The sequence below is a fragment of the Paraeggerthella sp. LCP19S3_G8 genome (assembly GCF_052119225.1).
Classification (GTDB): domain Bacteria; phylum Actinomycetota; class Coriobacteriia; order Coriobacteriales; family Eggerthellaceae; genus Paraeggerthella; species Paraeggerthella hominis.
On the sequence record NZ_JBQKFQ010000003.1, the window covers coordinates 173,015 to 288,357 of the forward strand.

The following is a 115,343-nucleotide window of genomic DNA, read 5'->3' on the forward strand; positions in this document are numbered from 1 at the left end:
AGGGAACCGTGCTTGCCCAAACCCCGGCCGCTGGCTCTAAGCTGCAGGAAAACGGCATGGTCGCGCTCACCCTGAGCAAGGGTCCCGACAAGAAGTCGTACTCGGTGGCAATCAATTCCAACGGCGGCGGCTCCGTTACGTCGGACGTCACGTCGGTCGAAGAGGGCGGACAGGTAACCATCAAAATCACGCCTGACGCAGGATACGAAGTCGCATCGGTGCGCGGCATCGACGACGTGCCGGCATCGGGCGGAACCTTCACGCTCACCAACGTGAAGGGCAACGTCAACGTCACGGTCACGTTCCAGAAGGCAACCAGCCCAGCGCCTTCCGGAAATGCGACAAGCTAACAGGGCGCGCAGAGAAACAGACGGGCAACGCACGTCGGACTTACGCGAGCTCCGTCAGTAAAGCAGCTAGAATAGGCAACGAGAGGTCCAGGCCCTCGTTGCCTTTCTTTTTCTGCAATTCTCGTTTGAAAGCGAGGTCGACCGCTTGATCGAATCGACGCTTTCCCTGCTCGTGGAAAAAAGATCTTGGTTCTTCGAGCTTTTGATCCAGCATATCGGAATATCCTGCGTGGCCGTGTTCCTTGCAGTTATCATCGGCCTTTCAATCGGCATGGCCATCGCACAATGGAGACGCGGCGCGAAACCCGTTCTTGCGCTGGTGAACTTCATCTACACCATTCCATCCATTGCCTTGTTTGGCTTTTTGATCCCCGTTACCGGAATCGGAAACACAACCGCCATCGCAGCCCTGAGCATCTACGCGCTCCTCCCCATGGTGCGCAACACCTACACCGGCCTCACCAGCATCGACCCTGCCATAACGGAAGCCGCACGCGGCATGGGGTCAACCAACGGACAACTGCTCTACCGCATCGAACTGCCTTTGGCCGCGCCCGTCATCGTAAGCGGCATTCGAACCACAACAACCATGACCATCGCTTTGGCCGGTATTGCCAGCTTCATAGGAGCCGGAGGGCTTGGAGTTGCCATTTACCGCGGCATCACCACGAACAACCTGGAAATGACCGTAGCGGGCAGCGCGCTCATCGCCTTGCTGGCCATCACGGTAGACCTGCTGCTGGGACTGATCGAGAAGCGCGCGCGACGGCATTTGGAACCACGCAACGCACAACGCAGTGGCTGGCGACTGGGGATAGGCCTGACCGTTGCCGCGTTGATAGCCGCGTGCGGCATCGTTGCCATGGAACAGGGCCCGAGTCCCTTCGGACCAATGACGAACGAGGGCAAAAGCGGCGTTATCCGCATAGCCACAAAGCCCATGACCGAACAGTACATTCTCGGGGAGATGCTGAACACGCTGATAGAGCACGACACCGACCTTTCCGTTGAGCTTACGCAGGGCATAGGCGGAGGCACTTCCAACATTCAACCCGGCATGGAAAAGGGCGATTTCGATCTGTACCCCGAATACACCGGCACCGGATGGAACGCCGTGCTCAAGCATGACAGCACGTACGACGAATCCATGTTCGACACGATGCAGCAGGAATACCAAGACCGCCTGAACCTCACCTGGGTAGGCCTGTACGGTTTCAACAACACCTTCGGGCTTGCGGTAAGCAAGCAAGTCGCCCAACAATACAACCTGCACACGTATTCCGACCTTGCACGCGCAGCGGAAAGCCTTGCACTGGGCGCTGAACCTGACTTCTTCGACCGGCAAGATGGCTACCCCGGCCTGCAAAAAGCTTACGGGATGAACTTCGGAAGCACGCGCGATATGGACATCAGCTTAAAGTACCGCGCGCTGTTCGAAGGGCGCGTAGATGCCATCGCCATCTCCACAACCGACGGTCAAGCAGCCGACGACCGGCTTGTCGTGCTGCAAGACGACAAGAGGTTCTATCCCACGTATCTATGCGGGAGCGTCGTGCGCGTAGATACGCTGAACGCCCATCCCGAACTGAAAGCCGTGCTCGACAAGATGCGGGGCCTTATTTCGGACGTCGACATGGCGCGCATGAACAACCAAGTGGAAACCCAAGGTCGTGAGCCGAAAGACGTTGCTGATGCGTTCCTTGCTCAGAAAGGGCTCCTATGATCGCAATTGAATTCAACGACGTTTCAAAGCAGTTCGGCAGCACACGAGCCGTCGACCAGGTAAGCCTCTCCATCGAACAGGGAAGCTTCGTCACCATCATAGGCAGCTCTGGATGCGGCAAGACCACGCTGCTCAAAATGGTCAATGCCCTGGCCATGCCGGACGAGGGGAGCATTTTGATCCACGGCAAGTCCACCGCCGACCTCAATCCCATCGAACTCCGACGAAACATAGGCTACGCGATCCAAGGAAGCGTTCTGTTTCCCCATCTGACCGTCGAGCAGAATATCGCATACGTTCCGCGCTTGCTGAATCGGGGGGATCGTCGAAGAACCGAAGCCGCGGTGGACAAATGGATGAGCATCATTGGACTTTCACCTCAAATCAAAGACCGCTATCCTTCTGAATTGTCCGGTGGCCAGGCCCAGCGCGTGGGCATGGCGCGCGCATTGGCCGCAAGCCCCGACATTTTTCTTGCAGACGAACCTTTCAGCGCCGTCGACGCCATCACGCGAACCGCCCTGCAAGACGAGGTTAAACAGATTCACGACCAAACGGGCATCACGATACTGTTCGTCACGCACGATATAGACGAAGCCCTTGCGCTAGGAGATCGCGTGCTCGTCATGGAGCGCGGGCAGGCCGTTCAATGCGCCTCCCCGTGCGAAATTCTACGCAGCCCCGCCACGGACTTCGTAAAGCGCCTTGTCACCCGCAAGCAGCGCGTATTCTCCTGCTCGGAAACCCTTCCGTAAGATTTTCCCTCAAGGGGCTTCAAAAAAATAGTCAATGCCGTAGCATGGACCGTATGAGGTTGACCTCCCGGTCAAGCAAGAGGAGACGCCATGGTCAACAAGCACGGCAATTTTGAGAAGTTCGAACGACTGCCCGCAGAACGGCAGGAAGCCATCGTGAACGCCGCCGTTGAAGCATTCGGGCGAAACGACTACAAAAACGCCTCCACCGAAAGCATCGCACGCAAAGCGGGCATCTCCAAAGGCCTGCTGTTCTTCTACTTCAAAAACAAAAAAGAGCTTTACCTTTACCTGATGGAATACTTGATGGAAAAAGTATCGCACCTGGTAGTCGATGATGAATTCTACGCCATTGACGACTTCTTCGACCTGTTCATCTACGCAGGGCAACGAAAATGCGCAGTCCTCTCCAAGTTCCCCTACGCGCTCGAATTCTCCATCCACGCTTTCTACCCCGAGCACAAAGACGTCAAGGACACCATGGAGAACTGGACGCAAAACCAAATCGACCTCATGTTCGCTGCGTATTTCAAAAACGTGAATTTCGACAAGTTTCGCGATGATGTAGACCCGCGCTACGTTGTCAACCTGCTGATATGGCTTGCCGACGGCTACCTACACCAGCAACAAGCCCTGAAAAAGCGGCTTGACATGGACGACATGATGACCGAGATGCATCGTTGGTGCGACATGCTGCGCACCTGGTCTTACAAAAAGGAGTACGTATGACAGGCAGTCAGGCGATTATCGAGCTGCAGGCGCTCACGAAAGACTACGGGGAGGGACGCGGCACCTTCGATGTAACGTTCTCGGTCGAACGAGGCGAGGTGTTCGGGTTCCTGGGTCCCAACGGCGCAGGGAAAACCGTTACCATGCGCAATCTCATGGGCTTTATCAAGCCCGACAGTGGCACGGCGACCATTGCGGGGCTGCGCTGCTTTCAAGATCGAGCCAAAATCCAAAACCGGCTTGGCTATCTGCCAGGAGAAATCGCATGCATGGACGATATGACCGGCAGCGCGTTTCTCAACTTCATGGCGCGTATGAAGCACGTGGATTCAATGATGCGCATGCACGAACTGATCGACTATTTCGAGCTTGATCCTACGCGCAAGATTCGCAAAATGTCGAAAGGAACCAAACAAAAAGTGGGGCTGGTATGCGCGTTCATGGCGAAACCCGACATCGTGCTGCTTGACGAGCCCACCAGCGGCCTTGACCCTCTCATGCAAAACCGGTTTATCGACCTGGTGCTTGACGAGAAAAGCCGCGGCACCACCGTCTTTTTGTCGTCGCACCTGTTTGAAGAAGTTGAGCGCACGTGTGATCGGGTCGCCTTCATCCGCGGCGGAAGAATTGTTGCAGTCGAGCGCATGGGCGACGTGCAAAAGAACCGCAAGCGCATGTTCGCAATCACCTTCGCCCAACCGGAGGCCCGCGCGCGCTACCTAACAGCCCACCCCGAGGCACGCGCGATCGGCGGTTCTACAGCAGAGATCGCCGTCACCGGAAACATGGACCTGTTCGTGAAAGATTTGGCCGCCTACCCCGTGCAGGATCTGTCTGCGCGGGAGCAAACGCTCGAAGAGCTGTTCCTACACCTGTACGGCGCTCAGTTGAAGGGAGGCGTCCATGAATAGCACGCTGCTGGCGAAGGAGCTGAAGTCGAACGCGTTCGTGGCGATTATCATCTTCGCGGTTTTAGGGATGTACATAGCCTGTATCGTCATGATGTTCGATCCCAGCTTAGGCGAAAGCCTGAACATGATGATGGACAGCATGCCGGAGCTGTTCGCCGCCTTCGGCATGGGAACGCAAGCGACCACGCTGCTCGACTTCATGCTGAACTACCTGTACGGGTTCCTGCTGACCGTGTTCCCGTTCGTCCTGATCCTCATTATGGCAAACAAGCTTATGGTGCGTTACCTGGACCGCGGCACCATGAGCTACCTGCTGGCCACCCCCAACAGTCGTGTGCGCGTCGCGCTTACGCTTGCAGGGGCCATGATGATTGTTCTGGCCCTGCTCATGGTGCTCACGACAGCTGCAGAAATTGCCTGCGCGGAGCTTATGTTCCCGGGAGACCTGGACATTCCAGGGCTGTTCCGCGCGAACGTCGGGCTGTTCTGCCTGTGGACGTTCTTGGCGGGCATGTGCTTCTTCTCAGCCTGCGCCTTCTCGAACGCAGGAGCGGCGCTGTGGGTTGGCGGCGGAGCGGGCATTGCGTTCTTCTTGATGCAAATGGTGGCGAAGGTAGGCGACAAGCTGGCCTTTCTGGACAAGGTCAACCCGCTTGCGATGTTCGACAGCTACGGCTTGGCGACAAGCGATGCTTCCGCTTACGCAGGGTCGGCAATCCTGCTTGCCCTCGGCATCGCCCTGTTCGCCCTTGCGATTGGCGTATTCAACCGCCGAGACTTGAGCATCTAGCGTAACAAGGCCGAGGGAGCGAGCGCCGCGCGCACCTCCCCCAGCCTTACGACCAACTGAATTACTGCTGCACGCTCACAGCAGAAAACGCGCCACTCTCTACCGTCGCCTTTACAACGATGGTTGTATTCACATCGGCGGAATCGGTCGCGTTCGCCAGCTTGAACGTTATGGTCGACTCGCCGTTGTTCTGCTGGTCAGCCATAAACCCGAACACGTGCATGCCCGCAGAGCCTATCACGTCGTTCGCGTTTTGGTCGTAGTACGTAGAAGACGGCAGATCCGCATCCGTGTCCTTCAGCACCGAATCGCCGCTCACGTCGGACGTCCACTGATACTGAGCGTCGGCGCTCGAATCCAAAAGCACCAGCATGTCGCCGTTGGAATACGCAACCCATCCGTTCGACACCTTCAAAACCGTTCCTTCGGCCAAGCTGCTGCCGTCGCCCATTTGATTTGCAGCGTTGTCGCTTGCCGCCGAGTTGTTCGCGGGAGCAGCGTTGTCCGAATTCGTTGCGGCATTGGTATCGTTTGAGCAGCCGGCCATTGCAATCAACGACGCCAAAAGCAGCGCCACCGCACTTCCTACCATCGAAAATTTTGCAATTTTAGTCATGAAATCCTCTCTTTCTTTGCATGTACTTCGAAAACCGCACGTTCTTTCGTCTGCGCAAACAGGGATGCGCTCTAACCCATCCTAGGAGCATGTTTCCTGCTCTGAACTGGCCTTGCTCGTACGTTTGGCATCCGTAACCGCACCGATTTCATTCCGAAACCCATCCCCTCGCAACAAGTCGTTATCCAAAACTTTCAACTTTTCTTAAAAAAGTCGTTGACAGAAGATGGGAGTACGGGCATAATATCTTTCGCTGCTTCGACGTGCGCCGTTACCTCAGCTGGATAGAGGGACTGACTACGAATCAGTACGTCGGGGGTTCGAATCCCTCACGGCGCACCATTTAGCATTCAAAACCGTCCAACTGGGCGGTTTTTTTGCGTCTCTTGCAAAACAGAGGAGCTGCCCTTCCCCGAAACAGTGACGAACCTTGCCGGTGCATCGCATTCCGGTGCGCCAGCAACAGGGTTCGCAGCGTCGCTTTCAAGAACCCGCATGCAAGCAGCCCGGCGGCTCGTTTCAAATGCGGCTACGACCACCCGGAGCAACCTTGTAACCTACACAAACAAAAAACACGCCCGGATGCTCGGCCAATGAGGTATGATACGTACCAGTTGCGTTGACAATGCGCTTCGATGGCAGCATGCTCATACGCAAACGCGATCAGACGGTTTGACTGAACGGCACGCCGTTCAGAAGCCCGAAATCCGCAACGACTGGTATCAGCACGTGCGGTTTTTTTATTGGTCAATAGGAAAGGGACTTTGTTGAAGGTTCGAAAATCGAAACCTCACAGTAAGTAGCCCTCCTTCGATTTCCTTACGTCGGCAGTCGAAGGTGGCTGCGGCGCTCGTGTTTGACATAGATTTTACTCCCCCGCATCGTGATGCGCGCAAACGCACGCGTTACCATGGGACACGGTACGATCGCTTGCGAACACGGGCATGAACAGTAAGGGATAAACCATGCTCTACCTCTCTCAAATGATGGGGAAACCCGTCGTAGACGCCACGGGCGAAAAGATCGGCACGATCTCTGACCTGGCCATTTCAACTGGCGAGGTGTTTCCGCGCATCACGAGCCTGGCTTTTCAAGGGCCCGGCAAAGTGCCGTTCATGATCTCATGGCGCAAATACGTCGAGGAGTTCGACGAAACCGGCATCACGCTCACCGTGGAAGCGCACGACATCCGCTTCAGCTATCTGCAACCTGACGAAGTTCTTCTCGCGCGCGACTTGTTGAACCGTCAGATCGTCGATACGCAAGGCATGAAAGTCGTTCGCGTCAACGATCTCAAGCTTTCCGTGTCGGGTTCGCAGCTACGCCTGCTTGGCGCCGAAGTGGGCGCGCGCGGCATCCTGCGCGGTCTGGCCCCCTGGCTCGAACGCGCCGTTGTAGCAGTGGCCAAGGTGTTCGATAAAAAGATCGACGAGCAGATCATCGCATGGAACTACATGGACCTGCTTGACCGCGACCTGTCCGAAGTGCAGCTGTCCGTTACGCACAAGCGCTTGGACGAGCTCCACCCTGCAGACGTGGCCGACATCTTGGAGCAACTTGACCCGCAGCAGCGAGCCAACGTGTTCCAGCACCTCGACGACGCTCAAGCAACCGAGGCTATCTCGGAAATGGAAGACGAGTACCAGGCCGACTTCATCGAAGACCTCGACGACGCCCGCGCCGCCGGCCTGCTGGGGAACATGGACCCGGACGACGCTGCAGACATCGTGCGCGACCTGTCGTACGAGAAAGCAGAAACCCTGCTGCGCCTCATGGGCGTGGAGGACGCCACCGAGATCCGTCGCCTGCTTGGATACAAGGACGGCACGGCCGGCGGTATGATGACCACGCAGTTCGTTTCCGTCAAGGCCGACACCACCGTTGGCGAAACCATAGAAGTACTGCGCGAACTGCCCGAAGACCATCCCACCGTGCATTACGTGTATGTGCTGGACGACTACGATGAATTCATCGGCGTGCTCAGCCTGCGAACCCTTGTGCTGACCGACGATGCGAAACCCGTGCGCGAAGTCATGTTCGACGACGTGATTTCCGCAACGCCAGAAGAAACCGAAGAGGACGTGGCTGCCGACATCTTCAAGTACGAGCTGCCCGCCATGCCGGTGGTGGACGAGCATGGCGTGCTGCTGGGCATCGTCACCGTTGACGACGCCTGGGACGCTATCGAGGAGGACGTCAGCAGCGACAAGACGCAGGTAACCGCGGCGAAGATCGTTGGCGGCATCATTGGCGCCGTACTGTTCTTGGTCCTGTACACGATGGTGTTGTTCCAGATCATCGGCTACGATTGGAGGTAGCCTCATGGTCGAAAAGAACCTCGAGCGCGCGGACGCTGCGCAAGCGATCGACGAAACCGCACCTGAGAAAAAGAAACCCAATAAGCTCTGGCTGCTCTTGGCCGCCATGGGGCCCGGCATCGTAACGGCTATGGCCGGCAACGACGCCGGCGGCATTTCAACGTACTCCACCGTGGGAGCCAAGTTCGGGTTCGCCACGTTGTGGGTCATCCCCGTCATGTGCGTCCTGCTTATCGTGGTGGAGCTGACCGCCGCAAGAATGGGAGCCGTCACCGGCAAGGGCTTTGCGGCCCTCATCCGCGAGCGCTTCGGCATTCGCCTAACGGCGCTGGCCATGTTAGCGCTGCTCGTCGGTAACGTGTGCACCACGTTTTCGGAGTTCGCAGGCATCGCAAGCGGCATGGAAATGTTCGGCGTGTCGAAATATTTGGCAGTTCCGGTAGCCGCAGCTGCGGTGTGGCTGCTTATCGTGGGCGGCAGCTACAAGCGCGTAGAGAAAGTGTTTCTGATACTGTCGTTGGTGTTCGTCACGTACATCGTAGCCGCGTTCATGGCGCAACCGGACTGGGGCCAGGCACTGCAGAGCACCGCCATCCCCCGCATTGTGGAAGACAAGAGCTTCGTTTCCCTGGTCATAGCCATGATAGGCACGACCATCGCGCCGTGGATGATGTTCTTCAACCAGAGCAACGTGGTTGAAAAGGGCATCTCGGTAAAGGATCTGTTCTCCCAAAAAGTGGACGTGATTGCCGGCACGATAGCGGCTTGCCTGGTGGCGTGGTTCATCATCGTGACCACGGGCGCCGTGCTGCATCCGCAGGGAATCGAAATCGAATCCGCTGCCGATGCAGCACGCGCTCTCGCACCGTTCGCCGGGCACTACGCTGAAGCGCTGTTCGCCATCGGCCTGGTAGCTGCGTCGTTTCTTGCAGCATGCGTATTGCCGCTTACCACGGCGTTCGTTATTTGCGAAGCCTTCGGGTGGGAAGCGGGCGTTTCTTTCAAATGGAAGGAAGCGCCGCTGTTCAAGAGCATCTTCACGTGCATTATCGTGTTCTCGGCCGTCATTGTGCTGGTTCCGAACATCGATTTGATGAACGTCATGCTCACGGCCCAGTTCGTAAACGGCCTTGTACTGCCGGTGCTGCTGGTGTTCATGGCAATTATCGCAGCCGACAAGCGCGTCATGGGCGCCTTCCGTTCGCGCATGACGTCTCGCGTGCTCATCTGGCTGACGGTGGGCATCGTAACGGTGCTCACCGTCGCCTTGCTGATCATGCAGCTTCTGGGTATCGGCTAGTTGTCCGCCACCAGGCGCTGGCTTTCCTGCTTGAGACGATCGGAGAGGTATTGCCGGCTGCTTGATTCGTCCTGAACGCACCCGAGCAGCATGTCGATGGTCAAGCTGGAAAGATACGCGTCCATGCTTTCTTCGATCAAGTTGTACGTTTGCTTGATGTTGTCGACCATCTCGCCGCCCTTGCGCGCGTTGCGCTTTTCACGCGTGGCGCGCTTGGAGTCTTCGTCAAGCGCCTTGATGATTTCAAGCACACTGATTTCGGAAGCATCCTTGGCCAGTCGATAGCCCCCGTGCTTGCCCGGTCGGGCCTCGATGATGCCCGCATTGCGCAAAAGCTGCGCAAGCTGGATCAGGTAGTCGCGAGGAATGGACATATCCTCGGCAATGTCTTTGGAGGAGCAGGTAGCCCCTTGCGCAGCCAAGTACAGAATGGCTCGCATGCCGTAATCGGTCGATGCTTTGAGTTGCACTGGTATCTCCTAACTCGATCCATCACCGGACTCATATTGAGATTCGCGGTAAACGGTTCGCCTTATGGTCAAAGGTTGGCTTGAGTGTACCTAATTCCGATCGATTATAGCAAGGTCATTGATAGGCATGTAGGTCAAACCGAATTGAAACGGTTACGTTTACGATACGTTGCATGCACAAATAAGGTGCTACAGGCCGTCAACCGGCAGGGTCACGCGTGCAAGACCGAATCGCGCGAACGGGCACGGCGCGCAATGCAAGCCGGACAGCTTAGGCTATACTGGCTCGCATGGATGAGAAGAAACGTGTTCGAGAAGAAGTCCTTCGTCGTCGAGATGCTTTGAGCGCTCAAATTCGCGCGCGCAAAAGCCTTGAGATTTGCCTTCGGCTGGAACGTTTGATTGCGGAATACCTATCAGCAGACGCCGCAAGCGAAGAGGCGATTTCCCACACCGACGCGAAGCATGCGAGCGGAAGTCCGGGCGCCTGTTTCGACAAGCCTTGCATTGCCGTGTTCTCCGCCATGCGCAGCGAGGTGGATTTGAGCGCTTTCGTGCAAGCGGCGCACACGCATGCATGGAGAGTGTGCTTTCCCTGTATGCTGCGCGAAGCCGCCGACCAGCCTGCGCGCATGGCGCTCTACCGTGTGACGCGCGCACAGCTCGATCGTGCACAAACGACGTTTCTCGACCATCCGCTTCGCTGCCTAACGCCTGCAACGCTTGAACGCAACGGGTTCGAAGCCGTTCATCCCAACAAGCTCGACGTAGTAGCCGTGCCGCTGGTTGCGTTCGACGGACAGGGCAACCGTCTGGGATACGGCGGCGGCAACTACGACCGCCTGCTCCCCAACCTGCGCGCCGACGCTCTTGTTGTGGGCGTGGCGTTCAGCGAGCAACGCGTAGAGGTCGTGCCCTGCGAGCCTCACGACCAACCGCTTCCGCTTATCATCAGCGCCTAAAAAAGGAGGGCGCGGAACGAATCCCGCGCCCTCCCCTTGTTTCCTTCGAGCTCAAAACTACTTGGCTGCCCCGTACTTCGAACGGTTGAGCACCAGCACGGCCAGCACCATAACCACAGCGCCGCCCGCAAGGGAAATCCACGGATTGCCCGTGAAGCCGGCAACCACGTAGCCCGCGAAGCAGATAACCGCAACCACGGAGGCGTACGGCAGCTGCGTGGCAACGTGGCGCAGGTGGTTGCACTGCGCGCCCGCCGACGACAAGATAGTGGTGTCCGAAATGGGGGACACGTGGTCGCCGTACACCGCACCACCCAGCGTGGCGCCGACGGCAACCAGGAACAAGGGGCCTTCAACCGGGAACACGCCGATAACGATAGGCAGAATAAGCGCGATAGTACCCCACGACGTGCCCATAGCGAAGCCGATGAAAGCAGCAACCAGGAAGATCACGGCGGGCAGAAGCTCCAAGCCAACGCCGATGCTGTTCAGGAAGCCGCTGACAAACTCTCCCGTGCCCAGCAGGTAACGGCAGGTACCGCCCAAGCTCCATGCCAGCACCAGGATCATGATGGCGCCCACCATCGAGCGAACGCCTTCCGAAATGCCCTCCATGTAGCCCGAAAGCGTCATGAGCTTGCGGGGCAAGAACATTCCGGCCGACACGACCAGCGCCACGCACACGCCAATGCACAGGCCGAACACCGGGTTCTCGCCCACGGCAGTGGAGAAGTCGACGCCCTGGAAGAAGCCGCCTGCGTACAGCATGCCCAGAATAGAGAACACGATCAACACGATGATCGGCACGATCAGGTCGAACACGCGCCCCTTGTCGGAGATGGTCATGCCCTTGAACTCTTCGACGGCCGCTTTCGCAGCATCTTCAAGCTCGTCTCGCTCGGCAACGATCGTCTCGATCTTGGCCGGCAGCGGGTCGCCTTCGGCGGTGCCGTCAAGGCGAGCCGTGGACACGGCCTCAAGCGCGCTGTCGGGCGAAGGGATGCGCTGCTGCTGGTCGGCCGACTTATGAGCATCGGCCTCTGCTTGGCGCATGGGACCGAAGTCGCGATTGGAGAAGCACATGAAGAATACGAACACGATGGTCAGAAGCGCATAGAAGTTGTACGGGATGGACTGGACGAACGTGGTGAACCCGCCTTCGCCCAAGTAGCCGCCCACGGCAACGGCCCACGACGACACCGGCGCGATGATGCAGATGGGAGCGGCGGTGGAGTCGATGATCCACGCCAGCTTCTCACGGCTGATGTTGAAGCGGTCGGTAACGGGGCGCATGACCGCGCCCACCGTCAGGCAGTTGAAATAGTCGTCCACGAAAATGATGATGCCCAGAAGCGCGGTCAAAACCTGCGCCATTTTCGCGTTCTTGATGTGCGTGGAAACCCACTCGGCGTACGCACGGGAGCCGCCAGCCGCGGCAATGACCACCACAAGCGCGCCTAAGAGCGCCAAGAACAACAGCAACGCCCCGTTGCCCGCTATCTGTTCCGCCATCATCTGCGGAACCATGGTGAACGAGTCCACCAACTGCTCGAACCCGGCACCGTTCAGCGTGAACTGGTAAATAACCATACCCGTGAACACGCCGATAGCAAGCGACGAGTACACCTCCTTCGTGATAAGGGCCAATCCGAGCGCCAAAATCGGCGGAACGATGGACCACACCCCCGCACTGATCAGGTCAAAACCTTCCATACAATCCCCTTCGTCGATATGACAACCGTGCGGTCGGGCGTGCCGGTTCCCTTCGAACGCACACGCGCGGCTGCACAATAATGGTCACTAGTATACCGAACCTCGCTCGAACGCGAAGGAAAACGCGGATGTTTAAGCCGCAAAATAGCGGTATCACCAGGCGAGCGTTACATTCTTGGGGATGTTCGGCGCAAGGTTTTACCGCGTCGCAAAGCTCAGCACGATCGGAATGGTCCACAGCACGAAGATGACCGCGAACGGCCAGCGATGCTCGTTGCTAACCGCCACGAACTCCCGTATGAACGCCGTCGGCCAGAAGTACCGGGCGGTCGTGCTCCCCACGCCTTCGGCGGCAAGACCAATCTTATGCGCGTACTCGGCAGCTCGGAACACGTGGTAGTCGCTTGTCACCACAACTGCACGGTAGCTGTCCTCGCCCGACCGAGCGTCCATGATCGCCTTGCTGTTGCGCAGGTTTTCCATCGTGGCTGAAGACCGGTCCTCCATAAGAACCGCATCGGCGGGCACGCCGCAACGATCGACCAAATACGTCCGCATGGCTTGAGCTTCCGAAACCTGCTCGTCAGGGCCTTTTCCGCCGGATGCCAGCATCAGCGCGCGACAGCCGCCAGCCTTCCACAGCTCCACGCCCTTGTCCAAGCGCCCTGCAAGCAGCGGAGTAGGCTCGGTGCCCGACAAACCGGCGCCGTGCACCACAATGTAGTCGTAGTCGCGACGCTTCGGCAAGCGACGATACAGCCACGAATACAAAAGCAGCGCGAAGAAGGTGAACGCGACGTACGAGCCTTCCATCAAAACAAGGAGGTACAGGGTCAGCACCGGGCCTGGAGCCTGCCAAAGAACCAGCAACGGACCGGCCAGGCACACCGCCACAATGGCTAAAGCCATCAACCCAGGCAGTGCATGCGAAAGCGAAAATCCCTCGCGCCTGATCACGACAACGGCATTCGCCAGCAAGAACACAACCAGAGCAATCGTGCCGAAGGGAATGGCCAGAATTCCCAAGCCGAACAACCATGGCATGTTGAACTGTATGGACATCCCCCAGAAAGCGAACAGGCACAACAGCAAGAAGTACATGGCGTTGCGGAACTGACGAGGCTCTTTACGGTAATTCCGCACGAACAGAAACCCGAAAACAAGAGCCGGCAAGTACGTGAACAGCAGCGAAAGGAACATGAGAAACCTTTGATAATCGCGGAGGTCTTTTCCCTAGTATATCGCCTGACATTTCTTTGTCGCTAATCTGTTGCAAAGAACGCGCCTTTTGAGCAAACCGCCGAAGAGGGGCGAGCGTTCGGACGCAGGGCCGGCGGCTGGGGCAAAGGGCCCGCAGCCGGTTCGGGTGGCCGGGCGCAGGGCCGGCGGCTGGGGCGGGCGCCGGGATGCGGGGCCGGCCGCCAGGACGCGGGGCGGGCGGCCGGGCGCAGGGCCGTTCTGTCAAAACGAACGAGTTTTGCTGGTCCTCGATCAAGGATAAAGGGATGCCACACGCGTATGACCTGGTACGATAAAAATCGCATGTGCGAGAACTTGCTTCGAGGGAAGCAAAACCGCCGCAAAACTCGTTCGTTTTGACAAAACTTGCCGCCGCGCCTCAAATCCCGGCAGCAACAACCCGGCCGCCGGCCCCACGCCTCGGCCCCAGCCCCACCCCCGCCCCAGCCTGAAGAACGCAAACCCGCGTGCCAAGAGCCCCTCAAGCCCGGACCCTCGGCACGCAAGCGCAAGCCGCTGCTACTTTGCTTCGGCTTCCAACTCTTGAACGTACTCGCGATCGATGGCTCCCTGAACGCTCGGCGGGTCGATGTCGAAAGGAACGGACTTGGTGAACAGGCTGACCAGGGGAACCAGCACCAAAGAAAGCACCATGGCGATAGCGCCGCAGTTGATGGGAGAAGCGATCAACGGAGCGCCGAAGAAACCCGCGATCATGTTTCCGGTAGTCAGACCCACGCCCACGATAAAGCTAACCCATACGGCAGAGCGCGAAATACGCTTGGAGTACAGCCCCCAGAAGAACGGTCCCAGGAAGGCGCCGGCGAGCGCGCCCCACGAAATGGACATGAGCTGCGCAATGAACGTAATGGACGAGTTGTACTGCACAAGCGCAATCACCGCAGAGATCACGATGAACACCACCAGCAGCACGCGCATGTAGAACAGCTGCATCTGCTCGGGCATCTTCTTCACGATGTTTCCCTTGATCAAGTCAAGCGTCAACGTGGAAGACGACGTCAGGACCAGCGAGGAAAGCGTAGACATAGACGCGCTCAGCACCAGCACGATCACGATGCCAATCAGCAGGTCAGGCAGCGTGGACAACATGGTGGGCATAATGGAGTCGTACACCGGCGTTCCCGCAGCGGTCATTTCCACCTGGTCGCCGTACAGGCGCCCGAAACCTCCCAAAAAGTAGCTTCCTCCGGCAACGACCATGGCGAACACGGTCGAGATGATAGCGCCCTGCTTGACGGCGGGACCGCTTTTTATAGCGTAGAACTTCTGGACCATCTGGGGTAAACCCCAGGTACCCAGGCTGGTCAGCACGATAACGCCGATCAGGTCGGGAAGGTTCGGACCGAAGAAGCTCACAAACGGGCCGGCCATCTGAGAGCCCTCTGCCGGAATAAGCGAAAGCTGGTTAATGGCCTCGGTAAACCCGCCGTTGTTAGACAGCACGGCGGCAATGACGGCAACAATTCCCAGCAGCATGACGATACCCTGGATAAAATCGTTCACGACGGTGGCCATATATCCGCCCAGCACCACGTATATGCAGGTGATGACCGCCATTCCGATAACGCATACCTCGTACGGCAAACCGAACGCCATGCCGAACAAACGCGACAGCCCGTTGTACACGCTCGCGGTGTACGGAATCAGGAACACGAAGATGATGGCAGCGGCAGCGATGCGCAAGCCTTTCGAATGGTAGCGCGCTCCGAAAAACTCGGGCATCGTGGCCGCCTTCAAGCGATGCGTGACCTCGCGCGTACGCGGGCCAAGCACCCACCAGGCAAGCAAGCTTCCCAAAATAGCATTGCCGATGCCAATCCACGTGGCAGCAAGACCGTATTTCCAACCGAACTGTCCCGCATACCCCACGAAGATCACCGCGGAAAAGTAGCTTGTGCCGAACGCGAATGCTGAAAGCCACGGTCCTACGGAGCGACCTCCCAGCACGAACCCGTCAACGCTGGTGGTGTGTCGTCTGCAGTAAATGCCCACGCCTATCGCCACTCCGACAAATATGAGCACCATGCAAATTTTCTCGATCATGCGGATTATTCCTTACGTTGAATGCCTGCAACAAAAAAGCCCGTTCAAGAGCTTGAAGGCGCACACGAATTTCCAACGGATGCGTCGAGGTACGACGACGCGCCAGCAGAACCCCGTGTGCTAGAGGTATCGATAGGAATAATAGGAAACGTAATGAGGCTCGGCGGCGTCGAGCGCGCAGGGCTTCGAGCCCAAGTCGAGCGGTGCGAGAATTTCTGAGGACCGAGGGGCGAAAGCCCGGCACGCCGCCGCGAGAGCCAGCTCCAAACGCCAGCGTTCGTCAACAACGATATGTCCCTTTGCAGAATGCATGGGGACACTTTACCATAGCGCAGCGCCAACAGGCGGCAAAATACCGCGAACGAGCCATGCGCTTCTTCGCGCAGACGCAAGCCGTGGACCGCAAGCCCTAGGCCACAGGTGACGAACCGCGAACCGCAAGCCGCAGTCGACAGGCAACGAACCCGCCTTCTTCACGCGCAGCGCGCAAGACAAAGGCGTCGACAATCCGTCGCGCCAAAGCAAAAACCTCCCCGCACGCCTGCTCAGCGCACGGGGAGGAGCACCATCAACGTATCATCCGCGCAAGCCTCACGCTAAAGCGCATTTAGTATCGGCTGTCGAAGATGCGCTTGGTCTTCTTTTCGCTGCGCGGAAGCTCACCCATGGGAACGCCCTTGGCGTCAGGAGTGCAACCGCATTTCGCCTTGAAGATCATGGCGAGTTCCTGCTCGGCGCGCTCCTTTGCCTCGTTCTGCAACGCGGTCTCGAACAGAACGGTCAGCACGTCTTTGCCGCTGATGTTCTCGATCATCACCTGGTACTCGCTGGAAGCCCCGTCGGTTATCGAGATGACCTCTTCAACCTGAGCCGGGAAAATGTTGCAGCCCTTCACCTTGAACATGTCGTCGGTGCGGCCCGTCAGCGTGTCGATGCGCGGATGCGCCAGCCCGCAGGCGCAGTCGCCGGGGATGATGCGCGTCAGGTCGTGCGTGCGGTAGCGAATGAGCGGCGCGCCCTGCTTGCGCAACGTGGTCAGCACCAGCTCGCCCACCTCGCCGTCGGGCACGGGCGCTCCCGTAACGGGGTCGACCACTTCGATATACACGTAGTCGGCCCACACGTGCATACCGTTGTGCTCGCTGCACGAAATACCGATGCCGGGGCCGTACACCTCCGTCAGTCCGTAGATGTCGAAGATCTCCACGCCCAACTCGCCCGAAATGCGCTGGCGCATCTTGTCGCCCCAGCGTTCGCTGCCGATAACGCCCTTGCGCAGGCAGATCTTGTCGCGCAGGCCGCGCTCGGCAATCTCTTCGGCCAGCAGCAGCGCGTACGAGCTGGTTGCGCACAGCACGGTCGATTTAAGATCCTGCATCATCTTCAGCTGCTTTTCCGTGTTGCCCGGCCCCATGGGAATAGCCATCGCGCCCAGTCGTTCGGCACCCAGCTGGAACCCGATGCCCGCCGTCCACAAGCCGTAACCAGGCGTGATGTGGATGCGATCCTTATTGGTGATCCCTGCGGTTTCGTAGCAGCGCGCAAACTGCACGGCCCAGTCGACAACGTCCTGCTGCGTATAGGGAACGATCACGGGCGTGCCCGTGGTTCCGCTGGAGCTGTGTATGCGCACGATCTCTTCGTCGGGAACGGCTTGCAGTCCCAAAGGATACGCGTTGCGCAGGTCGTCTTTTTCGGAGAAGGGCAGCTTCTCGAAATCTTGCTGAGTCTGCACATCGGACAAGTCGATGCCCTCGAACTTGGATCGATAGAAGGCGGAACGGTTTTTCAGCGTTTCGAATTGCTTTTTGATAAGGGAAAGCTGATCGGCAGTCATCTGCATGAGGGGTCCTTTTCTCTCAACCGGAATGTTCGATTCATAGATGCTTCAAGCCTGCACAGAGCGAGACTTGAAGCTAAAGCCATCGACCAGCCGGACCCACGGCTATACAAGGCATATTGTTGAATACGAATTCCATGCGTTCCATTCTAGGCGAACAATCGAACAATGCAAAGCACTTTGAAAAGGACGAGCCTACCTTGCCGCCACATCGATGGCAGCAAGGTTGAGGTCCACGAAGCGCGGCTTCACGCACGCGCGGACCGCGCGGCGCAAGTCGTCCAGGCTGATCGGGATGCAGTTCGTGTTCAACGCACTAGCCAGCAGCAGCGTGTTGAGCACCTTGCGGCCGCCGGCCGCCTCCGTCAACGCGGCGTCGTCTATGGCAATCAGTCGAGCTTGCGTCCCAGCCAAAGATCGAGCGATGCCGTCCACAACGTCGTCGGCGCGGTAAGGATGCTTGCCCAGCGCCGCAGTCACCGGCTGGATGGCCGTAACCGCAGTAACCATCACCCCGTCGGAAGAAAGATACGGAAGAACGCGCGCCGCCTCGGCGGGCTCGAATGCAATCACCAGATCGGCCGTGCCCTGTGCAACCAATGGCGCGAACACCTCTTCGCCCTGATCGCCCATGCGCACGTGAGACACCACGTTCCCGCCGCGCTGCGCCATGCCGATAGTCTCGGCAGTGCGAACATGCCAACCCTTGTCCTGGGCCGCTTGAGCCAGAACCTTCGCAGCCAGCACGGTTCCCTGGCCGCCGACGCCCGCAAGCAGCACATTACGCATGGGAGCCTCCTTCCATCGCAGAGCCGTTAAGGGGTTTGTCCGCCAACGACGCATTCGCGTCCGACATCGTGATCGCATCGAACGGGCACACCTGGGTGCACAGGGTGCATCCGTTGCATAGGCTTTCGTCAACGAACGCCTGACCGCGCTCTTTGCTCTTTGGCCCGCGCGCATCAACGTTGAACCCTATACCCGGGCAGCCAATTTCCGTGATGCACTTTTTACAGCCCGTGCACAGATCCTGGTCGATCACCGCCGGAGGATTCGGCTTCACCAGCTGAATGCAAGGAGATTCGAACAGGATGGCGGAGGGGCCCTCGAACGAGACGGCCTTCTGAGCGGCCTTCGTGGATTCGTCGAAGTTCAGCGGATCAGCATGGACGATGCATTCGAAGCCCACGGCCTCCAGAACGCGCTCGATAGAAATAGGGGTGCGCGTATCTCCCATCAGCGTCACGCCGGTGCCCGGATGCGGCTGAGAACCGGTCATGGCAGTGGTCGCGTTATCCAGCACGCACACCGTGATGTCGTGGCCGTTGTACACCGCGTTCACAATGCCCGGAAGACCGCTTGCGAAAAACGTCGAGTCGCCCACGAACGCGAGCGTTTTCTTCTGCGGCTCGGCCACGGCAAATCCTTGCGCCATCGTGATACCCGCGCCCATGCACAAGCACGTGTCGACCGCATCGAGCGGTTGGGCGTTGCCCAGCGTGTAGCAGCCGATGTCTCCGCACAGGACGGCAGGCGTACGGCCCAAAGCGCGTTTAATGGCGTAGAAGCTGCCGCGATGAGGGCAGCCTGCGCACAAAACGGGCGGGCGGACCGGCAGCGGAGCGTCAGCGGACTCGTACACGGGCGGCTGGGCGGCGGAGCGCCCGTCGGAAAGGCCCAGGAAGCGGGCGATTCTGACGACGGCATCGTCCACGTCGTTCTCGCCGCGGTCGCGCGCGTCACCGGTAAGCTTGCCCTTCACGTCGAACGACGCATGCGTGCGTCCCGCAAAGACCAGCAAAGCGTCTTCCAGCACGTGGTCGAGTTCTTCAAGCACGAGCACCTGGTCAAGCCCCTGCGCGAAGCGTTCGGCGGTTTCCTCGGGGAAGGGATACGGGGTTCCCACCTGCCAAAAACGATAGGCCGGGATCTCGAAGCCCTCAAGCGCCGCACGCTCCTCGATCATGCGCAAGGCTTCCCGCGCGTAAGCAGCTGAAACGCCGCCCGCCACAATGCCCAAGCGGGGAACGGAAGCTTCCTGCGACGCGTCTTCCGCGGCAGCAGGGTGCGCGGCGCCGCCTTCTTCAATCGGGTTGAACGCCGACAGAACCGGATCGTTCGCATAATCGCCGGCGATGGACCGCAAGCGCTCGTTTATCTCGCCGTGCGCTTCGTATGCGCGGCGCGGGAAGATGACCCACTTCGGATCGCGCTCGAAGCCCTCTTCCGGCACCGGACGGGCAACCGTCGTCTCGGCAACCTCGAAGAACGTGGATGCGTGGCAAATGCGCGTGGTAGGCCGCACGATAACGGGCGTAGCGTAGCGCTCGGACAGGTCGAAGGCGGCCTGCATCATGGCAAACCCCTGGTCGGGAGTAGCCGGATCAAGAACGGGAATCTTCGCGAACGAGGCGAAGCGGCGCGTGTCCTGCTCGGTTTGAGACGATATGGGGCCGGGATCGTCGGCCACAAACAGCACGGTACCGCCCTTCACGCCCACGTAGTTCAGGCTCATCAGCGGATCGCTCGCAACGTTAAGACCCACCTGCTTACAGGTGAACAGCGTACGTGCGCCGCAGTAGGCAGCACCGGCCACCACTTCAAGCGCGCTCTTCTCGTTCGTCGACCACTCCACATGGACGTCGCGCGCGCTGCCTGCGCCGTGCAGTTTCGCTATCGTCTCGATAACCTCGGAAGACGGAGTGCCGGGATATCCCGCCACCACACGCACGCCCGACTCAAGCGCCGCGTGCGCGAACGCTTCGTTCCCCATCAACAATTGCTTCGTCATACGTCTCGCCTGTCTCGCTTTTCGCGGTTCGTGAAGGACCTGCACACGAACGAGTGTTTCACGTGAAACATTTCCGTTCCCATGATAGCAAACCCTTCGCTAGGATTTTCGACGGAGCCGCTGCACATCGGTCGCAGGAGAGCCTTCTCCACAGGAAGTGCCGCGCGACCTCGAACAAGAGGTGCGCTTTGCCCGTTGTCGAACGGCAGTCGATATGCAACGAGAGACGCGCAGCGAAGAAAGCGCAACCGGGCCGTGAGCATTCCGAGCAAAACCGCCCCGCCGAGCAAACATCGGCATCGGGTTGATCGGCGGCCCCTGAAAATGCGGACGCGAGCGGGGACCTGCGACACCGATCGTCGCCTACAAAACCATAAAACCGCGCATTGGCCTTATCCTGGAACGCGGCGGGCATTTTTACGAATACGCCGATCGGAATTGCTCTTCGAAGCTTGATTTCTTTGACATGGGCCCCGTTCGCATCCGCGCAGTTCATCCTCGAACCCCCTCTATGCAGGCAAGAAATTCTTATGTCGTTTCTGATATAAAAGCAAAGAACTTTACCTAAGGCGCGTTTGCGCTCAAAATGGAGGCGCATCGTTTTGCATCCCCGAGAGCAGGAGGTTCCTATGAAATGCCCCCTCTGCAATGTCGACCTGATCATGAGCGAGCGCCAAGGCATCGAGATCGATTACTGCCCGCAATGTCGCGGCGTATGGCTCGACCGCGGCGAGCTTGACAAGATCATCGATCGCTCAACGTCCCTGGCGGCCCCCGCTGCCGCGCCGAGCGCATCGTATGCAAGCGCGCCCGAGCGCTACGACGAGCGCCGTTACGACGATCGCCGCTATGAGGACAAATACCGTGACGACTATTACAAAAAGGGAAAGAAGAAAAAGCGCGGGGATTTCCTGGGCGACCTCTTCGATTTCGGCGACTAGCCAGCTTCGTGCGTCGCGTGGCCGTCCGAAGACTACCGCAATACGTCGTTAGGCGGCCACACGCGCTCGAACCCTCACGATCACCAGTTTCGTTACGGGATACAGAACAACTTCGTACAGCACCTTGAACAGCACTTGCGAAGCGACCATGGCAATGACGACCTCCGGCGAAAACGTTCCGGCGAACGCGATGGTAATAAACACAAGGGAGTCCACCGTTTCCCCTAAAAGGGTCGACGAAACGCAACGAAAGAACAGGTGCTTGTCGAAGCGCCGCTTCAAGGACGCCATCACGTACGAGTTGAGCAAACTCCCCAGCAAATAAGCGGCAAGCGAGCCTAAAAGAATGCGCCACGAGCTGCCCAGCGTAATAGCGAAGGCGCTGTCGACGCTCGGATCAAGGCCCGGAAGCGCGATGGCAACATGAAACGCCAGCGCCGCCAGCGCCGCCAATGCGAATCCCAGCAAAATAGCCGAGCGCATGCGCTTGAATCCGAACACGTCGGACAGCACGTCATTGATTATATACACCACGGGGAACGTCAAAATAGATGCTGGAAGCGTAAAAAGCCCCAGATCAAGAGCTTTTGCGGCCAGTACGTTCGATATAACCAACGTACCGCAAAACAGCGCCGTGAACACTCCGTACACGCGCAAGCCTTCCGCCGAAACGGCCGGGGCGCCGTCTCTTGCCGGGCAGACAAGAGCGGCGCCATCCCCCTGATGCTCGGTCACGTTCGCCTGCTCCTATGCTTCGGCCATGCCCTGCTTGAAGTCGATGATCTTCTGACGCGCGTCGTCGCAGCCCGTGCCCAGCATTTGAACAGCCAAGATAGCGGCGTTCTTCGCGCCGTTGATAGCAACGCACGCTACGGGAACGCCGGAAGGCATCTGCACCATGGAAAGAAGGGAGTCCAATCCGCCTAGGTCGCTGGTCTTCATGGGAACGGTGATGACCGGGTTCGGCGTGTAAGCCGCCACCACGCCGCCCAAATGCGCCGCCTTGCCGGCCGCAGCCACAATCACGCGGATGCCGCGCTCGTGCGCAGTAGACGCCCAGTCGTGCACGTCCGCCGGCTTGCGATGCGCGCTGGCAACTTTGACCTCGTACGGAATGCCGAACTCGTCAAGCTGCTTCATGCACGGCTCCATGGCCGGCATGTCGCTTTCGGATCCCATGATAATGCCCACAAGCGGGGTGTTCGGTTCGCAGGACATGACTGCTCCTTCTCCTCGTTCGCTCCGCGGCGCGGATCCCGCGCGCGATGCGTCTGTTTTCGTTCGCTGCAAGTGTATCATCCGACGATGCGGCGAACGACCTCCTCCACGTCCTCTGCCGACATAAGCCCTTCGGACGGGTTTCGCGCCGCGCGAGACAACGCGAACTTCGCCGCCTCCAACGCCTCGGAAACCACGATGCCCGCCTCTTCAGAAGACGACAGAAGCTCGGGGCACGTGCGCAATTGCGGGCGTTCGTCCAGATACGAAGCTACAAGCGTCCTGAAATCGGCTACGAATTCAAACGCGTTGTCCAAGAACATCTTCATAAGCGACGGGGTGTCTTTCACCAACGCAACGCGAAGCGACGATACGTCGCTTTCCCAGTCGAACGACTCAACCACCTGCAAGAACAACGTCAGCGTGGCGGTGAACATGGTAGCGGGCATCAGGCGGTCGAACGCCGCATGAACCGCATCGGGATCAAGGTTGTACGTGCCGATGCCCACGATTGCAGCATCTTTCGTAGGAAAATAATTGAAGAACGTGCCTTGAGACACCTGGGCGCGTTCGGAAATCTGCGCAACCGTTATATTGTCGTACCCTCGCTCTTGCACCAACGTGATAGCTGCGCGCTCGATAGCCGCGCGCGTTGCACGGCGCTTTCGCTCGCGCAAGCCGCGCGGAGCCGCATCGTTAGACATAGTCAACCCTTCGTTTGCAATATCGATTCGAATTATACGAAGCTGTGCTGAACCTTGCAGCAATATTATTGTTTACCTATAAAATTGTAGTGACTATAAATTTAATGTTGCTATAATGCAAGTCAAATACACGCAACCGCGCAAACGCGCACGCAGAGAACCGCTAGGCACGGAAACTTGCTCAAGAAGGAGTGCAGTATGAGGATATTCGGCATGGGAATGCCTGAACTTGTTTTGATTCTGGTAGCCGTCCTGCTTATCTTCGGTCCGAAAAATCTGCCGAAGCTGGGGGCCATGCTCGGCCGAGGCGTGAAGAAGTTGCGCGGTCGCGTCGAAGACGACGACATGGAGCCGAGCGCCAAGCAAGGAGCGTAGCGCCGCTCTTAACCGCATGCGTTTCATGCCCCCGAAAACGTCTCGATCACCGGGGCGTTTTCGTATATAAGGGCCGATAAAGACGGTGTGCGAGCGAAAACTCGCAACCCTCCAGCACCGCACGCCCGATCAGAGGCAGACGAAAGTTCAGACACGAAAAAGCGCCCCAATCGGGGCGCTTCGCAATGCAATGGTGGTCGGAGGGGGACTTGAACCCTCGGCACGCGGATTTTCAGTCCGCTGCTCTACCAACTGAGCTACCCGACCATTTCGCTATCCGTAAAGGACGCGGATTGATATTTTACCGATGTAGCCACCTGCGGTCAAGCCCTACTTCGCGCTTTTCTCAACAAGGCCTCCAAGATTCGTGGAGCCGTTCGTCGTTTCAAGGTATGTAACGTTAAACGTCGAAGCCACGCTTTCGACCGACCCGTCCGCCAACAGCTTTCCCGTCATGGAGAAGTTCATGATCTCGCACCGATAAGCGCCGTTCTCCAACGCCCGAACCACATCAAGAGCGGCGCTGTAATTGGAAGTCGTAAACGAAACCGTTACCGGGCGGCGCACCAGATGCCCGTCAAGCACGGACTGCTCGAACTTCAGATCGTACGTAATCACAGAAGCCATCAACGCGTTGAGCTGGTCAAGCTCGTTTTTCAGGTTGTCGTACACCGCCACCTCGGGAACCGGCTGCTGCTTGCCCAGCTCATCCAACTCGGCCTGCATACGCTGACGAACGCTTGCCAGCATAGTCTGCTGGTCAACTTGCAATCGAATGTCCTCAAGCTGCTGTTCGTTGGCAGCCACGGTGTCGGCTACGCTCTTCACCACAAAAAAGTAATGGCAGGCACCCACCAGCAGAACGACTAGCACCAGCAGCAGGCCCTTTTCGCGACCGGAGAACGAGCGATTCAAGAAACTACGCCGCGCCATTGCTGCCTCCCTTCTTCGCCACGTCGCCCTGCGCTTCCGCCATCGCCTTGCCAGCCGCCTGGTCGAGCGCGCCCTTGAAGGTTATCTCGATGGTGGCCGACGCAACCGCGTCGGTTTCTCCTTGCGCGGTGGAAACCGTTACGTGCGCTACGCGATCGTCGCCTTCCAGGTCTTGGACCAGGTGCGACACCTTGGTAAGATCCACTCCCAAGCAGGTAACAGTCGCTTTGTTTCCCGACACCTTCAGCGAGGACAGGTACCCTACGCTCAATACCTTCTGCTCCAGCAAATCGAGCACCGTATCGCGGTCGACCAGGTTCATCTCCTCTTCGGAAAGCCCCGTGACCACGTAGCGAGCGTACTGCTTGTTCAGTTCTGCGTAGTCGGCGTTCTGATCCCTCAGCGCATCAAGCTGGGCTTGCGCGGCCGCAACGTCTCGACCGCTTGCCGCGCTTGCAGCCAACGGGTCCACAACCGCGAACTTGGCGAACAGGGCAATCAGCACCAAACCTATCGCGAACAAGGCAACGTAGGTTGCACGCGACCCACGTTGCTGCTCGACCGCCACAAGGTTGATGAACGTTTTTGTGGGATAGGAATCCTTCTTCGCCGAGGGCGAGAACCCTTTGATGGAAACCGGTTTTTTCAGATCCACGCCCCTCACCTCGCATTCCTGGTAGCGCCCACGGCGGCCGGGCACAAGGTGCGCAAGTCGCGATCGCTTGTGGTGAAGGGCATAAGGTCGATAATGGGGCGAAGTTCGATGTTCGTGTGGGCATCGATGGTTTCCATAAGAGGCTCCAGCAGCGTTCCGCCGCCGCAGCAATACGCCACCTCGATAGCTGCCGTAGGATTATTGAAGCTGTAGAAGTTCAAAGCCCTTCCAAGTTCTACGGCGATAGATGCGTATATCGACTGAACTTCCTTAGAATGCTGCGCGTCCTCAAAATCCGCCAGCTTGTACTTCACGGCAACATGCTCGTCAACGCCGCGTTCGCGAGCGAGTGCGCGATCGATATCCATCCCGCCGATCTCAATAGAGCGAGCAACGTCGTACATTCCGTCCAAGAAGAAGTGCAGCTTCGTGGCGCGATACGAAAAGTCGATGACGCAGCAATTCTGAAACGCAATCGGATTTTTCCTGATCAGATTCTGAAACGCCGCTTGCTCGGGCAATGCTACACGCAACCGCAAGCCGGCGCGACGAAACAACTCCGCAAAGTCGGCGATCGTCTGCCGAGGCGACGCCACGGCCAAAAGATCCATGGTTTTAGGCGTTCCGTCCGGGGCTTCGTTCATGGAAAGCACGGCGTAATCGTACAGGTACCGGTCTTTGCCTTGTGCTATGTAATCGCGAAACTCGTAGGGAAGGTTGAGCTTCAGCTCTTTCTCGGTCATGGCGGGCAACGTAAGCCGACGCACTAGATTGTCGGCCGCAGGAAGCACCAACGCAACGTCCTTGGAGATACCGCCTGCGCTTTTGGCCAGGCTTTTTATGAAATCGGCCATAGCGTCGCGACTCACGATGCGGCCGTCGACAACAAGACCCTCGGGAAGGGAATCCACTACCACCTTTTTAACAGCATCCCCCTCGCACACCGCAAGTTTGATGCTGCTTTCGCCGATGTCGACGCCTGTGCACGTTTTGCCCATGCGGCGTGATCCTTTCAACCTTCTTTTGAACCCTACAAGAACAATCCCGTATACCACGTAAGAGCCGCCGGTCCCACCAGCAACGTCAGCACCGTTGCAAAGGAGATAGCGGGACCGAACGGGATCGCCTTTGTCCGGAAGCTTTCAGAACCCGAATCCGCCGCACCGTCTGCAACGGCATCGGGCGAAGCGGAAAGCCCCCGGACAAGGGCGAACACCAACCCGGCAATGCAAGCGATCAGCAGGTTCAGCAACGAACCGGCCAATCCCAGAAACAACCCCACCGCAAACAAGAGCTTTACGTCGCCGCCACCCAGGGAAGCGCGCTTCGTTGCGGCATCGAACATGATGGAGAACAGCAGGATGCCGCCGCCTACGCCAAGGCCGCCTGCCAAACCGTCGAGCGCCACCGACGCCCACCCGAAACCCGTCAACGAAACGAACAGGCTGCCCACGCCAAAGCTTCCGTTTGCCGGAGGAGACATGAACCCTACGGAAGCCGCCCAAACGAGCAGCGCCGCGACAACGAACCCATTCGGGATGGTAAACGTGTCCAGGTCAACCAAAGCCGCGCCCATGAGAATGGTCGCGAGCGCCATGTACGCCAAGACGGAAATGCCGAAGCCATGCACCACCGCAAGCGCGACGAACACGATTGCCATAACAACCTCGACAAGCGCGTAGCGAGGGCTGACCGGGGCTTTGCAGTGACGGCATCGGCCTCTCAAGGCCAGCCACGATACGACGGGCACCAAGTCGAGGGGGCCGAGCGCATGGTCGCACGCCGGACAATGGCTGCGCCCATGCAGGACGCTTTCGCCGTGCACCATGCGCCATGCCAAACAGTTGATGAAGCTGCCCATGCACGCGCCAAGGAGGGCGACCATCCCCAGAAGGATGGCCGCCTCACCTGGCGTGAAGATGTTGATGGGGAGGGGCAATTAAGCAGCAGGGGTTACGTCGCTTGAGGAAACAACAGCCGTTACGGTGTATCCCTTATCTCCATTTACCGGCACGGCGTCATCCTTATCGCCCTCTTTCCACTCGGCAATAGTCACTTGACCAACATTGCCGTTCTCGTCAACCGTTGCCGTCGCAGTCCATTTTCCGGACTTAAGATTCTCGGGGCCTTTTTCCAGAATGATTTCAGTTGCCGCCACAGCCTTTACAGCACGAATATCGGCCGCCTTAACCGCCTCATTCGCCTTATCCAGCGCGCCCGTGAACACCGGCACGGCGATCGCGACCAGCACGAGCACGATCGCAACCACGATCAGGAGCTCGGCTAGCGTAAAGCCGCCCTTCTCCTCGCGAATCTTCTTGATCATTTCCTTCATAGTTGTTCCTTTCTCCTGGTCTAGCACTTCCGTCGTGCCAAATTCACGTTATATTCTGCACAATGCAACGAAAATAAGTCATAGCTTATCTATTTCGTTACATTGCAGCATACATGGTAAACAGCGGCAAGTACAACGCCACCACGATGAAGCCCGCAAATATCGCCATCAGAACCAGCAGGGTCGGCTCCATAAGCGAAAGCGCGCGATCGGTCACGCGTTGCGTTTCGCTATCGTAAAACGACCCCATGGTTTCCAAGGTCTCTTCAAGTTCTCCGGTGTGTTCGCCCACGATGGTCATCTCGATAAGCGTGCGCGGGAACCAGCGGCAGTCGATCATGCATTCGCCCAGCGTTCGGCCTTCTTCCAGCCCTGCTTCCATGCGCCCCACTTCGCGCGACAGCACATAGTTGTCCATCACGCGAGACGTCACCGACACTGCACGAGGCATGGAAAGCCCCGACGATATGAGCATGGCCATGGTGTTCGCAAACTGCGAAGCACCCGAGTACTTTCCAATCACGCCAAGAACCGGCAGGTTCAGCCGAATCTTCGCGAACTGCGTTTTTCCGGATTCGGTGGTGCTGTACAGCTTGATGCCCAGCACCAACAACGCCACGATCACCAGCACCATCACGATATTCGCCGAAACCCAGTTGGAGGAATCGATCAAAAACTGCGTGATGCCCGGCATGTCGCTTCCCAGCGACGAAACCATGCCGGCTATGGCCGGCACCACCATCACCATCATCACCGCCACTACAACCACAGCGATGATCAGCACGAAGATGGGATACGTGAGCGCGCTGGCCACCTTGGCGGCCACCTTGGATCGCTTATCGTAATACGCGTGCAGGCGCGCGAAGCACTCGGGCAGGTGCCCGCTTTCCTCACCGGCGCGCACGGTTTCGACGAACACGCGCGGCAAGTTCTCGCCCTTGTTCTCAAAGCTTTCGGCAAGCCCGTACCCCGCCGATACGTCGGCGGCAACCTCGACCAGCACGCGCTTGAGGTACTTATCGGCGGTCTGGTCGGCCACCAACGACACGGCGCGCCCAATAGGCAAGCCCGCTTTCAAGATGGTCGAGAACTGCGTGCACATGGTGGCGAGGTTCTTCGTTTTCGCCTTCGGCTTGGTAATGTCCATGGTTAAAATATTGGCGCCTTTTTTGACCTCTTTGACGCTTTGGACCACGCGGCACAGTTCGCGGGCCTTTTCCATGGCCTCGATCTCGTCGAACGCCTCGACCACGCCGTTGATGCGCTGTCCGTCGTTGGCAACTCCCATGTAGGTGTATGCAGGCATTAGCGCGCGTTCCTTCTCACGTAGTCTTCGTCGTACGCTGCGGCGGCTGCCGTTTCCAAGCTGATGGCGCGCGTGCGTACCAACTGGATCAGCGCATTGTCCATGGACACGCTGCCTGCCGCCGCCGAAGTGGCAAGCGAGCTGGCGATTTGCGGCGTTTTCGCCTCGCGAATAAGGTTGCGGATAGCGGGCGTCACCATCATGAGCTCGCAGGCCAACGCGCGGCCCGCCCCGTCGCGGCGCGGCAACAGCTGCTGCGAAAGAACAGCCACCAGGCAGGTGGAAAGCTGCATGCGAATCTGTCGCTGCAAGCCCTCGGGAAACGCGTCCACCATACGGTCGATGGAATCCGCCGCTGACTTCGTGTGCAACGTGGCCAGCACGAAGTGGCCGGTTTCGGCAGCGGTCAGCGCCGTTTGGATGGTTTCCAAATCGCGCATCTCCCCAATAAGGATGACATCGGGGTCTTCGCGCAGGACGGCACGCAGGGCGTCATGGTAGCTAGCCGTATCCTGACCGATTTCGCGCTGAGAGACAATCGAGCGATCCGGCGTGTAGATGTATTCGATGGGGTCTTCCATGGTGATGATGTTTTGGTCGCTCGTATGATTGATGCTGTTGATGAGCGCAGCCAGCGTGGTCGACTTGCCGCTGCCCGTTTCACCCGTAACCACCACGATGCCGCGCTGGATACGGGGGAAATCGAGCACCGCAGGCGGAAGCCCCAGCGATTCGAGCGCGGGTATGGCGTCGGACAAAAGGCGCAGGGCGGCACTGACGTGGCCTTGCTGCCGGAACAGGTTGATACGAACGCGCACACCGGCAATGGTGGCGGCTCGGTCAAGCTCTCCCGAGCGCTTGATGCGCTCGAAATCGTCGCCGGCCAGCTGCCGTGCAAGCTGCTCGCAATCGTCGTGCGTCAACGGCGCGTCGTCGGCGAATCCCGCGTTCGTCAATCGACCCACAACGCGAAACTTGGCCGGAAGGCCGCACACCAGATGCACGTCCGACGCCTGCGCACGATGCGCGGAAGCTATGAGTTCCTCTACGTTCATGATCGGCTCCTTGCTATTCCAACGCCGTAATGGTCTTGCGGGCTTCCTCGGCGGTTGTCACGCCAGAGAGCACCAGCTCACGGCAGGAAGCTTCCATGGTTTTGAACGAACCCGAACGCTCGATGGCGCCCTGCAGCTCTTCGCGCGTCGCGCCTCCTGTGATCGAGGTGCGCAAAGCGCGATCGAGCGTCAATATCTCGAACACGCCGGTCCTTCCACGATACCCCGTTCCGAAGCACAGGGGACAGCCCGTCCCGCGGTAGAACTTGACGTGCGCGTCGTACGGCAGCCCGATCGTCTCGAATTCTTCAGGCTGAGGATCGCACTCCTGCCGACAATGCGGACACACCAAGCGAACCAGGCGCTGGGAGATAATGCCGCGAATGCCGCTTGCGATAAGGTACGGCTCGACGCCGATGTCGACCAGGCGATCGATCGTAGACGCAGCGTCGAACGTGTGCACGGTGGACAGAACCAGGTGCCCGGTGATGGCGGCGCGCATGGCGATCTCGGCCGTCTCGCCGTCGCGGATCTCGCCCACCGCCACAATATCGGGGTCCTGCCGCAAAATAGCGCGCAGGCCGTTCGCGAACGTCATGCCCGTTTTCTCGTTGATCTGGACTTGGTTCACTCCGTCGATGTTGTATTCCACGGGGTCCTCGAGCGTAACCAGGTTCACCGAATCGGTGTTGAGATGGCGGATCATGGTGTACATGGTGGAGCTTTTGCCGCTGCCCGTGGGCCCGACGATCAGAACCATACCGTTGTTCGAGCTGATCAGGCGATTGTATTTTTCCAGGTTTTCCCCAGTAAGGCCGATGCCCTGAGGGTCGAACAGGCTGTCGTTCTTGTCGAGCAGACGAACAACCACCGTTTCGCCGTGGATAGTGGGCAGCGTGTTGATACGCAGATCGATATCCTGTTTCTTCAGGCGAATGCTCGCGCGGCCATCCTGGGGAACGCGACGCTCCGAGGTGTTCATGCCGCCCATGATCTTAAGACGCGAGATAACGGATGCCTGAAGCTCCTTCGGCACCGTCAGTATCGTTCGCAGCAAACCGTCGATGCGCATGCGCACGTGCAGGTCGGCTTCGCGCGGCTCAAGGTGAATATCGCTTGCCCGCTCGGTTGCCGCGCGCTCGATGATGCTGTTCACCAGGCGCACCGTGGGCGCGGACTGGGCGTCGGCATCGTCGCCGAGCGACGTAGCGGCAAACCCGCTGGACGAATCGTCCGCCGGGCGCGCATCGCGCTTCATTTCCTCGATCGCGCGAGCGGCGCCTTCGTTGCCGTACAGCGTCATGATGGCGCGCATGATGGCGTCGTGCATGGCAACCATGGGAACGACGCGCTTGCGGGTGGCGTGCTTCACCGCTTCGATGGCCATGAAGTTCAGCGGGTCGCTCATAGCCAGGTACACTTCGTCAGGCGTAGTGCGAACCGGCACGACGTTGTACTGGCGCGCGACGTTCTTGGACACCACGCGGCTCATCTCGGGATCAAGATCAACCTGGGACAAATCGATGAATTCGACGCCCAACTGCATCTGCAACGCCTCGATCAGACCCGCTTCCGTAATGATGCCCTCGGCAATAAGTTCGTCGCCCAGACGGCGCTTCGTTGTTTTCTGCTCCGAAAGCGCATGCTCTATCTGGTCCTCGGTCACGAGGCCCGCATCGAACAGCACGTCTCCCAAACGTTTGTAAGGCATTTACGATCCTATCCTCAGTACGTTCATGGTGGTTTTGGCAAGCGCATCCTGCGCGACGTCTCCTTCGGCGTACACGCCCAACTCGAAAGACCAGGTCTTGGAGGCGGCATTGTACGAGAGCATTTCAAGCCGCGGGGTAAGGCCGTCTTCGGCAGGAGCAAGAAGAGCCTGCGCGCCGTCGGCGTTCAACCAGATGCCTTGCTGACCGTCGGACTGCAACAAGGCGATTTCATGCCGCGTGGAGCTTGTGAAATACAGAGGGCTCTCGTCAGACTGCACCCCGTCGCCCTCCACTTCAAGCGCGTACGTTAGCTCGTCGCTTACCTCCTCGACCGCCTGCATGAGCATCGCGTTGGCTTTCGTCTGCACGGTAATGCGACTGTACGAGTTCATGGCCGCCTGCAATCCGGCGGTTACCGCAACGCACAGCAACCCGATAAACAAGATGCTGATCAGGTGTTCGCCCAGCATGAATCCCCGCGTATCGCGCAAGCGGCTGCGGAGCATGGCTCTGTACTTCACGTTTTTCATGCGCGCTTGCCTTCGCAATAGCGCTCATAATCGCCCGAACCGTAAAGCGTCACCGCCGGCTCCGGGTCATTCGCCCCTTCCGAATTGGGAATGTAGACTTTTACCTTGGTCAGGTCTACATGCGAATTCATGAGATTCGATTCCGCATCGTACGAAGCGTCCAGCGCGCGCTCGCTCTGAATCGCCGTGCTCGCAGACGCCATCACCATAGTGGCCAGCATCGTTGCGCCCAGCACAGCAATCAAGATAGCCACCAGCGCTTCAACCATGGAGTCGCCCCGACGGTCGACAACCTTGCGGCGGAACCTGTCGAACAAGGATTCGGTCATGACTGACCTCCCGAAGCCTTCTTGACAACAGTATTATCCCCGTATGTGAACGCAGCCAAACGACCGGCGGCATCATACGTCGGAGTACACTGAACGGACACCGTCATATTGTAGGGGGAGCTTGCTGAAAGCTCTTCGTCAAGCGACAGCTCAACGGTTACGTTCAGGTCGGCATCCACCGTCACCTTGCCGTACACGGGGTCCATAGCTTTCGATTCGAACGGCGGGTGCACAACAAGGCGATCGGACGACGAATCGCCTATTGTATAAGGAATACCTTGCTCCCGGCAGGCAAGGATTGTCGCTGTCCGGTCTTTCGTCCAGAAGCCTTTCCCGACTTCCGAATAAACTTTGCTCACGTCGACGGAAGGCTTCTCGTCCGGTCCGTAGCTGATCGAAACCGTCACGCAAGGCGCTGGGCGCGCCTCATAATCCTCGTCCAATATCGTGTCCTCGCCGCCTAATTGCTGGGCTATAAGATCCGCGGCGGATGCCATCGAGTACTCATCTTGCTGCAAATCCTTGTGGGTCTGCACCGCTTTCGCATTCACCGAAGCAGCCGTTACCACCACGGACCCAACGATCGCGCAAATCAAAAAGAACACGAGCGCGATACCAATGGAGGCGCCGCGTTCGTCACGCAGGGTATGTTGAAGCGCGCGGTTCATGCCGCGGCCTTTTCCGCAGGATCCTCAGCATCCGCAGCACCCGGAGGCGCATCCTCAGGTGCAGGTTCGGTTGACTGCGGTTGATTGGGATTGGGAACAGGCTGCTGGTCGGACGGGCTTGGGTCTACAGCAGCCACCGAACGCTGATCGTTAGACCGCGAGGAAGCTTCAGCGGAGCCGCCAACGCTCGCGGCAAGCAGCGCCTGCGCGTGCTTGGTCTGACCCCCTATCACATCCTTCTCTCCAAGCTTTTCCCTGTTTCCATCAGCATCGACGAAGTACACCTCTGTCCCAACCAGATGCTTTACTTGACCGTAGCCGATATGATTGCCCTTCGCAAAGCCGATGAGCGAACCCACGAACGAATCAACCGGACTTTCTGGTCCGATCGAGCGCAGAGAAAGATCGGCATAGGAAACGGCGATCTTCTGACTATTTTCAAGATAAGGGAACTGGCCGCTGAATCTAAGCATGCCCAGCAATCCGCCCATCCTGACGCTCGCTTGTTCCTTCGAGGAATCGAATCGAACGCTAGCCTGCAATGCGACTGCAAAGACCTCGCAGTCTTCCACTCCAACTTTTTCGCCGTCTTCGTCGGGTTCGTTCGACTCCTTGGCATAACCTACCAAGCCGCCGACATTGAGAACGGGGCCGCTGTAAGAGGGGTACGGATTCTTCATGACCACAGCAAGGTTCGTAGCAGAGCTGTTAAAAATATAGCAATTCTCGGCTTCGCCAACCAGCAGGCCAACGTTCGTTGTTCCATTCGTCGCCGGGATGTCAATGACCAGCGAAGGATCGGTTAAGCTGGCCCTGCCTTCACCTGACACGGAGCAGTTTTCAATCGTACATTCCTTAGCCAAACCCACCAAAATGCCTATAGATCCCGCTCTAGTTGTAACCAGCTCTTTTGAAGCGCTATTCTGCTCAAACCCCACAATCTTGATATTCTTCAAAGTTGCATCGCTTGCCTTGGGGAACAGCCCTGCGTAGGCCCCTACGTCACCAATGCCCGACGCTAGCTGATACCCCGTTATCCGGTAAGTACCCCCGTCGTAAATTCCTTTGAACGCATGAGCGAAATTGTATTTCCGAGACGCGTCGCCACCGTTTGCAGCAGCCGACAAATCCATATCGTGCGATTGGAGAAAGGCGTGCTTTACGTAATGTTCCTGCACATCGTACGCAGGCAGGCACCCTACGAACTGGTCCGCATGACGAACGTTCCAGGGGCTATCGTCCTCCCCCCAGTCGTCAGCCTCGCCATCATCAACGGCAATTGCAGCTGCAAAATTCACGTTGTACCAATAGTCGTGCTGATTCGCCCCAAGTCGGAACGGGTAATGCAGCGTGTTTTTTTGAGACTGCCCCCAAACCGTACCGGGCGCTTTGTACGCATCGTACCGAACACCGTCAACGGAAAAGTCTACATCGACCTTGCTCTCTTTTAACGAGACCCAATTATCAGGGCTCTGCCCATTGCCGCCTTGCTGATACTCCGGCGCTGCCGCTCCGGCGGGCACCACAACGTAGTAACCCCATGAGGCAATCTCGTTGTTTCCAGGAAGATCACCGTCGCAAGACGAACCGTCCAGCGTTCCGTAATAACCCGTCACTTTATTATCATGGTCGAACTCAAGGTACATCAGCCCAACGGAATCCTTCGGAACCTCCTTGTACTGCGTCTTCAGTTTGACCGCGCCGAACGCAAGCCGCGAATCCCAATCGCCCACCAGAGAATTCGAGGTAGGCATAATAGTGAACGAGGGAGATTGGTAAGTGCTGTCGCCCTCAACCTTCCAGCCTGCAAACGCCAGGCCCTCTTTGTTCGGAGGCGACGAGATAGACGCATGCGTTTTGTCATCCTGGACGGTATAGGGCACGTACTGAACATCGTACCCGTCAATGCGCTTGCCGTTGCCGTCGCAATACTCAACAGCTCGGTAGAAAAGGTAATCCCTCTCGGTAGACAGCTCGTAATCGGCGGACGAGGTTTTGCTGAGCGCGTAATCGCTGCTGGCGCCCGAACGCGACGACCTCACGTATGCCGACGGGTTGCTCGACAAATAACCGTCGGACTTCTCGTACAGCCACAATTGCGCGCTCGGAAGCTTCGTGTACGTAGTCACGTTGTCCAGCCCTTTGCCCCAAGCAACGGCAGGCGCCGCCGTGTAATACACGCGCACGTCCCCCTGACGAGGGAACGCTCCGCTCGAAAGATTCAAGCTGCCGCCCTTGGTGGTCACATTGTACAAAGCAACGGTAGAAGAGGCGCCGAACTCGTTTTCAAACGGCTGGCGAATCGGTGCGCCCAAGTTCACGCCGCGCGACCCCGTCGTAGTCTTTCCGTTCGACAAGTACTCGGCAAAGCGCGGGGCTAGACTGGAAAAGTACGCTTGAACCTCATCCGCGCGCGGCGTGGTGCGAACGTATATCTCATACCCATCGAAGTCCTGCTCGACCAAATCGTAGAGTTTGACGGTATCTATAGTAAGCGATGTGGCATAGTTGGCCGACTCCGCAGCAGGCAAGGACGCGTCCTTGCCCGACCACTGCACGCATTCACGCAGATCGCGTCCGAGATTCGTATTCTCCCACGTCCAAGCACCTTGGTCCAAATAGCCGGCTCGTTCGCCGTTGACCCATATTTCGTATATCTGATACTGACGCTGTTTCCCGCTTGCCTCGAACGGTTTTCCGCCGGACCACAGCAACTCGTTGTTTCCAGGATTGACCATTCCGCTTACGTCGATAGAACTTCCCACCTGAGACGTGTACGAGCCTGCGGAAACGAATACGTTAGCTTGCTGTTCTCGAGCGTCCGCAAGTTTCACCCAGGCTCCCGAATACGACTGCCGCGTTGATTCGATATTCTCGGCGGCAAGCACCGAAGATGTTTTTATTCCCGCCGCACTAAGCTCGAACGTCGCCTCGGTCGATATCATGGAAATACCCGTAACCGGCGGCTCGCCTGCAGTTGTGACCAGCTTCACCGAAGGATCGGCATAGACGCCCGATATATGAGCGGCGCGCGATTTGCCGCCATTGTTTTTAGCCTCAAGAGCAGGATTGGTTACCAAAACCGAAAGCTTCGCCACCTTTTCAGGCCACTTGAAATAAGCAGATGCCGTAGCAGGAACGGATGTTTTCTCCAAGCAGGAAACTCGCGCGTCCGCGCGAATATCACCCGCTGAGCTCGACAAAGCACCAATCGTAACAGCAAGGTCTCCTTGACCGCCGGCCTCTTGCAAGACGCGCTTCAAGTCGTTCAGATCGATTGCGTACACGTCAGCCTGAGCAGCATCGCCCTTCAATCCCAGGGAATACACTTTGGTTTCTTTCACCGTGTTGGAATTGGTCTTGGTCTCCGATCCCGCTTGCACGGTGTACGAGGTTTCCGTCCCATCAAGCCCTGAAATTGAAAGAACGCTCGCGCCTAGAGACACGGTCACTTCGATAGAGGTTTTCCATTCGGGGTTCCTTGACAGATTTTTATCCTGCACGCACAACTCGCCGTTTTCGTTCAACCACACCACGGGGTTTTGCAGAGCAATTTCAGGAGTTGCCCCGTGCGGAGTGGAGTCGGCATATCCAATCATGTAATCGGCAGCCATGCGCGCGGCCCGGTCACGCGATCCCCCCGCTTCGTAATACTCTTGCGCGGCATTCGTGCTATCGGGAGCGAAGCTGAAGAACCCGCTTTTTCCATCCGCGTAAAACACGCTGACCACTGTCGCCGTGGTCACATTGAACTCTATGATGAAATCGCCCCGGCGAACGCTATCATCCACAGCAAGAGGAGGGACGATACTGCTCTTTCGGGCTTGGTCAGCCGTGATGTAGAACGTATTTTGGGCATCGGTCGGCCTTCCGTTGATCGTGCTGGGAAGATTCACGGCCTTGGTCTGGGCTAATCCCTCGGACTCGACGATCGACCACCACGCGCCTGATACCTTTTTAGCCGTCATCTGGGATTGCGCAGCATTTGCTATCGACTCGGCGGCGTTGTTCAGCTCGACCATGCGCATGTTGTTCTGAGCGCTTACGATAGAAGGGAACGCCAGTGCTGCAAGCACCAAAAGAATCGCTACCGACAGCAACAGCTCGGCAAGCGTAAACCCTTTCGTATGTGCCTGATGCGCTTTTACCAAAGAAGCATCCCTATCTCATTCGTTCAAGTTCTTAACTAATTGTGCTGGTATGATACCACCACCAGGCATAAATGAGACTACATTACTACGACAATTATAAAGACGGTCAACGCTCGATCGAAATCGGCGGAAACGAGCCACCCAGCTCCTCGAAGCGCCGACAAAGTTTTGGGAAACAGACTGGTCCGACCTGCGCTAATAGCGGTTTTACAGCAAGAAGCCCCTCCGGGAAACCACGTGACCGCGGCCTCGCTTCTTCTCACGCGAAAACAAATCGCCCGAGCAGCGGGGCTTCGCTTTGCGAAACCTCGACGCTCGGGCGACACTGCATTGCAAGATGTTCGGGAGGTGCTGCGTTGCAGCATCGCTTTCAAGAACCTCGCGAAGGGTGCGGCAGTTAGCCGAAAATCAACTGGCGCTCCTCGCCAACCAAGGACGCGCGCGCCTGATCGCGCAGATTGTTCACGCCGATGAAGAACTGGCGCATCATCACAACCATGAGATAGCGGCCCTTCGGCGTAAGCGTGAACTCATCAGGCGTATCGCGGTCGAATGCTCCTGCCGCCTTCATGAACCCAACCTCTACGGGAAGGCCGCGCTCCACCGTGCATCCGAAATCGCGCTCGAACTGGCGCTTGTCCAGCCTCAATCCGAACAGCTGCATCATGAAGCGGTACCGCATGCGATCATGCTTCGAGAACTCCGTCTTTCCCATAAGCGACATACGATCGGAAGAGATTGCGGCATTGTAGTCGTTCACGCTGAACGTGTTCACGTACAGGTTCTTTCCCAAATACGTGATACCGCCGCTGCCGATAGCCGGGTACTCCTCGTAGTCCACAACGTATTCGTCGATCATCGCACCATCGCCCGCAGCACCCGTGCCGCGCTTGTTGAACGTCCAAGCACTTCCGTGCTCGAACAGCGGATCGGAACCACCGGCAAGCAGTTCGCTGATAATCTCGTAGAAGCGCCGCTCGCGCTGGTAATCAACCTTGCCAACCGTCCTGGCCAGAGAGCGCGCGACGCTCGGAGAAGCCATCAGCGGATAGAACGTAGTTTGGCTGGTCCCGCTTTCCACCACGCGTTCGATATCCTTGATCAACACGTCTTCGGTCTGCGCCGGGAAATTGAAAATCATGTCCACGTTCAACGACGTGAAGTACGGGCTTGCATCCTGCACGCGCGCCAAGATCTCGGCGGCGCTTCCGTACTTGTCGTAGCGATCCATCTGCTTGAGCAGGTCGTCATCGAAGCTCTGAACGCCAACGCTCAAACGCTGAACGCGACCTTGCAGCTTATCCAAGTAAGAAGGGATCAGATGATTCGGGTTCGTCTCGCTGGAGACCTCGTTGATAGAGAACGTCTCGCGAGCAAGGTCGATGGTGTCGCACAGCTCGTCGATCATGATGGTCGGCGTACCGCCGCCCACGTACAGGCTGTCGAAATCGTAGCCCAAATCTTTGAGCATCATCATCTCTTTGCGCATGCTTTGGAAGTACGGTACCGCACGATCCTCGGAAAAGGGGAAACGATTGAACGAACAGTACGGGCACAAGCGCTCGCAGAAAGGCACGTGCATGTAAAGCATGTATTTCTGACCAGGCACCGGAGCCGGAACACGGCGCTCGTCAGTGGGCTTGAGTTTCAAGTACTGGTTCGTGCATTGGCGGACTGCCGCCGTAAGCATGCGTTCAGATAGCATAGACTCCTCTGTCCAAAAAACCGCCGCCCTTTCGGACGGCGGAAACCTTTATTCCCAAGCAGTCCGTCCAGCAGCAGCTTTTTTGCCGATGTCGGTTCGGAATTGTTTGCCTTCAAAATTGATATAGTCGCACGCTTCGTACGCCTTTTCGCGGGCTTCGTCGAACGAATCGCCCAAAGCCACTACGTTAAGAACGCGTCCACCTGCGGTAACAAGTTCCTCGTCGTAGTTCTTGGCAGTACCGGCGTGGAATACGGTAACGCCCTCTATGGCTTCGGCTTCGTCGACGCCAAGGATGACCTTTCCTTTTTCGTACGATCCGGGATAGCCCTCGCTCGCCAAAACCACGCACACCGCCCACTGCTCGGACCAGCGCAAGGTGATGTCGTCCGGACGCCCCTCGGCAACAGCCATCATGATATCTACCAGGTCGGTTTCCAGACGCGGCAGAACCACCTGCGTCTCAGGGTCGCCGAAACGAGCGTTGAACTCGATGATCTTAGGGCCTTCCGGCGTCAGCATGAAACCGCCGTACAGAACGCCGCGATAGTCATGGGCAAACGGCGCGCGAGCCGTAGCAGCGGCAGCCGTCTCCATGATCTCATGCATGGCGGCCAGTTCTTCAGGGGTAACGATAGGCACCGGCGAGTACACGCCCATGCCGCCCGTGTTGGGACCGCGGTCGCCATCGAATGCGCGCTTGTGATCCTGTGCGGTGGTCATGCAGTGAGCCTTGCCGTTGCTGACGAACGCAAGCAACGAACACTCGGGGCCCGTCAGGCATTCTTCGATGAGCACGGTGGAGCCGGCATCGCCGAACGCGCCGTCGAAGCAGGAACGAACAGCATCCTCTGCGGTTTCCAGGTCGTCGGCAACGACAACGCCCTTGCCCGCTGCCAAGCCGTCCGCCTTGACAACGATGGGGGCGCCCAATTCGCGAACGTAAGCGAGCGCTTCGTCCAAGTTCGTGAAGCTGCCGTAACGAGCCGTCGGAATACCGTTGGCTCGCATGAATTCCTTGCTGTAGGTTTTGCTGCCCTCCAGCAAGGCTCCTTGAGCATCGGGTCCGAACGTAGCCACGCCCGCTTCGCGCAGAACGTCCGCCACGCCGGCGACCAAAGGAGCTTCGGGGCCGATGACAACCAGGTCAATCGCATGCTCCCGCACGAACGCCAGCACGGCATCCGCATCCTCGGGATTCAGCCCGGCAACGTTCTGAGCAACGGCATCGGTTCCGCCGTTGCCAGGAGCTACGTACAGCCGATCGGCGCGAGGAGACTTCGCCAAGGCCCACGTGATGGCATCTTCGCGACCGCCGCCGCCCAACACCAGGATGTTCACATTCGTTCCTTTCATCAACCAACGCGTTTCACGTGAAACGCTCGAAAATCGAAAGCCTGAGAAGCTACGCGCGATCCCAGCCGCGCATGATGGTTTGGTCGCGATCGGGACCCACCGCGATAATGCTGATGGGAACACCGACGATGCGCTCAAGGTACTCGACGTAGCGCTGCGCCGTTTCCGGCAGGTCCTCGAAGGTACGGCATCCGGTGATGTCGACGTCCTTCCAACCGGGAAGCTCTTCGTACACCGGCTTCGCATGGAACAGAACGCTCTGCTGCATGGGGAAGTAATCGTAAACCTTGCCGTCGCACTCATACGCCGTGCACACCTTGATAGTATCGAATGCGCTCAAAACGTCAAGTTTGGTCAGCGCCACATCGGTCAGGCCGTTGACCTCAGCTGCATAGCGCGCGATAACCGCATCGAACCAGCCGCAGCGACGCTTGCGGCCCGTGGTCACGCCGAATTCGTGGCCGACAGCGCACATGAGCTCGCCGGTCTCGGCTTCCTCGCCTACGCCGCCATCTTCGGGAAAGCGCTGCTCGGTGGGGAAGGGGCCGCCGCCGACGCGCGTGATGTACGCCTTCTGAATGCCCAAAACGCGATCGATGGCCGTAGGACCGACGCCCGTTCCGGTTGCCGCGCCACCGGCGCAGCACGAAGAAGAAGTCACGTAAGGATACGTTCCGTGATCGATGTCGAGCAGCGTGCCTTGCGCGCCCTCGAACAGGATGGACTTACCCGCGCGCACGGCCTCGTTCAGCAGCTGCGCCGTTTCGGCCATGTACGGTTTGAGAATACGAGCGTACGGCAGGTACTCTTCGCAGATTTCTTCCACCGTGTACGTATGCAAACCGTAGATCTTCTCCAGAACGGGATTCTTCTGAGCGAGAACCGCTTCAAGCTTCAGGCGGAAGATCTTCTCGTCCAACAGGTCCTGGATGCGGATGCCCTTGCGAGCGACCTTATCCTGATAGCAGGGACCGATGCCGCGCTTCGTGGTGCCGATCTTGTTTTCACCGAGGCGCTTTTCGTCGGCGCCGTCGAAGTCTTTGTGGTAGGGCATGATAACGTGCGCATCGCACGAGATCTTGAGGTTCTTGCAGGAAATGCCCTCGGCTTCCAACATGGCCATCTCTTTGATGAGCACGCCCGGGTCGACGACAACGCCGTTGCCGATAACCGGCACTGCGTTCTCGTACATGACGCCGGAAGGCATAAGATGAAGAGCCAGTTTCCTGCTACCGTGGATAACAGTGTGGCCGGCATTGTTTCCGCCCTGGTAGCGAACCACGTAGTCGTATTCGCTCGCGATGAGGTCAGTGATTTTGCCTTTGCCTTCGTCGCCCCATTGGGCACCGATCAGAACCGTGCTGGGCATGTGCGTGAGTCCTTTCAACGCCCCGGTTTCATCATGCGGGGCAGTCCCGTAACAACCCTTGCATTATAGTATAGTTGCGCGTTCGGCCCCGCGCTTCCTCTGTCTTTATCGAGAAACCCCATCTAATGGGCCCTTATCAGCCGCATAACCGAGAAACAGGCCGGAGTTCAGGGCAAATTACAGCTCCAGCTTGTTCAAGGTTGGATCGACGGCGCGCAGGGCCTTGACCACTTCCTCATGACAGGTGAACAGAAGCACCTGCCGCATGCGCGCCAGTTCCGCAAGGGCACGCGCCGCTCCGGCGCGACGCTCCGAATCGAAGTTGACTAGGATGTCGTCGGCCAGGATAGGTATTGCACGGCCGACGTTGTCAGCCGTCATCAGCAAAGCAATACGCAAAGCAAGGTAGAGCTGTTGGCACGTCCCCAACGACAGATGAAGGGGGTCTCGGGCGGTTTTGACTGCGTCGACCACCTGCAACCGACCCTCGGCGGTCATGGCCACCTTAACCCACGCGCCATCGGTCATAACGGAAAGCAAGCGACTTGCCTGGCGATACACTTCAGGCTGGCTCTTGCTCTCCCAAGCGCCGATAGCCGTTTCGAGCATGCGCTTCGCCAGAAGCAGGCGCGCATATTCGCGGGAGCTCTCATCGATGCGCGTCTTCACCTCTTCCGCTTGCAGCTTGAGCGCGTCGAATTCCCTTTCCTTGACGGCATGGGACAGTTCTTGCTTCAGCTCGCCGTACCGGCGGTTCAAATGCTCGCTTGTTTCCAACAGGCCGCTGCGCTGCTGCACCTTTTGAGCCAAAGCCGCGTCAAGCGCTTCCACGGTTCGCTCAGCACGCGAATCAATGCGCTCGAACAAGCGCTTGCGCTGGCGCTTCGCAAGCGCCAAGCTTTCTTCAAGCGAACTGCGCCGCGACACAAGGGCCTGCTGCCGCTGTCGATACAGGTTGGATTCGGCGCGGGCATCCTTCGCTTCATCCAGCAACGTACGAGCACGCCGAAGCGAGCCTTGTGCCTCTTCCAACCCAACCGAATCAAGCTGAGCGCGCGCCTCCCGGCGAAACGACTCCCTGCTTTCCACGCATGCTTCAAGCTTCTTCTTGTCCTGCAACATAACCCACTGCGCATCTTGAAGACGCTCTTCCTTTGCGTCGGCCTTCTTATCAGGCCGAAACAGCATCACCATCGCAGCCAGAGCCAACATGATGGCGAAAACGATCAGGCCGATGCCGCCAACGGTGAACGAAAGGCTGGTTATCTCTCGGCCGTGGATGAAAAGCGGCACGCCGGAAAGCATGAACAGGAGAGGCAAGGCGATGGACAGCACGATCTGCGTTGCGCGTTGGCGGCGCATCACCCCTTGCACAGACGTTGCGTCCTCGGACTCGAGCAGTACCTCGTACGCAGCCTTCGAAGTGGAAAAGTTATCCTGGGCAAGATCAACGGCATGCTCGAACTTCGCCTCGTCGACCGCCAAAGACTCGATCTTATCCCGCAACGCACGGTCTTCCGTTGTAGTCAAGCGAACAAGCGCGGCCGAATCCCCTCGATCGCGCAGACGATGCTCCAGTCGCAGCGTTTCTTCTTCAGCCCTTAAAGAGGCGATCTTGTCCTCCAGGTCGTCCATCTCTTGGTCGATCTTTTCCACGCTGGCGCGGCAAACCGTCAACGCCTCTATATCGGAGTTAAGCGAGTCCAAACGCGCAAGCAGCTGGTCCCGTTGCGGCGCAAGGTCGTGGAACTCCTTGTCCTGACGCTTGAACCGTTCGACCGTTTCAGCGGCGTAAGACAGCTTTTCACGCAGTTCGTCCTGCTGGACGCCTAGGTTGACCAGAGAATGTTCGATACCGGCAGCGCGCGAAGTGTATTCAGCCAGGCGATTCTGGATCAATGAGCGCGCGTGAGCGGGGGAGGCTCCGGTTCCCGACCCTGCCGTTAACAGTTTCGCCGTGACGTCCGATGTGTTCCTAAGCGTGCGAAGCTCGTCGCTCGTAAGCGAGAACATGGTTTGGAACGTTTCTTTGTCGATGTCGGACACCAATGCAGCATCGCCTTGAAGCCCGTCGGCATTACGACCACGCGAGAGTTCGATTTCGTTTCCGCCAGCCTGGAAGAACAAGGACCCGGCGCGTTCGGCGTTCGCAGGCTTGTACGTGTTGCGCATACCACGCGCGTCCTCCCACCCGAACAGAACGCCGCCGACGAACGAAGCCAAGGTTGTTTTGCCTGATTCGTTTCGGCCAAATATCACGTTAAGACCCGGCGTTAACGGCCCTACCGCCATATTGGAAAACGCGCCGAAGGACGCTATTTTCACGCGCTCAAGATAAGGCCTGGTCATCGGTCCTCCCCTTGCGAGAGAAGATCGAGCACAAGGTTTTCGGCTTCTGCGGACAACTCGTCCACAAGCCGCGTGCAAGCACTGGGCAGCTGCATGCCCTTCGCAAGGAATTCCTCTTGAAGATACGCTATCTCATCGTCGGGATTCGAGCGTTGGGCATCGGCGACCTGAAGAAACACCGCGGGGAACAGCCCTTCCCGACGCAACGCATCTTTGTCGCGCGGCTCCACCGTTGCATCAAGCAGGGCGTCGCAGAAAAACGCCGGATACGAATCGTTCAGGTGCTTTCGCAGGTCAGCGCGTATATCATCGCGCTCGAGCATAGCATGAAGATGCGTCGACCCCACCAATGTGATGCGCGAAACCATTTCCTCGCAGTGGGCTTTTCCGTTTTCGCGGAACAGCTCGCGCATGATCTTGTCGGTGACCGCCGGAAGGTTCGCGCAATCGGAAACGTCCACCCGCATGCGCTGCCATACGACGCTTGCCGTGGGAATAGGCTCTATCGTGTTCCGCGCGCCCTCCGTAAGCGTAACGTGGTAGATTCCGCGTTCGCCCGTCTCGTTGATGTCACGGCCCTGAATGCAACCGGAAAACACCAAGCGAGGATCTTCGAAAGACGGGTAAGCGTACCGAAGGTGGATATGTCCTAACGCCCAGTAATCCATCCCGGCGTTCATGAGAATGGATGGCACGACGGGCGCTTTCAAATGATCGAGATTGAGGCCCGTGTGCAAAACCCCTACCGCGAACGGAGCACTGGCAACTTCAGGGTATCTTTGAACAAGTGCCTCTTCAGCAGCGCGGCGCGTCACTCCCTCGGCAATGCACTCGTCAGCCGGCCATGTTTGGTTGTAGTACCCGCGACCCCCCACGATGCAAAGCGGGCGGCCATCGCGCTCGTACAGGGCGAATCCCGGACGATCGCCCGGTAGCATGACCGCATTCGAGGGAAGCGAGAAGCTGTCGTGCTGCCACGAGGTATACGGATCATGGTTTCCCGTGATCAGGTAAACGGGTATGCCCGCTTCCTCAAGCCTGCGCAAGCCAGCAAAAAAGTGCAGGTAGTCGCCGTACGAAGGACGGGCGTTATCGAAAATATCGCCCGCCATCACCACGAAGTCGACCTCGCGGGCAAGAGCGGCCTCTATCACGCGGTCGTATGCTTCGGACAAAGCCGTGAGCAGGCGCGCTGCCCACGCATCGGAAAGCGCGCGTAAACCGCGAAAAGGAGCGCCAAGATGAAGATCGGCGGCGTGGATGAATGTCAGACGTTCGGCCATGCAAGCAGTGTACCTCGAATGCCTGCGACAAGGGAATTACATATAGCCGCCCGCGCGCGAATCGTCGATGAAATCCATGAAGCGCGTAAACTCGGCGTTGAAAGCCAGGGGGATGTCGCGCGTAGGACCGTTACGGTGCTTCGCCACAATCAACTGGGCGGTGCCCAGGTCGGGACGATCTTCGCTTTCAGCCTCGATTTCGTCCATGCTTCGGTCGATGAAGGCAACGATGTCGGCGTCCTGCTCGATCGAGCCCGATTCTCGCAGGTCGGAAAGCATCGGACGCTTCTTGCCGCGCATTTCGACCGCACGGGACAACTGCGACAGCGCAATAACGGGCATGTCCATTTCTTTTGCGAGCACCTTCAAGCCTCGAGAGATCTCGCCAACCTCGACGGCGCGGTTGCCGTCGGCGCGCGCTTTGGGCGGCTGCATGAGCTGTAGGTAGTCGACGATGATCAACCCTTTTTCAGCGTTGCGCAACTCTCGGCGCGCTTTCGCACGCAGCTCGAGGATGGAAAGCGCCGGCGTGTCGTCGATGTACATCTTCAGATTGGAAAGCTTGCTCGAAGCTTCAACGATGGCGCTCCAGTCAGAATCTTGCAACTTGCCCGAGCGCACGTTCGCAAGACCCACGCGGGCCTCGGCGCACAGGATACGCTGGACCAACTGGGAACCGCTCATTTCCAGGGACAGGAACGCAACCGTAGCGCCCAACTTGGCAGCATTCGTTGCAAGGTTCAACGCGAACGACGTCTTGCCCACACCGGGTCGGGCGGCAAGAATGACCAAGTCTCCGCCGCGGAAACCGTGGAACAGGTCGTCAATATCCTTGAACCCCGATGCAACGCCAGCGATACCGCCGTCTTGAGCGGCGATCTCCTGGATCTCCTCGAACGCATCGACCAGCAAGGTATCGATGCCGGTGAACGCCGACGAAACGCGCTGTTCGGTAACGTTGAACAGCGTTTTCTCGGCTTCTTCTACTACAACGCCCAAGTCGTCGGGGGCATCGTAGGCAAGGGCCGTGATAGACGCCGATGCACGGATCAAGTCGCGCAAAATAGACGTACGCTTAACGATTTCGACATGGTTCTGCCAGTTGGTAAGTGCGAACGTATTGTCCGCAAGCTCGATCAGATACGGTTTTCCGCCAACGGCTTCAAGCTGCCCCAAGCCCTTCAAGTTGTCAGCCAACGAGATATGGTCAATGGGAATATGCCGGGCGTACAAATCGAGCATCGATTCGAAGATACGTTGGTGGGAAGCGCGGTAAAAATTCGCGGGAACAAGTTTCGCAGCAACTTCCTCGATAGCTTCCTGAGTCAGGATACATGCAGCCAACACGGACTTTTCCGCTTCGATATTCTGAGGTTCAAGGCGACGGCGATCTTCGACGCGTTCGTCCTCAGGAGCAAAATCCGGGCTGTAGGGCGCAATGGGACCTGACATGAAATCTATCCTTTCAAAGGTATCGGCTCCCTATGATACCCCAAGCATTCTACCTGGTCATCAGTAATTTCTATGAGCCAAACACACCTAATTTCGTTATCCACCGCAGCAAAAGAAACCCCTTTGCCCGCTATCAGGGGCAAAAGGGTTTTCCTCAAGTTTCCACAGCGTCTTGCGGTGGAAAACTATTTTTCAAGCAGGCTGCGATCGCTATTCAGCGGACTCGGCAGCTTCCTCGACAACCTCCTCGGCGGGAGCGACTTCTTCAGCCACTTCCTCAACCACGGTCTCTTCGACGGCAGCCGCGTCGCCGACGAACAGCTTCACGGTGGTCTTGATTTCGCGATACAGGGAGATCTGAACCTCGTGGTCGCCAGCCGTCTTGATGGCATGACCCAGCGCGATGCGGCGCTTGTCAACATCAACGTCGGTCGCAGCCTTGATGGCGTCGGCGATCATCTGAGCGGTAACGGAACCGAACAGCTGACCCTCTTCGCCAACCTTGGCCTCAACCTTGACGACGGAGCCTTCGAGCTTGGCTTTCACAGCGTTAGCATCGGCAATGCGATTTTCCTCGCGTTTGGCAATGTTGTGCTTGCGCTGCTCGAGCTGCTTGAGGTTGCCCTTCGTGGCCAGGATGGCCAGCTTGTTCGGCAACAGGTAGTTGTTGGCAAAACCGGGAGCCACGTCGACGACGTCGCCCTCACCGCCCTTGCCCTTCAATTCTTGGAGCAGGATGACTTTCATGGTTCCTCCTAGCGCCTAGCGGCTGCGACGGTCGCCGCGACCGCTGATGGCGGGAACCGCGTAGGGCATCAAAGCCATCTCGCGAGCGCGCTTCACGGCGTTCGCGATGTCACGCTGGTGCTGGGTGCAGGCACCCGTCACGCGGCGCGGCTTGATCTTCCCGCGGTCGGTAACGAACTTACGCAGCATCTGAGTATCTTTGTAGTCGATGAACTGCGAGTCCTCCTTGCAGAACTGGCAGAACTTGCGACGCGGCTGCTTCGCGTAATCGGACATTTCAATAACCTCTTTCGTATCGCTTAAAACGGGATGTCTTCGTCATAAACCGAAGAAGAGGCATCAACCACCGGAGCGGCCATTGCGGGAGCAGCTGCCGGCGCGGAGTACCCGCCGCCCATGCCGCCGCCGTATGACGAATCGCTGTTTCGGCTGGACATGAATTCCAACTCGTCAACGATCACTTCGATCTTGCTGCGCTTCTGTCCGTCGCGCTCCCACTGGCTCCAACGGAGCTTGCCTTCGATGGACACCTTCGTGCCCTTGCTCAGGAATCGCGACAGGCTGTCGGCGCGAGCGCCGAACATCGTGCAGTCGATGAAGTTCGGGTAATCCTCCCATTCGCCGGTCTGTTGGTTCTTGCGACGGTCGTTGACCGCCACGCCGAAGCCCAGAACCGGAAGCCCGCTCGCAGTGGAGCGAAGCTCGGGATCGCGCGTCAGGTTTCCGCTGATGATCACTCGGTTAATGCTCATGGTGTCTTCCTCTTCTCATGACGGGTACCGGGTTTCGAACCGGGACCCTGCGTCGTATCCTTAATCGCGATCGGTGCGCTTGACGATCATGTGACGGACTACAGCATCGGTGATGCGCAGAACACGATCGAGTTCGGCAACGTCAGCGGGATCGGCGTGGAAGTCGATGAGAGTGTAGTCACCATCGGTCAGACCGTTGATCTCGTAAGCGAGTTTACGCTTGCCCCAGTTGTCGACGTTGTCAACCGCACCATTAGCATCGGCGATCGTGGTCTCGATACGCTTCATAACAGCGGCGCGGATTTCTTCGTCGATAGACGGAGCGACAAAAAACAGCAATTCATAAGCCTTCATCAGCTCACCTCCTTTGGACTGTACGGCCCCGGGCTGTGAAGGCGTTAACCGGGGCAGGAATTAGCCTTGCTAGTTTAGCAAAGGAGAAACGAGTTTTCCGTCACAACTCGCAGTATTCCGCCATTACACCGTTTCGCCACACTTCACAACCGTCGCGTTTGCCCAAATATCATTGTCGAACACGTTAAGGACATGATACCAAGGCGATCTAGCCAATACATGACATGCGTCCAGCGCGCAGCCATCTTCGATCCATCCGAATCTTGCACGGGTCTAGCTTCCACATGATCCCGTTCTGCTCTGAATCTAACGCAGCGCTCGCTCGAACCTTGCACGGATCTAGCAAGAATCTACGTCGATCCTAGCACAGGAGGTCAGAGGCGTAAAAAAGCCGCGACTCTCTGCAGGCCGCGGCAATCAATGCGAACAATATGTTCAGGGGAAAACGCCTTACTCGGCAACGTCTTCCTCGAGGTATTTCTCTTCGATGTCTTCATCGGCGTAGGAATCGGCATCCTGAAGCGCGATCATGAAGTTGGGAGCTTCGCCAATATAAGCCGGCTCCTCCTCGAATTTCACCTCTCCGTCTTCGGAAGTCTCGTACAGGTACCCCACGGCGTATCCGGCGTCTTCGCCGGGAATGCCGCCTTCGGCGATCAAAGCGTCCTTCACGCCGTCGTCCACTTCGATGTATCCGTCGTAGCACAAAGCGTACGCCGCCGCGCCACGGGCATGCTCGACGGTGTGACGCGCAAAGTTGAAGCACTCCTCAGCAGACTCGCCGGGATGATTCTCCAGGAACAGGTTTTCCTTCACCACCAAGGCCGTGAAAGGAATTACCTCGGATCCTTGAGCCAGTTTCTCTTTAGCTTCCTCAAGCGAGAACAGCAGAACCTTCTCCAGGGTTTCAGGAATCTCGGGAACCTCTACGTCAGCGCTCTCGACCATGCGATCAGCCATAACCTCGTCCTTTCAATGAAACGCTCGTATCTTTTCGCAAGCGTGTCTCATAACGGCAATACCGTTTTTCGCTGCGTTCAGTGTAGAGCTTGCCAACCTTAACGCGTATGACTGCTGATGGTATGCGTTGTATCTTCAGAATTCTTAGGCTTACGCGCAGGCTCTTTTGTTTCACGTGAAACGAAGGCTATGTCCGCGTCGAAGCGCATGCATAATGGAAGCTGGGAATGAAACGCATAAAAAACCCTGCACCGCCGAAGCAATGCAGGGCTCCTTTATTTTGCACAGCGCGGCTTAGTGACAGCTGCAACGATGGGCTTTGCGGCCCTTCTTTTTCCCATTGATGCCCTTGTCCTTCATGGACAGAATAAGCTTCTCGGTGATCGCGTTCAGCTGAGCGACCTCTTCCTCGCTCAGACAAGACAGGATTTCATCAGCTGTTTTATCCTGCGCGACAACGCGCTTCTGAGCAACAGCACGACCTTCGTCGGTCAGCTTTACTGCGTAGGTGCGCTCGCCGTCCGCGTCCTCGATGGTCGCGTATCCGTTGCGAACCGCCTTCTTTACGATATCCTTGAGCTCGCTGCGGCTCATGCCCATCACGCCTACCAGATCGCGCTGGGTTGCCCCGTCGTTTTCGATCAAGGCGTTCAACAATGCGCCCTGGCCGCGCTTATAGCTTTTCGGGCCGTTCTTGTGAAATCCCAGGCGCGTAAGCTTGCTGGCTTTCTTCAGTTGGTTCAACGTCATAGTAGCTTGATTCATAGGTATTCCTTCTTGCATCTTATTGATCTCTGTATGACAGAAGCTACTATACCGCTTGTTTTTTCACCTATTATATTATTCATAAATTTATCGTGATTAATAGTTTTGGCTGATTGTAAGCAGTATTTATATTATTCACGAATAAGGAGTTATCAGCTCTTAAGCACCTTCTCCAAGGGTTTCCCCTTTGCCAGCTCGTCAACCAGCTTATCCAAGCGACGGATGTTCCTCATGAGCGGATCCTCTATGGCTTCAACGCGCACGCCGCACACGACGCCGGTCACCTTGTCGGCGCAAGGATTGATTTGCGGCGCCTGCTCGAAAAACGCGGCAAGGTCGGTGTCGTCGCTCGTCTTTTCCTGCAACTCTTCCTGACCGTATCCCGTCAGCCAACGAATTGCCTCGTCAAGCTCGGTTTTTGAGCGTCCCTTTCGCTCCACTTTTTGAAGGTAGAGCGGGTAGACGCGGGAAAACGGCATGGAAAACACCTTTAAGGAATCTTTGCTCATGTCATTCACGCTCCTGCACGGTTACATGGACCGCGTCGCCGATACCTTTGCCAAGTTCGCTTCGTATGCCTTTTAATATACCCACTATATAGCAAACAGAGCCGTCTTCGTTTTTCACTCCCATGTTGACGATGCTCCCGTCGTAGGGAATCCCGTCGAACGTGACATGGGCTTTGACGCGGCCTTTTCCGAACTCTTGGCGAACGTCGTAAGGAAACGGAACGTACGCGCCGCCTTTTCCAATTTCCGATGAACGAATAACCGCATCGTATTCGTATACCGCAGGATTCATAATGGTCCCTCGCTTCGAGTATCCAAATGAATAAGGAGCATGATAAAACAAAAAGCGCCCAAAGGCGCTTGTTTGAAAACTGGCGGAGGAGGAGGGATTCGAACCCTCGTCACCGGGGTTGCCGGTGAAACGGTTTTCGAGACCGCCGCATTCAACCACTCTGCCACCCCTCCGCTTGGGGTGTCGAGGCTATGCCCCGTACTGCAAACGCGCCCTTAAAGGGCGCGGAATTAATCTGGCGGAGAGATAGGGATTCGAACCCTAGGTACTCTTTTGGAGCACACACGATTTCCAATCGTGCACCTTCGGCCAGCTCGGTCATCTCTCCGCTTCATGGAATTGCACACCTGGATCGAAACCAGGTCGTGCAGCGAGTATGTAGTATACAACAGCCCTTACGTCCCCACAAGCAATAAATTTCACCTTCACGAGCTTCCCAACCACAGCCCTCATCAATCCAAACCCATGCGCCCGGCGCGAAACAACCTTCGCTCGGCAAGCACGCCGCCTTACCCGAAAATCACGGCGCATCACCGCGGCGTGCCGCCGCACACGCCCATCGGAAGCAAGCCCTGAAAAGCAGCAAGCCGGCCGCTGCGCGCGGTCGGCTTGCTCTCAATTTATGGGAAGCACCTATTACGAAGCTTCTGCAGGCTGGCCGGAGCCTTCGCTCTTCTGCTCGCCTTCGGAAGAAGCATTGTCAGCGTTTCCGGAGTTGTTGGAAGAGTTATCGGCGCTACCTGCTTGCGCGCCCTGATCGGTGGAATTACCCGACTGAGCAGCAGATTCATCCGTCTTGTACTTCGTCACGTCCACGTTGTAGGGAACGTCAGCAGGCATGTCGTTGATCTTCACGTCAGACGCCTCGCGCTGCTCATCGACCCACTTCTGGTACGCCTCGGACTGAGCCTGAGACTTCAAAGACTGCTTGATCGTATCCAGCCAGTCGGAAGGAATCTGATCGACGCTGGTGATCTCCACCTTTTCGGTGCCGTCTTCAGCCTTGGTCTTGGGAGCCTGGTACACATCGGTACACTTGATGATATGGATGCCGTACGTGCTGGTCACCAGCCCGCTTACCTGGTCTTTCTGCAGGTTGTTGAGCGCATCTTGATACTCGGTCACCAGCTTGGAGGTCTTATCCCAGCCGATGTCGCCGCCCTTTTCGGCGGAAGCGGTGTCGTGCGAGTACTCCTTAGCAGCTTCAGCGAAATCAAGCGCGCCGGAGTTGATCTTGTCCAACACTTCCTGGGCGGTTGCCTCGGCACCGCTATCGAACAGGATATGGGAAGAGCGACGGGCGCCGTCGTAGGCAGTTGCATACATCTGCGCATACTGAAGCTGGTCCGCTTCGCTGGGATCCTCATCGACGGTGAACGATTCCTTCAGGTACTTGTCTGTGAGCTGCAGCTTGACCTCTGCGCGATAATCGTCTTCGGTCATGCCGGACTGTTCGAGCGCGGCCTGCCACTTCTCATCGTTTTCGTAGTTGCTCTTCATCTGGTCGACGTAGCCGTTCACTTCCGCGTCATCAACCGTGACGCCGCGATCAGCCGCGTGAGCCCTGATAACCTCGCGCGTTACGAATGCATCGATGACCTGCTCTCGGAATTCTGCAGGATTCTTATCGAGCTGGACAAGATACTTGCCCCAAGAATCCTCATCGGTCATGCCGTACTGGGTTCTCAAGTTTTCGATGTACTTAGTCACATCGCCTTCGGAAATCTCGACGCCGTTCACCGTGGCTGCCACGCTGTCGGTGCCGGAACCACCCGAGGATCCGTTGCCTCCCGCGCAGCCTGCCAGCCCCCAAACGCACGCAGCGGAGATGCCAACAGCACACACGGTCTTTACAAGATGCAGCTTTTTCATAAGACCCTTCCCTCGAACACGCGTGGTCTTCGCAGTTCATCTGCAAATAACCTGCATGTAAAGATACTGGGCCGTATTTTCGCATACGCACGAAATAGGGTCTCACCTTGCACAAGAAGCCCATGTTCGATTCACAGTCCCCACGCCAGGTTCAGGGAAAACCCTGATATGAAAAGCGCCGCCTCGCATGAGACGGCGCTCGGAACTGCCTTGACTGAAAAAGCCTACTTCTTGTTGGCCTTCTTACGCTCGGTAGCGGAAAGAATGCGCTTGCGCAGGCGAATGCTCTTCGGAGTGATTTCCACCAGCTCGTCGCCTTCGATGTACTCGAGCGCTTCCTCAAGCGTGAAGGTTTGCGGGGGAGTCAGCTGGATGGCCTTGTCGGCGCCCGACGAACGCTGGTTGCCCAGCTGCTTCGACTTCGCAATGTTGACCACCATGTCGCCCTCTTTCGCGGACTGGCCAACGATCATGCCCTCGTAGCAATCCTCGCCCGGACCGACGAACAGCTTGCCGCGCTCCTGCAGGGCGTCGAGCGCATACGCAACGCTCTTCTCGGTGGACATGCTGATCAGCGAACCGTTCTTGCGGCCGCCGAACTCGCCGCGATACGGCCCGTACTCGCTGAAGTGGTGGAACATGGTGGCTTCACCGCGCGTGACGTTCAAAAGGCGCGTGCGCAGGCCCATGGTGCCGCGCGAGGGAATCTTGAACACGAGGTGCGTCTGATCGCCGCGCTGGAACATGTCGGCCATTTCGCCGCCGGCGCTGCCGAACACCTCGATCGCCTTGCCGGCGTACTCGCTCGGCACGTCGACGGTTGCTTCCTCGATCGGCTCAAGCTTGCGTCCCTGCTCGTCCTTCTTGATGAGGACGCGCGGACGGCCCACTTGGAACTCGAACCCTTCGCGGCGCATGGTCTCCATGAGAACCGAAAGGTGCAGCACGCCTCGACCGGCAACCTCGACGCCGGACTTATCCTCAAGCTCTTGGATGCGCATGGAGATATTGCTCTCCGCCTCGCGCATCAGGCGCTCTTTCAACTGGCGAGCGCCCACGATGTCGCCTTCGCGGCCCACAAGGGGGCTGGAAGACGCTTCGAACACGATAGCGATGGTGGGCTCTTCAACCTGGATGGGGTCAAGGCGAATGGGGTTGTCGCGGCTGGTGACCATATCGCCGATGTCGGCGTCGTCCACGCCCACCACGGCCACGATATCGCCCGCGTGCACCTCGGGCTTTTCCTTCTTGCCCAGCTCCTCGAACGTGAACACCTGCTTGATGTTGGTGTTGTAGCGCGTGCCGTCGTTTTTGATGACCAGCACGGGTTCGCCTTTGTGGATGGTGCCGGAGAATAAGCGACCGACGCCGATGCGCCCGACGAAGCTGGAGTGGTCCACCGTGCAGATCTGCAGCGCCACAGGGCCGTTCGGCTCGCAGTCGGGGGAGGGGACCTCTTTGATGATGGTCTCCAGCAAAGGAAGCATGTTCATGTTGTCGTCGGTCGGGGCGAAGCGCGCGTAACCGTTCATGGCGCTGGCGTAGATGACGGGGAAGTCCAGCTGCTCGTCGGAAGCCTCGAGCTCAACCATCAGGTCGAATACCTCGTCAACCACTTCCTCGGGGCGCGAACCGGGGCGGTCGATCTTGTTAACCACCAAAACAATGCGCAACCCCAGCTCAAGAGCGCGCTTCAAAACGAACCGCGTCTGAGGCATGGGGCCTTCGAACGCGTCGACGATCAACAGGGCGCCGTCGGCCATGTTCAGAACGCGCTCCACCTCGCCGCCGAAGTCGGCGTGGCCCGGCGTGTCGATGACGTTGATCTTCACGCCGTCGTAGGTGACGGAGATGTTCTTGGACAGGATGGTGATGCCGCGCTCGCGCTCCTGGTCGTTGCTGTCGAGCACGCGCTCTTCAACCTGCTGGTTCTCGCGAAACACGCCGGACGTATACAGAAGACGGTCGACAATGGTCGTCTTGCCGTGGTCGACGTGCGCGATAATGGCTACGTTGCGGATATTCTCTTGTTTCATGCCTTTCTTCTTCTTTCTATTCAAGCCACACCTAGATCGGCGCGGCGATGATCCTTGCGATAGGGCCCGCGGCGGATACCGCTCCCGTAGAGGACGATTGTCGCCCGAAACGTACGTTTTCCGCCTGAATTCCGTACGTTTCGGGCGACAATGCAGGCGCTGCCGGACAATCGATGCAACAGGGAGGAACGATCGCCGGCGAAACGGCGGCTACACGTCGTCCAACTCCTCGGCGAGGCGGCGTTCTTCCTTGTTCAATTCGTCGATATGCTCGTTCAGCGTATTGAGCGTTCTCTGCGAGGAAACCACCTGCACGATGCCCCACACCGCCGCAGCGCCTGAAATAGCGGCAACGATGCCGAACAGGCCGAACGGACGCCTGCCCGTTATGAACGCCACGATGCCGCCCACGGCTGCCATAGCCATGCCGTTACGGCGTTCGTCAAGAACCACGTCGCGCTGCTTGACCAGCTGAATGCGCGCGGCAGCGATTCCCGCCATGCGCGCTTCCTCCTGGCTTCCCGTCGCGTAAACGCGATCCGACCCGTCTTGCGCGCCTCGGCGCGCTGACGTGCGCGACCCTTTGCCCTTGGTCAGGTACTCGTATGATTCTTGGAGGTTCTTGAATTGCTCGGTGGCCCGCTCTTGAAGCTTTTTGTTGCTGGCGAACCGATCAGGGTGCAGAATCTGCGCCGTTTCCTTGTAGGCGGTCTTGATGTCCTCAGGCGTCGCGTCCTCGTCAAGACCCAAGATGCGCAGTGCTTCCGTTCGGTTCATAGCTCCCCATGTGCGGTTTTCGAATGCAGCCTTCCACGAAGGCTTGGCGATGGTCGTACGAAAGAAGATTTTACCACGCTCGAGGCTTTTTCAGGGAGCGCGGCGGTGCTCTCACAGAATGGACGAATGAAAAAACGGCCTTGCGGCCGTTGAATACATGGTGGAGCATAAGGGGATCGAACCCTTGACCTCAGGCTTGCAAAGCCCGCGCTCTCCCAGCTGAGCTAATGCCCCATGTTTTGAACCTATAAGGTTCCGAACATTAATAAACGCTCCACCGGCTAACTCGGCTCACGGTGGAGCGTTTATCGCAAAAAATGGTGGGCCCGAATGGATTTGAACCAGCGACCTCACGCTTATCAGGCGTGCGCTCTAACCAACTGAGCTACGGGCCCCAAAAAAGTGCCTGGCTAGTATAACCCACTTTTGAACGATTGGTCAAGCATCGATTTTCTTAAAATTGAAAATTTTTCATCATGCCTGTTCAAAGGTGTAATATAGGCTTTTCGGACGCTGTTCGAGCGCGAAACGAGGCAGGTCCTGCAATCCGATGAAAGCGGTACCGTTATAATCGAAGAAAGAATCGCATCGAAAGCCATCCCGTGCTTCGATGCCGAGGCGAACCTTGCGAAAAGGAGCATCGATGGTACCCGTCAACGTCCAAACCCTGATAGTTTCCGCCGCTCCCACACCCTCGATCATCGTTTTGCAACCGATCGAGGAAGCCCCCCAGCAAGGCAAGTACCGCATCGTCCCCATCTGGGTCGGCGTGAATGAAGCAACCCAGATGGGCGTCGCGCTTGAGAGGGCGCGTTTCTCGCGCCCTATGACGCACGATCTGTTCTTGGACGCGCTGACGAACCTTGACGCCTGCGTCGATCACGTGGTCATCAACGACGTGAAGGGCTCGACGTTCTTCGCGCGGCTCGCCCTGCGCCAGCATGACCGGCTAATAGACCTTGATGCCCGCCCGAGCGACGCGCTGGCCCTGGCGGTGCGCCAGAAGGCTCCTATCTACATCGAGGAAGACGTGCTGGAACGAGCATCGTTTCCCTACGTGCTCAAGAACCCGTCGGGCGGCGTGCCCGAACACGAGCTTGAGGAGTTCCGCCAGTTCCTTGAAGGGATTGCTCCCGAGGACTTCGAGGTTTAGCGCAAGGGCACGCTCGAACAACCGACGGCGCCCGGGACGATAAGCCAACAAGTGTGAAAGAAGGGGTCGAACCTGTTGCCGGTTCGACCCCTTCTTCAATGTTCAAGCCGTTGAACGGCTCGTTTTCTCAGCGGGAAGCGCGTCCGTGCTAGTCCTCAGCAGGTGCTTCCTCGGGGGCAGTCGCCGCGTCAGGCGCCTGCGCGTCAGTCGACTCGTCTTCCATGTCGTCGATCTGCGACTCGTCCAGCTCGTCGGCGGAACCCGGCTTCGTGGACTTCTTCTTGCCGCGGCTCGAAATCGCCACTGCGGTCACGCGATCCTTGTCGGCCACCTTCATGACGCACACGCCCTGCGTGGAGCGGCCCAGCTCGGAAATACCCGAAACCGGGGTGCGCACGACCACGCCCTCTTCGGACATGATCATGATCTCATCGTCCGATCCGACTATCTTCATAGCCGCGAGCAGGCCCTTCTTCTCGGTCATCGTAATGGTGAACACGCCCTGGCCGCCGCGGTGATGCTCAGGGTATTCGGCGATAGGCGTGCGCTTGCCGTAGCCCTTCTCGGTGATGACGAACAGGTCGGTGTCGGGCTGCGCGATCTCCATGCCCAGCACCTTCGCGATAGGCGGCACGTTCATGCCGCGCACGCCCATGGTGTCGCGACCCATGGCGCGCACCTCGCCCTCGTCCCACATGATGGCCTTGCCGGCCGAGGAGACCATGAGCACGCGCTCACCTTGCGCAACGCGGCGCACGCTGATCAACTCGTCGTTGTCCTTCAGGTTGATGGCGATAAGCCCGTCGCGGCGCGTACGGTCGTACAGTTCCATCGACGTCTTCTTCACCATGCCGTGGGCCGTGGCGAACATCAGGTACTCGTTTTCCGGGAAATCCTTCGTGGCGATGACGGCGCTGATCGTCTCGCCGCGCTCAAGCGGCAGCAGGTTCACGATAGCCGTGCCACGCGCGTGACGCGACGCTTCGGGCAGCTCGTAAACCTTCAGTCGGTACACCTTGCCCTTCGTGGAGAAGAACAGCATGTACGAGTGCGTGGAGGCGATGAACAGGTGCTCCACGTAATCGTTGTCCTTGAGGTTCACGCCCTGCATGCCCTTGCCGCCGCGCTTCTGCTGGCGGTACGTGGCAACCGGAAGGCGCTTCACGTAACCGGACTTCGTAACCGTGACCACCATGTTCTCCTCGGCGATCAGGTCCTCGACGTCCAGATCCTTCGCCGCGTCGGACAGGAGGGTCTTGCGGGGGGTGCCGTACTTCTTCTTGACCTCCAGCAGCTCTTCCTTGATGATCTCACGCACGAGAGCCGGATCGCTCAGAACGCGCTTGTAGTACGCGATGCGCTCAAGCAGTTCGTTCAACTCGCTTTCGATCTTCTCGCGCTCCAAGCCGGTCAGACGACGCAGGCGCATCTCCAAGATGGCATCGGTCTGCTTCTTCGACAACCCGAAGCGCTCGGTCAAGCGCTCGCCGGCCTCTTTGTCGGTTTGGGACGAACGGATGATGCTGATAACCTCGTCGATGTTATCGAGCGCGACAATCAAGCCTTCCAGGATATGAGCGCGTTCCTCGGCTTTCGACAGCTCGTAGCGCGTACGGCGCACGATGACGTCTTCCTGGTGAGCGATGTAGTAGTGCAGCATCTCCTTGAGGGAAAGGACGCGCGGCACGCCGTCCACCAACGACAGCATGATCACGCCGAAGCCCACCTGCAGCTGGGTGTGCTTGTACAGCTTGTTGAGCACCACCTGCGGGATGGCGTCCTTCTTCAGGTCGATGATGATGTCGATGCCGTGACGATCGGCGCCGTCGTGGATGTTGCTGATCTCGGGAAGCTTCTTCTCGCGAACCAGCTCGCCCAGCTTCTCCAGCAAACGCTGGCGGTTCACCTGGTAGGGAATCTCGGACACCACGATGGAGCTGCGGCCGTTCTTGCCCTCCTGCACCGAGCACTTGGCGCGCACGGTCAGCGAGCCGCGGCCCGTTTCATAGGCATCCAGGATGCCCTTCTTGCCCATGATGATGCCGCCGGTGGGGAAGTCCGGGCCGGGAAGCGCCTTCATCAGCTCGGCGGTTTCGATCTCCGGGTTGTCCAGCATAAGGCACGTCGCGTCGATCGTCTCGCCCAGGTTGTGCGGCGGGATGTTGGTGGCCATGCCGACGGCGATGCCCGACGAGCCGTTGACCAGTAGGTTCGGGAAACGAGCCGGAAGCACCGTGGGCTCTTCCAAGCTTTCGTCGTAGTTCGGCTGGAAGTCGACCGTCTCTTTGTCCAGGTCGCGCAAGAGCTCCATGGCGGCCTTGTCCAAGCGGGCCTCGGTGTAACGCATGGCGGCGGCGGAGTCGCCGTCGATGGAGCCGAAGTTGCCGTGACCGTCGATCAGCGGGACGCGCAGCGAGAACGGCTGAGCCAGGCGCACCATGGTGTCGTACACCGCAGAGTCGCCGTGCGGGTGGTACTTGCCGATAACGTCGCCGACCGTACGGGCCGACTTCATGTGCGGGCGGCTGGGCGTGTAGCCGCTTTCGTTCATGGCGTACAGGATGCGGCGGTGAACCGGCTTCAAGCCGTCGCGCACGTCGGGCAGGGCGCGCGACACGATAACGCTCATGGAATACTCCAAGAACGAGGTCTGCATCTCTTTGCCCAGGTAGGCGCTGCGAACGATGGTACCCTCGCCGCCGTTGGCGCCCTCGACGATGGATCCGTGGGGGTTGCCCATGGACGACGTGTCGATCAGCGCGCGAGCTTTGTCTTCCTCGGACACGCCGGCACCTGCGACGGGCGTTGCATGCGCCTCCGCGGCTTCCGTTTCCTCGTCGGCGCTCTCCTCGGCATCGGCGTCGGCCTCAGCGCGGGCGATCAACTCGTTCAGCTTGTCGTCACGTTCGCCGGAGCCGTCGATGGGGTCGAATTCTTCAGTATTGTCTGCCACTTGCCTTCTCCTTAGATGTCCAGGAATCGGACGTCACGGGCGTGCTTCTGGATGAACTCCTTGCGAGGCTCAACCAAATCGCCCATCAGCTCGGACACAACGCGCTCGGCTTCGGCGGCGTCGTCGATGTTCACCTGCAGCAACGTGCGCGTGGCCGGCTCCATGGTGGTCTCCCACAGCTGCTCGGGATCCATTTCGCCCAGACCTTTGTAGCGCTGCACGTCGAACTTGTTCGGGTCGTCGTACTCGGCCAGCGTTGCGGACAGGGCGGACTCGTCGTAGATGTAGCGCTCGATTTTCGGGTTGCGCGAGTTCTTCTTCTTGAGGCCGAAGATAGGAGGCTGCGCGATGTAGATGTAGCCGCGGTTGATCAGCTCCGGCATGTAGCGGTAGAAGAACGTCAGCAGCAGGCAGCGGATGTGCGCGCCGTCGACGTCGGCGTCGGTCATGATGATGATGCGGTGGTAGCGCGCCTGATCAGCGTCGAAGTCGTCGCCGATGTTCGTGCCGATCGCCGTGATCAGCGAGCTGATGGTGTCGCTCGAAAGCGAACGGTGCAGGCCCGCGCGCTCCACGTTGAGGATCTTGCCGCGCAAGGGCAGGATGGCCTGCGTCTTGCGGTCGCGGGCCTGCTTGGCAGAGCCGCCTGCGGAATCGCCCTCTACAATGAAGATTTCGGACTCGGCCGGGGTCTTCGACGAGCAGTCGGCCAGCTTGCCGGGAAGCGCGAACGAATCTAGCACGCCCTTGCGACGTGTCATCTCGCGCGCTTTGCGCGCGGCTTCGCGGGCCTTGAGGGCCTGGGTGGCCTTGCCGATGATGCGCTTGGCGGGGGTGGGATTCTCTTCCAGGTACTCGGCCAAGCCCTGCGTGACCGCGTTCTGCACGAGCGGGCGGATCTCGGTGTTGCCGAGCTTCGTCTTCGTCTGCCCCTCGAACTGCGGATCGTGCAACTTCACCGAGATGACGGCGGCGCAGCCTTCGCGCGTATCGTCGCCGGACAGGTTGGAATCCTTCTCCTTGAGAATGCCCTTGTTGCGCGCATACTCGTTGATCGTGCGCGTGACGGCCTGCTTGAAGCCGTCGAGGTGCGTGCCGCCCTCGTGCGTGTTGATATTGTTCGCGAACGCCATGACCGAGTTCGTGGAATACGAAGTGGACCACTGCATTGCCACTTCCACCGTGCCGTCGGCGTTTTCAGCCTCGAAGTAGATGGGCTTGTTCAGCGTTTCCTTGCCCTCGTTCAAGAACTTCACGAAGTCGACGATGCCGCCGGCGAACTGGAACACGTCCGTGCGGGGGTTGCCGTCGGCGTCGGTTACGCGCTCGTCGTGCAGCACGATCTTCAAGCCCTTGTTGAGGAAGGCCATTTCGCGGAAGCGGCTTGCCAGGGTGTCGTAATCGTACACCGTGGTCTCGGTGAAGATCTCGGGATCGGGCCAGAACGTCACCGTAGTGCCGGTGTGCTTAGCCGGACCCGTTTCGTGAAGCTTTGTAGCCGTCTTGCCGTGATCGAAATCGATCTCGTACGCTTTTCCGTCGCGGCGCACGCACACGGCCACGCGGCTGGAAAGCGCGTTCACAACGGACACGCCTACGCCGTGCAGGCCGCCGGACACCTTATAGCCCTCGCCGCCGAACTTGCCGCCGGCATGCAAGATGGTGAGAACCACCTCGACCGTAGGGATTTTCTCCTTCGGGTGCTTATCCACCGGAATACCGCGACCGTTATCGTCGACCGTGATCGAGTTGTCTTCGTGAATCGTCACTTCGATCTGATCGCAGTAACCGGCCAAAGCTTCGTCCACGGCATTGTCGACAACCTCGTACACCAAATGGTGAAGGCCACGAGGACCTGTCGAGCCGATATACATGCCCGGACGCTTGCGGACCGCCTCCAGGCCCTCGAGGACCTGAATGTCAGAACCGTCGTAATGGTCAGGTTTCTTTGCCACTGACATGCTCCTTTTGTAGTGCGATGCGTGAGTGAGGCGCGTCGGCGCCAACCTATAAAGTTTACCACAGGTATTCGTGGTACGAATAAAATACATCACGTTTGAAGGCTTTGAGAAGCCTTGTAAGACACGATCTTAGAACTGAACGTCGTTTTTAACGTCTTTCGATGTTTTGCGTTGCAAATCAGCAATCATGGCTTTTTCGAGCGCACGACGAACAGCGGCGTTGTCCACCATGGCAACAAGCTCCTCCACCGCCGCGGTCTCCTCGGGCGCCAAAGAGCGGCGCGCAGCAGGACGTACGGGCGCGCCGGAAGCTCCGACACCGGGCTCGTCGGCGGGATCGGGCCGAAAAGGATGCCTCGATTTCATATCGAAGCGCGATGGCTTGATGCAGAACGCCTCCACGTGCTCGCCTTGCTCGTTGAGCTTCATTTTGAGAAATTCCTGCCGCGCGTCAAGGTCGGATCGAATCATGCTGTCATCCGAATACACTACCAACACGGTGCCGCCATCCGTCACCCTCGCCGCTGCGCGCGCGTCGTCCACATCATCCGCCCGCATGACGTACACCGCGTTGATATGGTCGAGAACCATAGGCGCCGCATCTTTGTAAACGGCTTCGACGGCTTTTCGCCACATGACCTTCACCGCTGCCGCGCGACGAGCGCGGGCTCCGGAATCGTCCCCTGCGCCGAACGAAGCCATCAATTCTTTCAAGCCGCTTCCCAGCGTTTTCACGATCGATCGCCTCGATCCCCTAAGCGGACCACCCGGGCGCGTGCAAGCAGATCCTCGTCGAAATACGACAAATTCGTCGTGGTTATGAACGTCTGGATATCCCCGGCCACAAACGACACGAGTGCTCGACGTCGAGCGGAGTCAAGCTCGCTCATCACGTCGTCGAGCAACAGCACGGGCTTCTGCCCCAGAATATCCTGGATAAGCGACGCCTCGGCAAGCTTGAATGCCAGAACCACCGAGCGCTGCTGCCCTTGGCTCCCGAACACGCCCGCGTTGCTTCCATTTATGAAGAACTCGATTTTGTCCGCATGGGGCCCTACGAGCGCGCGGCGGCGCGCACGTTCGTCAGGAAGCCGCTTCTGCAGCGCGCACGACAGCGAGGCGCGCGCCTCGTCGCGACCGAACGAGTACGAGCGCGACACGCTTGGATCGTGATCTTCCCACGACGGCACATAGCACGCCGTCAAGGACTCCCGACCTTCGGTAATCTCGGAATAGTAAGAACTCATCGAGCTTGTCAGCTTCTCGAACAACGCGCTGCGGTAGCACGCCAGCTGCGCGCCGCAGGTGACGATCATCTCGTTCATGCTCTCGATGAGCAGCGAAGACGAATCTTCCTTGAGAAGATGATTCTTATGGCGAAGCACTTTTTCGTAGTCGCGTCGAATCAAGTAGTGATTCGCGGAAAGCTGAGAGCCCAGCGAATCGAGAGCGGCGCGGCGGACGGACATGGAACCCTTCGACAACTCCAAATCGTCGGGCGTGAACGTCACCGAAGGAACAAGGCCCTTCAAATCCGCCGTGCGCTTGGGCTTCCCGTTCAACAGGTGCTTCTTCTTCCCCTCGGACAGCTGGACGCCCAGAGTCAATTGACGGCTTCCGTCGGTGACATCCGCCTGCAACCGACCGAACGAAGAACCGGCGCGCACCAGCTGAGGCACCGTGGGATTCCTGAACGACGATTGAGCCGTTAGAAGCTGCACCCCTTCGATAATGTTCGTCTTGCCTGCAGCGTTCGGCCCGACGAGCACCGTCAAAGGGCCGATGTCGCTCAAGTCGAACGCTTCATAGCTCCGAAAATCGCAAAACGAGATATGAGATATGCGAAGATCCACCGCGGACGCTTCTCCCGCTTTACGAAATGCGAACCGGCATGACCAAGTAGAGGTAGTTCTCCCCTTCGTCAGCCTTGAAGATGCCGGGTTTGAGCGCGGACTGGACTTCCAGGTACACCTTATCGGTCGCGACCGACGACAAGCCGTCCAAAACGTACGCGTAATTGAACGCGATCTCGACGTCTTCCCCCTCGCCTTCGCACGGAAGGGTTTCCTGGGCAGTACCCACGTCCTGAGCCACGGCCGATAGCTGGGCGGTTTGAGATGCTATGTTGATATCGAACTTGACCGGAGAACTCGTCTGCCCCAGAAGAGACGTACGCTTCACGCCGGCCACCAGATGACCGACTTCCATGCTCACGCGCGTGACGTACGAATCAGGGAGCAGTTGGCGGTAGTTGGGGAAGTTTCCCTCGATGCGGCGGTTGATGAACACGGTGTCGTGGTAGGTCACGACGATCTGGTTCTCGGCCAACGCAAGCTTGAGCGGATCGTCGGTACGCTGCATGGACGCAATCTCCTGCAAGAACGAACCCGAGATAACCGCTTGGAAATCCTCTGCCGCCGAATCGGGAAGGTCGGCTTCCGTGATAGCCAGACGATACGAATCGGTGGCGACCATCTTGAGCAGCGTCCCTTCCAGCGTGATGAGCACGCCGGTCAGGATCGCGCGGCTCTCATCCTTCGATACCACGCGAGCCACACGCTTGACCATCGAGGCAAATTGCGAGAACGGAATAGAAATTTCCTGCTGCACGTCAACATGCGGGAAACCGGGGAAATCCTCGGCATCAAGCGTTTTGATCGAGAACGACGACGTGTCGCAGGTGATGACTGCTGAATCGTTTTCAGCATGAACATGCACGGCGGCGTCGGGAAGGTTCTTCACGATTTCGGAGAACAGCTTGCCGGGGAACACGGCTTTGCCTTCTTCCTCTACCAAAGCCGGCACGGCATACTGGATGGAAAGCTCAAGATCGGTTGCCTGAAGCGTGAGCGTGTCGCCGCGCGCATCCAGGTAAATGCCCGACAGAATAGGCAGCGTCGAGCGCGTAGCGATACCCTTCAAAACGACGGACAGGGCATTCTGCAGTTCCGTTTGGTTGATGCTGAATTTCAAGCCGCTCCCTTTCTCTTGCTCTCTATGGTTCCGGTTCAGTATCGCACAATCAATCCGTTTTCACGTTTGCCACCATGATAAAAGCTCTGCCGCGCACGGCAAGCGCACGTGAAGAAAAGGACTCGGAACACGGATCTGCTCATGTATCAAAAGTATGCTTGCAGGAAGTACGGCAGCGTTGCGTGAACATTCAAAAAGAATGGACGTTTGGAATTGAAGAGATGCGATCAAAGGGATGTCCTACACGCATGGCCGAAACGTGCATGTTTCACGTGAAACATGCACTGAGCGAGCGTACGGGTATAAGTTCTTCGTGACGCTCGCAAAGAATCATGATCTTGGGGTTTTGGGTTTTAAAGGGTCTTCCCTAAATATATATAAGGTTTTAATAGTTGTAATAATAAGGGCGGTGGAAAAGTGGATAACTATTAAAATACCAGATCAGAAGCTGAAAATAATACCTTTCTAGATGTTTAGATCCAGTACCCTCCATCAACATGAATTATTGCTTATATTATCTTTCCAGAGGGTTTCGGGGGTTTTCTTCAACTTGTCAGTCATATTTCAGTCATCTTTCCTCCGAACGTTCGTGCGCCCGCCGAATGGATTCGGCGGGCGCACGAACAAGGCTATATTTCCCTGATAATTTGCCGGAGCGTTTCAAGCTCTTCGCGAAGCTCCCGGTTCTCCTTCATTTTCGCCTCGATGTTCGAGACCGAATACATGACGGTCGAATGGTCGCGGTTGAACTTCTTTCCGATGTCGCTGTACGGTATATCGACCATTTCGCGGCATAGGTACGTGGCGATCTGTCGTGCGTAGGTAATGTTGCGCGTTCTTTTTTTCCCTACGAGATCGGCGTGGCTCACCTTGTAAAACGTTTCGACTTCCCTTTGGATATCGGCAATGGTCAGGCGTTTCGACGGGCCTCCTGAGAAATGGTTCTCAAGCAGCGCGCGCGCATCGTCGAGCTTCAGGTTCGGTTGGTTGAAAAACGTCATCTGGTAGATAACCTTCGTGACGGCGCTTTTCAATTCTCGGATGTTCGAGCTCGAGCTTTCCGCTATGTACATCTGAATGTCTTCGGGAATATTGAAATCTTGAGACCCCTCCGCATCCCGGTATTCCTGAACGAAGCTTTTCACGATGCCCAGTTTCGTCTCGATCTCGGGAGGCTGGATGTCGAACGTCCCGCCCGAATTGAATCGGCTTTTGTAACGCTCGTCGATGTCGATGTTCTTGGGAGCGCGGTCTGCGGAGAGCACGACTTGCTTTCCCTGGCTGGTCAGCTTGTTGAAGATCTGGAACACGATGTCGAGCGTCTGCTTCTTTCCTTGCAGATACTGAACGTCGTCGATCAGCAGCACGTCGGCTTCTTCGTAGCGCGTTTTGAAGTTCTTGTAGCTGGATTTCTGCTTGTCGTGCGCTGCGCTCGCTTCGGTGTATTCCGATAAGAACTCGGCCGAGTCCACGTAAATGGTGGACAGCTGGGGGATGTTCTCGCTGATGTAATTTTGGATCGCGCGCATGAGGTGCGTTTTCCCTAACCCTGATTTTCCATAGATGAACAAGGGATTTAAGTGCGCTTTACCCGGCATTTCCGCAACGGCGACTGCCATGGAGTACGCCATGCGGTTGGAATCGCCTATGACGAAGTTCTCGAACGTGAGCGTGGACGTCGGACCGTCTTGTCCGGTCTCCGCGTTCTCGCCGTCTTCGCTGGCGCTTTCCTCTATTTTAGGGGCGATGTCTTCCCCGAGCGGTTCTTCCGGGCGCAACGTCGGTGCGGGCTCCACTGCGGCCGCAGGCGTCGGCATCGGTGCAGCGGGTCGTTCCTGGCGCGGCGCGCTGCTCGCCGCAGGCGTCGGCATCTCGTCAGCGGCGGTGATGTCCACTTCTATGATGACGGTGAACGAAACATGGAACAGGTCCTCGAGCGCTTGCTTGATGAACCCGGCGTAATGGCGTTCGATCCACGTTTTGATGAAGTCGTTATCGGCCGTCAGCATGAGAAAACCCTCGCTCATCGCCTGGGGATGCAGGCGGGAGAAGAAGGCGCTGATCTGCGACGGGTCTATGTTATTGTAGCTTTTGACCTGGTCGCATACTTCTTGCCAGGTTTCTTCGAGTTTTTGGCTGTTCATACGCTGCTTCCTTGGTGGGTTCGCCCCCGCCCGGGGAGCGACGATGGCGTGCTCCCAATGGCCGTTCGCTTCGTGTTCGATTGTATATAAAACGATAGGGTCAGGCAAAGGGTTACAGGGAAATGGCTACCTGGTATCCCAGATCCGTCAGAATGCGCTTCTGCCCCGCGGTTTTCTCTATCAGTCCGGCTTGCTCGAGCTTCGTCAGCGTTACGTACGTGCTCGATTGGGGAACGCCGGTGATGCGCACCAGGTCGGTTACGCCGAGCGCCCCTTCGTTCAGGAATATAGGAAGGAAATCTCGCTCGCGTTGGGACAGGGGCGGCACCAGCGGCGTGACGGAATGCTGCGGATAACCCGCTTGAGGCATGGACGGCATCGCCGCCGTGGGGTACCCGTAGGCGGGCGCTTGCATCGGATATCCTGTCGTACCGTACGGTTGTGCTTGCTGAACAGGGTAAACGGTTCCCGGCATAGCGCTCATCGGGGCCATGTGCTGGATGGGCTGCATAGGTTGAATAGGCTGTGCCGGCACCGTGTAGCCCTGTGCTTGGGGTTGGTACGCCTGCTGTTGGTAGAGGTTTTCCTGATAAGGCTGCACGGCTTGCGCGCCCTGAGCCTGGGGCTGCCTTGCGGGCCCTTCCGCCACGGCGTCAAACAGCTCCTGCACTGCCGACTCGCTCGGCTGCAGGCTGATGGTGACCACGGATCCGGTTCCCAGGTTGTCCTCTATGGTTATGGTTCCGTGGGAGAAGTCCAGGTATTCCTTCACGATGGGAAGCCCCGACCCTACGCCGCGGATGTACTGCTTCATAGACTCGACCGCCGAGGAGAACCCCGGAAGCTGCGCCTTGTCTTTCTGGAATATCCCCGGCCCCTGGTCGGCGAAGCGAATCGTGTTTCCACCGTCCAGGATGGACACGGTCACCTCGGCGAATTGGGCGTGGATGAAGTTTTCCGACACCTCCCGGATCACCGTGTACGGGATAGTTCCTCCGCTGAGCTTCGCTTGTTCGTAAATGCTCGATGCGAGGTTTTCAATGTAATCCGCCGTCGGTGCGGGGTTGATCTCGGTGACGCGCGGCGCGCTCTTGAGATCGTCGTACAAAGCTATGCGCGCGATCGAGTCGACATGTGCATAGTCGTACAACGCCGAGTTTTCATCGGGCGTTTTACCTTGGTGATCTGCTTTTTCAGTCTGGTTGTTCAATTCTGTTCCGTTTTTCAGATCCGATATTCAGCATTTTTCAATGACTTTCAACGGCATTGTATACGTTTTCAACTTTAGAATCTATCCACCTGGGATATTCAATGCGTTTCATTGCGGATATTCCCGTTTTCCAGAAAAGAAAATCGACTATCTACGCGGCCTTTTCAGCGTTTTCCACTTTTTATTCAAAAATTGTGGAAAACTTTGAAGAAAAGAAAGAACCGAGAAGAAACCCATAGTGAAAAACTCTTGGGAAATGTTGATAGAACCGTGGTCGGGCGCGATCGAAGGGCGTCTGTTTAACGCACCATCGGCCATAGCTGAACGGTTTTCCTGAAACAGTGGATTTGTATCATCTACGTCAAAGAACGCCCTCTTCAAAAGCTAGAGCTTTATAAAACACCAGTTCAGAAGCCTAATTATTCAGTTGAAAACAACTAATGCCTGATGAGGGGCTTGTAAAAATAAGCAAATTCATATCTTGACAAAACAGCGAAATTGGAGATTTCCACAATGATGCTCGAATGAAATAAGAGTTTTCAACATTTTCCACAATTTGGTTTCTCGCTTTTGGGGATAAGTCTGTTTAGCGGGGCTCTTTTCACGCTTTCGGAAGCGATTCAACGCTGTTTTCAGCATGAGCATGGCGTTTGACATCGACGAGGGAAACGGGCGTTCTTGTTGGCAGTATGTTGAAACGCGTATTCAGGGGTCTTTTCGACCGAGTCGACGAGTGGTGAGCGTGCAGCGGGTAGGCAGTGCGACCCAGCGCGAAGACTTGAAACGGAGTTGGTTTGTTCTTGTGAGTTTCGCTTGACTACGCCGTAACCTGCGCTATACTTTCGAGGTTGCTCTAAAACCATGAAAGGGAATCAATATGAAGCGCACGTATCAACCTAACACTCGTAAGCGGGCTAAGTGCCACGGTTTCCGTGCTCGTATGTCGACGAAGGGCGGCCGCAAGGTGCTGGCTGCTCGCCGCGCAAAGGGCCGCAAGCGTCTCTGCGTGTAAAGAGAGCGAGATTGGAGACGATAAAGTCCCGCGAGGACATCTCCGATCTGTTCTCTTGCGGCAAGCGTTTGCATACGCCGTACCTTACGCTCATAGTGTTACCCACGAAGCAGCACGGCCTCAATGGTCGTGTTGCTTTTGTTGCGGGTAAAAAGCTAGGGAACGCCGTCTGGCGCAATAGCGCAAAGCGGCGTATGCGCGCAGTCTGTCATGAGCTCGGAGGGCCTTGGAAGGGCTTCGATGTGATATTTCTCGCGAAGTCGGGTATTTGCAGGGGTTCTTATAGTAAAGTGCTAGCAGCATGCGACGAGACGTTGGAACGCGCGGGGATCCGATAAGGTCGATCGATATGAAGGCTTTTGTAAAGCGCTTGCCGTGTACCATTGCGGTGATGCTGATCACCTTCTATAGGGCCGCTATATCGCCCCTGTTTCCTTCTTGCTGTCGTTTTACGCCGACATGTTCCGAGTACGGACTCATAGCGTTTCAACGCTACGGGTTTTGGAAAGGCTTGAAGCTCACGTTCAAACGTGTGCTGCGCTGCCGTCCGGGAGGTCCGCACGGCTACGATCCAGTACCGTAGGATTGTAGAAGCGGCCTTCTTTGGTATAGAGGAAGGAACAACATACAATGTGGGACGTAATCAAGGACTGGGTGTTCAACATCATCCATTTCTTCTACGATTTTTGCGGCGACTGGGGACTCGCCATCATCGTCGTTACGGTGATCTTCCGTGTGCTCATCTCTCCCTTGATGCACAAGCAGACGAAGTCTTCTTATCAGATGCAGAAGGTTCAGCCTCTGATGCAGGAAATCCAGCGCAAGTACGCTGATGATCCTCAGCGTCAGCAGGAGGAGATGCAGAAGCTGTACGCCGAGGCGAAGTTCAACCCGCTGGCCGGCTGCCTGCCGATGCTGCTTCAGATGCCTATCTTCATCGCGCTGTTCCAGGTGTTGAGCGAGATGGGTTCCCGTACGCAAGGCACCACGTATGAGTTCTACAACCTGGTTCCCAGCTTGGTTATGCGTCCTTCCGAGGCGTTTTCCATGGGATTTGGAACGTTTGTTCCCTATCTGATCCTTATGGTCGTGTTCGCTGCCGCCACGTTCTTGCCCATGATTCTCATGCAGATGGGCAACAAGGACAACCCGCAGCGCAAGCAGACCATGATCATGGCGGCCGTCATGAGCGTTTTCATGCTGTGGATCAGCTGGGGCTCTCCTGCCGGCGTGCTCTTGTTTTGGGGCGCTTCGTCGCTCATCGGCATTGCTCAGCAGCAGATCTCCATGCGCATCATGAAGAGGCGCGACGCTGAAGCTGCCGAAACTATCGAGGTTAAGCCTATCGAGGTTGACGTTACCCGTAAGGTGAAGAAGCCGCGCCCGACCAAGAAGGACACCGTCAAGAAAAGGTAGCTCGGCGGTGTTTCACGTGAAACACCCCAGCTTTTCTGTTTCGATAAAAGGAGTCTGTTATGGCTGAAGAGTTGGTTGAAAACGTTGAGGAGTGCATCGATCCCTCTGAGATTGATTCCACCGAGTTGACCGATGAGGAGCTTGATCGTATTGCTGATACTGCGATCGGTGCCCTGCAGGATATCCTCAAGTATTTCGACGTTGGAGAAGTCACTATCGATGAGTACGAGGGTGACGAAGGCGAACTGATTCTTGATATTACCGGTGACGATCTGGCCGTGCTTATCGGTCGCCACGGTAAGACGCTTGATGCTCTGCAGTTCTTGGTGTCGGCGATCACGGTGCGGACGATCGGCTTCCGTTATCCGGTTATCGTAGACGTCGAAGGCTATAAGGGGCGTCAGCGAGAGAAGCTTGAGTCAATCGCTCGTTCTTCAGCGAATCGCGCTGCAAGTCAGCACCGCAGCGTCAAGCTTCGTCCGATGACTCCTTACGAACGCCGAATCGTTCACATTACGCTTCGTGACGACAAGCGCGTTGAGACTGCTTCTGAAGGCGAGGGAAGCGCGCGTCACGTAGTGATTCTTCCTCGATAACGGCACGTTCCTTGTTTTGATCGAAAGCCCGCATCTTCGGATGCGGGCTTTTTCATGTTTGAAAGTTTCACGTGAAACATTCCTTTATACTACAGAGGACATCTTATGAAGGAGCATGCATGCACGAAGATCTACTGAAGCGACACCTCGAGCTTGTTATAGAGGCGAATAAAACAACGAATATCACTCGTATTTCAACATGGGACGAAGGTATGCTCCTGCATGTGCAGGATTCTCTCATAGGTCTGCCGGAGTTGAACGATGCTCCCGAGGGTTGGTATGTGGATATAGGATCGGGTGCGGGATATCCGGGAATACCGTTGGCAATAGAAAGCGGGAGAAAGACGCTCCTCGCCGATTCAGTAGGCAAGAAAACCGCTATACTTGACGGTATTATTGCTCAACTTGGCCTTAGCTCAGTAGAAACCTACACGGGGCGAATAGAGGACCTCGCACGAGAGCATCCGGGTGAATTCGCTGTAGTCACCGCTCGTGCATTGTCTCGAGTTTCCGTGCTTATGGAATTCGCGTCGCCTCTTCTGCAAAAAGGCGGCCGCTTAATCTGTTATAAAGCCCGTATGGAAGATGATGAGCTAGACCACGCGCTATCGTTGCAGGAAACGCTAGGTATGACTCTCGTGTCTGATCGAACGCTTGAATTGGAAGATCGGTGTCGTAGGATCATGTGCTTCGAGAAAACGGCGAAGCCAAAGATTAAGCTTCCCCGTAAAACAAGTTTTGCCCAAAAACGTCCTCTCTAAGGGTGTTTCACGTGAAACACTGGCAGAGTAGAGCGGTTGTGGGAATGCTCCGTTTCAAGGGGAGCGCTTTATATAAGATGCAAACAAGGTATACTGTCGTTGCGGTTAAGAAAGGGGGTCCCTGTGGGACTATTCGATAGTCTTAAACGAGACAAAAAGCCAGCCGAGACTGTCAAGCGTGACGAAACCATACTTGTTGAGGATGATTTGTCGATCGATCATATAGAAGTGGTTGAGCGAGAGGTTCCCGCTAAAGTGGAGGAACCTGCTCCGCCGAAGCCTATCAAATCGTTCAAGGATAAGGCTCCGGTGAAGCATGTGGTTGGTCAAACCAAGGTTATGGCCATTATCAACCAAAAAGGCGGCGTCGGTAAATCTACGACGGCGATCAACCTTTCAGCCGCTCTAGGAGAGCTTGGCAAGCAGGTTTTGCTCGTTGATTTGGACCCTCAAGGGAATTCCTCAAGCGGCTTGGGCATCGAGAAGAGCCAGGTGTCCAACTGTATTTACGATGTCCTGCTCAATGATGTGCCTATCGAGAACGTGATCATTCCCGATGTATGCGACGGTCTTGACGTTATTCCAGCTACCATCAACCTTGCTGGCGCTGAAGTCGAGCTTGTCTCCGAGATGGCACGAGAGAACCGTTTGAAAGACTCCGTTGGAAGTCTGCGCGGCAAGTACGACTACGTTTTCATAGATTGTCCGCCTTCCCTTGGGCTTCTTACCGTGAACGCATTAGTAGCTGCGGACAAGCTGCTTATTCCTATCCAGTGTGAGTTCTATGCACTGGAAGGTGTGACAAAACTTCTTGATTCAATGAAACGTGTCAAAACTCGCCTTAATCCTACTTTGGACATCTTCGGCGTGCTTTTGACTATGTACGATGGACGTACCACGCTCTCGCGGCAGGTGGTAAGCGAGGTGCGCGGTTATTTTGGAAAAACTGTCTTTACGACATTGATCCCTCGTACCGTTAAGTTGTCCGAGGCACCAAGCTTCGGGCAGCCTATTACGCAGTACGACCCGTCGGGAAAAGGTGCTCAGTCGTATGTGGAGCTTGCAAAGGAAGTGATTCAGCGTGGCTAAGTCGGCGAAAAGTGGTTTGGGACGAGGTCTGAACTCGCTGCTGGGAGGTGCTTTCGAAGAAGCGGCTCCTATCGAGTCCGCTCCGAAGCGGGTGTTGGTGGAAAATGAGCAAGAGGAAGCCCCCCGTCCTCCTCGTTCGGCACCGAGCGAACCGGCGCGTCCTCTTGACGATGCAAGCGTCAGAATCACCTCTTTTCCTGCTGAAGGCGAATCTATCGTCGAAGAAGGAAGCCAAGTAACCATCAAAAGCGTGGTGCAACGTAATACGGACGAAGTTGCTATCGAGTCCATTAGCCCGAACCCCGATCAGCCTCGTACGAATTTCAAGCGCGAGGAATTGGAGGAGCTTGCTGCTTCCATCGAAAAAGACGGGTTGTTGCAGCCTATCCTGGTAAGGCCGCTCGGCCAGCAAACGTATCAAATCATAGCCGGAGAGCGCCGTTGGCAAGCGTGCAAGCTTGCTGGATTGAAGAAGGTTCCCATTCGCATCAAGGAAGCTGACGACGATCGTTCTTTAGAGCTTGCGCTTGTTGAGAACATCCAGCGCTCCGATTTGAACCCTATAGAGGAAGCGTACGGGTATCGTCGCTTGATGGAGCGCTGCAACTTTACTCAGTCTGAAGTTGCGCAAGCTATGTCGAAGGGTCGCTCGACCGTTGCGAACGCGTTGAGGTTGCTTGAACTTCCTGAAGAAGCGCAGCAGCTTTTGTTCGAGGAGAAGATTACGGCAGGCCATGCTCGTGCGATTCTATCCATTCCAACCAAGGAAGGCCGTCAAAAGCTCACCGATAAGATTATTGCGGATAAGTTGACGGTGCGGGAAGCTGAAGCAATCGCGCGTTTGATGTCGGGTAAGAAGAACGAATCCGTTCAGCCGAAGGCTCCGCTGCCTAAAACTTACAAAACCGTCGCTCGTGCTTTGAAAGATGTTCTGCATACGAATGTAAGGGTTAAGTCGGTCAAAGGGAAGAATAAGATAGAAATCGAATTCAAAGACGAAGAGGATCTTGAAAGATTGTTCGAGGAGCTGCTTTCTAAGCCCTCATAATGATTTAGACGAGTCTGTACTCAAGAAACACCAATATATGACGTCAGAAGGGCTTAGAAGAGTTCTTCTGACGTCATAGTACTTTAAATAGGTTATCTATCCCTGGTTTTTGCGATACGTATTTTTTAACTGTCCGCACGCTCCGTCGATATCGGAGCCGCGAGAATCACGCAAGGTGGCTTCGGTACCGTGCTTCTGAATTTCACGGAGCCAGGTTTCAATGGTTTCCTGATCGCTCGGTTGAAAAACGGAATCGGGAACGGCGTTGATGGGAATCAGGTTGACATGGCAGTGAAGACCGGAGCAGAACTCTTTCAGTTTGGAAAGCTCTGCATTCGAATCGTTCACGCCTTCTATCATGATGTATTCCAACGTCACGCGACGGTTGGTTTTCTCGACGTACGACTGTAGCGCCTGCTTGAGGTTTTTAAGCTTGAAGCGATCGACTTTCGGCATAAGCAAATCGCGGGTGCCTTGTGCGGCGGAGTGAAGCGATACCGCAAGCGTGAACTGCTCGGGCTCCGTGGCGAACTTCTCTATACCGGGAAGTATGCCGCAGGTTGAAATGCTAATGTGGCGCGCGCCAATTCCGACTGCCTTCGGGTCGTTGAGTATGCGCAGCGCGGCAAGCGTATTGTCGTAGTTAAGGAACGGTTCGCCCTGTCCCATGCCCACAGCGTTCGTGACCCGCGTTCCCGTGTCCTTCTGGATCAAGAGTATTTGGTCCACCATTTCACCCGGAAGGAGGTTCCTGGTGAACCCTTCCCTTCCCGTTGCGCAAAAGGCACATGCCATGCCGCACCCAGCTTGTGTCGAGAAGCATACTGTCAAACGATCTCCGCTTCTTGAGGGTATGGCAACCGTTTCGACGAACACGCCGTCTTCGTACGATATAAGGTATTTTCTGGTGCCGTCGCTCGATATTTGACGGTCAACTACCGAAGGAGCATCTATCGAGAACTTTTCGGCAAGAGATGATCTGAACGCTGCAGGGAGATTCGACATTTCGTCAAACGACTGCACGTTGTGTGTATAGAGCCATTCGTAGAGTTGCTTTGCGCGGAATGCCGGCTGTCCCAGGTCTTTCACAATCTGAGTAAGACCGTCGAGTGTATAAGCTTTAATTGAAGTATTCATGCCGGTCATTATACATGTTTCACGTGAAACATTGCTCCTCTCGCACCATGGTTTTCGCTCGGTGTTGCTCGTTTTGCTATACTGCTGACGTTCGTATCCATAGGGTGAAAGAAGGACGCATGTCTGAATGCTTCGATCCGCGCGAGTGTCGCGTGGCGTTGCTTGCCGGGGGAAAAAGCGGGGAGCGAGAGATATCGTTGGCTTCTGGAGAAGGGGCTTCCCAAGCTCTGAAAGAAGCAGGATTTAACGTGACCGTCCTTGATCCTGCTGAGAAAGAGGATTTGAAGCGTCTGATCGACGAACCTTTTGATGTTGCATTCCTATGCTTGCACGGAAAACTTGGCGAAGACGGCACGGTGCAGGGCTTCTTGGAAGTTATTGGGCTTCCTTATATTGGCTCAGGGGTGTGGTCAAGCGCCTTGGCCATGGATAAGGCGAAAGCGAAGTTGTACTATCAGCAGCACGATATTCCTACGCCTCCTTCCGTGACGGTTCGCGCAGGCGACTCCGTTGACGCTCGTCAGGTTATCGCTTTTCTTGGGGATCACTGCGTGGTGAAGCCTGGTACGGAAGGCAGCGCGCTCGGCGTGTTCATCGTCGAGGGAGAGCAAGCTATTCTGGATGCGGTGGAAAAGGCGCTCGAGATAGACGACGAGGTTCTTATCGAACGGTACGTCAAAGGCACCGAGCTGACTGTTGCGGTTATCGGAGGGGATGATCTACAGGCTCTTCCGATTATCGAAATCGTTCCGAAAAGCGACTTTTATGATTTTGAATCGAAGTACGCTCCCGGAGGGTCGCAGCATATCTGCCCTGCTCCGCTTTCTGACGAGACGACGAACATGGTGCAGAAGCTAGCTATCGAAGCACACAAGGCCCTTGGATGCGATGGTGTTTCGCGCTCCGATTTCATTTTGGAAGAAGACGGGTCGTGCTGGATTCTGGAAACCAATACGATTCCCGGTATGACCGGCACCTCGCTTTTGCCGGATGCTGGCAGGGCGGCGGGGATTTCCTTCCCTGACTTGTGCACGAAGTTGGTACAGTACGCGCTTCGCGCCTAAACTTTCAACGGTGGGGTAAAAAATAGGGCGAGGTCACGAACCTCGCCCTATTTTTTCTGCAAGCGTTTACAGCATTCCGCAGGATTTCAATCCGAACAACGCTAAGGCGACGATTGCAAGAAGGAATATCCAGCTTACCGCATAGCACCCCTTGTTTCCCTTGCGCCCTTGCTCGATCAGCTTCTCGCTCATTTTGCGGCGGCTTTTCATAATGACGGTTCCAGGCTTTTTCTCAGGAAGCGGCACGGTGTCTTTCGGTTGCCATGATCCTTCGCTTTCGACAATCTGCTGCACTGTTTGATCGCCGAATGAGACATCGGGGCGAACCCCGTCCGCCAAGCGCGCCGAGATTCCCTGTATGAAGGAACCCATAGGCTGCTCAAGCTCTTTCTCGTAGCAAACGAGCGCGACTTGTCCCCAGTAATGGCCTGGATCGGGCGCGTCGGTGAACGCTATGAAAGACAGAATCGCCTTGAGGTTCCACCCGCGAGCAACGAGGATGCTGAGCGTGCGAGAAGTCTCTTCGTCAAGATATCCGATAAGCCCGCCGAAACGGTTCTTCAGCCAGGCAACGTTCTTCTTGTCCTGAACGATGAACTCTAGTTCGAACACATCGCCAACCAGGTTGTCGGCGCCAAGCAGTGCCGCTGCATCCTTCTTGGATTTTGTCTCGAATCGAGCGTATGTTCCGAAATAGCGTTCCGCCTGCATCTTTTCTCCTCTACCATGGTATAGCTCAGGGTGTGTCGGGCGTGTAATCACCGTGTTTTAGGTTTGTGCGATCCTATGATAGATGATAGGCTGATAGCTATGGATAATCAAAGTATGCTCAAGCAGGATACCCTGCAAAGTTTCATAAGCGATGGAACACCCCAGTCCGTGTGCGACCGTTACGCATTGCTCCCTTCGTGGGCGGAATCCCTTGATTTCGGCGAACTTGACCGTAACGTGGTTGTGCTTGATACGGAAACGACGGGGTTCTCGTACAATCACGATGAACTGACCCAAATTGCCGCTGCTCGCTTCGAGCAGGGCGAGATAGTGGATTGGTTCATCACGTTCGTGAATCCGGGAAAGCCTATTCCGGAAGAAGTGGCTCGTCTGACCGATATCCACGATAGCGATGTTGCTGAAGCCCCTTCCCCTGAAGAGGCGCTTGCTGCACTGGTGTCGTTCGTCGGCGATGCGAGCGTGGTTGCTCATAACGTTGATTTCGATCGCACGTTCACGACGCGTCATCCCAGCGGGTATCCGCTTCTGGAGAACACTTGGATCGACTCTCTTGATCTTGCTCGCATAGCTTTACCGCGCTTGAAGTCTCATCGGCTTTTAGATCTTGTGCGAGCTTTCGGCGCACCGCTTTCCACTCATCGCGCCGATGCGGACGTGGCGGCCACCTGCGCGATGTATCGCATCCTTCTTGCTGGCGTGGCGGCTATGCCTCCTGCGCTTGTGAGGGAAATTGCTCAAATGGCAACCCCTGACCAGTGGTCTACGCAGGTTGTGTTCGATCGTATTGCCGATCTTCAATCGAGCTCAGCGTACAGCAAGGTCTTTTCCAGCCTTTGGAACGATGTTTCACGTGAAACATCGTCGAATGCTGCCGTTGAACCCGGTGATGTTTCACGTGAAACATCACCGCTTGATGCAAAGCATCACTTCTCCCTTCGTGCTTTGAGAAGGGATCGACTGGGTAAAAAAGAGCATGCTCCCAAGGTGGATGCAGACGATATAGCCTCCAACCCCCAACGAGAGCTTGTGTTTCCTTCGCAGGAAGCTATCGACCAAGCGTTTTCCGAACAGGGACTTGTTGGAGCTTTGTACGGCGATTTCGAGCCGCGCAAAGAGCAGCGCATTATGGCCGAAGCCGTGCGCGATGCGTTTGCCAGTTCGGAAAATCTTATTGTCGAAGCGGGTACGGGTGTTGGAAAGTCGATGGCTTATCTGGTGCCGGCTGCGCTTACGGCGCAGGCGAACAACATTGCGGTAGGCGTTGCGACGAAAACCAACGCACTGCTTGATCAGCTGGTGTACCATGAGCTTCCTGCGCTCGCCGAAGCGCTTCATACGGTGAATCCCGAGATGCCGCTGTTGACGTATGCTCCGCTGAAGGGGTTCTCTCATTACCCGTGCCTGCGGCGCATAGATCGCATTGTGTCTGATGGCCCTCAGATGAGGCTTGTGAATGGTAAGGAGCAAACTCAGGCTCCGGCGCTCGCGGCTCTTCTTTCTTATGTGGAGCAAACCTCGTACGACGACATGGACGGGTTGAAAATCGATTATCGAGTACTGCCCCGTCGAGCGGTAACCACGACGAGCCATGATTGCCTTCGCCGTAAATGCCCTTACTTCGGAACGTCTTGTTTTGTGCACGGGTCTCGCCGGCGCGCCGAGGCGGCCGATATCGTTGTGACCAACCACAGTCTTCTCTTTTGCGATTTAGTGGCCGATGGCGGGTTGCTTCCCTCTATTCGATACTGGGTGGTGGACGAGGCTCACGGGGCTGAATCGGAAGCGCGCCGAGCTTTTTCGGTTTCTCTGGCTGCTGAGGATATTACGCGTCTTGCTCATCGCGCCGGCGCTGACGAAGCTTCCCGTAACGTGTTCGTTCGAGCCGAGCGCCGCGTGGTGGTTTCCGGAAGCGAAGAAGGAGGCTCCCTGTTCTATGCGTTGACCAGTAAAGCTCGAGCTGCCGGGAAAACGTATGCCGAAGCTGCGCAGGAATTCGCTTCCCACATGAAAGACCTGCTGTTCTTCGATCAGAACAAACGAGGACGAGGGTACGAAACCGTAGAGCTCTGGATCAATAACTATATTCGCAACAGCGCTACGTTCGGTCAAGTTGCATTGCTGGGGCGGACTATGTCGGACGCTGCGGAAAAGCTGGTGGCGGCATGCCAAAATCTGGTTGCGTATCTGGAAGAGGTTGACGGGGCGGCTGAAATTCAGCGCGAGATCGCATCGATGGCTATCGAGCTGAAAGAACAGATCGATTCCGTTGACATCATATTGACCAAAGCGCCCGAATCCTGCGCATACTCCGCAACAATCAATCGCAAGAAAGACCGCGTTGCCGAAAAGCTTGAAGCGCTGATGGTCAACATGGGCGCGATTATGAACGAGACCTTGTTCGCGAAAACCCACTCAGTGGTGTTTGCTTCGGCTACGCTGTCGGTTGATGGAAAATTCACCGCGTTTGAGAACTCGCTCGGGCTGAACGAAACCGAATTCTCGCAATCCAGGACTTGCAAGCTTGATTCGAGCTACGACTACGACGGCCATATGACAGTGTACGTTGTTGACGATATGCCCGAACCGAGCGACGCAGCCTACCTTTCTTCGTTGCAGCGCCTTCTGGTGGACGTTCATCGTGCGCAGCAGGGGTCTATGCTGACGCTGTTCACGAATCGTCGCGAAATGGAGAAGTGCTTCGACGAAGTTAGTCCGCAGCTTAAAGAAGACGATCTCCGTGTTGTCTGCCAGAAATGGGGCGTGTCGGTAAAGGGACTTCGCGATGATTTCCTTGCCGACGAACATCTATCGCTGTTCGCTCTCAAGAGCTTTTGGGAAGGGTTCGATGCTCCCGGGGCTACGTTGAAGGGCGTGATTATCCCCAAGCTGCCGTTTTCCAAGCCTACTGACCCCTTATCGTGCGAGCGCGCGGCGCGCGACGATCAAGCATGGCGTCGTTACGTGCTTCCCGCTGCTGTCCTTGAAACGAAGCAGGCGGCAGGAAGGCTTATTCGCAAGGCCGAGGACGAAGGCGTGCTTATTCTTGCTGATAAGCGATTGCTTACCAAGAGCTATGGCAAGGCTTTTTTGAATTCTCTACCAAGCCGAACTATCAAAATCATGTCCGCGCGCGAGATAGCGGACGATGTGCGGCGCGGTCGTGCGTGATCTAAGCTGCGACGGGGTTGTATGGCCAGGAGAGACGACAAGCTAACGCGAGCTGCACATATTAAGAGGCATACGAAGGGCACGTCGAACGAGATTTCGTTCAGCGTGCTCGATGCCGCTCGAGAGGCTCTTGACGGTGGCCGCGCAGAGAAGGAAAAGCGCGGCCCGTTCGGTCATGTGTCCTTGTTTACGCTGCCCGCGCGCAGAAAAAAACCCTCAGGGACCCCCACTAAGGAAAAAGGACTCCCTCTTTCGACTGGTGACTTCGTGTCGGTGGACGACAAAGAGGTTTCTTCGCGCTTCGATGCGTTCGATTTTGCAGCTCCAGCGATGGGGGGCGCTCAGGCTGCATCCTCGGACAAGACAAGACGTTCGAGGTCGTCTTCGTCGGCCTCCTCTGCACCGAGGAAAGCATCGAGCCCTTCTAAACCCGTTTGGTCTCCTGAAGAGGAAATAGCCCTGCGCAAAGCCCGCCGCAAATTGAGCAAAGTGGTGGCTGCTGTTGTCATATCGCTTACGATGGTGGTATTGCTGTCGCTTGGCGGGATGTATCTGTACAACGATCTTAAGAGCCATCAGAGCAATGTCGCGCAATTGGACGAGGCGCTTGATTTGGTGAATCAGGCTGACGAAGTGATCGTGGAGCTCGATGATGTGGTCTCGCATCCTTTTGACGAGGGGATGGCGCAACGGCGCAAAGACGTGTACTCGCAGCTTGAAGCCGCGTCCCTTCAATTGAATCAGGCTGACGAAAAAGCCCGCGCTTCATCGCTTAATCTGAACGAATCGCGCGATAAGGAAGCGGCTAATCAGACTGTGGCCGCTATTGCCGCTCGTCGGTCGCTTATTGAATCGGGTACAGAGCTGCTTGAAGAGTCTTCCAGGGCTGAAACTGCCGCTATCAATCTTCAAAATGCTTGGAACGAGGTTCTGAAGGCAGATAGCCTCGCACGCGACGCGGCTAAACTGGTAAAAAATACGACAGCTGAGAATGTTCAGGCTTCGAAAGATAAGACCAACGAGGCTCTTGCTGCGTTCAATGACGCCTATAGCGCTCTTTCCGAGGTGCAACGTGCCTACGGTGAAGCCGATATGAGCGCATTGCTCTCTTATGTGGAAAAAAGAATAGAGTCCCTTGGCTATGCGATAGCTTCGGATGACGCGTTTTTAGCTAAGAACAAAGAAGAGGCGTCTGCTCAGAACGAGGCGTACAACGTTGCCGATGCAGAGGCGGTCGCTCTTGCGAAGGCTATTCCCGAAAAACCCGAAACGCTTGTGTACGAAGCATACGAACAGGTCGTGTCCAGCATGGAGGAGTCGTACTCAACAGCTCGTTTACAAGCGGGGACGGCCGATGCTTTTATTCGCGATTATTTGGGCGCGGAAAGCAAATAGCGTATACTTGCGTTATATGTGCCTTGTAGAAACACCAGGGAACGAAAGGCAAAGCTAATGCCGGAAATAGTAGATCACGTTGCGTATCTGTCCCAGGAAATCGGCCCGCGTCCAGCGGGAACCGAAGAGGAGCAGCAGGCGGCGCTGTACATAACCGAGCAAATGCAGAAAGAAGCTGGCCTTTCCGCAGTGATCGAGGATTTTAACGGCTCTCCGGATGCCGATATTCCCCGCATGATTTGCTGTGGTTGCTCGCTGGTCATCACGGTCGCGGCTTTGTTCGTGCCTGTTCTGGGAATAGCCTCGGTGGTTGTTACATTGATAGCAGCGCTTTTGTTTGCAGCGGAGGCGTTCGATCGACCGGTTCTGTCTAAGGTTTTGGCGCGAGGCGTCAGTCAAAACGTGGTGGCGAAGTACGATCCGGGCTATTCTGCTGAAGCGGGCGGATCTCGTCGGCGTAAAGTCGTCCTGGTGGCTCGTTATGATAGCGGCAAGGTGCGTGCCGAGCTGAACGGTCCGCTTGCGCAGGCGCTTCCTGCCATTCAATGGACGACGTTTGGGGCTATGGCCTTGCTGCCCGTTGTTTTGCTGCTGCGCAACGTGGTGTTCTTGAACGACGGTGGAATGGTTTCCACGGTTCTTAACGTGATTGTCGTCATCCTGCTGGTTCTTGCCTGCATTCCTTTGGTGACCGGCGCTCTTCATAAATTCGCCGCTTACAACGAGGGCGCGAACAGCAACGCTGCGGGTACGGCCGTACTGCTTGAAGTGGCGCGCCGCGTGGGTCGCGGCCGCGTAAGCGAAGCTGAACTGGCCGAACGTGGAGAAGCTGCCATTCATGGCGAAGATGCGGCCCGGGCTGCTGGATTGGTTCCCGAGGGAGTCGAGCTGGTATACGAGGCCGAGAACTTGAAGCCGCCCGCGATGGCTCCCCAGACGCCCGAAGCTCGTTTGGCGGCTGCAAAAGCGGCCGTTGCGGCTTTGACCGGAAAACCTGTGGCGGGTGCTGCTGCCGCTGACATAGCGCAGAATCTCGTCCAGATCAAAGAGCCTCCCCTGCCTCGTCCTTCCGATGAAGATTATCACGAGGTGCGCGGAGAGGTTTTGGAAGCGTTTTCCACTATTCCCCCCGATACCATGCAGGAAGCGCTCGCTAAGGCTGAAGCCGCTGCCCAGGATGTTGAGGGAATCGTTGCAGCCGGCGATGCTGCCCTGAACGTGGTTTCGTCGGTCGAGCCTACCTCGTACTCCACCGCATCGACGGGTGGAGTTCCCGACTGGTTCAGGAAAGCACAGGAAAAGGCAAAGAAGCCCCGCACCGTTGAAAAGCCCGTGCAGCGTTCTCGTTATGCGAGCGCGCTCGATGCGGCCGTAAGCGAAAGCGCTGGTCATTTTGCCGAGGCGAACATGGCTGTTGAGCGCCGCTTCGAGCAGCAGATGGACGCGAACCGCGATGGCATTCGCGAGATAAAGGCCCCTCAGTGGAACGTTTCCCCCGACCATGCCGAAGCTCCTGGCAATGCTTCCAAGGACGGAGAAGCGGTCGACGGCGCTGCTTCTGCTGCCGAACATGGCGTTGAGAACGTGCATTCGTCGGACCCCTTCGACGGATCTGCGCCTTCCGCTCCGCAGGATGCGGAAAACGATCCGCTGTCCACCACCGCGATGGCTCCTATCGATGTAAGCGGCCTTCGACCGGGTGATCTACCTTCCATGCCGGAACTCTCCATGCCGTCGTTTTTGGATCCTCGCAAGGTTCAGGAAGAGGCTTTGGCAACGCGTCAAGACGAGCACCGTACGGATAACCGCGTAAACGTGACCGACGGCGTTTCTGAAGAGGATGAAGCGGTGTTCGGGCTTGCTCAGGATACCCCGCTCGACGAGGCGGCGCGTAAGCCCATCGTGCTGCCCGATATCGGCGTTTCTGCGGCGAAGCCGGCTCCTATCACCGAGCTGCCGAAACAGCGTGCTCCTTTAGCGGACGTTGAAAGCGCTGGTAAAACTGCTGCGAAGAGTCTGCTTACCATGCTTCCTTCCATCAGTTTGGGATCTTCCGACGAAAACGACGGATCGGGATCGACGTCTGCCGAAGGTTCCCTATCCGAAAAAGGCGCTTCCCTTCGCTCTATGCTTCCGTCTTTGTCGGGGGCTATTGCACGCACAAATGCGCCCGAGGCGAAAAGCTCTAACGTAAATGCCGCGGGGTCGTTCGCGCCTGCTGGAGCTACCGGCGCCTTCGCTCCTGTTGGCGATGAACTGCTCGACAACGTGGATCCCGACGACATCTATGTCGACGATGCTGATGACTCGGCATACGATGCTAACTTTACCGAAACGGGCGCTTTTGCCGGGCCTGGGTACGTGGAAATGCCGAAATCGCGCGTCCGTCGCTTGTTCGATCGTTTTCGTCGCAAAGATAAGGAAGAGGCGCCGAGCGCTCAGGAGTGGTTAAACGTAGACGACACGTTCGATGCACGCACCGTGGGAGCCGAGCGTGGCGGATGGGAGAGCTTCCGCGAGGAAGATGAGTCCGCGGGCGGCGTTGATCCTTCTGCAACTACGCGTATGGATGCGTACGAGGGCGATTATCTTGATGAGTCGTTCGATACGTTCGACGAGAACGCTTTTGTTGGCCAAGGTGATAGCTTTGAAGCCGATGGGTTCTACGACGAGGAGCTTGATGTCGAGGATGACGAATTCGACGGCTATAAAGGCAACGCCTCTCGCCCTTGGAACGGCGGCGCGTTCTCGGCCCGTCGCGTAGAGAACGCGGATTTCGATTCTGAGAGCCTTGCGGAAGAATCGGCACAAGCTGCTGCGTCTGAAATCGAGATTTCGGACGAACTTCAGCAGATATACCAGTTCCGCAACCCTGATATCAATACGGAAGTATGGTTCGTCTCGCTGGGATCCGAGCTTACTCAAAACAGCGGTATGAAGGCTTTCTTGGCAGAGCACCAGCAGGATTTGCGCGGTGCGATCATCATCGATCTCGAAGCTCTGGGTGCAGGCGATTTGAGCATGATTGAACAGGAAGGCCAGTTCAAGACGGTAAAAACTTCTTCTCGTATGAAGCGTTACGTAAAGAAAGCTTCTCAAGCAACCGGAGTCAGCGTGTCGGGCGGGCGTATTCTGTGGCAGGACAGCGCTGCTTCGTTCGCTATCAAGCACGGCCATCAGGCAATGCACCTGGTGGGCATGGCGGGGTCCAAGCCTGCTTACTTCGCCCAAAGCGACGACGTTTTGGAAAACATCGATGAAGAAACGCTGTCGTCGAATGCAGACTTTGTTATGGAGTTGTTGAAGAATATATAGTCACCTGCGGATATACTCTTCAAGCATGTTCCAGGTGACCTATAATGGGCAATTGCGCATCTTGGGATGCAAGTTTACAACCTTGATTTAAGAGACGGGCTGCTTTGCGGTTCGTGAGAGTACAGGACAGAGAGGTGTTTTTCAGCCATGGCTATTGAGGCATATTGCGTGAAGTGCAAGGCAAAGAAAATCATGAAGGATCCCGTTGAGAGCACGACGAAGAACGGTAAGCCCATCACGAAGGGCAAGTGCCCGGACTGCGGCACCACGATCTGCCGTATCGGTGCTGCGAAATAGCCACCATCTCTTTTAAGAGTATTGAATGCCCGTCGTAGGACGGGCATTTTTATATATACCGAAGGTCTCGTATAATACTCTTTCACCATGGTTTTCACCGATAACTCCCTTTGGCTCGTTGTGCGGAAGGTTGTTGCGCTTTATCATGGTAAAGACTTCATTCTCCACTCTACAGGTACGCAAGGCCGTCGTTTCAGATTGGCCGTATCCGCTTTATCGAAAAGCCGTTGCTGCGGCAGGAAGGATGCGCTATGGGAGACGAGAAAAAAATCGCGCTGTACGAAAGCTTCAAAACCATTAACTCGATTGATGTCGATAATTACGATCTATACGACGTTAAGCGCGGTTTGCGCAATGCTGATGGCACGGGTGTCGTAGCGGGATTGACCAATATTGCGAACGTTCATGGCTACGTGATTTCGGATAATGAGAAAATAGCCGATGACGGCATGCTCCGATATCGCGGCTATGATATCTACGACCTGCTTGATACCGATGCTATTGATCGTCGCTTCAACTACGAAGAAGTTGCTTACCTTCTTCTAATGGGAGAACTTCCTACGCAGGACCAGCTGGATCGTTTCGTTTCCGTTTTAGATGCTGAGCGCGAGCTTCCCGATGGGTTTACCGCGTCGATGATCATGCGCGACACTCCCCCCGATATCATGAACGTTCTTGCGCGCACTATTCTGCTGCTGTATGCGTACGACCCCGAAGCCGAAGATCGCAGTGCTCATCACGAGGTTCATACGGCTATTTCCCTCATATCGCGCCTGCCTCGTATTATGGTCCTTACGTATTACGCCAAGCGTGCGCGTTACAACAACGAATCGATGATTATGCATCGGTTCCTGCCGGGGCAATCTACTGCAGAGACCATCTTGTCTATGCTTCGCCCGGACCGTGCTTTCACGCCCGAAGAAGCGCGAATGCTCGATATTATGCTGTGCCTGCACGCCGAACACGGCGGCGGCAACAATTCCACGTTTACGACGCGCGTTTTAACTTCGGCGGATACTGACGCGTATTCCACGTATGCGGGCGCAATTGGATCGTTGAAAGGCCGTAAGCACGGCGGTGCGAACCATCAGGTTTTGGCTATGCAGAAGGAAATCAAAGACCATGTTTCCGATTGGTCTGATGAGGGCCAGGTTGCAGATTACCTGGCGAAGATCGTCAATAAGGAAGCATACGATAAGACGGGGCTGGTATACGGCATGGGCCATGCCGTATACACGAAGTCGGATCCGCGTGCCGTGATCTGCAAGAAGTTTGCGGAGAAGCTTGCTCGAGGAACGGAATACGAGGCGGAATTCCAGCTGCTTGAGAATATCGAACGTCTTGCTCCTGAGGTTATCTTGAAGGAAAAGGGTACGCGCAAGGATATGTGCGCCAACGTCGATATGTACTCAGGCTTCGTGTATTCGATGATGGGCATTCCTGAAGATCTGTTTACTCCCCTGTTCGCTTGTGCTCGCATGTCGGGATGGGCTGCGCATCGTTTCGAGGAAATCGTTTCGGGCAAGCGCATTATTCGTCCGGCTTACAAGTCTGTACGCAAGGGCAAGCGCGACTACGTTCCCATGACGGATCGTTAAAGATTGCAGCACTACTCAGGAAAAGCCGATGTTTCACGTGAAACATCGGCTTTTCTTTTTTGGAACGTATCGCTACTTGCTTTACGAGGATAGGCGATAGATTGGTTTTCATGCGCTGTGCCGTTCGTGTCTGAACGTCTTGAGGTTAAGATGTTTCACGTGAAACATCTTAAAAGATCGGGCATTGACGAAGGCGATTGGTTGCAATCGAGGTACTTTTTTCTGTGCAGGTGTGCAGGTGTGCAGGTGTGCAGGTGTGCAGGTGTGCAGGTACTTCGCGTCAAACAGATAAAGGGCCAGTTCGCGAGTTACCGTGATACTAAACCCCGCTACTCTTAAATATTATTAAATAAATTATAAATAAAAATACGAAAGCATACGTTCTGGAACAAACGCTTTCTCAGTCCCGTTTCCCCCGTAGCGAAAATCGCCACCGTGTGGTATCGCCTTTCATGATACGTATTTGATCAGGTAAAACAAGAATATCAAGCTAACGATTATTGCCATCTTGACGCTTTTAGAATCGGTTTCGTACACTGGCGCAACCGGTAAGGGGAATCTGCAGATCCTTCGCAATCGAACATGTGAAACAGTCGTGCTTTGGAAAGGATCGGCCATGGAGGGCATGAAACGTACCGTAGAGGCAAACGCTGCAAAACGATTTACTCGTCGCGAGGCGTTGTTCGCTGGCGGCGTCGTGACAGTCGGCGCGTTGGCGAGCAGCTTGCTTGGGGGTTGTTCAGGCGCGGCGTCATCGTCGTCCGCAGAATCATGGGATAAGGAAGCGGACTTGGTAGTCGTAGGCGCTGGGACAGGATTGTACACTGCGCTTCGAGCACGTGAAGAAGGACTGAGCGTTATCGTGCTGGAAAAGGGTGCGAAGCCCGGTGGCTCTACCCTGTACTCGTCCTCGGTGGTTTGGGCTCCTGCGAACAAGCTTATGGAGCAGAACGGTGACAAGGATTCGAAAGCGGACGCACTCGCGTACCTTGCAGCAGGATCGGGTGAAACGTACCTTCCTGATCATGCTGAAGCTTTCGTAGACAATGTGAACATCGCTCTAGACAACGTGACGCGCCTAGCAGGCGTCGAATGGGTGTATTGGGCACCCGGTATCGACTACCGCTCTGATCTGCCGGGAGGAAGGACCATAGGGCGCTCTCTCTGCCCCAAGGTAGAAAAAGATCAGGCAATCGCCGGAGTTCTGGGCGGCGCCCTTGTATCGAGCGCGGAAAAAGCAGGCGTTGAAATCATGGCGAAAACTCCGGCAACCCAGCTTGTCACGCGCGTTTCTGACGATGGTTCCACCGAAGTGCTTGGCGTGGTCGCAAAGGACGGCAAGAGCGAAATGAAAATTCGCGCCAAACGGGCGGTCGTCATGTCGTCGGGAGGGTTCGATTGGAACGAATCGATGATGAAAACCTATCTGCGCGTCCCCGCGTTGTATAGTTGGGGCACGCCGGACGGCACCGGCGACGGACAGCGAATGGCTATGAAGGCGGGCTGCGATCTTAGCTTCATGAACGAAGCTTGGCTTTCGCCCGGGTACAAGGTCGAGTACGAAGAAGCTCGGGCTATGGGAGCGAGCAAGCTTTCAACGGCTATTCGCGACGATTGCAAGCGCGGGGTGATCTACGTCAACAAGCACGGAAAGCGATTCACGAACGAATGCTCCAACTACGATTCCGTAGGCAGGTCGTTCTGCGCTTTGGAGAACGGGGTTGAGCCTCGCGGTTGGCAGAACCTTCCCGCGTTCGCGATAGCCGACCAAGCTGCGGTCGACACGTATGGGCTGAACGGCGGAAAGCCCGGTCAGCCGGGGGCGGCGTTCAAGCAGTACGGCTCCATCGAAGAACTTGCCCAGGCATGCGGCATCGATGCTGCGGGTCTTGCCGAGGAGCTTGCCCAATACAACGACCATGCGCGGAACGGTTCGGATCCCGATTTCGGTCGCGGGCAAGACTACTATGGACAGCACTACGTGGGTGGCGACTCGAACTACGAAGGAGCGGCTCGCACGCTTGCTCCACTGGAAACCGGTCCTTTCTGGGCGGCTGAAGTGGTTCCCGTTGTGCTTGGAACCATGGGCGGGATGAAAATCGCCGCAAACGCTCGGGTTTTGGATACGGACGGTAACGAGGTTAAGCGTTTATTTGCTCATGGCAACTGTGCGGGGGTTGGCTGTGGAGGGGCATTTTATGCAGGAGGCGGCGGCACGTTGGGCCCCTCTCTGGCGTTCGGTGAAATCGCCGCGGCCCAGCTTTCTTCGCTCGAAGCCTGGTCGTAAAAGTTACTGCATGCCATGGGAGGTGCAGCCCTCCCATGGCATGAGGGAGCGGAGGGGTCTGTGTCTTTGGGTTTTTTAAGCAGTCCGGAGTTTCAGCTTCTGCTTTCGGCAACGGCGCGCCGCCCCATGCTGAAAAGCGAGCTTGATCGCCGGTTCGTACCGGACGGTTATACAGCGGACGAAATATGGGAAGCGTTGACGGCCATCCGACGTGGCCAGGCGTTTTACGGGCCGATCGTCGAATTCACTCCCGAGGGAGTTCGTAAGAACTGGCATACGGTTCCAGCGACGTTGCAGTATTCGTTACGCCAGATAGCTCGTAAAACGCAACGGGGATCGTTTCTTGATCTTCTTATATCGGAGCGCGCCGGGTGTCGCTTTGTGACGCAGTATTACATAGAGGAAGCCGTTGCGAACTTAAAGCACGATGGGTTTGAAACGGACTACGAGAGCGTTCGTGCGGCAATATTCGGCGAGCGTGCATGCATGACCTTCGCGGAGCGGCTTGCGGTGAACTTTCATTCTATTATGAGGGATTTGCCTGCGTACGAAGAGCTCCCCTTCGACGAATCGGTCATTATGCGTTTGTACCAGGACCTTACCGAAGGGCTTTCGGATGAGGATCTTCCTGCTCCGGGTACGGTGTCCTTGTTGGATCAGCATGCTGTTTCGGCTCGAGACAACGGCGTGCTGGATATTATCGTTGCCACCGGAAACGACTTGAACACCGAGCCGGTTCAAGATCCCATTATGGTGTCGATGCTGGTGAACTGCCATTTCTGGAGGCTTTCACCGCTTCCGTCGTGCAATAACCTCATGGGGTGCATAGCCAGCCGGTTCTATCTGCTTAAAAAAGGGCTTCCTGCGTTTCGCTTCCTTCCGAAAACGAAGATTCTGGAAGATTGGAGCATGGGAAGCAGTTTTTCAGGAAGCGCTCGCTACTCTTTGCGAGAGTCGATTGTGGCGGACGGGGCTGCTACGGATTGGACGGCGTACTACGATTCGTTTATGTCCATCATGTTGCACATGCTTCAGCTTATGGAGGAATCCCTTGCAAACCTCAAGGAGTCAGACGATTTGATCCTTGCGCGCATTGCGACTTCGGATGGATTTAATCATCGACAGAAAACCCTGTTGAAACGCGCGGTTCTTGCACCCGAGACGGAATTCGCCATATCGGAACATCGCGCTGCGCATGGAATCGCGTACTCGACAGCACGGACCGATTTCGAAGATTTGGTTGCTCGGGGGCTGCTTGTTCGAACTACGAGGGCTACGGCGAACGTGTACTTGAGCGCACCCGACTTGCGGGTATCGTTCGCTCGGCTGATCGAGCGAACCGCATCGGAAAAAGCTGCGTTGTGATTTGGGCGATCAGCAAGAATAGCAATGGCGGAGGCGGTAGGATTTGAACCCACGAACGCGTGAACGTTAACAGTTTTCAAGACTGCCGCCTTCAACCACTCGGCCACGCCTCCGCATTTTTGGTCCTGGGGCTTTGCGCGATTGGTTTGGCGAACGCGTTTAGGCTTACTTGTTTCACGTGAAACAATGATATTTGAGCCGCTCCAGCATTCTGGCCATGCGAAAATCGCGTTGAATCCCTGAACGATTGGTAGGATACCATATAATATGCGACATGACCGATGAAGACTACATGCGTATGGCTCTTGCCGAAGCGCGCCGTGCCGAACAGTTGGGCGAAGTTCCTATCGGCGCCGTTGTCGTATACCAGCCTATTGATCCCGCTACCTGCAAGCCGTTGGCTGATCCGGTGGTTATTTCTCGGGCTTGCAATATGAGGGAAACGACGAAAGACCCAGCTGGACATGCAGAGTTTTTGGCTATGAAGCAGGCTGCTGAGTATCTAGATGCATGGCGTCTGACGGGTTGCACGGTGTACGTGACGCTCGAACCCTGCATTATGTGCGCTGGGCTGATGCACCAAGCGCGCGTTGATCGGTGCGTCTTTGGCGCTCCTGATCCGAAAGCTGGTGCGACGGGCACGTTGTACTCCGTCAACGCTGACGAACGGCTTAACCATACCTTCGAGGCGACTTCCGGCGTCCTTGCCGACGAATGCGCCCAGATACTACGCGACTTCTTCGCAAGCAAAAGAAAGAGGCGAACGAAACCTTTATGACGAATACGACCGAACTTCCGGAATCCAGGCCCGTTTCTCCAGGTGCGGAAGGGCCCTCTTCTCGTGCAAACGACCCGCATGTTGTTGATATGTTCGAGGTTGCGTGCATCGCTCAGGGGGTGGATGTCGCCTCGTTCAATGCCTTCGGATCCGTTAAGCTGGTTGCTCCTGCGAAGGTGAACCTGTACCTCGATATAGGCGAACAGCGCGCGGACGGATACCACGAGGTTACTACCGTCATGCATGCGCTGTTGCTGCATGACGTCTTGCGCATGAAAACCGCCCCGGCGGCGCCGGGTGCGGGATTGGCGGTTGATCTGGCTTCACGCTCGTGCGAGGGACTTGCGCCGCTCGACGTTGCCCCTTCAGACAATATCGTGAGCAAGGCTATTCGCCGTTTCGCCGCCGCGCTTGGGCGGCAGCAAGACGAAACGATTGTGGTAAGTATCGAGAAGCACATTCCCGCAGAAGCCGGTCTTGGGGGCGGGTCTTCCGATGCCGCTGCCGCTTTGGTGGGCGCGGCGCTCTTATGGGGCGTTCCGACCGACGATGCTTTGATTGAGGAAACCGCTCGGTCACTCGGTGCCGATGTGGCGTTTTTCTTGCACGGCGGCTGCGCGTGCTTGACCGGCGTAGGGGATGTGCTTGACCATAAGCTGACGCCCATGAACGGGCCGGTGGTGTTGATCAAGCCTGAAGGGGGCGTTTCGACGGCCGCTGCTTATCGCGCCTTTGATAAGAACCCTTCGTTCGTTTCAGCCGATCAACGTGCTATTGCATTACGTGCCACGCGTGCGCAGGATGTCCCCTTGATCAATAACTTGGTGCCGGTCTCCGAGGATATGCTTCCGGCTCTTGCGGATATTCGAACATGGGCAAGCTCTCATGAGGATGTGGATGCCTCGCTCATGTCCGGCAGCGGATCCGCCGTGTTCGCGATGTGCAAGTCGATCGATGCCGCAACGCGCGTGGCAGCGCAGGCTCGAAGCCGGGGTTGGTGGGCTCGCTCGACAACCTTCGGTCCTTCGCGTGCGGCTTCCGTTCCGGTGAGATAGGTTCCCGGCCCGCTTGATGCGGGACTGGGGCGATTGATCGGCGAGTCTTACCGTAAGGGAACGGTTACAGAATAGTGGCGTACGATAGTCTCGTTTCCAGCGATGGTAGAATGAGCCGTACGCATTAGCAAAGGAGAGCTATGGACATCGTATGGATCGTCGTGCTTGTCATTGTCGTTGTGCTTGCTTTGGCTGTTATCGGGTTGTACAACAACCTGGTCAAGCTGCGCAACATGGTGGACAACGCCTGGGCACAAATCGACGTTCAACTGCAGCGTCGTTTGGATCTTATCCCCAATCTTGTTGAGACCGTCAAGGGTTATGCTTCGCACGAGCGCGGTACGCTCGACGAGGTCACGCAGGCTCGCACAGCCGTCATGAACGCCGGCACTCCCGAAGGGAAAATGCAGGCTGATGGCATTTTGACCGGGGCCCTGAAAAGCCTGTTCGCCGTTGCGGAGGCATACCCCGACCTGAAGGCGAACGTGAACTTTCAACAGCTGCAAGCAGAGCTTTCCAACACGGAAGACAAGATCAGCTACATGCGCCAAAGCTATAACGACACGGTCATGAAGTTCAACACCGCTATTCAGACGTTTCCTGCCGTGCTTATTGCCGGTATGATGGGTTTCAAGGAGCGTCAGAGTTTCGATGCCGCGTCGGGCGCGGAAGTGGCTCCCCAAGTTCAATTCTAGCAAGGGCAGCCCCTCGTTTCGTGTCTGGGACGAGGGGCTTTTGTTCTATACCGGGATCGTGCTGCTGAGTTTTGACGATTGACGGGGTCCGGTACAACGACCCGGCTCGATGCGTCCTGCTCCCCTTCCCTGGTTTGTCAGACGGAGCGGTTTATGGGCAAGCGCGAAGATCGACAATCGAAAACGTTTGACCGCCTTCTGGATTCCTCGGGCGTCTTTGCCGTTGTCGCGTTGATTCTGGTTGCGTTTTTGGTTGGCTTCTACGTTGTTCTGTCTATAAACATGAATGAGATAGACCAGCGAACCGAGCGGTTGAAAGACCACCCCTACGCGGTGACGCTGGCCGCTGGTCGGGCTGAGACGTATCTGATGTCCATGAGAACGCTCGACGATCGCCTGGGTTTCGCGCGCACTCCTGAAACCGTGGAGAGCGTTCGGGTTGAGTTCGAGGAAATCGACCAGCAGATGATCAAAGAGCTTGAGCAGGTTTCCGATCGGTTCATCGCCGCTCCTGAACTTGCCGTCGAGCTCTCGAACCGCTACGAAGAGTTCCGTCTTCAACAGCAAGAGCTCATCGATATGAGCTTGGGCGATGCGAGCGATCATGATGTAGCTCGCTTCCTTTCCGACAATATCGACCCGCGCATCAACCACATGCTAACGATCAACACCGAGATCATCGACGTTGCGTCCGAATCGTTTGACAGGACGTACGCTCAGATAGCCGATGCCCGGAAAGAGGCTATAGACACGGCAACGGTTCTCTTGAGCGTGTTCGTCGTTGCGCTCATCCTGTTCATCATTGTGATCATGCGGAAAAACAATCAACAACGTGCGCTCCAGGAAAGCCTGAGCTGCGCGCTTGAAGCTGCGCAGGAAGCCAACGAGGCGAAGTCGAGGTTCCTGTCGAACGTGTCCCACGACATTCGCACGCCCTTGACCGCGATCATCGGGCTGGCGAACATAGCCAGCGAGCACGAGGATGACCGCGAGCGCGTGGGGGAATCTATCAGCAAGATAAAACTCTCCTCGCATCATCTTTTGAACCTGGTCAACGACGTGCTGGACATGAGCAAGATAGAAAGCGGGCAAATCGATCTAACCCGCGCGACGTTCAACGTGTGCAATTTGGTGGAGATGATGGTTTCCATCGTTCGCCCGCAGGCCGATACGAAACAACTTTCGTTCGAGGCGGTCAATTGCTCGCTTGGGCGCACGATGGTGGTTGGCGACGAGATGCGCGTAAGTCAGATTTTGGTCAACTTGCTGGGCAATGCGGTGAAGTACACGGAGCCGGGCGGTCACGTGTGGTTCTCGGCGGCCCGTATGCCGTTCGGCGAAGTGGCGGAAGAGTTGAACCTGAACGAGCAGGATGCCCAGAAAACCTGCGTAGTTCGCTTTGTGATCGAGGACGACGGCATAGGGATGTCGTCGGATTTCGTTGAGCGCATGTTCGATCCGTTCGAGCGGGAGGAGCGCCCATCGCGTCTTGCGGTGGAGGGAACGGGTTTGGGGATGTCTATCGTGAAGAACCTGATCGATGTTATGAACGGGTCCATTAAAGTGGAGAGCGTTCAAGGGAAGGGTTCGAAGTTCACGGTGGATCTTCCCTTCGAGATGCAGGAGGAGGCCTCGGCGGACGCCGAAGATCTTTCGACGGCGCCAGACGACGCAGAACTGCCTGATGGCGGCCGTTCGGCTGATTGGGCGCGCGTACGGGTTCTGCTTGTTGAGGATAACGACATCGTGGGAGAAATCGCCGAGGAGTTCATCAAGAGCACGGGCGCTTCGGTCGATCGCGCTTGGGACGGTCTTGAAGCGGTCGAAACGTTGAGGTCGGCACCGGAAAACTATTATGACCTGGTGTTCATGGATATACAAATGCCGCGCATGGACGGTTTGGAGGCCGCTCGCGCAATCGTGGAGGAAAGCTCTTGCGCGCATCGTTCGCATCCGCCGATTATTGCCATGACGGCCAATGCGTACGTCGAGGACAGAAAACGTGCTTCCGAGGCGGGGATGGACGGCTATGCGGTCAAGCCAATCGGAAAAGACGAGATCGTACGGCTGCTTGAAACGCACGTGAAGCCACGGAGCGCCCGTTAGAATCGATGAGCCTTCGCGCGGCCTCTTGCGAGTCTGGTATGATGCGGAATCAAGGAGTTCGTACAAGCAAGGCGCTTGCTGTTCTGAGAGAGGAGTTCCGTCATGATCGCCCGCTTATCGCGCATCGCTGTGCTGTTGGTTGTTTTGGCGGTGGTCGCGCTGGTGGTCTATCTTGTTGCCACGTATCGCTACTCGCCAACCCGTGCGAAGGAAATCCTCATCAAACTGTTCACGGCTATCACGGGCGTTCTTTCCTCGTTCTTTGGATTGTTCAGCCTGTATGCGTGGTTCGAGCACAATGTGGGCGTGTTCGATCTGGCGTTTAGCTTTTTACTTACCGCTTTGGTTGCGCTTGGCGTGACACAAGTATGCCGCGCTGTTTTCCTCAAGCATCATCCGGCGTACCGCAAAAAGCCGATGAAGGCGAAACGGATCGGCTCGCGCTTCAGGGGCCGCCGAGGCTGATCGGCTGTACTCGTTGGTATTCGAGCGGACCTGCGCAACAGCGGGTCCGCTTGTTTTCCAACCCATTCGTAACTGCTCTTTTTCGATCCGCCTTCCTTTTCGTACTGGCCCCTGTTTCGATCGGGGTCAGTCATACGATGGCATTCGTGCAACGTATGGTTCCGGCGCTTGCCGGCGCTGGCGATGGGAAAGGAAGGGTTCGCATGAGGTACACCAACGGCAACTACGAAGCGTTCGCTCGGCCTAGAAAACCCAAGGGAGTCGATGACAAGTCGGCGTATTTGGTAGGCGGCGGCCTTGCCGGTTTGGCAGCTGCGGTGTTTTTGCTACGCGACGGACACATGCAGGGCAATCGGATTCATGTATTTGAAGAAACGGCTGTTCCGGGAGGATCTTTAGACGGTAAGGCGGTGCCGCTTGACGGATTTGTGACGCGCGGCGGCCGCGAGATGGAGAACCACTTCGAGTGCTTATGGGATTTGTTTCGATCCGTTCCATCGCTTGAGGTGGAACATGCGTCAGTGCTCGATGAATTCTACTGGCTTGATCACGACGATCCGAACTCCTCCAACTGCCGCATCATTCACGATCGCGGGTGCCAGGTTGAAGACGATGGCGACTTCACGCTTTCCAAGAAGGCGAAAAAAGAGCTGATCGAGCTATGGATGGCTTCCGAGAAATCGCTCGAAGGCAAGCGCATAGAAGACGTTTTCACCGAGGAGTTCTTCAAATCGAACTTCTGGCTGTACTGGTGCTCGATGTTCGCGTTCGAGCGTTGGCATTCCGCTATAGAAATGCGCCGCTACATCATGCGCTTCATTCACCACGTCAAAGGGCTTCCTGATTTCACCGCGCTTAAGTTCACGCGCTTCAATCAATACGAATCGCTGGTCAAGCCCCTGGTTTCGTACTTGAAGGAGAACGGCGTCCAGTTTGAGTGCTATGCGCGGGTCGTTGATGTTCGCGTTGACGTTTCCGACGACGCGAAGGTCGCCCGCGAGCTGGTGGTGGACCGCAGCGGTCGCATCGATCGCATAGGGCTGACGGAAAACGATCTGGTGCTGATCACGAACGGATCCATAACAGAAAGCTCCACGCAAGGCAGCCATTTCGATCCGGCTCCCGTCACCCATGAGCTGGGCGGCAGCTGGACGTTGTGGAAGCGGTTGGCCGAGCAATCGCCCGAGTTCGGCAACCCTGACGTGTTCTGCGAGAACCTGCCCAAGGAAAGCTGGTTCGTTTCCGCAACGGCTACCTGGCAGAACAGCAAGATCGACCCGTATATAGAGCGATTGACGAACCGGGGCCTCAGGACCGGAAAGGTTGTGACCGGCGGCATCGTTACCGTGAAGGACTCCAACTGGCTTATGAGCTTCACGATACATCGTCAGCCTCATTTCAAGGAACAGCGTCCCGACCAGACGGTCATGTGGATCTACGGCCTGCTATCGGGCGTTTCCGGCAACTACGTCAAGAAACCCATCGAGGCGTGCAGCGGCCAGGAGATCGCGCAAGAGCTATTGTACCATTTGGGCGTTCCTGAATCTCAAATCGAGGCTATGGCGCATGATGATTGCACGGTGATGCCCGTGTACATGCCGTTCATCACGTCCTACTTCATGCTGCGCAAGCCGGGGGATCGTCCTTTGGTGGTTCCCCAGGGCTCGAAGAACCTTGCGTTCATCGGCAATTTCGCTGAAACCGAGCGCGACACGGTTTTCACGACCGAGTATTCTGTGCGCACCGCCATGGAGGCGGTGTACCAATTGCTCGACGTGGAGCGCGGCGTGCCTGAGACGTTCGCGTCTGCGTACGATGTGCGCGCCCTTGCGAGCTCTCTGTACTATCTGTCGGATCGCAAGAAGCTTGTCGACATGGATCTTCCCTTTGTGGAGCAGCGAATTGTCGATTCGTTCGTCAAAAAGACCGAGAACACTTACATCGGCGATATTCTCAAGAAAAGCCATTTGGCGTAAGCGTTCGGCGTATACTGCGTTGCTTGCCGCTCGGCTTCGCTTGGGCCAAGCATCGTGCGGCCGGTTTGCACCTGAGGAGCGGTGCACTGGTACCTATCCGTTGCCGTAGGGAAACCGGTTGGACGATATAATGAAGCCCGGCAGTTGAAAAACTGTCGGGCTTTTGAAGTTGGTGGCGGAGAGCTGGGGATTCGAACCCCAGACACCCTTTTGGGGTGTACTCGCTTAGCAGGCGAGCACCTTCGGCCTCTCGGTCAGCTCTCCACAATATAATAGGTGCGGTTTGCTATGATACCGTGACCACCTCCAAGTTGCAAGGAGCATGATTGTGCAAAACATGAGCGGTACGCAACTCCACATTTCCTTCGCTATGCAGCGCAGGCGATTCGCGCTTGCATTCGCCTGCCTGATCGCCTTAGCCGTGGGCGTTCTGGCGTGCTCGCCGGCCTATGCCGACGCGAAGTCGTACACCATGCCTAAGGTTGATATTCAGGCGCAAGTTGAAACCGATGGGTCCTTGCATGTGGTGGAGCAGCGCGCATTCGACTTCAGCGGCGATTTCACGGCTGTATGGTGGGAGCTCGGCAGCGGTCTTCCGTCGAACGCGTCCATCAAGATCAACGGCATGCGCATGGGCCAGCTTGGCGCCGACGGATCCATTTCGGGCGAATGGACAACGCTCAAAGACGTGCCGTTCGTGCTGGGCTGGCGCGAATCGGGCGGACCTGGCACGGATGCGTACTCGTTCGACGAGCCGAAGAACACCGTGTACGCGTTCTTCAACCAATCCGATACGCAGGCGATGATAGAGCTTGACTACACGGTGGTCAACGGCGCGCAAGCCTATGGAGACGTGGGAGAGGTGTACTGGAAGTACATAGGGTCCCAATGGGCCGAAGCGTCCGATAACGTGACGATGACCCTTGCGCTGCCGGTGCCTCAGGGAACCGAGGTGAAAGCGGGCGATAACGTGCGCGCTTGGGGCCACGGCCCGCTTGACGGATCGGTGTCGGTCAATGCGGATGGATCCGTTACGTACAAGGTCCCCCATGTGTCGGCCGGGCAGTTTGCCGAAGCGCGCGTTGTGTTTCCCGTGAAATGGCTCACGAACCTTTCAGCAAAAGATGCCGCTGCGCACGGTGGGGCCATGCGTCTTGATACGGTGTTGAAAGAAGAGCAGTCGTGGTCTGACCAAGCGAACGTTCAGCGCACCATGTCGCTTGCATTCATCGTGGGCTGCGGTGTGATAAGCGTTTTGCTGCTGCTTTGGGGCTTGTGGTCGTATCGTCGGTACGGTCGCGAGCATGAACCTGACTTCAAGGACGAGTATTGGCGCGACGTTCCCGATTCTGCCGTGCACCCTGCGGTGATCGGTCGCCTGTGGCGTTGGGATCGCGAAAGCCAGGATGATTTCTCGGCTACGCTCATGCATCTGGCTCATATCGGTGCCGTGCGCATCGATGCCGGCAGTTATGACGAGCCGGGTTTGTTCGGATCGTCCAAAACGAAGGGCGACTACTATATAACCAAGCTGCCCGCCGCCGACGCGGTGGCCGATCCTATCGACCGTGCGGCGCTCGACCTTCTGTTCGGCCGGGTTGCCGAAGGCCGCGACTCGCTGTGGTTCGGCACGATCGAAACGTACGGCAAAGACCATCCTCAAGAATTGCTTGACGCCATGCAGTCGTGGCAGGGAACGTTGTCCGCCGCAACGAACAGCCAGGATTTCTTCGAAGCAACGGGCAAGCGCTATCAGGGGTATTTGATTGCTCTTGCCGTAGTGATGGCCGTTGGCGGCGTGGCGATTTGGTTGATGATGGAGAACTTCATACCTCTCATCTTCATGCTTCCCGTGGCTATTGCCTTGGGCATTATCGCCAACTACATGCCGCGCCGAAGCGTGCGCGGAAACAACCTGATCGCGCGTTGCAAAGCGCTGCGCAACTGGTTGCGCGATTTCTCGTCGCTTGACGAGCGCCCGCCCACCGACGTTAAAGTGTGGGGCGAGTTCATGGTGTATGCGTACTTGTTCGGCGTTGCCGACCAGGCTATCAAGCAGCTGCAAACCACCATGCCTCAATTGTTCGAGTACGACGGGTCCTTGGGCGTGTCCTACATGCCGTGGTGGTTCTGGTACACGGGCGGGCATACGTCGACCGGCGTTGCCATGCCTGCGGTGGGCGATCTGTTCCAATCGTCCATGGCTAACACCTTGTCGTCGGCTCAGGCCGCCCTGTCCGCTGCAAGCGGGGACTTCTCAAGCGGCGGCGGATTCGGTGGAGGGTTCTCGGGCGGCGGAGGCGGCGGCTTCGGCGGAGGCGGCGGTGCGCGCTAGAAAGGCCGTGCTACAATGCGGATGAAGTTGTCAGCTAGGGAGGAGCCAGTATGGCGGAAAAAGACAATATCGTTCTGATCGGCATGCCCGGTGCGGGCAAGTCGACGCTGGGCATTGTGTTGGCTAAGATCATGAACTATCACTTTATAGACGCAGACCTGGTCATCCAGAACCAGTGCGATAAAACGCTTCAGAAGCTTATCGATGCATGCGGGCCCGAAGGGTTTATCGAGGTTGAAAACGAGATCCTGCGCGATATCGAAGCGTCCAAGAGCATTATCTCCACGGGCGGTTCCGCGGTTTACTCGGATGAGGCCATGCAGCACCTGACCGAAATCGGTACGGTTGTGTACTTGCAGATATCCTACGACGAACTGGTGAACCGCTTGCACGATTTGCAGGAGCGCGGCGTGGTTCTCAAGGGCGGCATCGGCATGAGCCTGCGCGAGCTGTTCGACGAGCGCAAGCCGCTGTACGAGCAGTACGCCGAGATCACGGTCGACGTGAACGATTTGACCATTACCGCGGCGGCCCGCAAGGTTGCCGACGCGATCAAGCAGGCGCAAGCGTAGCGAAGGAGGCTCCATGGTCGAAACGATAGAAACCGCTCCCGTGAAACCGCTGATCACGATTGACGACTTGGATAAGCTGGATATTCGCGTCGGGCATATCGTGCTGGTTGAAGACGTGGAGAAGTCGAGCAAGCTTATAAAGATGACGGTGGATTTCGGTGGCTTTACGCGCACCATTCTTTCGGGCATGAAAGAGGAGCGAGAAGATCCGAAGGCCGAGATCGAGGGCAAGCAGGCTCTGTTCGTGGTAAACCTTGCTCCGCGAAAGATGGCGGGCGAAGTGTCCGAGGGCATGATCTACGATATCGGATACGAAGACGGCATCCTGCCGGTTCTCGCCGTCCCTGAACGCGACGTGCCGAACGGCGTGCGTCTCGGCTAAGTGCGAAACAGGGACGGAGCGCGCAACTTGCTGGCTCCGTCCCTGCTGGAGTTCCCTGGTCTATCGGGGCTGTTGCGCTTCGACGAACGCGCGAATCACCGAAACGGCTCCTTGCGCATCAAGCTGTCCGGAGTTGAGGCACAAGTCGTAATTGGAGGCTTGCCCCCATTGCTCGTCCGTGAAGTAGCGGTAGTAGCTGGCGCGCGCTTTGTCTACTTTGGCGATGCGCGCACGAGCTTCTTGTTCCGACAGGTTGTTGCGGCGCATGACGCGCTTGACGCGGGCGTCCATCGGGGCGCTGACGAACAGGCTGACCAAGCCCGGGTGCTTTGAAAGCACGTAATCGGCGCAGCGGCCTACGATGACGCACGGTCCCTCGTCCGCTATGGATTTGAGAATGCCCACTTCCGCTTTGTAGATGCGCGCCGCGACGGGGTGCTCGATGTCCGTCCCGCAAAAAAAGTTGTTCGGGTTGAGCAGCAGCGGTCGCAGGGGCTTTTCGTCGAAGTCCGCGATAACGTCCCCGTCGAGGCCGCTTTCCTCGGCTATGCGCTTGAGCAGCAACTTGTCGTAGTAGGCGATGCCCAACTCGTTTGCAAGGTGCTCGCCTATCTCGCGCCCTCCGCTGCCGTATTCTCTGCTGATTGCGAATATCAGATGCTGGTCCATGCAATCCCCTTCTTGCGTTTCGAGCGCGGACGTCTGTGGTATGCCGCTCATTGTACCAGTTCGGGCCCGCGTGCTGCGGGCCCGAACCAAGGGAGGGAATATGCTCGGCCGCTGCGGGAGCGCTGCGGCCGAGCCGGATGGACCGACGGCGCTATGCCGAGTAGGCAGCTGCGTTCGTTCCGGCAATGCGTCCGAACGTGTAGATGTCGGTCATCGAGCAGGAACCCAGGCGGTTCGTGCCCATCTTGTGACCTGCCACTTCGCCGGCTGCATAGAAGCCCGGAATGGGCGCGCCCGTCTGGTCGAGCACCTGCGCGTCGGTGTTGATGTGCAGGCCGCCCATCGTGTAATGGACCGCGGGCTTGCAGGCCATCAGGTAGTACGGCCCCTCTTCGATGGGGTTCATCGTGCCGCGGTAGTTGAACTCGGGATCCTTGCCGTCCTTGCAGTACTGGTTCCAGGTGTCGATGGTCTTCTGCAGTTCGGCAGCGTCAACGCCCATCTGGCTGCACACGTCGTCGAGCGTGTCGCCCTTTGCGATGACCTTGCGAGCCAGAATGTTCTCGTACTCGTCGGCGTGCGTGACCAGCAGTCCTGTTTCGTCGGCGCCCTTCTGGTTGAACAGCAGGTAGCCCTTGCCGTCGCTTTGCTTCGTGATGGCGTTGGAGATGACGTCGCGGCGGTCGAGTTCTTCCACGAAGCGATCGCCTTCCTTGTTCACCATGATCGCCTGGTATTCCAGACGCACGTCGCCGACGTACAGCAGCGCGCCGGTCGAGGGGTCGCATACGGGATACGTCTGGATGTACTCCATGTCGATCAGGTTTGCTCCGGCTGCCTCGCCCATGGTGATGCCGTCGCCCGTTACGCCTACGGAGTCGGTGGACAGGATCTTGTCGTCCATGGCCGGGTTGTACTTCACGCGCATCTCGATGTTGGAGCCGAATCCGCCGCTTGCCATGACCACGGCTTTGCAGGCAACCGTGCTCTCTTCGCCGGTCACGGTGTTCTGTACCTTGACGCCGCTGATGGCATCGCCGTTTTTCACCAGCTCAACGGCGCGCGTGCAGTCGACCAGCGTAATGTTGTCGATCTCGTTCACGCGCTTGGTCAGCTTGGTGGTCATCTCGGACCCCGAGTGCGTGATGGGGATGATGGAGCGCTTCGTGTTGTGCCCGCCGAACTGCATGAGGTCGTGCTTCCACGACACGCCGCCTTCGAAGGTGAGCCATTGCGAGCTTTCCAGCGCGCCGTCGGCGATCACCTGCACCAACGCCGGATCGCCCGCGTTGTCGCCGCCTTCAAGCATGTCCTTCGCCAGGGCTTCGGGGCTGTCGGCGATGCCCTCCTTCACCTGGATCCAGTTGCCCGGAACGGCCATCTCGCCGCCGGAAAGCGCGGTGTCGCCGCCCAGTACGCCCATTTTTTCCATCAAGACGACCTTCTTGCCGGCGTTCGCTGCGGAAATAGCCGCTGCGAATCCTGCGCCGCCGGCCCCGATGACCACCACGTCGGTGGATTCGGGCAGCGTCGTCTCGTTCGCGTATTCGGCCTTGTCGCGCTTCTGCCATTCGCTCGACTTCTGCCCCAGGTCGTCCAGGGCGCTTGCCACGGCGCCGGTGAACGCCATGCTGGACAGCGTGGCTCCTGACACGGCGTCAACGTTGAGCGTCTGATTGTCGATGATCAGCTTGGTGAGTTTCTGCATGGCGACGTCGCCCATGCCCGGCGTTTCGCGCGAATCGAGCACGGTGATGCGGTCGATGGCTCCGTCGGTTACCGACACCTCTACATTGAACTCGCCATGCTTGCCCATGCCCGACCCGATTGCCGTGCTGGTTGCGCCGTCGCCGGCTGATGCGTTCTTGGAGCCTGCCGTGCCGCTGGGCGCGCACCCGGCGAGTGCCAAAGTGCCGCCGAGCGCCGCTACGGCGCCGCCTGCAATGAACTGCCTACGCGAGAATCGTTCCATGTGTATAGTCCTCCCTACAAATCCCGTCCCGCTGCTTCGCGGGTTGCTCCTTTTGCATGCGGGTCCGTCGGATGTTGCCGAGCGTTGGCCGCACACGCCCGCCTCAGCTTGGCGAACGTTCGCAACCGTGCCGCAATGCCTCTCCAAAATGCCGCGATGAGCCGCGTCGCGCAATTGTCCGCGTAGGTTAAATGCGTAACCCTTGCTATAACCCTCTTTCGCCATCAGGTTCTTTTGGCTATGATGAACCGCGGCTAGGGAGTTGAAGCTGCACTGCTTCGCCGCCCGGGCGCAGGGGCGCCGAAGCCCTTGGACGTTTCACCGGTTGGTGCTGCATCGCACCGCCGTTCCACTTGTTTGGGGAGGAAACCGTGGAAAGCGTGGAGAAGCAGGGGTTCGCCCAGCGGTGGAAAGCCATATTCGGGCGCGTGGCGATCATCCCGTTCGTGTTCTTCGGGGTTGGCCTGTACCGCGCGTGGATTGCGACGCTTTTCCGCTACGAGGCGTTTCCCACCATTACCGTGTTCGACTACTTTTTGTTCGAAGCCGCTATTGGCGTGGTGTCGTTGGTGCTTGCTTTCGCTGCTCGGCGCGTGGCGCCCCTCTGGGCGAACAAGCCCGCCGTGATTGCAACGGGCGCCAGCATGACGGGCGGCTCGGCTCTTGTCGTGATCGCTTGCTTCTTCGTTCCGTTCGAACCTTTGAAGGTGGCCGGATTGCTGCTTGCCGGTGGCGGTTTGGGATCCCTGATTCTTATGTGGGCGGAATTCTACGGGTCGCTCAATCCGCTTCGCGTGGCGTTGTACCATGCTATCGCCATCTTCGTGGGCGAGGTGGTGAAGTGGCTGTTTCTGGGGATGTCCGTTCCGTACCTGGCGTTTTTCGCCGTGATCTTGCCGCCGATCTGCTTGGCGTGCGTCCGTTCGAGCATGCGGCGGCTGCCCGATCGCGATCTTCCGCGCGCCGTGCGCGAAGGCGATGTGAAAACCATCCCCTGGAAGCCCATCTTCCTTATGGCCACCTGCACGTTCGCAGCGGCATTCGGTGCGCTGCCCATGCAGCCGCTGGTCCCCGGCAACGTCGTGGGTGCGCTGTTCGTGACGGGGCTCGTGTTCTTCGGCGTGCTGTCCGCCTCGCGCTGGTTCAACTTCGACACCATTTACCAATTGGCATTTCCGCTGTTCATCGTAGGGTTTTTGTTTGTTATGCCCTCGTTTGCCGGTAGCGCTCAAATTATGGCGCTGTGTTACGACGCTGGATACACGATGCTGTCCATGTACATCATGATCGTCATGAGCAACATCACGTACCGCTTCGGCGTGAACGCGGTGTGGATCAACGGCATCGAGCGCGGCATTCGCTACCTTGTCGAGCTTTTGGGGTGGCTGACGTTTGCGGGCGCTTCGGCGTATCTGGGCAGCGCCGATACGAGCATGGTGTACAACGGGATCGTGGTGGCCGTCGTGGTCGCGTTTTTGGTGATCTTCTTCACCGAGCGTGGGCTTTCGGCGAAATGGGGCGTCGCCCTGAACGACGACCAGATGGAAAGCGGCCCCGCCGAAGGTCGCACGGCTATGCGCGTGTCGGACCTTTCTCGCGTGTACAGCTTGAGTCCTCGCGAAGAAGAAGTGCTGCAGCTTTTGGCCCAACGCGCCACGGTCGCGGAGATCGAAGAGGCGCTGTACGTGTCCCAGGGCACGGTGAAAGCCCATATCAACCATATTTACCGGAAGCTGGGCATTCACAGCAAAGCCGAATTGTTCGGTTTGCTTGACAGCCCTGAAAAGCCGGCCAGGCGCTAGTCGGCGGGGGTGTGGGCCTGGCGGGCGATGGCGGCGTCGGCGCTGCGAGGCGCCGCCATCGCGGAGTGCGAACTGGCGCCCCGCCCCGCTGGGCCGGCGTCCTATGCGAAAGGCCCGCAACGTGAGCGGGCCTTTCGCGGAAGTGCGGAGAGTTTTAGCGAGCTAGTTCTTCGATCCCAGACGATCGGTCAATGCGTCCAGGGGCGGGATGTCCCAGTTGTCGCCGATCAAGTGAGGTTCCATGCCGTCTTCGTCACCCGCGGCTTTCAGGCGCGCGAAGTAATCCTTCGTCTCCTTCGCCACCACGCCGGACAGGGCGATAAGGGCGATCATGTTCGGCAGGGCCATCAAGCCGTTGAAGATGTCGGCGATGGTCCACACGGCGGCAACCGTCATGTACGGGCCGATGAACACGGCGGCGATGTAGAGCCAGCGGTACACCTTCACGGATTTCATGTTGCCGTTGCTGAAGTACTCCAGGCAACGCTCACCGTAGTAGTCCCAACCGAGAATAGTGGTGAAGCCGAACAGAACCAGACACGCCATCAGCACGAACGACACGATCTCGCCCGGAATGAACGGCAGGCCGGCCTGGAACGCTGCCGTGGTAACGGCGGCTCCCTCAAGGCCGGGGATCTGGTAGGCGCCCGTCATGACCAGGGCAAGGCCCGTCATGGAGCACACGACGATGGTGTCCAGGAACGTGCCGGTCATGGATACGAGGCCCTGACGTACCGGCTCTTTCGTCTGAGCGGCCGCTGCGGCGATCGGAGCGGAGCCCAGGCCGGCCTCGTTCGAGAAGATGCCGCGTGCGATACCCTTCTGCATAGCGATGATGATGGCACCCAACGCACCGCCGGCAGCTGCCTGCAGACCGAACGCGCTTTCGAAGATGGTCACGAACGCGCCGGGAACCTTGTCGAGGTTCGTGAAGATCAGCAGCAGCGAGAAGCCTACGTACAGCACCACCATGGCGGGAATAACGCGCTCGGAAACCTTCGCGATGCGCTTGAGGCCGCCGATGACCACCAGGCCCACCAGCACGGCCAGCACGAGCGAGCCGATAACGGTGAAGATGGAGTAGTCCATGCCCAGGATGCTGACCGTCATGGACTTATTGGGATCAAAGAAGCCGGTGATGGCCGTCGAAATCGAGTTCACCTGCGTGAACGTGCCGATGCCGAACAAACCAACGCACATGCCGAAGAACGCGAACATCTTGGCGAGCCAGCGCCAGTTGCGCCCCATGCCGCGCTCGATGTAGTAGAACGGACCGCCCAGCACGTGCCCCGTCTTCTTGTCGACGCTGCGGTACTTGACGGCAAGCAGGCCCTCCGAGTATTTCGTCGCCATGCCGAACAGCGCTGCAAGCCACATCCAGAACATCGCACCCGGGCCGCCGGCTACGATAGCCGTGGCCACGCCCACGATGTTGCCCGTGCCGATGGTGGCCGAAAGCGCGGTGCACAATGCGCCGAAGCTGGTCACTTCGCCGGTGCCGTCTTTTTCGTTCTTCACCATGTAGCGCAGCGCGCGGGGCAGCTGGCTGAACTGGACGCCGCGCAGGCGCACCGTCAGCAGAATGCCTCCGAACAAGATGAGCACCATGAGGGGAACGCCCCAGATGAAGTCATCGATGGCGACCAACATATCGTTGATCGTGCTGAAAAACCCTTCCACCAGTTTCCTCCTTTATGCATGTACGTACGTGCAACTTCTGTAGCCTCGCAACAACGCGGAACAAGGCCGAACAGGAGGATATGCAAGGGGAAACCAAGGAAAGCGAGCGCCGCCTAACGCGACGAACTCGTAGCTTAGCTCTGTCCTTTTGCCTGAGAGTTTCAACGGTGCCGCGCGTGGACCGCGTCCACGTTCGCGTATGCATTCCGCCTTGCCCCTTCGGCACCCGATAGCCGGGATTCTCCAGAGGCCCCTTCCGCGTCCTGTCTCGTAAGATTCAGGACGTATCAACGGGGTACGCTATGAAATTGTGGGCACATTGTAGCAGGTAACAGTTTGGTTGTGAACGAAAAGAAAGGCTTGCGACCTGAAAATTTGCGCTGTGCGGTTGGTCGGAGCCTTTGAATCAACGCATCTCGTGTTGGCGGCAGCTTTTCGAACTTCCCCTAAAACACCAGTTCAGCAGCATCCCCCGCAGCGGGGCAGGGCATCTTCCTCCGAAGTTCTTTCGCGGTGGGTGATTTCCCGACCGCGCGGGAAGCGCTGATTGCAGGCGCGTGCACCCGGGTGACGTCCAGGCAATCCCGCCGTTCTGTCAAAACGGACGAGTTTTGCTGGTCCTCAAGCAAGGATAAATGCTCCTTGCAGTTCTGTGACCTGGTGCGATGTAAAACGCGCTTGGGGAAAGGTGTCTTCGAAGGCGGAAAATCGCCGCAAAACTCGCTTGTTTTGACAGAGCGGCGGGAGCGGCGGGTCGCGACGACCGCCGAGTGGGGATGGCGCGCCCTGCGGCCTCGAGTGAGGCATGCGTCTGCGGCCATGGGTTGGGCGGGCGGCCCTGGACGCGCGCGGCGCGGCGACGATCCGCCGCGCCGACAACGCGGGTTCCTACCAGTGGCTTACTACGACGTCGCCGCCCTGGACTATCGCGTACAGTTCCCCCGCCTTGTCGGGAGGCAGGTTGACGCATCCGTGGCTTCCCAGGCCGTCGGCGTATTTCGTGCCGCCGAAGCCGCTCGTCTGCCATTCCGCATCATGCAGGCCGATAGCGCCTCCTACGAATGGCATCCAGTACTGAACAGGGGTTTCATAAATCTGGGTGTCGCCGTCGTAGCCCTTCAGCGTAGACGGGCTTTCCTTGCGGTTCATCCAGTACACGCCGTCGGGGGTGTCGTGCGTCCCGTCGGGAATGCCCGTGATGATATCGGACTCCCAAACAAGAGCACCCGACTCATCGTAGAAGCGCGCATGCTGCTCGGACAGGTCGATGTCCAAGTATCGTTTGCCCCAGTCCTGCACACCGGGGCCCTTGAATGTTTCTCCGTGCGTGACCGTAGGTACGGCGATCTCCTGCGTGCTTCCGGTGGAAACGCCTTCCTTCACGGCTGCGAGCAATGCGTCTCGGTCGATTTCCCAACCGTATACGCCGCCTTTCACGGTGATCTGCTTTCCGTCGGCACGCGTGTACGTGCGCGCGCTGCCAACGGTGTTGTTTGCTTGAACCAGTTGATCAACCCAGCTGCCAAGGGCGGTTTCGTCCAGTGTGGCTTGGGCCTCGTCGTTCACGGTGATCCACTGAGCAACCAGGTCGGCGTCGACTGTTGCAAGGGGATAGTCGTCCATGGTCAGGGGGATGTTCGCGGCGATCATTACGTTGGCGGTTTCGATGGCCGACTTCAGGCGCTCGTCGGTTTTCAGGATGGTTGGCTGCTGCAGCTGGTCCGTCGTGATGGCGGCGCGGCGATTGAGCGCGGAAAGCGCATCTTCCGCCACTTTGACCACGGCATCTGCATCGAGGGCCGTACCCACCGATTCCGGTTCGATATTGAAGGTTTTCGTTGCCTTGTCGAACGCGAGCGTCGCGTTTTTCGGCGGCGTGGCGTTTGCATTGACCTGTTCGACGGCGGCTTTCACGGCATCTTCAAGGGCGGTGCCGCTGGACCCCGCTACCAGTTTGGCGGACTCGTCGTGCTGCGCTCCAATCTGAAACGGCCAGAGCCAGGGATTCACGTCCGACAGCATGTCGTCTATGACGGCCGACGTGTTGACGGCCAGGCCAGCTTCGGATGCGGTCAACTTGAGGTCGAGGCCTTGTCCGCTTACGGAAAGCGTATAGTCGTCCAGCTTGTTTTTTAGGGATTGCTCGGCCTCTGACGAGGACATGAGAGACAGGCTCATGCCTCCTGCCGTCGTGTTTGGCATGAAGCGTCCAGAAAAGTACAAGGCAACGCTGACGTATACCGCTAACAGCAAGGCCAAAGCGCAGGCCAGCATGATGCCGATGACTTTAAGGGGGTTGGTGCGGCGGTGTTCAACGTGAAAGCCGCGCGGGGCGTTTTGATACTGGTTCATGTGCGCGTCCTTGAAAAGGTGGGTTGAAAATATAGTCCAGTATAGGAATAGGGTCCAGCCGGTGCAATCGAACCCGCGAAAAACCGACAATCGGCAACCCGAAGAAACGGGGGCGGCGATCGCCTTCGGCCGCAAGCCGTAAAGCGATTGCCGCCCCCGTTTCTTCGGGTTGCCGCTACTTGCCGGAAATGGATTCGGCGTTTTCCTTGAGCTTGGCCAATACGGCAACGAAGGTGTCGAGATCTTCCTGGTCAACGCCTTCGACCAGGCGCTTTGCTCGGTCGAACGTGATTGGCTCGGCTGCTTTCAGCAGCGCGCGCGCTTCGTCGGTGATGCTGACCGCATGAGCGCGTCGGTCGTTTTTGTCGCGCGTGCGAACAACAAGACCCTTGCGTTCGAGCAGGTCGAGGTAGCGCGTGATGGTTGCCTGTTCTTTGCGGGTTCGCTCGGCAAGTGCTTTCTGGGAAAGCTCGCCAGCTCGGTCGAGCTGGTTGAGCAGGTTGAACTGTCCGGGCGTGATGCCAAGTGGAGCGAGCGCCGTTTCCAGGGACTTATAGATGGAGCGTTGGGCGTCGTACACTTTGAAGCCGATGAGTTGATTGTGCTCGTTTGCCATGGATGTCCTTCTTGTGAGCGTATGGCGGCAGGAGAGACTGTGTGCATTGTTATACAGAGTATACATAACCACAAGAGACGATCCTTCGTCAAGAATCATCTCTCGTGGGGTTGAATTTGTACGCACGTGGGCGGGCGCGTGCTGCCTGGTCGGTCCTCTATACGCCGGCTATTTTATCCTCAAAATAGGAGAATTTAACTTGTTGAACTAATAATTACAGTAAATATAATTAGGTATGCAAGTAAATAGCGGGGATCGAGGGTTCGGGCTTCGGAAGAAGGCGCCCATGCACTGCTTGCTGCGTACCTTGCGCAGGGCGTTCAGAGAAGTCCTTCGGCTCCTGCTAGAAAAGGGAGAAGCGGGAAAAGGAGGAGGAATGGCACTGAAAATGAGCCGCCGCGGCTTCGTGAAAGCTTCGGCAGTTGCGACTGCGTCCACGCTTTTGCTTGGGTCGCAAAGCGGCACCGCCCTCGCGGACAGCGCGCAAGGCGCGTCGGACGCGGCGCGATCCGACGACGTGAAGAAGATTCCCAGCGCCTGCCGGCAGTGTTACGGCCGTTGCGCGCTGTTCGGACACGTCAAGGATGGCCGCGTGGTGAAGATCGAGGGAAACCCGGACCTGTTCAGCGAGGGAACGCTGTGCTCGCGCGCCTTCGCGATTCCGCAGGAGCTGTACAATCCGCTGCGCGTGCGCTATCCGCAGAAGCGCGTCGGCGAGAAGGGTTCCGGCCAATGGAAGCGCATCACCTGGGAAGAGGCGTACCAGGAAGCGGCCAACCGGTTCACCAAGATCGGCGAAGAACACGGGTGGCACACCATTGCTCACCAGTACGGCACCGGCCGCGACATGCTGCAGTTCCAGGCCATCAACAAACTGTGGCTTGAGCTGGGAAGCACGGCTACGTTCGGCGTGGGCAACCTGTGCTGGGTGGGATCGTACTTCACCAGTCAGCGTTTGTACGGCGACGAGACGCAGTACACCGGATGGGACGGCAACAACACCAACTGCATCCTTATCTGGTGCCGCCAAGAGCGCAGCCGCGGTTACTACGACTGGCTGACCGTCAAACGTGCTCAGGAGCGCGGCGCGAAGGTCATCTGCGTGGATCCGCGTTATACCTGCACGGCCAGCAAGGCCGACCTGTGGCTGCCCATCCGTCCCGGCTCCGATATGGCGCTGGTGCTGGCCTTCATCAACGAGATCATTCACTCGGACAAGTGCGCCACCGATTTCGCGCGGGCGTACACCAACGCACCGTTCTTCATCGACGAAGCGGGCACGGGCTACCAGTTGCGTCAGTCCATGATTCAGGAAGGCGGCTCCGACGAGCTGTATCCTGCTTGGGACGAGGCGCATGACCAGCTGATCTTCTGGAGCGGCGACTGGCAGAACAAGCAGAACCTGGGCGGCCCGAAGGCGTTCCAGTGGCTGGACGCCGAAGGCAACATCGTGCCCGACGCGAAGCCGGCCCTTTCCGGCAGCCGCGAGATCAACGGCAAGACCTACCGCACCAGCTGGGACATTCTGGTCGAGCATGTCACGCCGTGGACCGTCGAGCGCGCCGCCGAGTTCTGCGAACTGCCCGAGGACAAGATTCGGGAAGCCATCAAGATCTACATCGACGCCAGCCCTGCGGCATGCTTCTGCCGCGGTCAGAAGGTGGAGTTCTCCATCAACACGTCCGGCATCTCGCAGGCGTTCACCATCATGATGGCGCTGGCCGGCAACTTCGACACGAAGGGCGGCCAGAACATCGGCCGGGAACCTGCCACCGGTTACGACTCGTTCATGTTCGACGTGGTTCCCAACAGGGAAGGTCGCATGGGCAAGCGTCGCATGGAAACGGCCAGGAACATCAAGAAGCTGTCCGTGTGCCAGAACACCGGCTACCAGCAGATTCTTGTGGCCGACGACGCTACGGGCGAGCTGAAGGAAACCACGCAGAACTCCGGAGGCCAGGTTATTTACGGTCAGCAGGGCGGTTTCGGCGCGGCCACCACGAAGGCCATGGCCAAGGGCGACCCGTTCCAAATCCATGGGTACTGGCAGCAGACGTCCGAGCCTATCCTGTCCATCGAAAGCGGCCACGAGATTGTCGAGGGCTTCAAGAACCTGGACTTCTTCGTGAACGTGGACATCTACATGACGCCTTCGGGCGAGCTTGCCGACATCATCTTGCCGGCCGCTCATCCCAACGAGGTCGATCGCGTGGAGTGGGCGCACTCCGGCCACGGGTATCCCACCAGCCACACGTACCTCATCCGCCAGCCGTTCCATAAGCCGCTCGGCGAATGCAAGGACGACATGGACATTTGCTTCGAGTTCGCCAAGTACATGGACGTGGACATGTACTGGAAGGACAAGTACGAGTTCTTCGATTACATGGTGAAGGGCCCTGAGACGCTGCCTCCGAAACTGAGTTGCGCCAGCTTCGAGGAGTTCCGCGAGCGCATCAGCGTGACCGGCGTCCAGATGACCGACGTGAAGGGCGCGCCGAAGTACGAAACGGGCTTCATGCGCAAAACGAGCGACTTCCGTCCCGGCTTCAACACCATGTTCCGCGGCAACAAGATGGGGTCGGTGTATCGCTTCCCCGGCACGAAGACGCCGGACGGCAAGGTCATCCCGCCGCATCCGCAATCGGACAACGGCAAGATGGAACTGTGGTCGGAGGACCTGCTGCTGTACGGCAACGGTCCGCTGCCGCTGTACATCGAGCCGCCCATCACGCCGCTGGCTCGACCCGACTTGCTGGACGAGTACCCCTACACCCTGATCACCGGCGGGCGCAGCCATGCGTTCTTCCATACCGAGTATCGCAACAGCCCGTGGTTGCGCGAGGTCCACATGTTCCCGACGATGGACATCAACCCCGTCACGGCTGCCGAGCACGGCATCGAGCAGGACGATTGGGTGTACATCGAAACCTACGTGGACAAGATCAAGCAGCGCGCGAACCTGACCGAGGCCATCAAGCCCGGCACCATCCACGTCGAGCATGACTGGTGGTTCCCCGAGCGCGAAGCCACCGACGACCTGCACGGCGCGTACGATTGCAACTGCAACGTGCTGTTCGAGAACAACGGCCCTTACGATCCGGCCGTGGGCACGGACAACTACGGCGGCCTGTGCAAGGTGTACAAGGCCGAAGACGGCGCTCCTGCGAACATCTGCATGAACGAAGAGGACCTGAAGATATTCCTGCCGCTTTCCGCCGAAACGCTGGCCTCGGACGACCAGGCGAACGGCGTGGCGCAGGTGACGGTGAAGGGAGGTGCGAAGTAGCATGACCCGCAACATTATTTCCATCGATCTGGACAGCTGCATTGGATGCCATTCGTGTGCGGTTGTCTGCAAGCAGGAAAACGGCGTGGGCCTGGGCACGTACTACAACAAGGTGCTGACGGTGGGTCCGTCCGGAACGTATCCTGACCTGGAGATGTACTACCTGCCCGTATCTTGCCAGCATTGCGACAATCCCGAATGCGTCAGCGTGTGCCCCACCGGCGCAAGCTACAAGCGCGAAGACGGCGTGGTGCTGGTGGACCACAGCAAGTGCATCGGCTGCCAGTATTGCGTCATGGCGTGCCCGTACGGCGTGCGCGCATACGACGAAGGGCGCGACAAGGGCGTTATCGAGAAGTGCACCATGTGCGCGCACCTGATCGACAAGGGCGAGCAGCCCGCATGCGTCAAGCATTGCCCCGGCCAGGCTCGTTTGTTCGGCGATTTGGACGATCCCGAGTCCGCGCCGTCCAAGATGCGCGCGTCGAAGAAGACCTACAAGCTGACCGACGTAGGGAACCATCCGGGCGTGGACTACGGCTTGGACAAGTTCTCTTGGAAGGGCGGTGAGTAAGCATGGAGATCCAGTGGCCCCTTTTGATCTTCAGCGTATGCCTGGGCGTTACTTCGGGAGCGTTCGTGTTCCTGGGCGTGGGCGAGCTCAAGGGCAAGTTCAAGGACGTGCGCTTCCTGGGAGCTTTGATCGCGTTCGTCTGCCTTGCGGTCGGCGGCTGCGTGTCGGTGCTGCACATGGGACATCCCGAGCGTGCGACGCATTTGCTGGGCAACCTGGGATCGGGCTTGTCCAAGGAGCTGTTCATCGTCGCCATCATGGGCATCGTTTCCTTTGCCTACCTGATTCTGGCGAAGAAGGACTATCCAGGCGCGAGCAAGGCGCTTGGCGTGGTCGGCGGCGTGTTGGGGTTGGCGCTTCCGGTGGTTGCCGGCATGTCGTACTTGATCGCGGCGCGTCCCGCATGGGACAGCATCACGCTGCCTCTCATGTACCTGGGTGCGGGTTTGGGCATGGGCATGCTGCTCATGTGCGGGCTGGTGCTGCTGCGCGGCAATGCCGCTGAAGAAGGCGGATTCGCGCTGCGCTTGGCTCTGGCGGGCGTGGCCGTCATGGTCATCACGTCGCTGGCGTACGTGATCTGGATTGCCATGGCGCCCTACCAGGCTCCGTCGCGTTCGATCGAGCGCCTGATCTCGGGCGATCTGGCGTTGCTGTTCTGGGGCGCGGTCGTGGTGATCGGCTTGGTGGTTCCGGCGGTTTTGACGGGCTTGGCCTGCATGAAGGCCACGAAGGGCGACAAGGGGTTGGGCGCAACCGATCCGAAGAAGCTGGCTTGGTGGCTGCTCGCGGCGTTCGCCTGCTCGGGCATGGGAGCTGTGGCGTTGCGCGTCATCATGTACGACTTGGGTACTAGCGTGGAGTCGTTCATTTACTGATGAAGCCGACAAGGCGGCCGGAACGACCTGTTCAGGGTCGTTCCGGCGCCCCGCCCTGGATCGTCGATCGTCCCTCGTGCCGGATCGAGGCCCCCTCCCCCATGCCGCGTTCCGGTACGAAGGACGACCAACGAACGGATGTCGAACCTCCCGGCGTCATGTCGGGCTGCCTTAGAAGGAGAAGCATCATGAGCGAGAATTTGACCAGCGAGCTCACCGAGAACTTGATCGAGTTTTGCGAGAGCCGCAAAAGCGTGTACGCATTGCTGTCACGCTGCTACGAGAAGGAGCTGGATGCTGCATTCGCGAGCGATTTTGCCGCAGCTCCGGCGTTGATCTCGGATGACAAAGCGCTCGCGGAAGGATTCGCTCTTTTGCAGTCCGATCTTTCGAACTGCGGCGAGGATGACCTCGA

General features: G+C 57.4%; 96 protein-coding genes, 8 tRNA genes, 1 pseudogene and 1 riboswitch (2 of these 106 running past the window's edge). Of the genes and pseudogenes, 43 read left to right on the plus strand and 62 right to left on the minus strand.

All coding sequences use genetic code 11. The annotated features are described in order from the left end of the window. From pknB to ACTQZK_RS04435, 6 genes are all read left to right on the plus strand, one after another. Nucleotides 1-350, plus strand: partial view of a Stk1 family PASTA domain-containing Ser/Thr kinase gene (gene pknB / locus ACTQZK_RS04410; RefSeq protein ID WP_114567968.1) — the 3' portion only. 1,642 nt of this gene lie to the left of the window's left edge; only the last 350 of its 1,992 coding nucleotides appear in the window; the start codon falls outside the window, past its left edge; the stop codon is at nt 348-350. A 145-nt stretch (nt 351-495) separates the two neighbouring features. Further along, nucleotides 496-2,073, plus strand: a complete 1,578-nt coding sequence (locus ACTQZK_RS04415; protein ID WP_441898623.1) for an ABC transporter permease/substrate-binding protein — start codon at nt 496-498, stop codon at nt 2,071-2,073. After that, nucleotides 2,070-2,828 carry an ATP-binding cassette domain-containing protein gene (locus ACTQZK_RS04420; RefSeq protein ID WP_441898624.1) on the plus strand — a complete coding sequence of 253 codons (759 nt, stop codon included), beginning with the start codon at nt 2,070-2,072 and terminating at the stop codon, nt 2,826-2,828. Before ACTQZK_RS04415 ends, ACTQZK_RS04420 begins: the two co-directional genes overlap by 4 nt. A gap of 90 nt (nt 2,829-2,918) precedes the next feature. Then, nucleotides 2,919-3,557, plus strand: a complete 639-nt coding sequence (locus ACTQZK_RS04425) for a TetR/AcrR family transcriptional regulator (protein ID WP_441898625.1) — start codon at nt 2,919-2,921, stop codon at nt 3,555-3,557. After that, nucleotides 3,554-4,468 (plus strand): ABC transporter ATP-binding protein, encoded by a 915-nt coding sequence (locus ACTQZK_RS04430; RefSeq protein ID WP_441898627.1) that lies wholly within the window; start codon nt 3,554-3,556, stop codon nt 4,466-4,468. The genes ACTQZK_RS04425 and ACTQZK_RS04430 overlap by 4 nt, the downstream gene beginning before the upstream one ends. Continuing rightward, entirely contained in the window at nt 4,461-5,258 is a 798-nt protein-coding gene (locus ACTQZK_RS04435; protein WP_418830720.1) for an ABC transporter permease subunit, read from the plus strand. Before ACTQZK_RS04430 ends, ACTQZK_RS04435 begins: the two co-directional genes overlap by 8 nt. 61 nt (nt 5,259-5,319) lie before the next feature. Here the strand turns inward: ACTQZK_RS04435 and ACTQZK_RS04440 are convergent, their stop codons facing one another. After that, nucleotides 5,320-5,874, minus strand: a complete 555-nt coding sequence (locus ACTQZK_RS04440; RefSeq protein WP_225749642.1) for a protease inhibitor I42 family protein — start codon at nt 5,872-5,874, stop codon at nt 5,320-5,322. A 265-nt stretch (nt 5,875-6,139) separates the two neighbouring features. On the opposite strand from ACTQZK_RS04440, the gene ACTQZK_RS04445 reads away from it, so the two are divergent. The 3 genes from ACTQZK_RS04445 (at nt 6,140) to ACTQZK_RS04455 (ending at nt 9,492) form a co-directional block, all read left to right on the plus strand. After that, nucleotides 6,140-6,216 (plus strand) — tRNA-Arg (locus ACTQZK_RS04445). Between the two features lie 623 nt (nt 6,217-6,839). Next, complete coding sequence (locus ACTQZK_RS04450; protein ID WP_114567952.1) at nt 6,840-8,192, plus strand: magnesium transporter; 1,353 nt, start codon at nt 6,840-6,842, stop codon at nt 8,190-8,192. Between the two features lie 4 nt (nt 8,193-8,196). Continuing rightward, nucleotides 8,197-9,492: an Nramp family divalent metal transporter gene (locus ACTQZK_RS04455; RefSeq protein WP_216529292.1), complete on the plus strand. Its 1,296-nt coding sequence runs from the start codon at nt 8,197-8,199 to the stop codon at nt 9,490-9,492. Here the strand turns inward: ACTQZK_RS04455 and ACTQZK_RS04460 are convergent. Then, complete coding sequence (locus ACTQZK_RS04460) at nt 9,489-9,962, minus strand: RrF2 family transcriptional regulator (protein WP_114567950.1); 474 nt, start codon at nt 9,960-9,962, stop codon at nt 9,489-9,491. The genes ACTQZK_RS04455 and ACTQZK_RS04460 overlap by 4 nt on opposite strands. Before the next feature lie 290 nt (nt 9,963-10,252). Between ACTQZK_RS04460 and ACTQZK_RS04465 the strand changes: the two genes are divergently transcribed. Next, on the plus strand, nt 10,253-10,924 hold the full coding sequence (locus ACTQZK_RS04465; protein WP_428420815.1) for a 5-formyltetrahydrofolate cyclo-ligase: 672 nt from the start codon (nt 10,253-10,255) through the stop codon (nt 10,922-10,924). Between the two features lie 57 nt (nt 10,925-10,981). Here the strand turns inward: ACTQZK_RS04465 and ACTQZK_RS04470 are convergent, their stop codons facing one another. From ACTQZK_RS04470 to ACTQZK_RS04500, 7 genes are all read right to left on the minus strand, one after another. Then, a complete protein-coding gene (locus ACTQZK_RS04470; RefSeq protein WP_216529290.1) occupies nt 10,982-12,637 on the minus strand; it encodes a Na+/H+ antiporter NhaC family protein in 1,656 nt (551 codons plus the stop codon). A gap of 198 nt (nt 12,638-12,835) precedes the next feature. Beyond that, the gene (locus ACTQZK_RS04475) at nt 12,836-13,837 is read right to left on the minus strand and encodes an ElyC/SanA/YdcF family protein (RefSeq protein ID WP_441898631.1); all 1,002 of its coding nucleotides are present in this window, start codon (nt 13,835-13,837) and stop codon (nt 12,836-12,838) included. Between the two features lie 558 nt (nt 13,838-14,395). Then, on the minus strand, nt 14,396-15,940 hold the full coding sequence (locus ACTQZK_RS04480) for a sodium:solute symporter family protein (protein WP_114566304.1): 1,545 nt from the start codon (nt 15,938-15,940) through the stop codon (nt 14,396-14,398). A 120-nt stretch (nt 15,941-16,060) separates the two neighbouring features. Continuing rightward, nucleotides 16,061-16,252, minus strand: coding sequence for a hypothetical protein (locus ACTQZK_RS04485; RefSeq protein ID WP_147269851.1), 192 nt, complete (start codon nt 16,250-16,252; stop codon nt 16,061-16,063). Nucleotides 16,253-16,547: 295 nt separating this feature from the next. After that, nucleotides 16,548-17,783: a phenylacetate--CoA ligase family protein gene (locus ACTQZK_RS04490; protein WP_216529287.1), complete on the minus strand. Its 1,236-nt coding sequence runs from the start codon at nt 17,781-17,783 to the stop codon at nt 16,548-16,550. 192 nt (nt 17,784-17,975) lie between these two features. Then, entirely contained in the window at nt 17,976-18,569 is a 594-nt protein-coding gene (locus tag ACTQZK_RS04495) for an indolepyruvate oxidoreductase subunit beta (protein ID WP_225749647.1), read from the minus strand. After that, nucleotides 18,562-20,571 (minus strand): thiamine pyrophosphate-dependent enzyme, encoded by a 2,010-nt coding sequence (locus tag ACTQZK_RS04500; RefSeq protein ID WP_418830713.1) that lies wholly within the window; start codon nt 20,569-20,571, stop codon nt 18,562-18,564. The genes ACTQZK_RS04495 and ACTQZK_RS04500 overlap by 8 nt, the downstream gene beginning before the upstream one ends. 629 nt (nt 20,572-21,200) lie before the next feature. Between ACTQZK_RS04500 and ACTQZK_RS04505 the strand changes: the two genes are divergently transcribed. Continuing rightward, nucleotides 21,201-21,512: a TFIIB-type zinc ribbon-containing protein gene (locus tag ACTQZK_RS04505; protein ID WP_418830711.1), complete on the plus strand. Its 312-nt coding sequence runs from the start codon at nt 21,201-21,203 to the stop codon at nt 21,510-21,512. Nucleotides 21,513-21,560: 48 nt separating this feature from the next. Here ACTQZK_RS04505 and ACTQZK_RS04510 read toward each other — a convergent pair whose 3' ends face one another. From ACTQZK_RS04510 to ACTQZK_RS04520, 3 genes are all read right to left on the minus strand, one after another. Further along, entirely contained in the window at nt 21,561-22,247 is a 687-nt protein-coding gene (locus tag ACTQZK_RS04510; RefSeq protein ID WP_114566310.1) for a queuosine precursor transporter, read from the minus strand. A gap of 12 nt (nt 22,248-22,259) precedes the next feature. Continuing rightward, on the minus strand, nt 22,260-22,730 hold the full coding sequence (gene purE, locus ACTQZK_RS04515; RefSeq protein WP_114566311.1) for a 5-(carboxyamino)imidazole ribonucleotide mutase: 471 nt from the start codon (nt 22,728-22,730) through the stop codon (nt 22,260-22,262). Nucleotides 22,731-22,807: 77 nt separating this feature from the next. Beyond that, entirely contained in the window at nt 22,808-23,434 is a 627-nt protein-coding gene (locus tag ACTQZK_RS04520; protein ID WP_418830709.1) for a TetR/AcrR family transcriptional regulator, read from the minus strand. Nucleotides 23,435-23,632: 198 nt separating this feature from the next. Here ACTQZK_RS04520 and ACTQZK_RS04525 point away from each other — a divergent pair. Further along, nucleotides 23,633-23,785 (plus strand): annotated as a pseudogene (locus tag ACTQZK_RS04525) (twin-arginine translocase TatA/TatE family subunit); the annotation flags it as partial. 215 nt (nt 23,786-24,000) lie between these two features. On the opposite strand, the gene ACTQZK_RS04530 reads toward ACTQZK_RS04525, so the two are convergent. The 34 genes from ACTQZK_RS04530 to ACTQZK_RS04695 form a co-directional block, all read right to left on the minus strand. Then, nucleotides 24,001-24,076: transfer RNA gene (locus ACTQZK_RS04530), tRNA-Phe, on the minus strand. Between the two features lie 63 nt (nt 24,077-24,139). Beyond that, nucleotides 24,140-24,742 (minus strand): hypothetical protein, encoded by a 603-nt coding sequence (locus ACTQZK_RS04535; RefSeq protein WP_225749651.1) that lies wholly within the window; start codon nt 24,740-24,742, stop codon nt 24,140-24,142. Then, on the minus strand, nt 24,729-25,397 hold the full coding sequence (locus ACTQZK_RS04540; RefSeq protein ID WP_441898633.1) for a hypothetical protein: 669 nt from the start codon (nt 25,395-25,397) through the stop codon (nt 24,729-24,731). The genes ACTQZK_RS04535 and ACTQZK_RS04540 overlap by 14 nt, the downstream gene beginning before the upstream one ends. A gap of 5 nt (nt 25,398-25,402) precedes the next feature. Beyond that, a complete protein-coding gene (gene pilM / locus ACTQZK_RS04545; protein WP_441898634.1) occupies nt 25,403-26,395 on the minus strand; it encodes a pilus assembly protein PilM in 993 nt (330 codons plus the stop codon). Nucleotides 26,396-26,427: 32 nt separating this feature from the next. Next, on the minus strand, nt 26,428-27,282 hold the full coding sequence (locus tag ACTQZK_RS04550; protein ID WP_225749789.1) for a prepilin peptidase: 855 nt from the start codon (nt 27,280-27,282) through the stop codon (nt 26,428-26,430). A 54-nt stretch (nt 27,283-27,336) separates the two neighbouring features. Then, a complete protein-coding gene (locus ACTQZK_RS04555; protein ID WP_225749654.1) occupies nt 27,337-27,732 on the minus strand; it encodes a prepilin-type N-terminal cleavage/methylation domain-containing protein in 396 nt (131 codons plus the stop codon). 97 nt (nt 27,733-27,829) lie between these two features. Next, nucleotides 27,830-29,038 (minus strand): type II secretion system F family protein, encoded by a 1,209-nt coding sequence (locus ACTQZK_RS04560; protein WP_225749655.1) that lies wholly within the window; start codon nt 29,036-29,038, stop codon nt 27,830-27,832. Beyond that, complete coding sequence (locus ACTQZK_RS04565; RefSeq protein WP_225749656.1) at nt 29,038-30,093, minus strand: type IV pilus twitching motility protein PilT; 1,056 nt, start codon at nt 30,091-30,093, stop codon at nt 29,038-29,040. The genes ACTQZK_RS04560 and ACTQZK_RS04565 overlap by 1 nt, the downstream gene beginning before the upstream one ends. Nucleotides 30,094-30,106: 13 nt before the next feature. Then, a complete protein-coding gene (locus tag ACTQZK_RS04570; protein WP_225749657.1) occupies nt 30,107-31,804 on the minus strand; it encodes a GspE/PulE family protein in 1,698 nt (565 codons plus the stop codon). Further along, nucleotides 31,805-32,335: a hypothetical protein gene (locus ACTQZK_RS04575; RefSeq protein WP_225749658.1), complete on the minus strand. Its 531-nt coding sequence runs from the start codon at nt 32,333-32,335 to the stop codon at nt 31,805-31,807. Further along, nucleotides 32,332-32,664, minus strand: coding sequence for a type IV pilus modification PilV family protein (locus ACTQZK_RS04580; protein WP_225749659.1), 333 nt, complete (start codon nt 32,662-32,664; stop codon nt 32,332-32,334). The genes ACTQZK_RS04575 and ACTQZK_RS04580 overlap by 4 nt, the downstream gene beginning before the upstream one ends. Then, on the minus strand, nt 32,661-33,332 hold the full coding sequence (locus ACTQZK_RS04585; RefSeq protein WP_225749660.1) for a hypothetical protein: 672 nt from the start codon (nt 33,330-33,332) through the stop codon (nt 32,661-32,663). The genes ACTQZK_RS04580 and ACTQZK_RS04585 overlap by 4 nt, the downstream gene beginning before the upstream one ends. Next, nucleotides 33,329-37,483, minus strand: a complete 4,155-nt coding sequence (locus ACTQZK_RS04590) for a prepilin-type N-terminal cleavage/methylation domain-containing protein (protein WP_441898637.1) — start codon at nt 37,481-37,483, stop codon at nt 33,329-33,331. The genes ACTQZK_RS04585 and ACTQZK_RS04590 overlap by 4 nt, the downstream gene beginning before the upstream one ends. Nucleotides 37,484-37,880: 397 nt before the next feature. Beyond that, nucleotides 37,881-39,188 carry a coproporphyrinogen III oxidase family protein gene (locus tag ACTQZK_RS04595; RefSeq protein ID WP_114566336.1) on the minus strand — a complete coding sequence of 436 codons (1,308 nt, stop codon included), beginning with the start codon at nt 39,186-39,188 and terminating at the stop codon, nt 37,881-37,883. A gap of 48 nt (nt 39,189-39,236) precedes the next feature. Further along, on the minus strand, nt 39,237-40,529 hold the full coding sequence (purD, locus tag ACTQZK_RS04600; protein ID WP_418831046.1) for a phosphoribosylamine--glycine ligase: 1,293 nt from the start codon (nt 40,527-40,529) through the stop codon (nt 39,237-39,239). Nucleotides 40,530-40,593: 64 nt separating this feature from the next. Further along, on the minus strand, nt 40,594-41,913 hold the full coding sequence (locus tag ACTQZK_RS04605; RefSeq protein WP_114566338.1) for an adenylosuccinate synthase: 1,320 nt from the start codon (nt 41,911-41,913) through the stop codon (nt 40,594-40,596). A gap of 177 nt (nt 41,914-42,090) precedes the next feature. After that, a complete protein-coding gene (locus ACTQZK_RS04610) occupies nt 42,091-44,262 on the minus strand; it encodes an ATP-binding protein (RefSeq protein ID WP_114566339.1) in 2,172 nt (723 codons plus the stop codon). Next, nucleotides 44,259-45,545, minus strand: a complete 1,287-nt coding sequence (locus tag ACTQZK_RS04615; RefSeq protein ID WP_418830965.1) for a metallophosphoesterase family protein — start codon at nt 45,543-45,545, stop codon at nt 44,259-44,261. Before ACTQZK_RS04615 ends, ACTQZK_RS04610 begins: the two co-directional genes overlap by 4 nt. Nucleotides 45,546-45,581: 36 nt before the next feature. Continuing rightward, entirely contained in the window at nt 45,582-46,997 is a 1,416-nt protein-coding gene (dnaB, locus tag ACTQZK_RS04620; protein ID WP_441898640.1) for a replicative DNA helicase, read from the minus strand. A 210-nt stretch (nt 46,998-47,207) separates the two neighbouring features. Next, entirely contained in the window at nt 47,208-47,744 is a 537-nt protein-coding gene (gene rplI / locus ACTQZK_RS04625) for a 50S ribosomal protein L9 (protein ID WP_114566342.1), read from the minus strand. A 15-nt stretch (nt 47,745-47,759) separates the two neighbouring features. Continuing rightward, entirely contained in the window at nt 47,760-48,020 is a 261-nt protein-coding gene (gene rpsR, locus ACTQZK_RS04630) for a 30S ribosomal protein S18 (RefSeq protein ID WP_114566343.1), read from the minus strand. A 23-nt stretch (nt 48,021-48,043) separates the two neighbouring features. Then, nucleotides 48,044-48,496: a single-stranded DNA-binding protein gene (locus ACTQZK_RS04635; RefSeq protein ID WP_114566344.1), complete on the minus strand. Its 453-nt coding sequence runs from the start codon at nt 48,494-48,496 to the stop codon at nt 48,044-48,046. Between the two features lie 60 nt (nt 48,497-48,556). Then, complete coding sequence (rpsF, locus tag ACTQZK_RS04640; RefSeq protein ID WP_441898643.1) at nt 48,557-48,850, minus strand: 30S ribosomal protein S6; 294 nt, start codon at nt 48,848-48,850, stop codon at nt 48,557-48,559. 450 nt (nt 48,851-49,300) lie between these two features. Continuing rightward, the gene (locus tag ACTQZK_RS04645; protein ID WP_114566346.1) at nt 49,301-49,810 is read right to left on the minus strand and encodes a hypothetical protein; all 510 of its coding nucleotides are present in this window, start codon (nt 49,808-49,810) and stop codon (nt 49,301-49,303) included. A gap of 294 nt (nt 49,811-50,104) precedes the next feature. Next, a complete protein-coding gene (locus tag ACTQZK_RS04650; protein WP_123191608.1) occupies nt 50,105-50,575 on the minus strand; it encodes a MarR family winged helix-turn-helix transcriptional regulator in 471 nt (156 codons plus the stop codon). Between the two features lie 152 nt (nt 50,576-50,727). Further along, the gene (locus tag ACTQZK_RS04655) at nt 50,728-51,054 is read right to left on the minus strand and encodes a DUF2200 domain-containing protein (RefSeq protein ID WP_441898645.1); all 327 of its coding nucleotides are present in this window, start codon (nt 51,052-51,054) and stop codon (nt 50,728-50,730) included. 31 nt (nt 51,055-51,085) lie between these two features. Further along, complete coding sequence (locus ACTQZK_RS04660) at nt 51,086-51,376, minus strand: DUF1905 domain-containing protein (RefSeq protein WP_441898647.1); 291 nt, start codon at nt 51,374-51,376, stop codon at nt 51,086-51,088. Between the two features lie 80 nt (nt 51,377-51,456). After that, nucleotides 51,457-51,549, minus strand: a tRNA-Ser gene (locus ACTQZK_RS04665). Between the two features lie 63 nt (nt 51,550-51,612). Then, nucleotides 51,613-51,704: transfer RNA gene (locus ACTQZK_RS04670), tRNA-Ser, on the minus strand. A 308-nt stretch (nt 51,705-52,012) separates the two neighbouring features. Then, complete coding sequence (locus tag ACTQZK_RS04675; RefSeq protein WP_441898649.1) at nt 52,013-53,248, minus strand: peptidylprolyl isomerase; 1,236 nt, start codon at nt 53,246-53,248, stop codon at nt 52,013-52,015. 224 nt (nt 53,249-53,472) lie between these two features. After that, nucleotides 53,473-55,284: a translational GTPase TypA gene (typA, locus tag ACTQZK_RS04680; protein ID WP_114566351.1), complete on the minus strand. Its 1,812-nt coding sequence runs from the start codon at nt 55,282-55,284 to the stop codon at nt 53,473-53,475. A gap of 210 nt (nt 55,285-55,494) precedes the next feature. Next, nucleotides 55,495-56,061 carry a J domain-containing protein gene (locus ACTQZK_RS04685; protein WP_114566352.1) on the minus strand — a complete coding sequence of 189 codons (567 nt, stop codon included), beginning with the start codon at nt 56,059-56,061 and terminating at the stop codon, nt 55,495-55,497. Nucleotides 56,062-56,219: 158 nt separating this feature from the next. Further along, nucleotides 56,220-56,295 (minus strand) — tRNA-Ala (locus ACTQZK_RS04690). Nucleotides 56,296-56,379: 84 nt separating this feature from the next. Next, nucleotides 56,380-56,456: transfer RNA gene (locus tag ACTQZK_RS04695), tRNA-Ile, on the minus strand. A 248-nt stretch (nt 56,457-56,704) separates the two neighbouring features. Here ACTQZK_RS04695 and ACTQZK_RS04700 point away from each other — a divergent pair. Beyond that, nucleotides 56,705-57,214 (plus strand): bifunctional nuclease family protein, encoded by a 510-nt coding sequence (locus ACTQZK_RS04700; RefSeq protein WP_441898651.1) that lies wholly within the window; start codon nt 56,705-56,707, stop codon nt 57,212-57,214. Nucleotides 57,215-57,362: 148 nt separating this feature from the next. Here ACTQZK_RS04700 and gyrA read toward each other — a convergent pair whose 3' ends face one another. From gyrA to ACTQZK_RS04735, 7 genes are all read right to left on the minus strand, one after another. Beyond that, entirely contained in the window at nt 57,363-59,954 is a 2,592-nt protein-coding gene (gene gyrA / locus ACTQZK_RS04705) for a DNA gyrase subunit A (RefSeq protein ID WP_418830987.1), read from the minus strand. Between the two features lie 224 nt (nt 59,955-60,178). After that, the gene (gyrB, locus tag ACTQZK_RS04710; protein WP_181792524.1) at nt 60,179-62,128 is read right to left on the minus strand and encodes a DNA topoisomerase (ATP-hydrolyzing) subunit B; all 1,950 of its coding nucleotides are present in this window, start codon (nt 62,126-62,128) and stop codon (nt 60,179-60,181) included. Nucleotides 62,129-62,257: 129 nt separating this feature from the next. Next, nucleotides 62,258-62,863 (minus strand): phosphoadenosine phosphosulfate sulfotransferase, encoded by a 606-nt coding sequence (locus ACTQZK_RS04715; RefSeq protein ID WP_441898653.1) that lies wholly within the window; start codon nt 62,861-62,863, stop codon nt 62,258-62,260. After that, the gene (recF, locus tag ACTQZK_RS04720) at nt 62,860-63,981 is read right to left on the minus strand and encodes a DNA replication/repair protein RecF (protein ID WP_441898654.1); all 1,122 of its coding nucleotides are present in this window, start codon (nt 63,979-63,981) and stop codon (nt 62,860-62,862) included. The genes ACTQZK_RS04715 and recF overlap by 4 nt, the downstream gene beginning before the upstream one ends. Before the next feature lie 19 nt (nt 63,982-64,000). Beyond that, the gene (dnaN, locus tag ACTQZK_RS04725; RefSeq protein ID WP_114566358.1) at nt 64,001-65,101 is read right to left on the minus strand and encodes a DNA polymerase III subunit beta; all 1,101 of its coding nucleotides are present in this window, start codon (nt 65,099-65,101) and stop codon (nt 64,001-64,003) included. A 629-nt stretch (nt 65,102-65,730) separates the two neighbouring features. Further along, a complete protein-coding gene (dnaA, locus tag ACTQZK_RS04730) occupies nt 65,731-67,245 on the minus strand; it encodes a chromosomal replication initiator protein DnaA (RefSeq protein WP_418830976.1) in 1,515 nt (504 codons plus the stop codon). Nucleotides 67,246-67,357: 112 nt separating this feature from the next. Further along, nucleotides 67,358-68,455, minus strand: coding sequence for an ATP-binding protein (locus ACTQZK_RS04735; protein ID WP_418830978.1), 1,098 nt, complete (start codon nt 68,453-68,455; stop codon nt 67,358-67,360). An 877-nt stretch (nt 68,456-69,332) separates the two neighbouring features. Here ACTQZK_RS04735 and rpmH point away from each other — a divergent pair. The 8 genes from rpmH to ACTQZK_RS04775 all read left to right on the plus strand — a co-directional run bounded on the left by rpmH (nt 69,333) and on the right by ACTQZK_RS04775 (nt 74,377). Further along, entirely contained in the window at nt 69,333-69,467 is a 135-nt protein-coding gene (rpmH, locus tag ACTQZK_RS04740) for a 50S ribosomal protein L34 (protein ID WP_013981168.1), read from the plus strand. An 11-nt stretch (nt 69,468-69,478) separates the two neighbouring features. After that, a complete protein-coding gene (gene rnpA / locus ACTQZK_RS04745; RefSeq protein WP_123191618.1) occupies nt 69,479-69,805 on the plus strand; it encodes a ribonuclease P protein component in 327 nt (108 codons plus the stop codon). An 11-nt stretch (nt 69,806-69,816) separates the two neighbouring features. Beyond that, nucleotides 69,817-70,050 carry a membrane protein insertion efficiency factor YidD gene (gene yidD / locus ACTQZK_RS04750; RefSeq protein ID WP_114566361.1) on the plus strand — a complete coding sequence of 78 codons (234 nt, stop codon included), beginning with the start codon at nt 69,817-69,819 and terminating at the stop codon, nt 70,048-70,050. A 47-nt stretch (nt 70,051-70,097) separates the two neighbouring features. Beyond that, complete coding sequence (locus tag ACTQZK_RS04755; protein ID WP_114566362.1) at nt 70,098-70,883, plus strand: YidC/Oxa1 family membrane protein insertase; 786 nt, start codon at nt 70,098-70,100, stop codon at nt 70,881-70,883. Nucleotides 70,884-70,942: 59 nt separating this feature from the next. Beyond that, nucleotides 70,943-71,479: a Jag family protein gene (locus ACTQZK_RS04760; RefSeq protein WP_114566363.1), complete on the plus strand. Its 537-nt coding sequence runs from the start codon at nt 70,943-70,945 to the stop codon at nt 71,477-71,479. A 119-nt stretch (nt 71,480-71,598) separates the two neighbouring features. Continuing rightward, the gene (rsmG, locus tag ACTQZK_RS04765; protein WP_114566364.1) at nt 71,599-72,240 is read left to right on the plus strand and encodes a 16S rRNA (guanine(527)-N(7))-methyltransferase RsmG; all 642 of its coding nucleotides are present in this window, start codon (nt 71,599-71,601) and stop codon (nt 72,238-72,240) included. Between the two features lie 123 nt (nt 72,241-72,363). Beyond that, nucleotides 72,364-73,329, plus strand: coding sequence for a ParA family protein (locus ACTQZK_RS04770; RefSeq protein WP_321191394.1), 966 nt, complete (start codon nt 72,364-72,366; stop codon nt 73,327-73,329). Further along, on the plus strand, nt 73,322-74,377 hold the full coding sequence (locus tag ACTQZK_RS04775; RefSeq protein WP_441898660.1) for a ParB/RepB/Spo0J family partition protein: 1,056 nt from the start codon (nt 73,322-73,324) through the stop codon (nt 74,375-74,377). Before ACTQZK_RS04770 ends, ACTQZK_RS04775 begins: the two co-directional genes overlap by 8 nt. A gap of 96 nt (nt 74,378-74,473) precedes the next feature. Here the strand turns inward: ACTQZK_RS04775 and rlmN are convergent, their stop codons facing one another. Next, the gene (gene rlmN / locus ACTQZK_RS04780; RefSeq protein ID WP_441898764.1) at nt 74,474-75,514 is read right to left on the minus strand and encodes a 23S rRNA (adenine(2503)-C(2))-methyltransferase RlmN; all 1,041 of its coding nucleotides are present in this window, start codon (nt 75,512-75,514) and stop codon (nt 74,474-74,476) included. Nucleotides 75,515-75,633: 119 nt separating this feature from the next. Here rlmN and ACTQZK_RS04785 point away from each other — a divergent pair, with 119 nt between their 5' ends. Continuing rightward, complete coding sequence (locus ACTQZK_RS04785; RefSeq protein WP_441898661.1) at nt 75,634-76,578, plus strand: D-alanine--D-alanine ligase family protein; 945 nt, start codon at nt 75,634-75,636, stop codon at nt 76,576-76,578. A 66-nt stretch (nt 76,579-76,644) separates the two neighbouring features. Here ACTQZK_RS04785 and ACTQZK_RS04790 read toward each other — a convergent pair whose 3' ends face one another. After that, entirely contained in the window at nt 76,645-77,289 is a 645-nt protein-coding gene (locus ACTQZK_RS04790; RefSeq protein ID WP_441898663.1) for a hypothetical protein, read from the minus strand. A gap of 114 nt (nt 77,290-77,403) precedes the next feature. Between ACTQZK_RS04790 and ACTQZK_RS04795 the strand changes: the two genes are divergently transcribed. From ACTQZK_RS04795 to ACTQZK_RS04825, 7 genes are all read left to right on the plus strand, one after another. After that, nucleotides 77,404-80,478, plus strand: a complete 3,075-nt coding sequence (locus ACTQZK_RS04795) for a helicase C-terminal domain-containing protein (RefSeq protein WP_441898768.1) — start codon at nt 77,404-77,406, stop codon at nt 80,476-80,478. A gap of 21 nt (nt 80,479-80,499) precedes the next feature. Next, on the plus strand, nt 80,500-81,873 hold the full coding sequence (locus ACTQZK_RS04800) for a hypothetical protein (RefSeq protein ID WP_441898665.1): 1,374 nt from the start codon (nt 80,500-80,502) through the stop codon (nt 81,871-81,873). Nucleotides 81,874-81,930: 57 nt separating this feature from the next. Further along, the gene (locus tag ACTQZK_RS04805; protein ID WP_441898667.1) at nt 81,931-85,188 is read left to right on the plus strand and encodes an aminopeptidase; all 3,258 of its coding nucleotides are present in this window, start codon (nt 81,931-81,933) and stop codon (nt 85,186-85,188) included. A gap of 147 nt (nt 85,189-85,335) precedes the next feature. Beyond that, nucleotides 85,336-85,485: a DUF5679 domain-containing protein gene (locus tag ACTQZK_RS04810; RefSeq protein ID WP_169999052.1), complete on the plus strand. Its 150-nt coding sequence runs from the start codon at nt 85,336-85,338 to the stop codon at nt 85,483-85,485. A 251-nt stretch (nt 85,486-85,736) separates the two neighbouring features. Beyond that, nucleotides 85,737-87,083, plus strand: coding sequence for a citrate/2-methylcitrate synthase (locus ACTQZK_RS04815; RefSeq protein WP_114566369.1), 1,347 nt, complete (start codon nt 85,737-85,739; stop codon nt 87,081-87,083). A gap of 790 nt (nt 87,084-87,873) precedes the next feature. Continuing rightward, on the plus strand, nt 87,874-89,370 hold the full coding sequence (locus tag ACTQZK_RS04820) for an FAD-dependent oxidoreductase (RefSeq protein ID WP_428421318.1): 1,497 nt from the start codon (nt 87,874-87,876) through the stop codon (nt 89,368-89,370). A gap of 66 nt (nt 89,371-89,436) precedes the next feature. Next, on the plus strand, nt 89,437-90,735 hold the full coding sequence (locus tag ACTQZK_RS04825) for a hypothetical protein (RefSeq protein ID WP_441898668.1): 1,299 nt from the start codon (nt 89,437-89,439) through the stop codon (nt 90,733-90,735). Between the two features lie 25 nt (nt 90,736-90,760). Here the strand turns inward: ACTQZK_RS04825 and ACTQZK_RS04830 are convergent. Further along, nucleotides 90,761-90,848: transfer RNA gene (locus tag ACTQZK_RS04830), tRNA-Ser, on the minus strand. 161 nt (nt 90,849-91,009) lie between these two features. Here ACTQZK_RS04830 and ACTQZK_RS04835 point away from each other — a divergent pair. From ACTQZK_RS04835 to ACTQZK_RS04860, 6 genes are all read left to right on the plus strand, one after another. Beyond that, on the plus strand, nt 91,010-91,513 hold the full coding sequence (locus tag ACTQZK_RS04835; protein ID WP_225749675.1) for a nucleoside deaminase: 504 nt from the start codon (nt 91,010-91,012) through the stop codon (nt 91,511-91,513). After that, nucleotides 91,510-92,568, plus strand: a complete 1,059-nt coding sequence (gene ispE, locus ACTQZK_RS04840) for a 4-(cytidine 5'-diphospho)-2-C-methyl-D-erythritol kinase (protein ID WP_441898671.1) — start codon at nt 91,510-91,512, stop codon at nt 92,566-92,568. The genes ACTQZK_RS04835 and ispE overlap by 4 nt, the downstream gene beginning before the upstream one ends. A gap of 140 nt (nt 92,569-92,708) precedes the next feature. Then, on the plus strand, nt 92,709-93,263 hold the full coding sequence (locus ACTQZK_RS04845) for a LemA family protein (protein ID WP_225749677.1): 555 nt from the start codon (nt 92,709-92,711) through the stop codon (nt 93,261-93,263). A 153-nt stretch (nt 93,264-93,416) separates the two neighbouring features. Next, complete coding sequence (locus tag ACTQZK_RS04850; protein ID WP_225749678.1) at nt 93,417-95,369, plus strand: hybrid sensor histidine kinase/response regulator; 1,953 nt, start codon at nt 93,417-93,419, stop codon at nt 95,367-95,369. A gap of 102 nt (nt 95,370-95,471) precedes the next feature. Further along, entirely contained in the window at nt 95,472-95,834 is a 363-nt protein-coding gene (locus ACTQZK_RS04855; RefSeq protein WP_114566375.1) for a guanylate cyclase, read from the plus strand. Nucleotides 95,835-96,037: 203 nt separating this feature from the next. Further along, nucleotides 96,038-97,810, plus strand: a complete 1,773-nt coding sequence (locus ACTQZK_RS04860; protein ID WP_225749679.1) for an oleate hydratase — start codon at nt 96,038-96,040, stop codon at nt 97,808-97,810. Nucleotides 97,811-97,983: 173 nt separating this feature from the next. Here ACTQZK_RS04860 and ACTQZK_RS04865 read toward each other — a convergent pair. Further along, nucleotides 97,984-98,074, minus strand: a tRNA-Ser gene (locus ACTQZK_RS04865). A gap of 58 nt (nt 98,075-98,132) precedes the next feature. Here ACTQZK_RS04865 and ACTQZK_RS04870 point away from each other — a divergent pair. From ACTQZK_RS04870 to ACTQZK_RS04880, 3 genes are read left to right on the plus strand one after another with little or no spacing between them, the layout of a single operon-like run. Continuing rightward, the gene (locus tag ACTQZK_RS04870; RefSeq protein WP_441898674.1) at nt 98,133-100,145 is read left to right on the plus strand and encodes a DUF2207 domain-containing protein; all 2,013 of its coding nucleotides are present in this window, start codon (nt 98,133-98,135) and stop codon (nt 100,143-100,145) included. Between the two features lie 50 nt (nt 100,146-100,195). Then, nucleotides 100,196-100,717, plus strand: a complete 522-nt coding sequence (locus ACTQZK_RS04875) for a shikimate kinase (protein WP_114566377.1) — start codon at nt 100,196-100,198, stop codon at nt 100,715-100,717. Between the two features lie 13 nt (nt 100,718-100,730). Next, nucleotides 100,731-101,099 carry a tRNA-binding protein gene (locus ACTQZK_RS04880; protein ID WP_225749681.1) on the plus strand — a complete coding sequence of 123 codons (369 nt, stop codon included), beginning with the start codon at nt 100,731-100,733 and terminating at the stop codon, nt 101,097-101,099. 60 nt (nt 101,100-101,159) lie between these two features. On the opposite strand, the gene ACTQZK_RS04885 is transcribed toward ACTQZK_RS04880, so the two are convergent. After that, a complete protein-coding gene (locus tag ACTQZK_RS04885) occupies nt 101,160-101,768 on the minus strand; it encodes an AAA family ATPase (protein WP_225749682.1) in 609 nt (202 codons plus the stop codon). 151 nt (nt 101,769-101,919) lie between these two features. Then, entirely contained in the window at nt 101,920-103,740 is a 1,821-nt protein-coding gene (locus ACTQZK_RS04890; RefSeq protein ID WP_225749683.1) for a flavocytochrome c, read from the minus strand. A 371-nt stretch (nt 103,741-104,111) separates the two neighbouring features. Here ACTQZK_RS04890 and ACTQZK_RS04895 point away from each other — a divergent pair, with 371 nt between their 5' ends. Then, nucleotides 104,112-105,542, plus strand: coding sequence for a response regulator transcription factor (locus ACTQZK_RS04895; protein ID WP_441898677.1), 1,431 nt, complete (start codon nt 104,112-104,114; stop codon nt 105,540-105,542). A 162-nt stretch (nt 105,543-105,704) separates the two neighbouring features. On the opposite strand, the gene ACTQZK_RS04900 is transcribed toward ACTQZK_RS04895, so the two are convergent. From ACTQZK_RS04900 to ACTQZK_RS04910, 3 genes are all read right to left on the minus strand, one after another. Then, nucleotides 105,705-107,222 carry an alanine/glycine:cation symporter family protein gene (locus ACTQZK_RS04900; protein ID WP_305072030.1) on the minus strand — a complete coding sequence of 506 codons (1,518 nt, stop codon included), beginning with the start codon at nt 107,220-107,222 and terminating at the stop codon, nt 105,705-105,707. A 130-nt stretch (nt 107,223-107,352) separates the two neighbouring features. Next, a riboswitch (glycine riboswitch) is annotated at nt 107,353-107,479 on the minus strand. A 631-nt stretch (nt 107,480-108,110) separates the two neighbouring features. Next, a complete protein-coding gene (locus ACTQZK_RS04905) occupies nt 108,111-109,574 on the minus strand; it encodes a L,D-transpeptidase family protein (RefSeq protein WP_441898679.1) in 1,464 nt (487 codons plus the stop codon). A 175-nt stretch (nt 109,575-109,749) separates the two neighbouring features. Continuing rightward, nucleotides 109,750-110,190 (minus strand): MarR family winged helix-turn-helix transcriptional regulator, encoded by a 441-nt coding sequence (locus ACTQZK_RS04910; RefSeq protein WP_114566385.1) that lies wholly within the window; start codon nt 110,188-110,190, stop codon nt 109,750-109,752. A gap of 376 nt (nt 110,191-110,566) precedes the next feature. Between ACTQZK_RS04910 and ACTQZK_RS04915 the strand changes: the two genes are divergently transcribed. The 4 genes from ACTQZK_RS04915 to ACTQZK_RS04930 form a co-directional block, all read left to right on the plus strand. After that, entirely contained in the window at nt 110,567-113,476 is a 2,910-nt protein-coding gene (locus tag ACTQZK_RS04915; protein ID WP_441898681.1) for a molybdopterin-containing oxidoreductase family protein, read from the plus strand. Nucleotide 113,477: 1 nt separating this feature from the next. Continuing rightward, on the plus strand, nt 113,478-114,050 hold the full coding sequence (locus tag ACTQZK_RS04920) for a 4Fe-4S dicluster domain-containing protein (RefSeq protein WP_114566387.1): 573 nt from the start codon (nt 113,478-113,480) through the stop codon (nt 114,048-114,050). A 2-nt stretch (nt 114,051-114,052) separates the two neighbouring features. Next, nucleotides 114,053-114,928 carry a dimethyl sulfoxide reductase anchor subunit family protein gene (locus tag ACTQZK_RS04925; protein WP_441898683.1) on the plus strand — a complete coding sequence of 292 codons (876 nt, stop codon included), beginning with the start codon at nt 114,053-114,055 and terminating at the stop codon, nt 114,926-114,928. 188 nt (nt 114,929-115,116) lie between these two features. Beyond that, nucleotides 115,117-115,343: the start of a TorD/DmsD family molecular chaperone gene (locus tag ACTQZK_RS04930; protein WP_216530010.1), read on the plus strand. Its footprint extends 451 nt past the window's final position; 227 of the gene's 678 nt are visible here — the first part of the coding sequence; its start codon is at nt 115,117-115,119; its stop codon lies beyond the right edge, outside the window.

What these genes read in the sequence shown, in the direction of transcription:
- ACTQZK_RS04800 (WP_441898665.1), top strand. Translation starts at nt 80,500, where the DNA reads ATGGCCAGGAGAGACGACAAGCTAACGCGAGCTGCACATATTAAGAGG.
- ACTQZK_RS04470 (WP_216529290.1), bottom strand. Translation starts at nt 12,637, where the DNA reads ATGGAAGGTTTTGACCTGATCAGTGCGGGGGTGTGGTCCATCGTTCCG.
- purE (WP_114566311.1), bottom strand. Translation starts at nt 22,730, where the DNA reads ATGTCCTGCGAACCGAACACCCCGCTTGTGGGCATTATCATGGGATCC.
- ACTQZK_RS04575 (WP_225749658.1), bottom strand. Translation starts at nt 32,335, where the DNA reads ATGAAAAACGTGAAGTACAGAGCCATGCTCCGCAGCCGCTTGCGCGAT.
- ACTQZK_RS04610 (WP_114566339.1), bottom strand. Translation starts at nt 44,262, where the DNA reads ATGACCAGGCCTTATCTTGAGCGCGTGAAAATAGCGTCCTTCGGCGCG.
- ACTQZK_RS04885 (WP_225749682.1), bottom strand. Translation starts at nt 101,768, where the DNA reads ATGGACCAGCATCTGATATTCGCAATCAGCAGAGAATACGGCAGCGGA.
- ACTQZK_RS04465 (WP_428420815.1), top strand. Translation starts at nt 10,253, where the DNA reads ATGGATGAGAAGAAACGTGTTCGAGAAGAAGTCCTTCGTCGTCGAGAT.
- ACTQZK_RS04570 (WP_225749657.1), bottom strand. Translation starts at nt 31,804, where the DNA reads ATGCCTTACAAACGTTTGGGAGACGTGCTGTTCGATGCGGGCCTCGTG.
- ACTQZK_RS04650 (WP_123191608.1), bottom strand. Translation starts at nt 50,575, where the DNA reads ATGAATCAAGCTACTATGACGTTGAACCAACTGAAGAAAGCCAGCAAG.
- typA (WP_114566351.1), bottom strand. Translation starts at nt 55,284, where the DNA reads ATGAAACAAGAGAATATCCGCAACGTAGCCATTATCGCGCACGTCGAC.
- ACTQZK_RS04870 (WP_441898674.1), top strand. Translation starts at nt 98,133, where the DNA reads ATGATTGTGCAAAACATGAGCGGTACGCAACTCCACATTTCCTTCGCT.
- ACTQZK_RS04855 (WP_114566375.1), top strand. Translation starts at nt 95,472, where the DNA reads ATGATCGCCCGCTTATCGCGCATCGCTGTGCTGTTGGTTGTTTTGGCG.
- dnaB (WP_441898640.1), bottom strand. Translation starts at nt 46,997, where the DNA reads ATGTCAGGTCCCATTGCGCCCTACAGCCCGGATTTTGCTCCTGAGGAC.
- ACTQZK_RS04655 (WP_441898645.1), bottom strand. Translation starts at nt 51,054, where the DNA reads ATGCCGTTTTCCCGCGTCTACCCGCTCTACCTTCAAAAAGTGGAGCGA.
- ACTQZK_RS04560 (WP_225749655.1), bottom strand. Translation starts at nt 29,038, where the DNA reads ATGCCTGCATACACCTACATGGGAGTTGCCAACGACGGACAGCGCATC.
- rpsF (WP_441898643.1), bottom strand. Translation starts at nt 48,850, where the DNA reads ATGAAGGCTTATGAATTGCTGTTTTTTGTCGCTCCGTCTATCGACGAA.
- ACTQZK_RS04605 (WP_114566338.1), bottom strand. Translation starts at nt 41,913, where the DNA reads ATGCCCAGCACGGTTCTGATCGGTGCCCAATGGGGCGACGAAGGCAAA.
- ACTQZK_RS04645 (WP_114566346.1), bottom strand. Translation starts at nt 49,810, where the DNA reads ATGGCTGATCGCATGGTCGAGAGCGCTGACGTAGAGGTTCCCGAGATT.
- ACTQZK_RS04520 (WP_418830709.1), bottom strand. Translation starts at nt 23,434, where the DNA reads ATGTCTAACGATGCGGCTCCGCGCGGCTTGCGCGAGCGAAAGCGCCGT.
- pilM (WP_441898634.1), bottom strand. Translation starts at nt 26,395, where the DNA reads ATGGGCAAAACGTGCACAGGCGTCGACATCGGCGAAAGCAGCATCAAA.
- ACTQZK_RS04675 (WP_441898649.1), bottom strand. Translation starts at nt 53,248, where the DNA reads ATGAAAAAGCTGCATCTTGTAAAGACCGTGTGTGCTGTTGGCATCTCC.
- ACTQZK_RS04585 (WP_225749660.1), bottom strand. Translation starts at nt 33,332, where the DNA reads ATGAACCGCGCGCTTCAACATACCCTGCGTGACGAACGCGGCGCCTCC.
- dnaA (WP_418830976.1), bottom strand. Translation starts at nt 67,245, where the DNA reads ATGAACAGCCAAAAACTCGAAGAAACCTGGCAAGAAGTATGCGACCAG.
- rplI (WP_114566342.1), bottom strand. Translation starts at nt 47,744, where the DNA reads ATGAAAGTCATCCTGCTCCAAGAATTGAAGGGCAAGGGCGGTGAGGGC.
- ACTQZK_RS04435 (WP_418830720.1), top strand. Translation starts at nt 4,461, where the DNA reads ATGAATAGCACGCTGCTGGCGAAGGAGCTGAAGTCGAACGCGTTCGTG.
- gyrB (WP_181792524.1), bottom strand. Translation starts at nt 62,128, where the DNA reads ATGTCAGTGGCAAAGAAACCTGACCATTACGACGGTTCTGACATTCAG.
- ACTQZK_RS04475 (WP_441898631.1), bottom strand. Translation starts at nt 13,837, where the DNA reads ATGTTCCTTTCGCTGCTGTTCACGTACTTGCCGGCTCTTGTTTTCGGG.
- ACTQZK_RS04790 (WP_441898663.1), bottom strand. Translation starts at nt 77,289, where the DNA reads ATGCAGGCGGAACGCTATTTCGGAACATACGCTCGATTCGAGACAAAA.
- ACTQZK_RS04850 (WP_225749678.1), top strand. Translation starts at nt 93,417, where the DNA reads ATGGGCAAGCGCGAAGATCGACAATCGAAAACGTTTGACCGCCTTCTG.
- gyrA (WP_418830987.1), bottom strand. Translation starts at nt 59,954, where the DNA reads ATGGGCAACCCCCACGGATCCATCGTCGAGGGCGCCAACGGCGGCGAG.
- ACTQZK_RS04430 (WP_441898627.1), top strand. Translation starts at nt 3,554, where the DNA reads ATGACAGGCAGTCAGGCGATTATCGAGCTGCAGGCGCTCACGAAAGAC.
- ACTQZK_RS04805 (WP_441898667.1), top strand. Translation starts at nt 81,931, where the DNA reads ATGCCGGAAATAGTAGATCACGTTGCGTATCTGTCCCAGGAAATCGGC.
- ACTQZK_RS04420 (WP_441898624.1), top strand. Translation starts at nt 2,070, where the DNA reads ATGATCGCAATTGAATTCAACGACGTTTCAAAGCAGTTCGGCAGCACA.
- ACTQZK_RS04480 (WP_114566304.1), bottom strand. Translation starts at nt 15,940, where the DNA reads ATGATCGAGAAAATTTGCATGGTGCTCATATTTGTCGGAGTGGCGATA.
- ACTQZK_RS04920 (WP_114566387.1), top strand. Translation starts at nt 113,478, where the DNA reads ATGACCCGCAACATTATTTCCATCGATCTGGACAGCTGCATTGGATGC.
- ACTQZK_RS04500 (WP_418830713.1), bottom strand. Translation starts at nt 20,571, where the DNA reads ATGACGAAGCAATTGTTGATGGGGAACGAAGCGTTCGCGCACGCGGCG.
- ACTQZK_RS04910 (WP_114566385.1), bottom strand. Translation starts at nt 110,190, where the DNA reads ATGGCAAACGAGCACAATCAACTCATCGGCTTCAAAGTGTACGACGCC.
- ACTQZK_RS04875 (WP_114566377.1), top strand. Translation starts at nt 100,196, where the DNA reads ATGGCGGAAAAAGACAATATCGTTCTGATCGGCATGCCCGGTGCGGGC.
- ispE (WP_441898671.1), top strand. Translation starts at nt 91,510, where the DNA reads ATGACGAATACGACCGAACTTCCGGAATCCAGGCCCGTTTCTCCAGGT.
- ACTQZK_RS04550 (WP_225749789.1), bottom strand. Translation starts at nt 27,282, where the DNA reads ATGGTCGCCCTCCTTGGCGCGTGCATGGGCAGCTTCATCAACTGTTTG.
- ACTQZK_RS04785 (WP_441898661.1), top strand. Translation starts at nt 75,634, where the DNA reads ATGTCTGAATGCTTCGATCCGCGCGAGTGTCGCGTGGCGTTGCTTGCC.
- yidD (WP_114566361.1), top strand. Translation starts at nt 69,817, where the DNA reads ATGAAGGCTTTTGTAAAGCGCTTGCCGTGTACCATTGCGGTGATGCTG.
- ACTQZK_RS04815 (WP_114566369.1), top strand. Translation starts at nt 85,737, where the DNA reads ATGGGAGACGAGAAAAAAATCGCGCTGTACGAAAGCTTCAAAACCATT.
- ACTQZK_RS04860 (WP_225749679.1), top strand. Translation starts at nt 96,038, where the DNA reads ATGAGGTACACCAACGGCAACTACGAAGCGTTCGCTCGGCCTAGAAAA.
- ACTQZK_RS04440 (WP_225749642.1), bottom strand. Translation starts at nt 5,874, where the DNA reads ATGACTAAAATTGCAAAATTTTCGATGGTAGGAAGTGCGGTGGCGCTG.
- ACTQZK_RS04635 (WP_114566344.1), bottom strand. Translation starts at nt 48,496, where the DNA reads ATGAGCATTAACCGAGTGATCATCAGCGGAAACCTGACGCGCGATCCC.
- ACTQZK_RS04455 (WP_216529292.1), top strand. Translation starts at nt 8,197, where the DNA reads ATGGTCGAAAAGAACCTCGAGCGCGCGGACGCTGCGCAAGCGATCGAC.
- ACTQZK_RS04495 (WP_225749647.1), bottom strand. Translation starts at nt 18,569, where the DNA reads ATGCGTAATGTGCTGCTTGCGGGCGTCGGCGGCCAGGGAACCGTGCTG.
- rlmN (WP_441898764.1), bottom strand. Translation starts at nt 75,514, where the DNA reads ATGAATACTTCAATTAAAGCTTATACACTCGACGGTCTTACTCAGATT.
- ACTQZK_RS04925 (WP_441898683.1), top strand. Translation starts at nt 114,053, where the DNA reads ATGGAGATCCAGTGGCCCCTTTTGATCTTCAGCGTATGCCTGGGCGTT.
- ACTQZK_RS04905 (WP_441898679.1), bottom strand. Translation starts at nt 109,574, where the DNA reads ATGAACCAGTATCAAAACGCCCCGCGCGGCTTTCACGTTGAACACCGC.
- ACTQZK_RS04810 (WP_169999052.1), top strand. Translation starts at nt 85,336, where the DNA reads ATGGCTATTGAGGCATATTGCGTGAAGTGCAAGGCAAAGAAAATCATG.
- ACTQZK_RS04760 (WP_114566363.1), top strand. Translation starts at nt 70,943, where the DNA reads ATGGCTGAAGAGTTGGTTGAAAACGTTGAGGAGTGCATCGATCCCTCT.
- rsmG (WP_114566364.1), top strand. Translation starts at nt 71,599, where the DNA reads ATGCACGAAGATCTACTGAAGCGACACCTCGAGCTTGTTATAGAGGCG.
- ACTQZK_RS04685 (WP_114566352.1), bottom strand. Translation starts at nt 56,061, where the DNA reads ATGAACCGAACGGAAGCACTGCGCATCTTGGGTCTTGACGAGGACGCG.
- ACTQZK_RS04700 (WP_441898651.1), top strand. Translation starts at nt 56,705, where the DNA reads ATGGTACCCGTCAACGTCCAAACCCTGATAGTTTCCGCCGCTCCCACA.
- ACTQZK_RS04425 (WP_441898625.1), top strand. Translation starts at nt 2,919, where the DNA reads ATGGTCAACAAGCACGGCAATTTTGAGAAGTTCGAACGACTGCCCGCA.
- ACTQZK_RS04845 (WP_225749677.1), top strand. Translation starts at nt 92,709, where the DNA reads ATGGACATCGTATGGATCGTCGTGCTTGTCATTGTCGTTGTGCTTGCT.
- ACTQZK_RS04755 (WP_114566362.1), top strand. Translation starts at nt 70,098, where the DNA reads ATGTGGGACGTAATCAAGGACTGGGTGTTCAACATCATCCATTTCTTC.
- ACTQZK_RS04795 (WP_441898768.1), top strand. Translation starts at nt 77,404, where the DNA reads ATGCTCAAGCAGGATACCCTGCAAAGTTTCATAAGCGATGGAACACCC.
- ACTQZK_RS04555 (WP_225749654.1), bottom strand. Translation starts at nt 27,732, where the DNA reads ATGAAGGAAATGATCAAGAAGATTCGCGAGGAGAAGGGCGGCTTTACG.
- ACTQZK_RS04660 (WP_441898647.1), bottom strand. Translation starts at nt 51,376, where the DNA reads ATGAATCCTGCGGTATACGAATACGATGCGGTTATTCGTTCATCGGAA.
- ACTQZK_RS04535 (WP_225749651.1), bottom strand. Translation starts at nt 24,742, where the DNA reads ATGGCGCGGCGTAGTTTCTTGAATCGCTCGTTCTCCGGTCGCGAAAAG.
- ACTQZK_RS04490 (WP_216529287.1), bottom strand. Translation starts at nt 17,783, where the DNA reads ATGCAGATGACTGCCGATCAGCTTTCCCTTATCAAAAAGCAATTCGAA.
- rpmH (WP_013981168.1), top strand. Translation starts at nt 69,333, where the DNA reads ATGAAGCGCACGTATCAACCTAACACTCGTAAGCGGGCTAAGTGCCAC.
- ACTQZK_RS04915 (WP_441898681.1), top strand. Translation starts at nt 110,567, where the DNA reads ATGGCACTGAAAATGAGCCGCCGCGGCTTCGTGAAAGCTTCGGCAGTT.
- ACTQZK_RS04615 (WP_418830965.1), bottom strand. Translation starts at nt 45,545, where the DNA reads ATGGCCGAACGTCTGACATTCATCCACGCCGCCGATCTTCATCTTGGC.
- ACTQZK_RS04505 (WP_418830711.1), top strand. Translation starts at nt 21,201, where the DNA reads ATGAAATGCCCCCTCTGCAATGTCGACCTGATCATGAGCGAGCGCCAA.
- ACTQZK_RS04580 (WP_225749659.1), bottom strand. Translation starts at nt 32,664, where the DNA reads ATGACCGAATCCTTGTTCGACAGGTTCCGCCGCAAGGTTGTCGACCGT.
- ACTQZK_RS04890 (WP_225749683.1), bottom strand. Translation starts at nt 103,740, where the DNA reads ATGGAACGATTCTCGCGTAGGCAGTTCATTGCAGGCGGCGCCGTAGCG.
- ACTQZK_RS04880 (WP_225749681.1), top strand. Translation starts at nt 100,731, where the DNA reads ATGGTCGAAACGATAGAAACCGCTCCCGTGAAACCGCTGATCACGATT.
- ACTQZK_RS04595 (WP_114566336.1), bottom strand. Translation starts at nt 39,188, where the DNA reads ATGCTATCTGAACGCATGCTTACGGCGGCAGTCCGCCAATGCACGAAC.
- ACTQZK_RS04450 (WP_114567952.1), top strand. Translation starts at nt 6,840, where the DNA reads ATGCTCTACCTCTCTCAAATGATGGGGAAACCCGTCGTAGACGCCACG.
- ACTQZK_RS04565 (WP_225749656.1), bottom strand. Translation starts at nt 30,093, where the DNA reads ATGAACGTAGAGGAACTCATAGCTTCCGCGCATCGTGCGCAGGCGTCG.
- ACTQZK_RS04485 (WP_147269851.1), bottom strand. Translation starts at nt 16,252, where the DNA reads ATGCATTCTGCAAAGGGACATATCGTTGTTGACGAACGCTGGCGTTTG.
- ACTQZK_RS04835 (WP_225749675.1), top strand. Translation starts at nt 91,010, where the DNA reads ATGACCGATGAAGACTACATGCGTATGGCTCTTGCCGAAGCGCGCCGT.
- rpsR (WP_114566343.1), bottom strand. Translation starts at nt 48,020, where the DNA reads ATGTCCGATTACGCGAAGCAGCCGCGTCGCAAGTTCTGCCAGTTCTGC.